This window comes from Actinoplanes oblitus, from assembly GCF_030252345.1.
In the GTDB taxonomy this organism is placed as follows: Bacteria; Actinomycetota; Actinomycetes; order Mycobacteriales; family Micromonosporaceae; genus Actinoplanes; species Actinoplanes oblitus.
In genome coordinates, this window is sequence record NZ_CP126980.1 from 6,746,666 (window position 1) to 6,860,120 (window position 113,455).

The following is a 113,455-nucleotide window of genomic DNA, read 5'->3' on the forward strand; positions in this document are numbered from 1 at the left end:
CGCCCGCAGCGGCTCGACCTGCGCCCGCAGCCACCCGACCGCCGCCGCTATCGTCCCGTGCCCCAGCTCGGGGCGGGCCGCCGCCTCCGGTTCCGCCTGCAGCGTGGCGCGCCAGTGCCGGAAGACGTCGCGCGCCTCGGTGACCGCCCGCATCAGCTCGGTGTCGCCGCCGCGGTTGCAGACGTACTCGCTGATCCCGGGCAGCGCCTCGGGCGGCGTCACCCGCAGCACCTCGGCGACCGTGTCGAGGCCCCGGCCGATCGCCGGGAAGTCGGTGTCGAGGCGCTTCCAGTACCGCCCGAGCAGGGCCGCGTGCTGCCGTTCGGCGGCGATCAGCCCCTCGTTGGCCCGCCGCCACGCGACGGCCAGCGGCAGGTGCGGGATGGCCTCGTCGGCGCTGACCCCGGGCGCGGTGAGCGCCGCCACCGTCTCCTTGTCCCAGCGGTGCGCGGCGAGCAGCTTGCGCACCCCCCGGTGCACGGTGGCGAACCGTTCGGCGAGGTCCTCGACCGGCTCGTGCAGCACCGCCTCGGTGAAGTACTCCCGAGCCGGTGCCCGGGCCGCCGCGACCGCCTCCACGTGCCTCCGCAGCTGGCCGGCCGCGGCGTGCACGTTGGCCTGCGCGCCCGGCCCGAACCAGGCCGGTTCCGGCTTGTCCGCCCGGTTGCCCAGCTCGGCGATCACGGTGACCAGCTCGACGTCGGAGAAGCTGACCACCTCGGGCAGGCCGAGCCGCCCGGTGATCCGGTCCAGGTTGCGCTGCTGGTGTTCGAGCTCGTCGGCGTCCGCGGCGAACCGACCGGCCAGCGCCTTGGCGGCCGCCGCGGTCAGCGGCCCGAGGCCGACCGCCGGCGGGTCCAGGTCGGGTTGCTCCGGCAGGGCGGCAACGGTCCGCTCGGCGAGTTTCGCCGGCGACAGGCCGGTCCGGGCGCGGGCCTGCTCCTCGGCCGCGCGGACCTCGTCGACCAGCGCGGCGAGGGTCTCCGCGGCCTCCCGGACCGGGCGCAGGGTGGGCGCGGTCAGCCACGAGTCGGCGGCCGCGGCGGGCCGCCGCGCCGCGTGCTCGACCAGCTCGGCCAGCACCTCGGCGTCGGCGGGCAGCCGCACGTGGAAGGCGTTCGCCAGGGGCGCGTAGGCGTCGGTCGCCTCGGTCAGCGCCTCCAGCGCGAGCTGCGCCTCCTCCAGCGCCCCGGCGAGCGGCTCCCGCTCCATCACCTCGCGCCAGCGGAAGCCGCTGCGCTCGGTGGCCGGCCGCCAGGCGCCCTTGAGCCGCTCGGCCGCGGCCCGGATCCGGTCCAGGGCGGCCTCGGTCAGGGCGAGCGGTTGCAGGCCGGGCGCCGGGCTTTCCGGCACGCCGGAAAGCCGCGCGTACCGGCCGACGATCTCGTGCACGCTGCATCCGAGCGGTTCGCGCGGCTCGTTGACGGCTTTCGCGTACGCGGTGAGCGCCGCCCGCCGTTCCCGCAGGGTGTGCCGGTCCACCTCGTCCATGCCGGGCGGCGGCAGCGGCACCGCCTCCAGGGCGGCGGCCAGCGACGCCGCCACCTGCTTGCGCCCGGCGCGGTGCCCGTGCAGGTCGAGCAGGTAGTTGCCGAGCCCGGCGGCGGCCAGCCGGTGCTGCACCACGTCGAGCGCCGACGCGGTCTCGGAGACGAACAGGACCCGTTTCCCGGCGTGCGCGAGCGCCCCGATCATGTTGGCGACGGTCTGCGACTTGCCGGTGCCGGGCGGGCCGTCGACAACGAAGCTGTGCCCGGCCAGCGCGGCGGCGACGCAGGCCCGCTGGTCGGCGTCGGCGTCCAGCAGCAGCGGCGTCTCGTCGTCGTCGAGCAGCGCGGCGTCGCCCGGGGTGAACAGGAAGTCGCCGTCCTCGGCGGCCAGCGCGCGGACCACCGGGTGCGCCAGGACGGTGTCCTCGTGCTCGGTCAGATCCTCCCGGATCGCCTGGGCGGCCAGGTCGAAGCGAGCCAGCACGACGGCCTCGGTGACCCGCCAGCCCTTCCGGCCGGAGATGCGTTTCCGCAGCTCGTCGGCGTCCTCGGTGAGTTCCACGCGGTGGGCGCGGAGCCGGTGGGCCAGTGCCGGGTTGAGCACCGGGTCGCCGGTGGCGGCGCGCAGCCGGGGCACCTCGCCGGGGCCGAGGGTGACCAGTTCGACAGGGGTGAGCAGCAGCGGGCTGGCGTGTCCGGTGCCGTCCGCGTCGGTCCAGTGCAGCAGCCCGGTGGCCAGGTGCAGGATGTCCTCGCCCCGGTCCAGGCTCTCCTGGTGGGCGTGCCGGCGCAGGTGACGCAGCAGGGTCTGCAGGGTGTCGGCGGGCAGCTCGGTGCTCAGCCGGTCGGCGGCGCCCGGTGCGAACGACCAGTCCCGGCCGCGGCGCAGCCGGCCGGTGACCGCGGCCGCGTCCGGACCGGTGATCTCCACCAGGTCGGCGCCGGAGCGCGGCAGGTCGATCAGCCGGTCGGCGGCGCCGGGGGCGGTGATCCCGTCCCGCCAGGCGGCGAGAGCCGCCCGGGCGTCGTCACCCGGCGGGACGGGCTGTCCTTCTGCATCATCCGGCCGCATGTGCCCATTGCAGCAAGGCAACCGATCCCTTGCTGGCGATTCGTCCGAAAGACACCACCATCATTCAGTGTTTGCGCCGGGCGACCAGGACCGAGTCGTGGACGGTGACCTCCGGTTCGTCCTCCGCCGACACCCGGCGGGGACGTCTCTCGGCGGTCACGATCTCCCACTCGGCCGGGTCCAGATCGGCGGCGACCTGCTCGGCGGTGAACATCATGTCCGGGAAGTGCATCCGCCGGACGCTGCCGGCCAGGTCGTCCGGATGGTGCCCGACGATCAGCAGGGTGCCGCCGGGCGCGACGGCGGCGGCGAGCCGGGCGTACAGTTCCCGGCGGGCACCGCTGGGCAGGTGCATGAAATGCGCCGAGACCAGGTCGTAGGAGCGCTCGGCGGGTGGCTCCGCGCGCAGGTCGGCCCGGGTGAGGGTGATCCGGTCGGCGAGCCCGGCCGCGGCGGCGTGCCCGGCGGCCCGGCGCAGCGCGACAGCGGAGATGTCCACGCCGGTGACCTGCCAGCCGCGCCCGGCCAGCCACACCGCGTCGGCGCCCTCACCGCAGCCGACGTCCAGGGCCCGGCCGGCCGGCAGCCCGGCGGCCTCGGCGACCAGCTGCGAGTTCGGCTCGCCGCTCCAGATCGCCGGCCGGGCCCGGTAACGCTCCTCCCAGCTCTCCGCCTCGTGCATGGTCTCCTGCTGCCGGCGGTACTCGTCGACGGCGGCCCGCGTCTCGCCGGCGATCAGGTCCATGTTGATCATGGCGGCGGCGGTCTGCCCGGCCGCCGCGGCGACGGCCACGGTGGCCCCCAGGTTGGTGACGTTGCCGGCCACCCAGACGCCGGGGACCGTGGTGGCACCCGACTCGTCGGCCGGGATCCGCAGGCCCATCACGTGCCCGTTCATCTCCATCGGCACCGGCTCCAGGCCGAGCGACGCGAGCAGGGCCGAGCGGGCCACGAACCGCGGCGCGACGGCGATCGCCGCCAGCCCGATGACCCGGCCGCCGGCCAGGCGCACCCCGGTGATCCGGTCGTCAGCGGTCAGCACCGCCTCGATCGGCTCGGTGACCACCGGGATCCGGCGTGCGGCGAGCTGCTCGGCCTGCTCCGGCGCCGGGGCCGGGCCGCCGTTGAGCAGGTACAGCACGTCGTCGCTGAGCTGGCGCCAGAGCTGCGCGCCGGGCAGGCTGAGCGGGCCGCCGACCAGCACCCCGATCCGCCTGTCGCGCAGCTCGTAGCCGTGGCAGTACGGGCAGTGCGCCACGTCCCGCCCCCACCGCGCGGCCAGCCCCGGGATGTCCGGCAGCTCGTCGGTCAGGCCGGTGGTGACCAGCAGCCGCCGCCCGCGCACCCGGGCGCCGCCGGCCAGGGTGACCAGGAACCCGTCGCCGTCCCGCTCGGCCCGCTCGGCGGTGCCGTCGAGGAACTCACCGCCGTACTCGGCCACCTCGGCCCGGCCGGTCTTGTACAGCTCGGCCGGCGGGACACCCTCCCGGCCGAGGAGGTTGTGCACGTGGCCGGCCGGGGCGTTGCGCGGGTCACCGCTGTCGATCACCAGCACCGTTCGCCGGGAGCGGGCCAGGGTGACCGCCCCGCTGAGTCCGGCCGCGCCGCCGCCGATCACGAGTACGTCGTACGTCTGCTCTTCCACGGTGTCTCCTCACCTCAGCGACGTTCCCCCGGACCGTGCCTCGCCGCCCCCAGAAACGGCAAGTATCTTTGCCGTTATGGCAAAGGACCTGGCCGCCATCGGCCCGCAACTGCGCACCTTGCGGCAGAAACGGGACATCACGCTGACCCAGCTGGCGCAGACCACCGGGATCTCGGTCAGCACGCTGTCCCGGCTGGAGTCCGGCGCCCGCCGGCCCACCCTGGAGCTGCTGCTGCCGCTCGCCGAGGCCTACCAGGTCACCCTGGACGAGCTGGTGGACGCGCCGGAGACCGGCGACCCGAGGGTGCGGCAGCGGCCGATCGAGCGCAACGGGCACACCTACGTCCCGCTGACCCGGCGGCCGGGTGGCATGCAGGCGTTCAAGCAGATCATCCCGCCCACGCCACCGGACTGCGACCTGGATCAGCAGAGCCACGAGGGGTACGAGTGGATCTACGTGCTGAGCGGCCGGGTCCGGCTGCTGCTCGGCGAGCACGACCTGGAGCTGGCGCCGGGCGAGGCCGCCGAGTTCGACACCCGGGTGCCGCACCTGATTCTGAATCCAGGTGACGAGCCGGCCGAGGTGCTCAACCTGTTCGGCCCGCAGGGCGAGCGGGTGCACGTCCGCGCCCGGCCCCGGGGCTGAGCGCTAGATTCAGTCCGTGGATCTTTCTGTCAGCCTCCAGGACGGCGTCGCGCTGCTCGAGATGCGCCGGCCACCGGCCAACCACTTCGACGAGGCGCTGATCGGCCAGATCGTGGACGCGGCGCGGGAGCTGGACGACGATCCGGCCTGCCGGGTGCTGCTGCTCGCCTCGGAGGGCAAGCACTTCTGCGCGGGCGCGAACTTCGGCGGGGGTGAGTTCGCCGCCGACCACGTGGCCGCGGCGGAGCGGCTCTACCGGCGCGCCGCCCAGCTCTTCGACCTGCGGACGCCCATCGTCGCCGCGGTGCAGGGCACCGCTGTCGGCGGCGGCCTGGGCCTGGCCTGCGCCGCCGACTTCCGGGTCGCCGAGGCGGCCACCCGCTTCCAGGCGAACTTCGGCAAGCTCGGCTTCCACGCCGGCTTCGGGCTCAGCGTGACGCTGCCCGAGCTGATCGGCAGGCAGAAGGCCACCGACCTGATGCTCACCGCGCGCCGGGTCGGCGGCGAGGAGGCGCACCGGATCGGGCTGGCCGACCGGCTCGCCGAGCCGGGCCGGGTCCGGGAGACAGCGCGGGCCCTGGCCCTGGAGATCGCCGCGTCGGCGCCCCTGGCGGTCCGGTCGATGCGCGCCACGCTGCGCGGCGGGCTGGCCGGGCGGGTCCGGCAGGCCCTGGACCACGAGCTGGCCGAGCAGAAGGTGCACTGGGCGACCGGGGACAGCGCGGAGGGCATCGCGGCCAGCCTGGCCCGCCGGCCCCCGGTGTTCACCGGCCGATAGCCGCACCCGGGCCTAGGCGACCCGGTTGCGCAGTGGCCGACCGGCGAGAAAGGCCGCGACATTCTCCTCGATCAGCCCGGCGGCGCCGACCGGCCGGCCACCGGCCGCGTGCGGCGTGATGATCACGTTCGGCTCGTCCCAGAGGCCCGCGGAAGGCGGCAGCGGCTCGGTGGCGAAGACGTCCAGGGCGGCGCCGGCGATCCGGCCGGACTGGACCGCGGCGAGCAGGGCCGCCTCGTCGAGGGTGCTGCCCCGGCCCACGTTCACCACCCAGGCGTGCGGCGGGAGCAGGTCGAGCACCGCCGCGCCGAGCGCGCCGGCGGTCGCCGGGGTGGCCGGCAGGATCGAGATCAGCACGTCGGCGGTGGGCAGCAGGGCCGGGAACCCGGCGGCGGTGACCACCGGGAACCCGTGGCGCTCGCCGGCCGTCCGGGCCACGCCGGTGACCCGGGCACCGAGCGCGGCCAGCAGCGGGGCGAGGGTGCCGGCGATCCCGCCGAAGCCCCAGATCACCACGTGCGCGTCGCGCAGCGTCCGGAAGGCGCCGGTGTCCCGGACCGGCTGCCGACCGCCCAGCTCCCCCGCCCACCGGTGCCCGATCTGCGCCCGGACCAGCAGGTTGAGCCGGCGGGCGGCGGCCAGCACCAGGGCCAGGGTGTGCTCGGCGACGGTCTGGTCGTGCAGCCCGAGCCCGGCCGTGACGACCACCTCCGGGCCGAAGCCGGCCGCCAGCACCGCGTCCGGCCCGGCGGCCAGGGTCTGCACCCAGCGCAGCCGCCGCAGCCGCCGCGCCGCGTCGGCCAGCGGGGCCGGCGGGTTGCCCCAGACCACCAGGACCTCGGCGTCGGTGTGCTCCTCCGGGACCGGCTCGTCGATCCGGTAGACCACTGCGGTGACGCCGGCGGGCAGGTCGACGTCGAGTTCCACGGAGTCCGGCAGCAGCACCTTCATGGATCGACAGCCTGCCAGGTCAGCCCCTGCGGCGGTACAGCACGGCGGTGGCGTGTTTCTTGTGCCAGCGACCGGCCTCGGCGTACTCGGTGGTGAGCAGCTCGCGCAGGCCGGGCCGGGCGGTGAGCGGGTCGGGCCGCTGGTCCGCGACGATCAGCCAGACCTCGGGGGCGCCGGCCACCCGGGCCGCGTCGTCCGGGTACTCCCCGGCGATCAGCAGCCCGGTCCGCGGTGCCGGCGTCTGCAACAGCACGTCCGCCGGGCGGCTGGACTGCCGGCGCAGGTAGTAGTCCATCCCGGCGCGCATCGCCCGGTTCTTCGGCGGATAGACGATCACGTCGCCGGGTTGGTCGTACTCGCCGACCAGCTCGGCCAGGCCGCGGTAGTCCGGGCCGTTCTTCGCGTTCCGCCCGCGGACGTCCTGCTGGCCGGGCAGCGCGACGAAGGCGAGCAGGAGCAGCACCGCGCCGATCCGGAAGAACCGGCCGCCCAGCAGTTCCCGCCAGGCGCGCGGCTCCGGCGTGTCGGCGACCAGGGCGACAGCGGCCAGCAGGGCGAGCGGAGCCAGCACCACCAGCATGTAACGGGCCACCCACATCGGCGCGACCAGCGCCGACACCAGGGCCACCACGGTGAACGGGGCGAGGGCGAGCACCGCGATCGGCGCGATCCGCCGGGCCGGGCGCCAGGTGGCGAGCACCGCCAGGCCGATCAGCAGCCAGACCAGCCGGCTGGACCCGACGATGTCGCCGGGCATCGCGCGGACCAGGCCGATCGTGATCGGCTTCACCCAGTGCAGCTGGGTGGCGTCCTGCTGGGTGCCGAACCGGGCCAGCGGCAGCAGCGGCAACATCGCGAGCACCACGGCGATCAGCCAGGTGCGGGCCAGCCGCCAGTCGTGGCGGCGCCAGGCGGCGACGCCGACCAGCACGGCGTGCGCCGCCAGGGTGGTCAGCGACACCAGGTGGAAGCCGCCCAGCAGCAGCAGCGTCACCGAGTACGCCACCCACCCGCGGATCCGGGCCGGCTCGCCCACCACGGTGATCAGGAGCAGCAGGGCGAGCATCGAGAAGAAGCAGACGAACGCGTACGGCCGGGCCTCCGCCGCGTACCGCGAGGTGTTCGGCATGATCACCAGGATCAGGCCGGCGACCAGCCCGATCAGCGGGCTGAACAGGCGGCGCCCGAGCTCGGCGGCGAGCCCGACGGCACCGGCCATCGCCAGGATCGACGGCAGCCGCAGGGCCAGCTCGCCGTCACCGAAGACGCCGGTCCAGACGTGCAGGAACCAGTAGTACGCCGCGAAGACCGCGTCCACGTGCTGGACCAGCTGCCAGATCTCGCCGATGGTCCGCTGGGACACCTCGGCCGAGGTGACCTCGTCCCAGCTCAGCCGCGGCCGGCCGGCGCCGGTCAGGGCGACCGCGAGCATCAGCAGACCGGCGAGCGCGCCGGGGACGACGGCCCGGATCCGACCGGTCACGGACGTCGCCATCGCCGGCCGCACGCCGGTCTGTAAGTCGGTCACCAGTCTCCCCCGCCGGTGTCACCCGGCCCGTCGCGTGGCACTCCCGGGAGGAAAGCTAGCGCGCCGAGTCCAGTCCCGGCAGGGCCACGGCGCCCCGGCGCCGTGGCCCTCGTCTCAGACGACCGGTCAGCTGCCGACCGGGCCGCCGTCCGGACGCCAGGTGACGACCACGGCGGGCTTGGCGTAACCGCCGTCCGGCCAGACCGAGGCCGGGTTGTCCACGGTGGCGCCGGTGATCTCGCCGGGGTGCTGCACCGCGACGAATACCGACTTGTCGTCGCCGGTGATGAACGGGCCGCAGGTCTCGGCACCGATCGGCACCGACAGGAACTGCTTGAGGTGCCCCTTCTCCCGGCCCTCGACCGGCACCGCGAACAGGCCGTCGTTGGTCTTGAGGGTGCTCGGCGCGCCGTCCGTGGAGATCCACAGGTTGCCGGCGCTGTCGAAGGCCACGTTGTCCGGGCAGGAGATCGGCGAGACCGCCGTCTTGTCGTACCCGCCGAAGTAGGTGTCGGCGGCGGCCGGGTCACCGCAGACGATCGGCAGCTGCCAGGTGAAGCTGGTGCCGGTGTGGTCGCCGCAGTCCTCGGTGATCTCGAAGATGTGGCCGTGCTTGTTGGCCTTGCGCGGGTTGGCCTCGTCGACCGGCGCGTAACTGCCGACCCCGCGGTTGGTGTTGTTCGTCATCGCCGCGTAGATCTTGCCGGTCCGCAGGCTGGGCTGGACGTCCTCGGGCCGGTCCATCTTGGTGGCGCCGACCGCGTCGCCGGCCTGGCGGGTGAAGGTCAGCACGTCGGCGGCGGTCATCCCGGGGACGAACGACTTGTTCCCGGAGACCAGCTTGATCCACTGACCGGTGCCGTCGAACCGGCCGTCGGACGGGAGCTGCCCGGTGCCGTCGATCTCGGCGGCCGGGCTGTCGCCGGTGATCTTGGCCACGTACAGGGTGCCCGACTCCAGCAGGGTCAGGTTGTGCTTGCGGGCCAGGTGCGAGCCGCCCGGCAGGAACTTCTTCTCGGAGACGAACTTGTACAGGTACTCGAACCGCTCGTCGTCACCCAGGTACGCGACGACGTGCCCGTTCTTGGCCACGATGACGTTCGCGCCCTCGTGCTTGAGCCGGCCCAGCGCGGTGTGCTTGCGCGGCGTCGAGTCGGGGTCGAACGGGTCCACCTCGACGACCCAGCCGAACCGGTTCGCCTCGTTCGGGTGCTTGGCCAGGTCGAACCGCTCCTGGGCCCGGTCCCACTTGCGCGAGCCGCTCGGGTAGCGGGCGGTGGTGGTGATGCCGTACCGGCCGAGCCGGACCTTCTCGGCGTCCGAGACGGCGTCCCCGCCGACGAAGTACTGGTTGAAGTTCTCCTCGCCGGAGAGCACGGTGCCCCACGGGGTGACGCCGCCGGAGCAGTTGTTCAGCGTGCCGATCACCGTGCGACCGCGCGGGTCGGCGGCGGTCCGCAGGGCTGCCGAGCCGGCCGCCGGGCCGGTCAGGTGGAACTCGGTGGCCAGCGCGGTGAACCGGCGGTTGTAGCGCAGGCGGTGGCCGGTCACCGGCTTCCACTCGCCGGTGTGGCCGACCCGCTCGATCTCCACCACGGAGAGGCCGTGCGCGGCGATCGCCGTCTCCAGCTGTCCGACGGTGAGCGCGTCCAGGCTGGTGAAGCCGGGGAACATCAGCTCCTCGTTGGTGTACTCGTGGTTGACCACGAGCAGCGCCCGGTCGTGCCGGCCGGGCAGCGGCAGCACGCCGACGAAGTCGTTGTTGAAGCCGAACTGCAGCGACTGCCGGTGCGCCGACTGGTTGTGCAGGTCGAAGGCCGGGGCGCCGGCGACCACCGGGTCACCCCAGCGGATCACCACGGAGCTGCGGTAGCCGGCCGGGATGGTCACCGCGTCCAGCGTGTTCGGCTTGACCGGCTCGAAGGTCAGCGCGCCGGCCTTGCCGGGCTTCGGGGTGTGCCCGTGGCCGGTCGGGTGCGTCACCGGAGCGGCGGTGGCGGGGCCGGCCGCAGCCAGGGCACCGCCGAGGCCGAGCACGAGACCGCCGGCCGCACCGGCCCGCATCACGCCGCGACGGGTCATCTCGGCGCTGACCACGTCGCCCAGGTAGCTGTTGGCGGACTCGTTGGGCGCGGGGTGGTCACAGGCGTTCCCGCACCGGTAAAGACAGGTCATCGCGTCCCGGTTGCCACCGCTGTGGCCGAGCAGCGGCAGAAGACGGCGAATCGAGTCTGGCATCGTTTTCCCCTCGTGGAACGTCCGCGCTGATGGCGGGGCTCCCGGGACGCTATGAGGGCAGGTGTACAGCGACCACCGGATCCGGGTGAACGCCCGATGAACGTCAAGGTCCTCGATCGGATCGCCGCCCGCTTCCGGTCCGCGGCCCCGCGGATCCGCCGGGCTTCCGGTACGGCGGGAGCGCGCTGCCGCGACGAGTCGGGGGACGGTGCTCCGGGCGTACCGGAAGCGGGTGCCGGCCGTCGGGGCAACAGGTAAGAAAGCGGCCTGTTTTGCTGCGCTGCAAACGTCGGTGTGGTGAACGTTAACAAGACGAGCGCACGGTGCACCAGAGGCCTTTTTCGGCAGGTAGGACATCGACGCGATCCTCTTGACAGCACGATCGATGTTTGCGTACACATTGCAGAGCTTCCGATACCGAAACATCCCCGACACATCTCACGTTGCGTTCCCACCCCGCACCGGAGGAATCCGCATGCCCAGAAACAGAACCCGTTTGATCGGGGCGGTAGCCGTGCTGGTCACGCTGCCGCTCGCGGTCGCCCCGCCGGTGGCCGCGTCGGCCGTCGAGCCGGACTACACGATCAAGGTGAGCCCGGACGCGACCGGCGCGACGATCCCCAAGTCGATGTACGGCGTGTTCTTCGAGGACATCAACTACGCGGCCGACGGCGGGCTCTACGCCGAGCTGGTCCGCAACCGCTCGTTCGAGTTCACCGCGACCGACGCGACCGGCTTCAACGGCCTGACCGCCTGGACCGTCGCCGGCTCGGCCACCGTGCTGAACGACGACCAGCGGCTCAACGAACGCAACCGGAACTACCTGTCGCTGGACGGCAGCGTCACCAACGCCGGCTACAACTCCGGCATCGCGGTGCGCAAGGGCGAGCGGTACGACTTCTCGGTCTGGGCCCGGGGCGGCGCCACGCTCACCGTCACCCTGACCGGCGCCGCGCCGATCACCGTCACCACGGCCGGCGACGGCTGGCGGAAGTACACCGCCTCGGTGCGGGCGACCGCCACCACCGACAAGGGCCGGCTCACCGTCGCCTCCTCCGCGCCGGTGCGCCTGGACGAGATCTCGCTGTTCCCGCGGGACACCTACAAGGGTCGCAAGAACGGCCTGCGCGCCGACCTGGCCGAGAAGATCGAGGCGCTGCACCCGGGCTTCGTCCGGTTCCCCGGCGGCTGCCTGGTCAACACCGGCAGCATGTACCCCTACGACGCGGCGAACAACTACCCGCGGGCCCGGTCCTACCAGTGGAAGGACACCGTCGGCCCGGTCGAGACCCGCGCCACCAACAAGAACTTCTGGGGCTACAACGCCTCCTACGGCCTCGGCTACTACGAGTACTTCCAGTTCGCCGAGGACCTCGGCGCGATGCCGCTGCCGGTGCTGCCGGCCCTGGTCACCGGCTGCGGGCAGAACAAGGCCACCAACGACCCGGCACTGCTGGCGAAGTACATCCAGGACACCCTGGACCTGATCGAGTTCGCCAACGGTCCGGTCACCTCCACCTGGGGCAAGGTCCGCGCGCGGATGGGGCACCCGAAGCCGTTCGGGCTGACCACCGTCGCCATCGGCAACGAGGAGAACCTGCCCGAGGAGTACTTCGCGAACTTCGTCAAGTTCGAGGACGCGATCAAGGCGAAGTACCCGTCGATCACCGTGATCAGCAACGCCGGCCCGGACGACCAGGGCGGCACGTTCGAGAACCTGTGGGCCAAGAACAAGGCCAACGGCACCGACATGGTCGACGAGCACTACTACAACAGCCCGGCCTGGTTCCTGCAGAACAACGACCGGTACGACGCGTACGACAGGTCCGGCCCCAAGGTCTTCCTCGGTGAGTACGCCTCGCTGGACGCCAAGTTCGCCAACTCGCTCGCCGAGGCCGCGTACATGACCGGCCTGGAGCGCAACGCCGACGTGGTCAAGATGGCGTCCTACGCGCCGCTGCTCGCCAACATCGACAACGTGCAGTGGAAGCCGGACATGATCTGGTTCGACAACGACGAGTCGTGGGGCTCGACCAGCTACCAGATGCAGAAGCTGTTCATGAACAACGTCGGCGACCGGGTGGTGCCGAGCGCGGTCAGCGGCGGCGGCGTGATCACCCCCAAGCCGATCACCGGCGCGATCGGGCTCTCCACCTGGCGGACCGCTGCCACCTACGACGACGTCAAGGTCACCAAGCCGGACGGCACCGTGCTCTTCGCCGACGACTTCGGCGACGGCAACGCCGACGGCTGGACCCCGGTGACGAACCGCGGCAACTGGACCGTCGCCGACGGCGGCTACGCCCAGACGACCACGGACACCGAGGACACCATGGTCAAGGCGGCGACGATCACCGACACCGACTACGACTACACGCTCAAGGCCACCAAGCGGGCCGGCGCCGAGGGCTTCCTGGTCGCGTTCGGCATCCAGCAGACCGGCAACTTCTACTGGTGGAACCTGGGCGGCTGGAACAACACCCAGGGCGCCGTCGAGAAGGGCCTCACCTCGGCCAAGGAGCAGCTGCTCACCAAGCCGAACACGGTGAACACCGGGCAGACCTACGACCTCAAGATCCAAGTCCGGGGTACGAAGGTGACGCTGTTCCTGGACGGCGCCGAGTGGGGCAGCTTCGACGACAACGCGGTCACCGAGCCGTTCGCCCAGGTCGTCACGACCGACGCGAAGACCGGCGAGCTGATCGTCAAGGTGGTCAACGCCCAGGACAAGGCGGCCGTCACCAGGATCGACCTCGGTGGCCGCAAGGTCCGCGGCACCGCCCGGATGACAGTCCTGGCCGGTGACCCGGGCGAGCAGAACACCCGCACCGCCGAGCCGATCCAGCCGGTCACCAGCACCATCCACGGCGTCTCGTCGAGCTTCACCCGCGAGTTCCCGGCGAACTCGGTCACCTTCCTGCGCATCCGGACCCGATGAGGAGCCCCGTCATGAATCGTCGGACCCTACTGCTGGGCGGTGCCGCCGGTGCCCTGGCCACCGTCCTGCCCGCGGGCGCCGAGGGCGCACCGCACGCCGACCCGGTGCGCACCGACGCCGAGATCTACGGCGTGCCCACTACGCAGCCGCTGGTCAGCCGGCGGGCCGACCCGTTCATCAGCCAGCGGGTCGACGGCAAGTACTACTTCACCGGCTCGGTCCCGGAGTACGACCGCGTCGTGCTGCGCGCCTCCACCACGCTGGCCGGCCTGACCGACGCCGCCGAGACCACCATCTGGACCCGGCCGGCCAGCGGCAAGATGGGCGGTTTCGTCTGGGCGCCGGAGCTGCACCGGATCGACGGCAAGTGGTACGTCTACTTCACCAACAGCGACGCGAACGACATCTGGCACATCCGCCCGTTCGTCCTGGAGTCGTCCCTGGCCGACCCGATGGACCCGGCCGGCTGGTCGGTGAAGGGCGAGATCGCGCTGGAGTGGGACAGCTTCGCGCTCGACGCGACCACGTTCGCGCACCGCGGCAAGCGGTACCTGTTGTGGGCGCAGAGCGAGCCGGAGATCGCGGCGAACTCCAGTGTCTACATCGCCGAGATGGCCAACCCGTGGACGCTCAAGTCGAAGCCGACCCGGCTCACCACGCCCACCAGGACCTGGGAGATCCAGGGCTACAAGGTGAACGAGGGGCCGGCCGTGCTGGTCCGCAACGGGCGGGTGTTCGTCACGTTCTCGGCCAGCGCCACCGACGCCAACTACTGCATGGGGCTGCTCACCGCGGACGCCGGCGCGAACCTGCTGGACCGGGCGAGCTGGACGAAGAGCCCCGACCCGGTCTTCGTGAGCAGCGACGCCACGAAGCGCTGGGGTCCCGGGCACAACTCGTTCACGGTGGCCGAGGACGGCAAGACCGACGTGCTGGTCTACCACGCCCGTGACTACAAGCAGATCACCGGCGACCCGCTGTACGACCCGAACCGGCACGCCCGGGTGCAGAAGCTCTACTGGCACCCGGACGGGACGCCGTTGTTCGGGGTGCCGGTCGGCGACGGCGGTCCGATCGTCCGCCTCTCCGACCGGTCGGGTTTCGTCCACCGCTCGGCGACCGGGCTCGACGTCCTCCCGGCGCCGCGGGATCTGGGTGCCACCCAGTTCCGTTTCGTGGCCGGCCCGGACGGCACCGAGACGATCCAGTCCGTCGACCAGCCGTCCCTGTTCGTCACCGTCAGCGGCACGGCGGTGACGCTGACCGCCGCGGGTACCCCGGTGCGCCGGATCCCCGCCCGCGGCGGGGTGACCATCCGTACCGCCGCCGACCCCGCGCTCTACCTGCGGGTCGCCGCCGGCGCGGTGACCACCGGCAAGTCGGGAACCGTCTTCAAGCTGAGCTGACCCTCGTCGCCGGCAGCCCGTCCCCCGGGCTGCCGGCGACTCCCCCTCGGCTCCGGCCCTTCCCCACCCGACTCCCGAAGTCCCGGCGCCCCCGGAACTCAGGCTCCGCTCACCCTCGCGTCGCGCGACTTCCCAGATGTGCGGCTCGAAGACCTCCTGCCCACCCCAGCGGCCCGACGTCATCGCCGAGCAGCCGCGCACCGGTCGCCAGCGCAGCGGCTCCCGTGCGGGCGCCGGCCAAGCCGGCTTCCACTTCGGCTCGACTTGGCCCCGTCCGTCGACATGCCCTGCCGCGGCGGGTAGAACGGCCCTGCCTCATCCGGTCGGCTGGGTGCAGGCTGGCAGGGGACAAGAGGGGTCCGCCATCGTGAATTCGCCGGTCAACGCCGACGGCAGTGCTGTGGCGAGCGCCGCGAGCCGCGCCGCTTGATGAGGAGGATAGTTCATGACCGCGACACTTATCCGCAAAGCGGACATCGTTGCCATCCTGCACTCCAGGGGGAAACATGCCCGGGCCGACTGGTTCGAGCGTCAGCTACCCGAGGTTGTCGATACCGGTAAGAACAGCAGTCTGCTGGCGACCCTGGAAATCGATCCAACGGAATTGAGCGAGGCCGGCCGTCTTCCCCCACGTGCGTGATCAAGGTGCCGGCGTCATGCCGGCTCGGACTCGATGGAGAAGCCGGGTCAGACACTGACTCCGCCGAGCAGTTCAGTGTGGCGGCACAGATGGTAGGCCGCGGCCTCGATGTGGTAGACGCGGGCGGCGAGTCGCTGGTGTCAGGGTGCGGTGCCGGCGTCCTGCCCCGCCGGCGGGTCGTCGGCTGTCGGCTCGGCGTTACCGAGGGCGAACACGGTGGCGCGGATGTCGTGGATGATCGCGTCGATTTCGTCGATCTGGATCTGCACGGTGGCGCGGGTGGTCTGTTCCTTGGACCGTGAGACGGCGGACTGCAGTTCCAGTCCGTGCCGGAACAGCCGTTGAATGACGGTGTGGCGCAGGTCGTCGCCGATGCGCTCGCGGTCGTCGAGCAGGTGCAGTCGCTCGGCGTCGGCGCGGACCCGGCTCAGGTGCAGGGCCAGCCCTGCGTGCGCGGCGACCGCGGTGATCAGGTCCTTGTCGAGTTGGTCGAACGGTTCGGTGTCCGGTGCGCGGGAAACGGTGAGGGCGCCGTTGACGCTGGTGTCGGCGCCGATGAGTGGTACCGCGATGGTCTCGCCGATCGGGCCGATCGGACAATCGGCGGTCGCGCGCAGATCGGTGAGCGGGTCGTCGATGATGATCATCTTTCCCGCGATGATCGCAGCCCCGCCGGCCGAGCCCGCCTTCGGGACGAGGGCGCCGGACAGGGGTTGATCGAGGTCGCCTTCGGTCACGGCCACGCGCAGCCGACCGGGGTCGTCGGTGGGGACACTGACGCTCGCGGCGACCCCACCCAGGGTCTGCCGGGCGTGGTGGACCAGCTGCTTGAGCACTTCGTCGGTGTCCGTTCCGGCCAGTAGCTGCGTGCTGACCTCGACCATCGTGGTCTGCCAGGTGTGCCGGCGGCGGCTCTCCGAAAGCAGGGTGGCGTTCTCGATCGCCGCGCCCGCCGCGGTGGCCAATGCCTGTACGAGCTGTTCGTCGTCGTCGGTGAACTGGGCGGCGTCTTGCTTGTCGGTAAGGTACAGGTTGCCGAAGATCCGGCCGCCGATCTGGATCGGGACGCCGAGGAACGAGCGCATCGGCGGGTGGTGGTCGGGGAACCCCGTCGAGGCGCGATGCTCGGCGATGTTCGCCAGACGCAGTGTCTGGGGATGCTCGACCAGCAGGCCGAGTAGTCCCTTGCCGTCGGGCAGGTGACCGACCGCGGCCACCGTCTCGGCGTCCATGCCGGTGTGCACGAACCGGGCCAGGTGGCCCCGGCTGATCACGCCGAGGGCCGCGTAGCGGGCGTCGACCAACTCCCGCGCGGCCTCGACCACGTGTTGCAACACCGTGTCGAGGCTGTCGGCGCGCGCCACTGCCAGGAACGCGCGCAACAGGCCCCGCAGCCGCCCCTGCGCACCCTGCACATCACGCACCCGCACCAGCAACTGATCGAGGAGGTCGTCGAGCTCCAGCCGGGCGACCTGGGAGAACGTCACGTCTCCGGCCTGTTGGTGGTGTCCTGGTACGGCGTGGCGCTGGTGTTCGTCATCGGTCACGAGCTTGCGCATACCGGTCACCACCCTGACCGCCTAGCATCGACGCCGGCGAATCGCGCTGAGTCTGACGGGTCACATTCGCGCTGGACAGCCACCAGATCAGGATCTTGTCGAGCGCATCGCCGGGGTCCGGGGCAACGGCTCCATGCTACGCCCGCGCACGGCCGTCGAACGTGATCCAGATGCCGTTCTCCGGGACTACGGACTTCCGGTGCGGACGGCTACCGGCAACGGGAACCGCCATCACCCGGAGGGTGATGGTCACGCTCTCGATGACGGCGATCTGCGGCTGGTGGGTATACGGTACGGAACGGGGATGACGCCTCGTCCCACCCGCTGCCCCAGACCTCGGTGGCGCACCACGTTGTCGACAAGGTGCCCGGGAGCAGCTGTGGCCGCCGGAAATCGTCCCGTCCACTTGGCGGCGCGACCTCGCGCCGTGCGATCAGGTGACCGTGCCCCGAGTCTGGCCGGTCCGCGATGACCGGCGCGGATCAGCGCGCGCCGGTCCAGCCGCCCGCGTCCCCGCTCCTGCTCACCGCCCCCAGCGACCGGCACGGTGTGGGAGTGTCCGTCACCAGCGATGCGACCACAGCTGTGCTCGACATGATGTTGCGTGGTCCCTGGTCGCGGCGTTTGCGCGACCAGATCGGTGCCGTCCTGCGCTCGTGCCTGGCCGGCCCCTCCGGCTGGATCATCGTCGACCTGCACCACGTCGAAGATCCCTCCGCGGCGAGCGTGCCGTTCTGGCTCGCGGCCTGGCGCCGGGCCCGCCTCGGCCTGCCGCCGACACAACTGGCGTTCACCCTGCCGACGACGACAACGCTGGGCTGGCGGCTGCGCAACCCGCAAGGACCGCAGCCCCGGGTCTTCACCACCACGCACGAGGCCCACCGGGCCATCGGTGAGCGGATGTCGCGCGCCGACCGGCTGCAAACCCGCCTGCCGGCCCGGCCGGTCTCCGTCCGTGCCGCCCGTGACCTGGTCGCCCACGGCTGCCGCAAGTGGCATCTGCCGCATCTGCTGCCCGACGCCCCGCTGATCGTGTCCGAACTGGCCACCAACGCCGTGCAGCACGCCCGCACCGACTTCATCCTCACCGTCACGCGCGGTGATACCGGACTGCACGTGGCAGTCCGTGACGGCGCCCCTCAGTTCCCGCACCCGGCCGCACCAGCGCTCGCCAGCGTGCGAGCCTCGCTCGATGAGCGGGGACAGGGCCTGCGACTGGTGCACACGCTCGCTACGGCCTGGGGTGCCATGCCGGCGCACGGCGGCAAGGTCGTCTGGGCCACGGTGGAAGAGCCACCCCCGCAAAGCAGCAGGTGCGTCACTGCGGTGAACCCTCATGGAGACCGGTCCGCCGCGGGCTCGGACGTCTCACCGCTCCGCTGATCGGCGCCCGGGACTGACCCGCATCAGCCGGTTTTCGATGCGGGGAATGAGGTTCGTCCAGTCAGAAGATGCCGACGTGGCGCGCCCGGGCGACGGCCTCCTGTCGTCGTGACGCGCCCAGCTTACGATATATAGACCTCATATGCGCCTTGACGGTGTTGCCGGAGATATACAGCTCGCCCGCGATCTCGTTGGCTTCACATCGTGGGCAGATAGCAAAGTATCTCCAGTTCACGCGCACTGAGCCCGGCAGGCTTCGAGTCGTGCTGAACGGGGCGTTCGAGTCCCGGCCGTGGCGTCGGGGCCGCTTTGATCAAGTCGAGTTCGATCAACGCCACCGCGGCCAGCGGGCGGGGAGCGGCCGGGTACCGGATGGTGTCACGCGTCGACATGAGCTAGCCCGCCGCGTAATAGGTAGTACGCCGCGGATCCACCGACAGCGGGACGTTCCCGACTCCATCCTGGATGATTGGCGGCCGGTGAGCTGTGAACTGGACGGTCACTGTGACTCCTCGGTTCGCGCAGACGCGGGGGTCGAAGACAGCGGGGTCCAAGTGACGTCTTCACGATACGTGGGCGGCCGTGCGCGCCCCCTGCCAATTTCCCGGCTTGCGGAACCTGGAGCCCGGCGGAATGCCGCTGATCAGAGTGTCATGGGTGGGAGGCCCCAGGACCGGGCGATCAGTCGCGGGTGGGAAGGAAATCGGCTGGGCGCAGGCGGGCGGTGCGCCGCCGGTACTCGGACGCCATGCCCGGCCAGTTGGTGACCACCCGGCCGCTCGCCGTGCGGTACCAGCTCTGGCAGGACGTCCAGACACTCTCCGCGAGGCGGCTCTGCAGCTCGGCGTCGTAGGCGGCGGCGATCTCCGGGCGTACCTCGAGCGGGTTTCGATGGTGAGAGAGGTGCCGGACGGCCTGGGCGATCCAGCGGGCCTGTGCCTCGTGGAAGAAGACCACCGAGGTGTTGCCGGTGTTGGTGTTGGGGCCGTAGACCAAGAACATGTTGGGGAAGCCGGGAACCGCCATGCCGAGATAGGCGTGCGCGCCGTCCCGCCACACCTCGTCCAGGCGGGTACCGGCGCGGCCGGTCACCCGGATCGGGACCAGGAACTCGGTGGCCGCGAAACCGGTGCCGTACACCAGTACGTCGGCCGGATGCTCCACCCCGTCGGCGGTCCGCACCCCGCCCGGCGTCAGCGCGACGACCTTCTCGGTGATCAGCTCGACGTCCGGGCGGGCCAGCGTGGGCAGCCAGTCGCTGGTGAACAGCACCCGCTTGCAGCCCATCGGCTCGTCCGGGGTGACCTTGCGGCGCAGCTCCGGGTCGCGCACCTGCCAGCGGCGCTGCGCCGCGGAGAGGCCGTGCAGCAGCGCGCCGGCGATCCGGTGGCCGGTCAGGGCGCGGCCGGTCACCACTGTCATCAGCCAGGTACCGGCGCGCGCCGGCCCCATCAGCGCGGGCAGACGCCGGTACAGACTCCGCCGGACGGGGCCGTAGCGCCGGTTCGGCTTCGGCAGCGTCCACGGCGCGGTCCGCTGGAAGACCACGACCCGCGAAGCCACCCCCGCGAGGGCCGGCACCAGCTGGATCGCACTCGCCCCGGTCCCGATCACCGCCACCCGCCGGCCCGCCAGCGGCACCGCCGGATTCCAGCGCGCGGTGTGCATGGCCGGCCCCGCGAACTCGCCGCCGAGCTGCGGTGTCACCGGCCGGGACAGCTGGCCGACCGCCGGGATCAGCACGTCCGCCTCGAGGACCTCGCCGCTGGCCGTGCGCACCCGCCACACCCCGTCAGTCCACTCGGCGGCCGTCACCTCGGTGCCGAGCCGCACCTTCCCGGCAAGACCGAAATCGGCCACGCACCGTTCGAGGTAGGCCAGGATCTCCGGCTGCGGCGGGAAGCGCCGGGTCCAGGCGGGATTCTGGGCGTACGAGTACGAGTACAACGGCGCCGGGATGTCACACGCGCACCCGGGATAGTTGTTGTCCCGCCACACCCCGCCGACCCGGTCCGCCTTCTCCACCATGGTGATGTCGGTGAACCCGGCCTTGAGCAGCTCGTTCGCGACCGCCACGCCGCCGAACCCGGCTCCGATGATCAGGATGCGGGTCATCGGCGGCCGAGTCGCAGAGCGGCCGGCGCGGTCGCCGGGACCACCGGGCGGCGCGGCGGGACCGGTGCCGTCTCGGCGTATCCGGTGGCGGGCCGGGGATCCCGCTCGCCCGCGTTGGGCCAGAGCGCGACCGCCCGCTCGGCCAGCGCCGTGATGGTCAGCGACGGATTGACCCCGAGATTCGCCGCCACCGTCGACCCGTCGATCACGTGCAACCCCGGATGGCCGAAGAGCCGGTGATACGGATCCACCACGCCGCTCGACGGATCCGCCCCGATCGCGCAGCCGCCGATGAAATGCCCGGTCACCGGCTTGCCGACCAGCTCGGTGTAGGACCCGAGCGGCACGCCGTCCACCTTCTCCGCGGTCCGCCGGGCCACCTCGTGCGCCGCCGGCACCCAGTCCGGGTTCGGCCGGCCCACCCCGGGCCGGCTGGTCAGCCGTCCCCGTCTGCGGAACACCGTGATCGAGTTGTCCAGCGGCTGCATGGCCAGCAGCACCACGGTCTGCCGGGACCAGTCCCGCGGCGACAGGTACAACCGCAGGTCACGTCCCGCCCTCGCGAGCGCCTTGAGCGCCGCCCACCAGCGCGGCTGTCGTCCCGCGTCGTCGACCATCACGGTGGCGAGCAGGGCGAGCAGGTTGCTGCCGGGGCCGTACCGCACCGGCTCGACGTGCGTGACCGGGTCCGGGTGGATCGACGAGGTGATCGCGACGCCGTGGCTGTAGTCGCGGTCCCGGCGCCGGGTGCGAGCGCCCAGGATGGACTCCGAGTTGGTGCGGCTCAGCTCGCCCAGCCGCGCCGAGACGGCCGGCAGGCTGCCCCGGTCGCGCAGCCGGTGCAGCAGCCGCTGGGTGCCGAGCGCGCCGGCCGCGAAGACCACCTGTTCGGCCGTGAAGGTGCGCCGCGCCAGCCCGCCGGTCCGCCGGGTCACGACCGCGTACCCGCCACCGGGCAGCGGCCGCACGTCGCGCACCGTGGTCCGCTCGTGCACCCGCGCCCCGGCCCGCTCGGCCAGGTAGAGATAGTTCTTGACCAGCGTGTTCTTCGCGTTCGCCCGGCAGCCGGTCAGGCACGAGCCGCACAGCGTGCAGCCCCTGCGCTCCGGCCCGGCCCCGCCGAAGAACGGGTCCGCCGCCACGGCGCCGGGTGCCCCGCCGAAGAAGACCCCCACTGGCGTACGCCGATAGCTGTCCCCCACCCCGAGATCGTCAGCCACCGCGCGCAGGACCCGGTCGGCATCCGTCTCGACCGGGTTGATCGTCACCCCGAGCATCCGCTTGGCCTGGTCGTAATAGGGGGCCAGGGCGGCCTTCCAGTCGGTGATCGCGGACCACTGCGGATCGGCGTAGAACGCGTCAGGTGGCTCGTACAGCGTGTTCGCGTACCCGAGCGAGCCACCGCCGACCCCGGCACCCGACATGATCAGCACATTCCTGAGCATGGTGAGCCGGAGGATGCCGTAGCAGCCGAGGGCCGGGGCGTAGACGTAGTCGCGCAGCCGCCAGGACGTCGTGGCGAACTGGTCGTCGGCGAAACGGCGGCCGGCCTCGAGGACGCCGACGCGGTAGCCCTTCTCGGTCAGGCGCAGCGCTGTCACGCTGCCCCCGAACCCGGAGCCGATCACGAGGACGTCGTAGTCGTACGACATCGCCGTAGCATCACGCCCTTATTGGCAACATGTCAACAACGTGTTCCCAGTCTTGCCCGCACCGCCAATCCACCCGTCCGGCGGTCCCCTTGCGGCCCGGCGGACGGCATGGTGCTCGGATGACCTCTCGCCACCGGCTCGCCGGATGACAGCACTCACCCACCACCGGCGCGGATCCGGGCCGCCGCTCCTGCTCATCCACGGCATCGGCAGTCACTGGCAGGTGTGGCATCCGCTGCTGCCGCTGCTCGAACCACACCGCGACGTCATCGCCGTCGACCTGCCCGGCTTCGGCACCTCCCCGATCTGGCCCGCACCGCCGCCCGGCGTCCGCCCCGGCTCGGTGCCCCACCTGGCCGACCTGGTCGCGTCCTTCCTGGACTCCCTCGGCCTGGGCACGGTCGAGATCGCCGGCAGCTCGATGGGCGGCGGCGTGGCCCTGGAACTCGGCCACCGCGGCCGGGCCCGCGTGGTGACGGCGTTCTCCCCGGCCGGCTTCTGGCCACCGGGCGGCGCCCGCTGGGGCCGCTTCGTGGTGGGCGCGGCCCGGGCCGGCAGCGCCGCCCTGGATCCGCTGCTACCCCGCCTGATGTCGTCCCGGGCGGGCCGGGCAGCGTTGTGCGCGCCGTTCTACGCCCATCCCGCCGGGCTGGACACCGAGGAGTGCGTCGCCGCGGCCCGGGCGCTGGCCGGCGCTCCGGGCTTCGGCGCGGCGCGTGCCGCGTTCCGCCACCTGACGCCCTGGTCCGGCCGGGATCCCGGCGCCCTGACCCGGATCCCGGTGACCATCGCGTGGGGCACCCGGGACGCCGTCCTGCCCTACCGCAACCAGGCCGTCCGGGCCCGGGCCGCCCTGCCGGCCGCCCGCCACGTCCGGCTGCCCGGCTGCGGCCACCTGCCCTTCCCGGACGCCCCGGAGCGCTGCGCCGACCTGATCCTGCGTCCCGCGCCCCGCTGACCCCGGAGCCCGATCACCATCACTGCCGCAAGCGCACCGTGAACCCGCTGTCGGCCGGCCGGCCCGACCTGTCGAAGCAGTCCACCCGCACCAGTTCGTCCCGGCCGTCCGGGTGCCGGTCCACCACCGCGCAGCTCCGGTCGTCGGCGGAGTCCGGCGTCACCTCGGCGTCCCCGCCGTCCACCCCCAGGCCACCGAAGGTGACCAGATACCGCCCGACTCCGGTACGCGACACCGTGTTCCTCCCACCCGCGGCGTTGCATTGGTTCTCCGGCTGCCCGGCCACCAGGTGGCCGGAGCGCGCGCAGGCCACCTCCCGCGGCGCCGGATCGGGTTTGCGCGCCCAGGTCACCGCCATGATCAGGATCGGCAGCACCCCGCCGACCACGGCCACCAAGGCGACCAGGGCGCTGATCCGCGGCTCCGAGGCCGGCACCCGTGAGCCCGGCGCGATCCAGTCACCGATCGTGGTCATCGTGCGTGACCCGAACCGGTCCAGGCGCTGCCGCCAGTCCACGGCGGTCCGGACCGGTGTCAACGGCACCCCACGTCACCGCAGGCCGCCGCGGGCACAGCCCCGCTCTCCTGCCGGGCCGCCGCCGCGGCCGGTGTGGTCGGCGCGGCCGCCGGATCGGGCTCGGCCGGGGTCGCCGGTGCGGTGACCGGCGCCGGGTTCTGCGACTTCTTCGGTTTCCTGGTCCGCCTGGTCGCCGGCTTCCTCGCCTTCGCCGAGGGCTTCGGGGTGGCCGACGGGACATCGCTGTCCGGTGTGGCGACTCCGGCCGCCGGTCCCGGCAAAGTCCGCCGATCCGGTAGAACCGACGGGCGCGACCGGCTTTCCCGTGGCGCCGGCCGCGCCCGCCCCCGTCCGTCGTTCCCGGCGCGATCCCCGTCCCCGGCGGGATCCCGCGTTCCGGCCGGCGCGGCATCCCCCGGCAGCACCGTCCGGGCCGGTTCCTCGGGTGCCAGCACGCCCCGGCTCGGCGCCGCCGGACTCGCCCCGGCCTGCCACGACGCCCCCGGCGGCAGGCTCTCGGAGACCGGCGCGAGCGCCCCGGACCGGTCCGCCGCGGACCCGTCGCAGCCGGCCAGCGGCACCGTTCCCAGCACCACGGCCAGCAGAAGCCGACGTCCTCGCCTCACCGAACCTCCAGCACGCCCGTCTGATCCTCAAACGACCCACCACGGGAACGGTGATGCGGCCCGTCCGGGCCGCTGCCACACTTCTTTCTTCCGAGTACGCCGACCTCTCCGGATCGAGGAGCAGCACCATGGCCCTGCAGGACGCCGCGAACCTCCTGGGACCGGCCCGCCACGTCGTGGTCTTCACCGGCGCCGGCATCTCCGCGGAGAGCGGGGTGCCCACCTTCCGCGACGCCCTGACCGGCCTGTGGTCCCGATTCGACGCCCAGGCGCTGGCCACCCCGCAGGCCTTCGACGACGACCCGGACCTGGTCTGGGGCTGGTACGAGTGGCGCCGCCGGCTGGTCCAGCGGGTCCGCCCCAACCAGGGGCACCTCGCCGTCGCCCGGCTGGCGACCCACGTCCCCCGCCTCACCGTGATCACGCAGAACGTGGACGACCTGCACGAACGCGCCGGCTCACCGGCGGTGACCCACCTGCACGGCAGCCTCTTCACCCCGCGCTGCGCGTCCTGCGCCCGTCCCGCGCCGGTGCCGGAGAGCACCGGGGAGCAGCCGGACGAGGGCCGCCGCGTCGCACCCCCGCACTGCCGGCACTGCGCCGGTTTGATCCGACCGGGCGTCGTCTGGTTCGGCGAGGCCCTCCCGGAGGACGCCCTGGAGTCCGCCGTCCAGGCCGCCACCGAGTGCGACGTCCTGCTGACCGTCGGAACGTCGGCCCTGGTCTACCCGGCCGCCGAGATCCCCCGGGTGGCCGGCCGCTTCGGTGCCGCGGTGATCCAGGTGAACCCCCAGCCCACCCCGCTCGACCCGATCGCCGAGGTGAACCTCGCCGGCCCCGCCGCCGAGATCCTGCCCGCCCTCGTCACCGCGACATGGCCCGGGTTCTCCTGAGCCGGGTCACCAGACGGAGATCAGGCGCGGTCCGGGAGCGGCAGCGCGCGCAACGGACCCTTGCGCACCTTGTTCGACCCGGTCTTCGGCAGGTCCGCCACCACGTCGACATAGACCGGGATCTTGTACTTCGCGAGCCGCTCCCGCAGGAACCCCGGCACGTCGTCCGGTGACAGGGCGTACCCCTGCCGGGGTACGACGAACGCCCGCCCCACCTCACCCCACTTCCCGTCCGGCACCCCGACCACGGCCACCTCCGCCACCCCGGGGTGCTCGAAGATCGCCGCCTCCACCTCGGCCGGGTACACGTTCTCCCCGCCGGAGATGTACATGTCCTTGGTCCGGTCGACGATGTGGAAGTGCCCGTCCTCGTCGACCACCGCCACGTCCCCGGACCGGAACCACCCGCCGTCCACGAACGCCGCCTCGGTCGCCGCCGGATCGTTCCAGTAACCGGGGGTCACGTTCGGCCCGCGGACCAGGACCTCGCCCGGCTCGCCAACGGCGGCGTCGGTCAGGTCGGGCCGCACGCACCGCACGTCGGCGAAGAACACCGGCAGCCCGGCCGACCCGGCGTGCTCCCGGCTCTCCCGGGCTTCCAGGAACGTCGCCCCCGGCGCCGTCTCGGTCATCCCGTAGCCCTGGCAGAAGAGCAGGCCGCGCTCCTGGTAGCGGTGGATCAGCGCCGCCGGCACCGACGCGCCGCCGGTCATCAGGCTGCGCACCGAGGACAGGTCGGCGTCCGCCCAGCGGGGTGACTGGGTGAGCCCGGCGTACATCGTGGCGACGCCGAACATCCAGGTCACCCGGTGCCGGGCGATCAGGTCGAAGCAGCCGTCCACGTCCCAGCCCGGCATGATCACCGAAGTGCCGCCCTTGAGGAACGTGGGCAGCAGGCACTGGTCGAGGGCCGCGACGTGGAACAGCGGCGCGCTGACCAGCGTCACCTCGTCGCCGGCCACGTCCACGCAGACCAGCAGGTTGTAGCAGTTCCAGACCAGGTTGCCGTGGGTGAGCATCGCCCCTTTGGGGTGTCCCGTGGTCCCCGACGTGTAGAGGATGGCCGCCACGTCGTCCAGGCCCACCGTTTCGTCCGGATGAATCGGATCCGCCGCCGGAACGGCGTCGGCGGCGAACGTCACCGGCGCGGTCACCGCGGGCATGCCGGCGGCACGGACCAGCACCGAGGCGCCGCTGTGCGTCAGCTGGTAGGCGAGTTCCGCAGCGGTCAGCCGGAAGTTGAGCGGCACGAAGATCGCACCCAGCACCCAGGTGGCGAACATCGTCTCGACGAAGGAGGGATGATTCGGCCCGAGATAGGCGACCCGGTCGCCGCGCCGCACGCCGGACGACCGGAGTGCGGCGGCGAGCCGGGCGATCCGCTGGTGCAGCTCGGCGTACGAGACCCGCCGCCCCTCGAAGATCAGCGCGGTGCGCCCGGGCGACATCGCCGCCCGGCGCCCCGGCCAGGAACCCAGCCCCGCGTTGTGCACGAGGTGTCCTCAGGCGTACTGGCGGTAGACGGTACGGGCGACGCAGGCCGGCTTGTCCACCCCGTCGATCTGCACGGTGAAGTCGAAGGTGCTCTGCGTCCCGCCCGGCACGTCCTCGACGCTGACCACCGTGGCGGCCAGCCGGATCTTCGAGCCCACCTTGACCGGGCTGGGGAAGCGCACCTTCTCCAGCCCGTAGTTCACCCCCATCTTCACCCCCTCGACCTTGAGCAGGTCCCCGAAGAGCGGGATGACCAGCGACAACGTCAGGTAGCCGTGGGCGATCGGGGCGCCGAACGGGCCGGCCTTGGCGCGTTCCGGGTCGACGTGGATCCACTGGTGGTCGCCGGTCGCGTCGGCGAACGTGTTCACCCGTTCCTGGGTGATCTCCAGCCACTCGCTGACGCCGAGGTCGCGGCCGGCGAGCGCCTTGAGTTCGTCGAGTCCGTGCACGGTGGTGGTCATGGCGTTTCCTCTCCAAAGAGCAGACGGGCGGCATTGCGTAACAAGATCTTGTCGCGGACGGTGTCCTTGATGTCCAGCCCGGCGAAATCGGCGAGCCACCGATCCGGGGTGATCACCGGGTAGTCCGAGCCGAACAGCACCTTGTCCTGCAGCAGGCTGTTGGCGTACCGGACCAGCTGGGGCGGGAAGTACTTGGGCGACCAGCCGGACAGGTCGATGTACACGTGTTCCTTGTGGGTCGCCACCGCGAGCGCCTCGTCCTGCCACGGGAACGACGGGTGGGCCAGGATGATCCGCAGGTCAGGGAAGTCCACGGCGACGTCGTCGACGAGCATCGGGTTGGAGTACTTGAGCCGGATGCCGCCGCCGCCGCGCACCCGGGCGCCGATCCCGGTCTGCCCGGTGTGGAAGAGCGCCACCGCGCCCAGCTCCTCGATCGCCTGGTAGAGCGGATAGGCGAGCCGGTCGTCCGGCGCGAACCCCTGGATGCTGGGGTGGAACTTGAAACCCCGCACCCCGTGCTCGGCGACCAGCCGGTGCGCCTCCCGGACGCCGGCCCTGCCCTTGTGCGGGTCGATGCTGGCGAACGGGATCAGCACGCCGGGGTGCTCCGCGCAGTTCGCCGCGATCTCCTCGTTGGCGATCCGCGGGTGCCCGGTGGCGTGCTCGGCGTCGACGGTGAACACCACAGCGGCCATCCGCCGGTCCCGGTAGTAGGCGGCCATCTCGTCGATGGTGGGCTGCCGGTGACCGTGCGCCCCGAAGTAGTCGGCGGACGCGCCGAGCAGCGAAGGGCTCAGCGAGGTGTGCCCGCTCCTGCTGACCTCGGCGTGCGTGTGCACGTCGATGGCGACCAGCTCGGCGACATCCATCACTTCGCCGCCGGAATGCCGTAGGTCTCCTGCTCGAAGTTCCAGGCCGCGGCGATCTCAGCGGCGGACCAGCCGCCGTCCCGGTGGACCACCGACTTCTCCGCCGGGTGCGACCAGAGTGCCAGCCTGTCCCCGCCGATCCCGATCGCCTGCCCGGTGATCCCCTTGGACGCGTCCGAGGCCAGGAACGTGATCAGCCCGGTCACGTCGTCCACCGTCCCGAGCCCCTCGTCGCGCCGCAGCCACGCCGGATAGGGCTGCCCGGTCCGCTCCGCCTCCTCGATCGCCGGCGCGAACGCCGGAATCGTCCTGGTCATCTCGGTGGCCGCGACGGGCACCACGGCGTTCACCGTGATCTCGCTGCGGGCCAGCTCGAGCGCCCAGGTCCGGGCCATCGCCGCGATCCCGGCCTTGGCCGCCGCGTAGTTGGTCTGCCCGAAGTTGCCGCGCTGCCCGGCCGGCGACGAGATCAGGATGATCCGCCCGCCGGTCCCCTGCGCCCGCATCCGGATCGCGGCGGCCCGCGCACAGGTGAACGTGCCGCGCAGGTGCACCTCGATCACCGCGTCGAAGTCGTCGTCGGTCATCTTCCAGAGCACCCGGTCCCGCAGGATGCCGGCGTTGGTGATCAGCACGTCCAGCCTGCCGAACGCCTCCACCGCCGTCGCGACCAGCCGCTCCGCGCTCTCCGTGGCACCGACGGCCGCGGCCACGCCGACCGATCCCGGTACCTCGGCGACCGCCGCGTCGACGGCCGCCGGGTCCACGTCGTTGACCACCACTGACGCGCCGGCCGCGGCGAGCGCCCTGGCATATGCCAGGCCGAGGCCGCGGCCACTGCCGGTGACGACGGCAACCTTGCCGCTGAGATCCATGCTCTTCAACCTCTCACGAGGGTGGACGTGGGGGAAGTGGCGGCGCGCGGCCCGGGCCCCGCAGCCCCTCGACCCGCGCGCCGCCTTCGATTAACAGGATTCCTGTTCATCAGGTTTCCTGTCAATGGGGTAATCTCCCGGTATCTGCTCTCGGACGGAGAACCCCTGATGCCTTCGCTGCTCTACCTGGTCAAACAGCTCGAACTAGCGGTCCGTGCCCGCCTCGACGAGCTGGTTCGCGGCCACGGCATCACCGCCCTGCAATACACCGCGCTCACGGTCCTGGAACGCCACGACGGCCTCTCCGCCGCCCAGCTGGCCCGCGACTCCTTCGTCACCGCCCAGTCCATCGCCGACATGGTCCGCGCCCTGGAGACCCGCTCGCTGATCCGCCGCGAGCGCAACCCCGCCAACCGCCGCGAGCTGCTGCTCCACCTCACCGACGAGGGCCGCGCCCTGCTGACCGCCGTCGCCACCCCGGTCCGCGACCTGGAGTCCCGGATGACCGCCGACCTCACCGAGACCCAGACCGCCGAATTCCGGAAATCACTGACCACCGCCTGGCAGTCCCTCGCTTGAGCATTCCGAATTCCCGAAGACCCGGACCGCCTACGGCCGTTGTCATCCCGAGGTTCGCCACGCCGGACAAACCCGATTTTGTACGTTCTCGGGCCACCACAAGCGCAGCAGCCTCGTCCCGTGGCTGAACGCGCGGTGATCCCGGCGCGAGGCCGCGAGGCCGCGCCGGGCTGAGCTCGCCGGGCACGCTCCACTTCAGGCAGTGCCGCGCCCCCGGGCACCGGCTGGTCGTGAGGGTGGTCTCAGCACCACCGAGACCACCCTCACGACCAGCCAAGGGCGGGATCGCGGCCGGGCCCGGAGCCGGACGGGCGTCGCGGACGGGCGGCCCCGAGCACAGCGGACCGCGCGAGCCCAGCCCGGCCCGCGCCGCGGCCCCGAGCACAGCGGACCGCGCGAGCCCAGCCCGGCACGGCGTCGCGGCCCCGAGCACAGCGGACCGCGCGAGCCCAGCCCGGCACGGCGTCGCGGTCCGGCACCGGGACCACCACGCGCTTAGCCACGAGACGAGGCTGCTGCGCCTGTGATGCCCGTAGAGCGTAGAAAATCGGGTTGTGAAAGGCGTCCGGTGCCGTCCATGTCGAGGCGGGTGAGGGCCGGTCAGGAGCGTGGCGACACCGGGGTGATCGGCGGGAAGGCGGCTTCGATGTCGCGGGCCGCCGCCAGCGCGATGTGGTCGCCGTGCAGGCGGGCGATCACCTGGACGCCCAGCGGCCGGTTGCCGGCGGCTCCGGTCGGTACCGCGACCGCCGGCAGGCCGAGGAAGTTGGCGGTGACCAGCAGGCGGTGGGCGCGCCAGAGTTCGGTGGCGGCGGCCGGACCGGACAGGTCGAAGCCGATGGGTGGCATCGGCTGGGTGGTGACCGGGCCGAGGACGATCGGGTACCGGGCGTGGAAGGCGCGCCACGCGGCCGCGTGCACGAACCGCTCGGCCCAGGCGCCCTGGTAGGCGGCCGAGGTGTCGAGCAGGTCCACGTCGACGATGTTGTCCGTGAAGTACCGCACGGTGCCGGCCGACAGCGGCCCGGGGAAGACGCCCGGGGTGAGCAGCATCGGGGCGTTCTCGGTGGCGGAGAGCTGCCGCCAGATGGTGGCGCACCGGTCGACCGCCGGCGGTTCCACCTCCGCCACCTCCCAGCCGGCCGCGGCCAGTGCCGACGCCGCCGCCCGGACCGACGACGCCACCCCCGGGTCGACGCCCCAGCCGCACGGGTCGACGGTGACCGCGACCCGGCGCGGGCCGTCGTACCGGGACGGGTGGTCGACAGTGACGCTGAGCGGGTCGTACTCGTCGGCACCGTGCATCACGCCGAAGAGCAGGTCGAGGTCGGCGACGCTGCGGGCGAGCGGCCCGTTGACCGCCATGGCCTGCAAGGACAGCGGCAGCGGCTGGACCGCCCGGCCGGGCGCGGCGACCCGGCCGGCCGAGGTGCGCAGCGCGGTGATGCCGGCGGCGTGCGCGGGCAGCCGCAGCGAGCCGCCGTAGTCGTTGCCGAGACCGGCGGCGACCATGCCGGTGGCCACCGCGACCGCGTCGCCGCCGCTGGATCCGCCCGGTACCCGCGCCGGGTCCCACGGGTTCAGCGTGCGGCCGAACAGGTCGTTGTCGGTGTCCCAGCGCAGGCCGATGTCCGGCATGTTGCCCCGGGCCACCGGTATCGCGCCGGCCGCGAGGAGCCTGTCGACGAAGGTGGCGTTGGCCGGCGGGACGTCGCCGGCCGCGAACGGCAGCCCGGAGGTGGACGCCGACCAGGTCAGGTCGATGTTCTCCTTGACCGAGAGCGGCACCCCGGCGAGCGGGCCCGGGTCGTCGCCCGCGGCGATCCGTTCGTCGAGCGTCGCGGCGGCCTGCCGGGCCCGTTCGGCGAGCACCACGGTCACCGCGTTGACCTGCGGGTTCACCTCGTCGATCCGGGCCAGGTGGGCGTCCACCACGGCGGCCGCGGTGAACTTGCCGCTGCGCACCCCGTCGGCGATCTCGGTGGCGGTCAGGTTGATCATGAAGGCGCCTCTCCTCGGGGAAGGACGGTGCAGGTCAGCCGGGTCTCGGCGAGGCGGATCCGCTGCCGGTTCGGGATGGTCTTGGCGGCCAGCCAGCGGTGCTCGCCGGTGCCCGGCGCCGGGACGAACTCCGGCGCGTCGCTGCTGGCCAGGGTCAGCCGCAGGGCGTGCCCCGGGTTCAGCCGGTAGCCGGTGTGCCCGAGGTCCACCGTGACCGGGCAGGCGTCGCCGGGCTCGATGATCGTTTGTTGTCCGCGAGCGATCAGCCGCGCGCTGCCGTCCGGCGCGACGTCGAGCAGCCTGGCGAACAGGTCCATCTCCGGCCCGTCCGAGCCGATCACGGCGTCCAGGCCGATCGGGCCGGCCAGGTCGAGCGGCTCGCCGACCGGTGCGGCGGTGAAGACCAGCACGTCCGGGCGGCCGGCGAGGGCACGCTCGTCGGGGTATTCGGCGAGGAACGCGAAGGCGTCGCCGACCGGTGACGGTACCGGGTCGGCGGCGTCGTGCGTCCAGGTCGCCGTCTCGGCCCGGCCCGGTTCGAGGTCGAGGGATCCGCCGGGAGCGTCGCCCACCGCCGCTTGGGCTCCAGCCGGATGAAACGCCTTTTGGTACGAGGTAGCAGGCGGCCAGACACTGTCCGAGCGCCATGCGGGGTCCCCGGAGGCGGCGAGTTGCCAGCGGACCCGCGGGATCTCCTTCTGCTCGCCGCGCAGGAACACGTCGAAGAACTCGATGGCCGGATCCAGGTAGCGGGGCAGCGCCGCGTCCGACTCGGCGGCCCGGACCAGCGGATCCCGCTCGAAGTGGCTGTGGTTCTCGTGGTCGATCGCCTCCAGCAGGAGGTACTCGTTGCGCGCCCAGGCCGGCTTGCGGATGATCTCCCGGTGATCGGACCACTGCCACGGCGCGCAGTTGTCCCACCAGCCGATCGTCATCAGCACCGGCACCGCGGGGGCGTCGAACGGGCTGCCGGCCGGGAAGCGGCGCAGGCTGACCGGGTAGGGGAACCACAGGTCGTAGGAGGCCGAGCGGCTGCCGACCGCGGCGAAGAACTCCTCGACCTGGGCGGCGAGCGGCCGCCGGGTCCAGTCGATCTCCCAGTCCAGCATGTCCCGATCGTGGAACATGCTCAGCGGGTAGAACCGGTGGACGGACATCTCCACATCGTGGGTGCGCTGCCCGGGCGCCGGGACCGGCAGCTCGCCGAGCCTCGTGCCGGTCACCCGGGGCACCATCGCGCGCAGTGCCCGGTGCCCGGTGGAGGCCGCGGCCCACTGGGTGAAGCCGTAGTACGAGTCACCCCACATCCCGACCACGCCGTCCGACCAGGGCTGGTTGACGATCCAGTCGAGGGTGTCGTAACCGTCGTAGGCCTCGTTGACGAAGAGCAGCGTCTCGCCCTCGGAGCGGAACTTGCCCCGGACGTCCTGGACCACCATCGTGTAGCCGCGCGCCGTGAAGTAGGCGGCGACCCGGGGCATGAAGGTGTATTCGCCGCACTTGTCGTAGGGCAGGCGGGTGAGCACCACCGGCCCCGGCCGAGCCGGACCCGGGGGCGGATAGACGTCGGTGGCGAGCCGGACGCCGTCCCGCATCCGGACCATGAACTGGGTGGCGGTCGGCGCGATCGGGCCGGGGCCGGTCCGCCGCACGGAGAGGGTCATCAGAGCACCTCGAAGAAGCGGATGCGGACCTGGCCGCCCTCGCCACGGGCCAGCCCGACGAAGACCGACGACGCCAGCCACCGGTGCGCCGGGGCGTCGGTGCGGAAGACCGGGCTGGTGCGGTAGTAGTACTCGGTCTCCGGCAGGTCCTCCCCCGCCTCGACCCGGGCGTCGACCTCCGGCGTGGCCCGCCAGAACCCGCGGTTCCAGATGTCGATCACCGTGCCGTCGTCCGCCTCCAGCAGGTACCGCGCGTCCAGCTCGGTGACCTGGCCGCGGGTGGTCGACCAGTCGCCGCCGCCGGCCAGCACCCTGCCGTTGAGCCGCGGGCCGGACACCGTCCCGCCGGTGATCGGCGTGAACATCAGGACCTCGTCCGGGCCCCGGCCGACGTGCCTGCTCTCGGCCACGTCCACTCGCGCCTCGAAGGCGAACAGCAGCCGGGGGTCGGGTAGTTCAGACATGCGGTCCTCGTTTCCTTTTCGTAAATGACAATCAATTAGGCTGTGGGTACGCGTGACGGAGGGGGCGGGATGGGTCGGCCGAGCATGGCGGCGGAACGGACCGAGCAGATCATGCGGGCCACCGCACGCTGCTTGCAGAAACACGGTCTCGCCGGGACGACCCTGGAGCGGGTCGCCGAGGAGTCCGGGCTCAGCCGCAGCCACGTCCGGCACTACGTGGGCAACCGGGACGACCTGCTGCGCCGGTTCGCCGACTGGCTCTACACCGGCTACGAGGCCGAGTTCATCGGCCGGATCGCCGCGGCGGACGCCCGCGAGAAGCTGCCGATCGCGATGGACTACCTGTTCAGCAGCGGTTTCCTGCCGATCAGCGACGATGACGCGGTGATCCGGGAGCTGATCACCGCGGGAATCGCCGACGAGCGGATCCGGACCACCCTGCAGACTCACTACACCCAGGCGATCCAGTCGGTCGAGGACGCGCTCGCCGCCGAGCACCCGGCCGCGTCGCCCGGCGCCCGCCGCTCGGTGGCGTACGGCCTGTGGTGCCTGGCGATGGGCAACTCGATGATGGCCGAGCTCCAGCTGCCGGTGGCCGCCGGCGGGCTGGTCCGGACCGCCGCCGAGTCGCTGCTGGAGCGCCTCGACCCGCCCGGCTGACCAGCCGGGAGCGTCCGATGCCGGGCCGGACCGCGCGGTGGACTCCTCGGGAACGTCGGGTACCGGGTCAGCCCGCACGGCCGGCTCCCCGGGCCGGTACCCAGCCGGGGCGCGGGACCGACCGGATCAGCCTGCGGGTGTACGCCTCGGCCGGTGAGTCCAACACCCGCTCCACCCTGCCGGACTCGACCACCCGCCCGCGGTGCATCACCACGACGTCCTCGCAGACGTGCCGGACCACGGCCAGGTCGTGGGTGATGAACAGGTACGCGATGCCGGTGGCCGCGCGCGCGTCGACCAGCAGGTTCAGGATCTGCGCCTGGATCGAGACGTCGAGGGCGGCGACCGCCTCGTCGAGCACGAGCAGCTGCGGGTCGGCGGCCAGGGCGCGGGCGATCGCCACCCGCTGCCGTTGCCCGCCGGAGAGGGCGCGGGGCAGCGCGTCGCCGTGCCGCTCGTCCAGTCCGACGAGGGCGAGCAGCTCACCTGTCCGGACGGCTCGGTCGCGCTTCGACAGATCCGAGTGGTGGGCGATCACCTCGTTGAGGCAGCTCGCCACGGTCTGCCGCCGATCCAGTGACTGATAGGGATCCTGGAAGACCATCTGCACCGTGCCCGGCGCCACGGTGACCGTTCCGGACGTGGCGCGCTCCAGTCCGGTGATGATCCGGGCGCAGGTGGTCTTGCCGGAGCCGGACTCCCCCACCACTGCCAGCGAACCGCCGGCCGGCACCTGGAAACTCACCCCGTCCACCGCGACGAAGCCGCCCTTGAAGACCTTGCGCAGGTCACGGACCTCAAGCGACATGCGGCTCTCCCAGCAGGTGACAGGCGGCCAGGCCGGCGCCGGCGGGACGTGGCTCCGGGCGTACCGAAAAGCAGTGGGGTGTCGCGTGTCCGCAGCGATCCGCGAAGACGCAGCCGGCCGGGGCGTCGAACGCCGCCTGCGGGATCCCGGGCACCGTCCGCAGGCGGGATCCGGGCGGCACCGTGCCGGGCCGGGAGCGCAGCAGCGCCCGCGTGTAGGGATGCCGGGCGTCCTCGTGCAGCCGGGCCGCGGGGAGGATCTCGACGATCTCGCCGGCGTACATCACCGCGATCCGGTCGCAGACCGCCGCCGCCAGCTCCAGGTCGTGCGAGACGAACAGCAGCGCGGCGTTCCGCTGGTGCCGCTGCTCGCCGAGGATCGCCACCACCTCCTCCTGCGTGGTCACGTCGAGCGCGGTGGTCGGCTCGTCGGCCAGGATCAGCTTCGGCTCGGTGGCCAGCGCCGCCGCGATCACCACGCGTTGCAGCAGGCCGCCGGAGAGCTCGTGCGGGCGCTGCCGCATCCGCCGCCCGACGTGGTCGACGCCGACGTCGGCGAGCAGCCCGGCGGCTCGCCGTCCCGCGTCCCGCCGGGAGACACCCTGGTCGCGCAGCACCTCGGTGAGGAAGTCACCGATCGTGCGGACCGGGTTGACGGTGGCACGCGGGTCCTGGAAGACCATTGCCACGTCGTGCGAGCGGACCCTGCGCAGGGCCGCCCGGTCGAGTTCGCCGATCTCCGCTCCGAGGAGGCGGACGCTTCCCTCGGCCGTCGCACCCGCCGGCAGCATGCGCAGCACCGACCGGACGGTGATCGACTTGCCGGATCCGGACTCGCCGACCAGGCCGACCGCCTCGCCGGGTCGCACGGCCAGCGTGACCTCGCGCAGGATCGGCCGGTTGCCGATGGTCACGCGCAGGCGGTCGAACTCCAGGACGTTCATCGGACACCTCCGCCGAACCGGGCGGCCAGCCGTTCGGCCAGCACGGTGAACGCCACCACGGTGAGCACTACGGCGACGGCGGCCGCCACGGACTGTTGCGGGAAACCCGCCAGGATGGACGGTTGACCGTTCGCGATCATCAGGCCCCAATCGGCGGCCGGGGGCTGCCGGCCCAGGCCGAGAAACGAGATCGAGGCCAGGTCGATCATGGCGTACCCGAAGCCGATGGCGGCCTGGGCGATCAGCAGCGGCGCCAGGTTCGGCAGCAGGTGCCGCAGGCAGATGTGCCATCCGGAGAAGCCGTGCACGCGCAGCGCCTCGATGTACGGCAGGTTCCGCTCGCGCAGCGCCGCCGCCCGCATCACCCGGGCGATCATCGGCACGAACGCCAGCGACAGCGCCACGACCGGGGCGGCGAAGCCGGTCCCGAAGATCGCCGCCACGGTGATCGCCAGGACCAGCCCGGGGAAGGCGAACAGGATGTCCAGCAGGCGCGAGACCGCGGCGTCGAACCAGCCGCCGAACCAGGCGGCGCTCACCGCGAGCAGGGTGCCGGCGGCACCGGCGGCGAGGACCACGACGAGCGGGCCGGCGAGGCTGGCGCGGGTACCGGCGATGAGCCGGGACAGCAGGTCGCGGCCCAGGTCGTCGGTGCCGAGCGGGTGCTCGCCACTGAAGCCGGCGTAGGCGTTGAGCGGGTCGACGGCGTTCGGGTCGTGCGGCGTGAGCCAGGGTGCGAGGATCGCGATCAGCACGACGAGAGCGCAAGCCACGGGTGCTGCTGCGAGATGGCGTGTCATCGGGCGACGCGTCATCCGGCCACCAGCCGTGGATCAAGCGCCGCGTTCAGCACGTCCACCAGCATGTTCACCACGACGAACGCGCTGACCAGCAGCAGCGAGAGCACCTGCACCACCACCAGGTCCTGCCGAGCCGCGCTCTGCACCAGCAGCGACCCGAGCCCGTTCACCCCGAACGCCTGCTCGGCCACCGCGGTCCCGGCGAACAGCCCGGCCACCGTCACCCCGGAGACCGCGAGGATCGGCGGAGCGGCGTTGCGCAGCACGTGCCGCCGCAGCACCGCCCGGCGCGGCAACCCGCGGGCCCGGGCGGCCGCCACGTGATCGGCGGCCAGCTCGGTCCGGACCTCGGTGCGGGTGATCCGGCTGACGTAGGCCAGATAGCCGCCGCTGAGCGCGAGCGCCGGCAGCGTCAGGTGGTGGATCCGGTCCCCGAAGCCGTCGCCGGAGCCGAACACTGGGAACCAGGACAGCTCGGTGGCGAAGATCCAGATGAGCAGGATCGCGGCGACGAAGGCGGGTGCGGCCATCAGCACCGTGGTGGTCACGGTGAGCGCCCCGTCGACCGCCCGGCCCGCCGTCCCGCCGAGGATCCCGGCGGCCACCCCGAAGATCACGATCAGGAGCGATGCGTACGCCACCAGCAGCGCCGTGGTGCCGATCCGCGCCGAGATCAACGCGGTGACCGGCTCGTTGCCCGCCATCGAGGTCCCCGGGTCCCCGCTGAGCAGGCCGGACAGCCAGTGCCAGTACTGCGCCCAGAACGGCTCGTCCAGGTGGTACCGCGCCCGGATCGCCGCCATGGTCGCCGGGGTGACCTCGTGGCCGCCCGCCAGGAGGCTCGCCGGGTCCCCGGGTGCCAGGTACAACGCGCCGAAGATCACCACGCTGGCCACCGCGATGGTGGCCACCACCCCGGCGAGCTTGCGGCCGACGAAGCCGATCATGCTTGCCCGACCAGGGCGGCCCAGGCCGACGAGATGTAGCTGAACGACGCCGGCGCCCCGGTGATCCGCTTGTTCAGGAACAGCCGGTTGTACGACTCGGCCAGCGTGATCTGCAGCTTCGCCGGCCCGTAGATCGCCTGCGCGGCCACGAAGGCCCGCGCCGACGCGGCCGGGTCGGTGGCCGACACCGCGGCGGTGATGTTCCTGGTGACCTCCGGGTTGTCGTAGTGGGTCCAGTTGAACGTGGCGCCCTTGAGCACGAAGCCCGGCGCGTAGTACAGCGCACCCGGTACCTCGAGGTACCCGGTGGTGGCGATGAAGTCGATGCCGTCGCGCAGCCCCGGGTCGTAGAAGAGCCCTGAGAACTCGGCCGGCTGCAGCTGCCTGATCGTCATGGTCAGGCCGATCCGCTGGGCCGCGGCCTGCGCGATGGTGGCTGTCTGCAGCAGCGACTGGTCGCCGGCCGGCAGCGCCACGACCAGGTCCCGGCGGCTCGGCGCGGCGTCGGTGACCAGTTGCCTCGCCGCGCCCAGGTCGGCCTTCGCGGTGTCCGGCAGGGCGGCGTACCCGGCGTCGTAGACGCTCTTGGCCGGGCTGCCGGACCAGGCGAGCGGCGGGGTGAAGGTCTTCAGCGGCTCGCCGGCACCCTTGAGCACGCTCGTCACGAAGCTGCCCTTGTCGATGGCCAGGTCCAGGGCCTGCCGGATCCGCGGGTCGGCGGCCGGCCCGTCGGCGGCGACGGCACCCAGGCTGACCGTCTCGGTGCTCGGCCCGAAGTACAGCCTGCCGGCGCCGGTCTTGCGCAGCGCGGCGATGCTCCCGGCCGGCGCGCCGTACACGCCGTCCACCTCACCGGAGAGCAGGGCACTGGTCAGCGTGCTGCTGTCGGTCAGGAAGACGAACTGGAAGGTGGCCGCCTTCGCCCGGCGCCCGGCGTCCCAGTACGCGTCGTTCCGCTTCAGCGTGATCTTCCGGCCGCTCTGCCAGCCGTCCAGCCGGAACGGCCCGGTGCACATCAGCCCGCCGCTCGCGGTGCCGAACCGGGCGGCCGCCCTGGTCGCGAATCTCTCCTCGACGATCGCACCGGGCACGCCGGCCAGGTCCGGGATGAACTGCATGTCCGGGGTCCGGAACCGGACCGTGACCTCCAGCGGTCCGGTCTTGTCGATCGAGGCGACGTTGGCGAAGACGTGCGCGCTGTAGGAGGCCAGCCGGGGATCCAGGTTCCGCCGCAGGCTGTAGACCACGTCCTCGGCGGTCAGCGCGGCCCCGTCCCAGAACCGCACGCCGTCCCGCACGGTGATCACCACGGTGGTGGCGTCCCGCTGGGTGACCTCGCTGGCCAGGCCGGGCGAGGTGGAGTAGTCGGTGTTCAGCCGGAGCAGGCTCTCACAGAGGTTGGTGCCCACCGTGTTGGCCGAGTAGTCGCCGGTCCGGGCCGGGTCGAGGGACGCCGGCTCGCCGGCGGGCAGCGCCCAGGTCACGCTCGCCACGTCGCCGGTCGCGGCCGGGGTGGTCTCGGTCAGCTCGAACGTCTCCGCGGCCGCCGGCCGGCCGCCACCGCCGCAGCCGGTCATCGCCAGCGTGAGGGCGAGCGCCGGGCCCGCCCACTTTTTCCCGACAATCATCTATATAGCTCCCTGACTAGGGCACGAAGGCACGCACCACCGGAACGCCGCGGGGACCACGCGCCGGTGGTCTGCGGGCTCACCGGCTGTGGCGATCGTCTCAGAGTCGTCCCACACCAGTAAATTGTCAATCCTGGAAATCAATACGCCGTTCAAGGCCATCTGGCCGAGCCGGAAAAGCCGTCACCGATGACGAAGAACGAGAGGAGCGCTGCGGACCGCAGCGTCTCGACCCATAGGGCCGACATGCAGACCGGCGGGGTACAGCCAGTGCCCCGTAGGTGACCCCCGACACTTTCGATACGAGAGCGTTCCGTTTTCCTCTCCGGCGGGACTAGCGTGCTCATTGAGATACGAGACAGTTCCGTTTCGAAACCGGGGGGAAACACCGGATGAACGCGCAAGACACACCCCAGACCGGGCATCCCCGGCGCTGGGCCATCCTCGGCGTGCTGGTCATCAGCCTGCTGGTGGTGGTGCTCGACAACACCGTGCTGAACGTGGCACTCCGGATCATCTCCGACCCGCAGCGTGGCCTCGGCGCCACGCAGAGCCAGCTCGAGTGGGCCATCAACTCGTACACGCTGGTCTTCGCCGGCCTGCTGTTCACCGCCGGCATCCTGGCCGACCGGCTGGGCCGCCGGATCACCCTGACCGTGGGCCTGGTGCTGTTCGGCATCGCGTCGCTGATCTCGGCGTACGCCGACTCGCCCGACCAGCTGATCGCCGCCCGCGCGGTGATGGGCCTGGGCGCCGCCGCCGTCATGCCGGCCACCCTGTCGATCATCGCCAACGTCTTCGAGCCGAAGGAGCGCGGGCGCGCCATCGGGGTCTGGGCCGGCGCCGTCGGTCTCGCCGTGGCCCTCGGCCCGATCCTCGGCGGTTTCCTGCTGGAGCACTTCTGGTGGGGCTCGGTCTTCCTGATCAACGTGCCGATCGTGATCGCCGGCGTGGCGCTGGTCCTCACCCTGGTGCCGGAGTCGCGCGACCCCAAGCCGGGCCGCATCGACGTGCTCGGCGTGCTGCTCTCCATCGTCGGCCTGACCCTGCTCACCTACGGCGTGATCAAGGGCGGCGAGGACGGCTTCGGCGACACCCTGTCCTGGGCCCCGCTCGCCTCCGGCGTGCTGGTGCTGGCCGGCTTCGTGCTCTACCAGAGCCGCATCGAGTTCCCGTCGCTGGACGTCAAGCTCTTCCGCAACCGGCAGTTCTCCGCCTCCACTTCCATGATCGGCCTGGTCTTCTTCGCGGCCATGGGCGCGATGTTCTTCGGCGCGTTCTACCTGCAGCTGGTCCGCGGCTACGGTCCGCTCGCCTCCGGCGCGCTGTTCGTCCCGTTCGCCGTCGGTCAGATGGTCTTCGCCCCGATCAGCTCCACCATGGTGAAGCGGTTCGGCCCGAAGCTGGTCAGCACGGTCGGTCTGCTGCTGGTGGCGCTCGGCCTGGCCGCCTGGCTGCCGATCGGCGCGGACACCCCGATCGCCGTCGTCGCCCTCGCGTTCTTCGTCCAGGGCGTCGGCATGGCGAACGTGATGCCGCCGGCCACCGAGTCGATCATGTCGGCGCTGCCCCGGGAGAAGGCCGGCGTCGGCTCCGCGGTCAGCAACACCATCCGTCAGCTCGGTGGCGCCCTCGGCGTCGCGGTCCTGGGCGCGGTCCTCTCCTCGGTCTACCGCGACAACCTGGGCGCGGCCACCGACGGCCTGCCCGGCCCGGCGGCCGACGCGGCCCGCGAGTCCATCTCCGGCGCGTACGCGGTGGCCGAGCAGGCCGGCCCGGCCGGTCCCGCGCTGATCGACGGCGCCAACCAGGCGTTCGTCACCGCCATGCACTGGGCGACCGCCGGTGGGCTGGTCTTCGCTCTGCTGGGCGCGCTCGTCGCGGCGCTCTTCCTGCCCGGCAAGCGCCCGGCCGGCCGGCACACCCCGGTGCTGGCCGAGGAGCAGGGCGTGGCCCTGGTCGAGGCATGACCCGCAAGTAACAATGAACCCCATGACCAGCACCACGACGACCGGCCAGGAGCGCAAGGCTCCTGGCCGGCCCCGCAACGCCCAGGCCGACGAGGCGATTCTCGACGCGGTGCTCACGCTGATGGCCGACGGGCAGAGCGCCGCCGCCATCTCGATCGAGTCGGTGGCGGCGAAAGCGGGCGTCGGTAAGGCCACCATCTACCGCCGCTGGCCGAACAAGGAGGCGCTGCTGATCGACGCGGTCCGGGGCATGAAGGGCCCGATCCCGGAGCTGGCCGGCCTCTCCGTCCGCGACGACCTGATCGCCCTGGTCACCGCGAACCGCTCGTCCCGGGTGCAGGACTACGGCAAGGTGACCGCCTGCCTGCTGCCCGAGCTGATGAAGGACGAGCAGCTGCGGCAGATGCACCACGCGGTGATGGAACCGCGCCGCGAGGTGATGCGCGGGATCCTGCGCCGTGGCATGGCCAGCGGCGAGTTGCGCCCCGACCTCAACGTCGACCTCACCGTCCTGATGCTCTCCGGCCCCGGGATGATGCACGGTCTGTTCGGCTCGGCCACCGGCGTGGCCGACGAGGACCTCCCGGAAGCCCTGGTCGACGCCCTGCTGCGCGGCGCCGCCGCCTAATGCCGGGCCGGCGCGGTCCGCAGCACCCGTGGGCGGGCGTTCGGGGCCCGGTCGACGGCGGGCCCCTCGACCGCGCCTGACCGTCCGGGACGGGCCGCCGCCGCGCGTTCCAGAGCGGCCCGCAGCCGGGCCTCCTCGCCCGCCCGGTCGCGGTACCAGGCGAGCGCCCAGGCCCGGTGCAACCGCCAGCCCAGGTCGGTCAGCACCTGGTCGGTGAGCCGGTCCCGGTCCCGGGCCGCCGGGCAGTCCCGATAACCCGGGCCGTCGCACCGGATCCCGAGCAGGTAATCGCCCTCCGGGTCGTCCGGGTGGCGGATCGCGATGTCGACGCGCCCGCCGGCCGTGCCCAGCCCGGTCCGCGCCGGGTAGCCCCAGGACCGGACCGTCTCCAGTACCGAGTCGACGAACTCGCCGACCCCGTCCGCCAGGTCCGACCGGGTGTCGCCGGCACCGTGCTCCACGTAGTCGAGGTAGGCGGCGAGCTGCCGGACCCCCTCGTTCTCCGACTCCGGCACGTCGCGGGACAGGATCGAGGTGACCAGTTCCACCCGGTGCCGGGCGCGGGTGATCGCCACGTTCAGCCGGCGCCAGCCGTTCGGCCGGTTCAGCGCGCCGAAATTCGCGCTGATCTTGCCGGTCTCGTCGTAGCCGTAGCCGACCGAGAAGATCATCACGTCCCGCTCGTCGCCCTGCACGGACTCCAGGCTCTTCACGAAGAAGCCGTGCAGCCGGTCGTCGGCGACCGCGCGCTCCAGCGCCGGGTGCCCGGCCGCCACCGACTCCAGGGCCCGCTCGATCGCCTCGGCCTGGGCCACCGAGAAGGTGACGACGCCCAGGGTGCGGTCCGGCCGGGTGGTGAAGTGGTGCACGATCCGCTCGGTGACCCGTTCCGCCTCGACCGGGTTGTCCCGGCTGGTGGCCCGCCGGTAGACCCCGGCCACCGGGAACAGCTCGACACCGGTGTCCGGGCCGCCGCTGCCCGGTGCCGGGAAGGTGCTCAGCCGGCCCTGGTAGAACGCGTCGTTGGCGAACGCGACGAGTGCCTGGTGACGGCTGCGATAGTGCCAGGTCAGGCCCATCCCCGGGAAGGCGCCGCAGGCCTTGGCCAGTTCCAGCACCGACTGGTAGTCGAGCACCTCGGTGTCCGGCACGGTGGTGGAGGCCCGGTCGAAGAACGAGGTGGGCGGCAGCTGCCGGTCGTCACCGGCGGTGATCAGGGACCGGCCGCGGTAGATGCAGTTGACCGCGTCCGCCGGAGTGATCTGGGACGCCTCGTCGAAGATCACCACGTCGAAGCCGATGTCCGCGGGCAGCGACTGGCTCACCGTCAGCGGCGAGGCCAGTACGCAGGGCCGCAGCGCGAGCACCACGTCCCGGGTGCGCGCGATCAACTCGCGTACCGGGGACTGGCGGTCGGCCTTCATCGCCTCCCGCCGCAGCAGGGCGGCGCCGGCGCTGTCGGCCGGCGGCCGGCGCGCCTCGACCGCCGCAACGATCTCCCGGGCCGCGACGGCGGCGAGTTTCTCGTCGGCCTGCCGGAACTCGGCGAGCAGCCGGTCCCGGTCCTCGGCGCGCCACGGCAGCAGCCGGTCGTCGGCCCGGACCACCGCGTCCACCCAGCCGTGCAGCAGCGCCCGTTCCAGCGCCGCCGGCACGTCCCCGCTGTCCAGGTGCTGGTCGGCGCAGAACTCGACGGCGGCGTCCAGGCCGTGGAAGGTCAGCACGTCCCGGGCGTCCAGGCAGGCGAACCACTCCTCCTGACCGCTGCTGTCGTCCCGGATGTCGCGCAGGAACGCGGCCGCCCGCTGGTAGTCGGCGAAGCGGTCGCGCAGGTCGGCCTGCCGGGCCGGGCCGAAACCGGCGAGCACCGCGCGGCTCGCCTCGGCCCATTCCTGGGCCCGCTCGGCCAGCCCGGTGATCGGCCGCAGATCCCGCAACGCGGCGACCTGCTCCTCGGTGAGCGGCCCACCGGCGAACTCGCGGGCGCCCGCCGCCCAGTCGACGGTCGCGCCGAGCGTGGCCGGGTCGGCCTCCGGCAGGCCCGCCGCCGGTCCGCCGAGCGCGGCCTCGGCCCGGGCGGCCTCCGCGCGCAGTTCGGCGAGCCGGAGCGCCTCGGCGTAGTCGAGGTTGCGCCCGGTCGCGGCGTCGAACGCCCGCACCGTCTCGGCGGCCGCGCGCAGCGCCGTCACGTGCGCCTGCAGCCAGGCGATCGCGTCGTCGATCGGGCCGGACACCAGCTCCGGCCGGGCGGCCGGGTAGGGTGCCGGGCGCAGCGTGGCCTGCCAGCGCAGCAGCGCCTCGCGGGCCTCGGTGACCACGTGGATCGGCTCCGGGTCGGGGGCCGGCGCGCAGATGTAGGCGAGCACCGCGTCCAGCCCGGCCGGCGGGGCCGAGGCCAGCGCCGCGGTGGCCACCCCGATCGCCTCGTCCAGGGCCGCGAAATCGGTGCCCCGGCCCTGCCAGTACCGGCCCAGCGCGGTCGCGTACCGGTGCTCCGCCGCGGCCAGCTCCTGCAGTGCCCGTTTCCAGGCGACAGCGGTGCCCAGCCGGTCGATGGCGTCGCCCAGGTGCGCGGTCGGCAGCACGAACCCGGCCACCTGCCGCTTGTCCCGCCGGTACGCCCCGCGCAGCTTCCCGAATCCCCGGTGCACGGTGGCGAACCGTTCGGCCAGCTCCTCGACCGGCTGGGCCAGCAGCCCCTCGGAGAAGTACGGCCGGGCCTGGATCTCCGCCCCGACCAGCACCTCCAGGGCCCGGCGTAGCGCGGTGGCACCGGCCTGCACCCCGGCCAGCGCGCCCGGTGAGAACCAGAACCGTTCCGGCTTGTGCGCCTTGGTCCCCAGCTCGGCCACCGCGGCCACCCGGGAGATGTCCCGGATCGTGTGCGCCTGCGGCAGGCCCAGCTTGGTGGTGACCCGGTTGACCGCCCGGCGGTGCCGGTCCAGTTCCTCGGCGGCCCGGGTGAACGAGCGGGCCAGCTCGTCGGCCTCGCTCGCGGTCAGCGTCTCCAGCGGGACCGGCGCGGTGAGCGCCTCCAGCGAGGGCGGCATCGGCAGGTCCGCGGCGGACGGCAGCGCGGTCCACGGCACCCCGGCGCGCTGCTGCGCCGCCTCGGCGGCGGCCCCGGCGGCGGCCAGTTCGTCGCTGCGCCGGTCGGCGGCCTTGCGGACCGGATCGAGGTCGGCCGCGGTGAGCCAGTCGTCGGCGACCCGGTCCGGTCGCCGGCCGGCGTGGTCGGCGAGCCGGGCCAGCGTGGCCGCGTCCGCGGGACGGAGCAGGCCGAACGCCCGGGCGGCCGGGTCGGCGATCCGGGCCGAGCGGGCCAGCGCGGCGAGTGCCTTCTCGGCCCGGCTCAGCGCCGGGTCCAGCGGATCCCGGGTGATCACGTCGCGCCAGAGCAGGCCGTCCCCGTCGACCATTGCCCGCCAGGATCGGGCCAGCTGGTCGGTGGCCTCGCGGACCCGGTGCATGACGTCCGGGGTGAGCGCGTCCGGGGTGATGGTCGGCACCGGGGCGGCCGGCGCCTCGGCGAGCCCGGCGCAGCGGCCGATGATCTCATGCAGGCTGGCGCCCAGCGGACGGCGGGTCTCGTTCATGGCGTACGCGAAAGCGGTGAGCCGTTCCCGGCGCTCGCGCAGCGCGCCGCGGTCCACCACCGGTCCCTCGCCGGGCACCTCGGGCGCCTCGTCGACCGCCGCGGCCAGCAGCGTCGCCACCTCGCGCCGCCCGGCCTGCTGCCCGTGCAGTTCCAGGATGTAGCGGTGCAGCCCGGCCTCGGCGAGCCGGTTGCGGACCACGTCGAGCGCGGCCACCTTCTCCGAGACGAACAGCACCCGTTTCCCGGCGTGCAGCAGGGCGCCGATCATGTTGGCCACGGTCTGCGACTTGCCGGTGCCGGGCGGCCCGTCCATCACGAAGCTGTGCCCGGCCAGGGCGGCGGCCACGCAGGCGCGCTGCGACGAGTCGGCGTCCAGCACCAGCGGCACGTCCTCGGGTGGGGCGAGCCGGTCCACCTCCTCCGGCCGGATCGGGGTGAACCGGAACTGGTCGGTCTGCCGCCGGTGGTCGGTGGTGGCCAGCGCCCGGATCACCGGGTGGGCCAGGATGCGCTCCTCGTTCTCCTGCAGGTCCCGGTAGATCGCCTCCTTGTGAAAGGTGAGGCAGGTGAGGATGACGGTCCGCTCGATGTGCCAGCCGTGCCGGCGGGCCACCGTGTCGGTGAAGTCCGCCCAGAACTTCGACACGTTCAGCTCGGCGCCCGGTGTCAGGGGCGGGATCGCGATGCCGGCCTGCCGCAGGCGCAGCGCCAGCGCCGGGTTGACCACCGGCTCCTCGTCGCGCAGCCGCAGTTCGGGGTGTTCGCCCAGCTCGCCGGCGACCAGCTCGGCCGGGAGCAGCAGCAGCGGGCTGGCGTAACCGGCCGGTTCGGCGGCGCCCTCGTCGTCCTCGGCGAGCGGCCGCCAGTGCAGCAGGCCGAGCGCGAGGTGCAGCACCGAGACCCCGCGGTCCAGGTATTCCTGCTGGTCGCGGCGCAGCATCCGGCGCAGCACCGCGCCCAGCGAGCGTTCCGCCAGCTCGGTGCGGAACACGCCGCCGCCCGGGTCGGCGGCGCCCGGCCCGGTCAGCGGGCGGGTAGCGCCCCGGGTCAGGGTGGTGACCACCTGGTCCGGTTCGGGGGCGGTGATCTCCACCAGGTCGGCATTGCCGGCCGTGAAGTTGATCAGGCGGTTGTTGTCGCCGAGATCGATCAGGCTTTCCCGCCAGGCCCGCAGCGCCGCGTGTACACCGGCGCGTGCCGGCCTCGGCTCGGGCCGGTCGTCGTCACTCCGGCGTTCCATGTCCCGATTGCAGCAGCGCGCAGCCTTTCGCGCTGGAGAATGGCATTCTTCGGCTTTGTCGGTTTCGGTGGCGGCCGGCTCAGTGCAGCGCCGGCAACGGCGCCGGCAGCGCGCATTCCTCCGCGAGCCGGGCGATCACGACAGCGGTGTCCACCCCGGGTCCGGGGATCCGCAACTGCGCGGGATCCAGCGGCGGCACCTCGACATGCGAGATCAACTGATGGATCGGCCGCCGGTCGGTCTCGCCCGTCCCGAACAACGTCTCGGCCAGCTTCTCCCCCGGCCGCAGCCCGGTGTACTCGATCGGGATCGGCTTGCGGGCCAGCGCCACCATCTGCCGGGCCACCTCCGCGATCCGCACCGGCTCGCCCATGTCCAGCACCAGCGCCTCGCCACCCTTTCCGATCGCGGCGGCCTGGATCACCAGGTGCACCGCCTCCTGGGTGGTCATGAAGTACCGGGTGACCTCCGGGTCCGTCACGGTGACCGGCCCACCCTCGGCGATCTGGGTGCTGAACGTGGTGAACACCGACCCCCGGCTGCCCAGCACGTTGCCGAACCGCACGCTGAGGAACGTCCCCCGTCTGCGGCGCGCGGTCCACGCGGTCAGCCGCTCGGTGATCCGTTTCGAGTAACCCAGGACGCTGATCGGATCGGCCGCCTTGTCGGTGGAGATGTTCACGAACCGCTCCACCGACTCGGCCGCCTCCAGCACGTTGAGGGTGCCCAGCACGTTGGTCTTGACCGCCTCGGCCGGGTGTCGTTGCAGCAGCGCCAGGTGCTTGAGGGCGGCCGCGTGGAAGACCACCTGCGGGCGCCGGGTCCGGAAGATCTCCCGGATCCGGTCGGCGTCGCGCAGGTCGGCGAGGATCACCGCGGGGTCGTCCAGCCGGGCCCGCGGGTCGATGGAGAGCTGCACGGCCAGCAGCGAGGTCTCGTCGCGGTCCAGCATCATCAGCTCGGCCGGGCCGAAGTGGTGGATCTGCCGGCACAGCTCCGAGCCGATCGACCCGCCGGCGCCGGTGACCAGCACCCGCTTGCCGGTCAGGTAACCGCCGATGGTGGACAGGTCGGTGTCGATCTGGTGCCGGCCGAGCAGGTCGGTGACCTGCACCTCGCGGATGTCGCCGACCTCCACCGAGCTGTCCATCAGCTCGCTGACCGACGGCACCACCTTGAACGCGGCGCCGGCCGCCAGGGTGCGGTCGCGGATCTCCCGGACCAGTGCGGCGTCGGCGTTGGCCACCGCGAAGATCAGCAGTTCGGCGCCGGTCCGGGCGAGCACCGCCGGGATGTCGTCGCGACAGCCGAGCACCGGGACGCCGAGGATGCGCAGCCGCCGCTTGCCCCGGTCGTCGTCGATCAGGCCGACCGGTAGGTAGCGGCCCTTCGGGTCGTGCAGCATCGAGGCGACCAGGTGGTCGGCGGCCGAGCCGGCCCCGAACAGGATCACCGGGGCGGTGGTGCGGACGTCCGGGCGCAACCGCCGGGAGAGCTGGGTCCGCCGCAGGTAGCGGACGCCGAGCATCAGGGTCAGCGCGGCCGCGCCGGCCAGGGCGGGCAGGCCGGGCGGGACCGGGTGCGGCGAGAGCAGCACAACTACAGCGGTCAGCGCGAAGGTGGCCGCGGCGGTGGTGGTGGCCACCGCCCGCAACTCGTCGAAGCTCGCGAACCGGTAGCGGCCCCGGTAGAGCTGCCGGGTGTGCCCGATCGCCACTTGCAGGACGACGGCCAGGGCCACCGCGACCAGGGTGCCGGCCAGGACCCGGCGGCCGGGAGCGAAGTCGTACCGGGCAAGGACCGCCGCGAGCAGGCCGGCCCCCCATGCGGCGCCGTCCACGAGCAGCGGAAGCAGGCGTGCGCCCCTCATATCAGCAGCCTAGCAGGGCAATACCCCTTAAAACGGACTTTTTCGATACTGGTGAACGGCACCAAACATCGCCATATGGTGGCTAGAGCCACGGAACGGGAGGTCGGGGTGGGCCTGCGCGAATACCTCCGTGTCGCCAGAAGGAACCGGTGGTTGCTGCTCGCCTCGGTGATCGCCGGCCTCGGCGTGGCACTGATCGTCAACCTCAACACCACACCGATGTACGCGGCCCGGGTCACCTTCGTCTTCTCCACCCCGGTCACCTTCGCCACCGACCTGTACCCGGCCAGCCTGTTCAACACCAGCCGGCTGGCCACCTACGCGAAGCTGCTGACCAGCGACGAGGTGGCCACCCCGCTGGCCGGCACGCCGGGCATCGACCTGGACCCGCAGGAGATCCGCGACGCGATCTCCTCGGAGCCCATCCCGGACACCGTGATGATGGTGGTCAGCGTGGAGGACCGGGACGCCGACCGGGCGCTGCTGCTGCTCACCCGGCTGGCGCACCGCTTCGAGACCGCGGTCGAGGAGTTGGAGCGCGCGGCGCCGACCGAGCCGCCGACGGTGAAGGTCACCGTCGTCTCCGGGCCGGCGCTGGAGGACGATCCGGTCGCGCCGGACGTGCTGAACAACTTCGCCCTGGGCAGTGTCGTCGGGCTGGTGATCGGGGCGACCGCGGCGGTGGGCCGCGAGGTGGCCGACAACACCGTACGCACCGCCGAGGCCCTGCAGGTTCTCGCGTCCGCCCCGGTGCTGGCCAACGTACCGATGGACGCCGGCAACCCGTTCGTCTCGCCGAGCGCGTCGCCACGGACCGAGGCGCTGCGCGAGGTGCGTACGCAGGTGCAGTGCGCGGCCGCCACGAACTCGGTGAAGACCCTCGCGGTGACCAGCGCGGTCCCCGGCGAGGGGCGGTCGGCCACCGCCTGCGGGCTGGCCCTGCTCTTCGCCGAGGCCGGGCAGCGGGTGCTGATCGTCGACGCCGAGCTGCGGCACCCCCGGCTCGCCGCGCTGCTGGGCCGGGAGGGCTCGGCCGGGCTGAGCTCGGTGCTGGACGGCACCGCGGTGCTGGAGCAGGTGCTGCAACCATGGGGCGCCGGGCTGTGGCTGCTCGCCAGCGGACGGCCGCCACCGAACCCGAGTGAGCTGCTCAGTTCACCCCGGATGACGGAGCTGGTGGACGACGTACGGAAAAGATTCGATGTGGTGATCTTCGATTGCCCGCCGGTGCTGCCGGTGACCGACGCGGCGGTGGTCGCCGCCCGCGCCGACGGCACGCTGCTCGTGGTGCGGGCCCGGCGCACCACGTCGGCGCAGGTCACCGCCGCGGTCCGGGCACTGCACACGGTGAACGCCACGCTGCTCGGGTGCGTGCTGAACATGGTGGCGCGCTCCGGACCGGACGCGGTGCCCCACTACGACACCTATTTCACCCCGCGCACCGGCCGGCGCGGCCGCTGGTGGCGGATGTCCCACGAGCTGCTGGGCGTGTCCGCATGAGCCATGCCCGCCGCTGAGGGTCTCCGATCGCTGCTGCGGAGCGTCCCCACCGCCGTGCGCCGCGACTACGTCGCCAGCCTGGTCGTCCAGTGGTTCGTCCTGGGCACCGGGCTGGTGCTGTTCCACCTGGTGGCGCAGCGCGGCAGTGTCGGCGGGTTCGCCTATTACCAGATCGCCCGGGGCGCGGTGAGCACGCTGCAACCGGTCCTGATGCTCGGGCTCGGACTGGGCCTGCAGCGCTACCTGCCGCACACCGAGCACACCACCCGCCGCCTCGGCCGCCGGGCGTTCTACCTCGAGGCCGCGCTGGTCGCCGTGACCGGCGCGGCGGCGGTCGGCGCCGGCGACCGGCTCGCCGAGCTGCTCGGGCTGCCGGGCGGGCGGCCCGCGGTGACCGCCATCGTGATCATGCTGGGCGGCACCTGCCTGTGCACCGTCGCCCTGTCCGCGCTGCGCGGCAACCATCAGGTGATCGACGCGTACCTGACCTACGGGCTGGGTCTGGGGCTGATGCCGCTGGTCGCGTTCGTCGCCGCGGACCGGATCGAGGACTTTCTGATCATCCAGGGCGTCGGAGCCGCCGCGATCGGGCTGTGGGGGACGCTGGTGGTCCGCCGGCCGGGCGTGCCGCAGGGCGACGGCTTCCTGGAACCCACCATCAAGACCCTTGTCGCGTACGGCGTCCGCCGCATGCCCGGCGAATGGGCCTTGCCCACGCTCTACACCTTCCCCACTTTCGCCATGGCGGTGACCATGCCCGGTGGCCCGCAAGCGGGCTACGTCGGCTTCACCACCTCGGCGGTCACCCTGATCTGCTCACTGTTCGCCATGCTCACCCCGGTGCTGCTGCCCCGGCTCAGCCGGCTGTTCCACCGGGCCGGCGCGGACGCCGGCGTGCGACGGCTGCTCACCGCGCTGCCGCTGGTGGCCGGGGTGCTCGCCACGGCGCCCGCCCTGGTGATCTTCGTGTGCGCGCCGGCGCTGGTGCGCGAGTTCCTCGGCGACGAGTTCTCCGGGGCGATCCCGGTGCTGCGGCTAGGTGTGGTGGCCGCGATCCCGCTCGCGATGTTCTACGCGGCCCGCCCGACCATGGAGACCCTGCTGGAGGCCACCTTCCTGAGCCGGCTGCTGCTGGCCTGCCTGCTGCTGGAGGTGGTCGCCACCTGGATCGGCACCGCGTTCGTCGCGCCACCGCACGCCGCGGTGCTCGGGCTGATCGCCGCGGCCACCGCGCTCGGCTGCGACGCGGTCGGCCTGACCAGCCGCGCCCTGCGCCGTTCCCGCCGATGACCATCGCTCCCGGCCGCCCCGGCCCGGTCGTCGTGATGGCCTTCATCGTGACGCTGGCCGGGCGGTTCACCCTGTCCCGGGCCGGCGTGGACATCCCGATCGTCAACGACGTACGGGTGCCGCTCTTCTTCGTGCTGCTGCTGTGCCTCGCCCTCGAAGCGCACCGGATGGGCCCGCACCCGGTCAGCGGCGGCGAGGCCCTGCTCGGCGTCCTGGCCCTGCTCGGCTACCAGGGCCTGTCCGCGCTGTGGGTGCCGCCGGGCACCCCCACCGGGCCGGTGGTCGGCGACCTGTGCGCGGTCGCCGGGCTGCTGGTCGTCTACTACACGCTGGCCAACTGGGACCGCGACCAGGTCACCGGGACCACCCTGGTGCTGTTCCAGGTCACCGCCTGGATCTACTTCCTGGCCGCCGCCTCCGGCCGGGGCCACGCCCCGGGCAACCGCTGGGCGGCGCTGGGCGGCGGCCCGAACGTCTTCGTCCGCCTGATGATCCTCGGGGTGATCAGCTCGATCTACCTCTACCTGCGCAGCGGCGACCGGCTGATCTGGCTGGTGCCGATCCCGGCGTTCCTGTTCGGCGCGATCGCCTCCGGTTCCCGGGGCGGCATCGCCGCGCTCGGCATCACCGCCGGGGTGGCCCTGCTGGCCATCCGGCCGAAGCTCGACTTCGACCGGCTGGCCAAGCCGCTCGGGCTGCTGCTCGTGGTCGGCGCGGTGCTGGTGATCACCGCCGGGCCGTACATCGCCGGGTTCGTCCAGTCCCGCTTCGTCGAGGCCACCATCGGGGAGGGCTACGCGTCGCAGCGCGACGTGCTGTTCCGGATGGCGCTGCGCATCTTCCTGCAGCGCCCGATCCTGGGCACCGGGGTGAGCGGCTTCTACACGGTCACCGACCTCGGCCCCGGCGAGAAGTACGTGCACAACCTGCCACTGGCCACCGCGGCCGAGGGCGGGTTCGTCGGCCTGGCGCTGCTCACCATGGCGTGGCTCGGCCTGTGGCACGCCTACATCGCCGTACCGAAACCGGAACGCAGCCTGGAGTCCCGGACGGCCGCCTACTGCGGCATCTTCATCGGCGGCGCCAGCCTCTTCTCCGGCGACTACTACGACGCCCGGCTGATGTGGATCCTGCTGCTACTGGCCTCGGTACGCCCGGCTCACGCCCCGGTCCCGAGCCGGCGGTAGCCCGGCCACCCCGGTCAGCACCCGCTCGAAGTCCCGGAACAGCAGGTCGCGGTCGAACCGGTGGCGGGCCAGGTCCCGGGCCGCCGCCCGGGCGGCCGCCACCGCCGCCCGGTCACGCAGGAAGGCTGCCGTCGCCGCTGCCGCGCCCGCCGGATCGCCGGGCGGCAGCACCAGGCCGGCGCCGGTCTCGGTGATCAGGTCGGCGATCCACCCGCCGTGGTTCACGGCGACCGGCCGGCCGGCGGCCAAGCCGTCGAACACCTTGTTCGCCGAGTTGTGCGCCAGCTCCGGCACGTCGACGGTCACCGACACCGCCAGGTCGCACGCGCCGAAGAACGCCACCACCTCGGTCTTGGCCACCGGTCCGAGCAGGAACAGGTTCCGGTCCAGCACGCCCAGCTCGGCGGCCAGGCCACGCACCTGATCGCGCATCCGGCCGTCGCCGACGATCACGATCCGCGCCTCGGGGTCGGTCCCGGCGAGCCGGGCGGCCATCCGGACCAGGTAGTCCACGCCATTGACCAGGCCGAGCGTTCCGGCGTAGAGGATCAGCGGCCGGTCACCGAGCCACGGCGTCCGCTCGCGCAGCGCCGCGCCGGCCCGGTCGGCGCCGGCGAACAGCTCCCGGTCGCAGCTGTTGGGCACGACGGTAACCGGGACCCGGGGGTTCCGCCGCCGGATGCCGGTGGCCATCCCCGGCGAGAGCGCGATGACGTGCGCCGCCCGGCGGTACGCCCACCCCTCCAACCACCGGGCCGCCCACCGGCTGACCGGCGAGCGCAGCGCACCCAGCGCGATCGGCAGCTCCGGCCACAGGTCGCGGACCTCCAGCACCATCGGCACCCGGCGGCGCAGCGCCGCGTACGCGCCGGGGATCGCCACCGTCAGCGGGGTGCTGGTGGCGAAGACGAGATCGTGCCGCAGCCGCCCGGCCACCACGGCGGACCGGCACACGTAATCGACGAACGCCCGGATCCGGCGGCGGTAGCTCATCGCGTTGCTGTACGGCACCGCCAGCCAGTGCACCACGACGCCGGCCTCGACGGTGGTCCGGTCCCGGCCGCCGTCCGGGTCCCCGGTGATCAGGTGCACCTCGTGGCCCCGCTCGACCAGCCGCCGGGCCATCTCGTAGGAGCGCGTCGCCCCGGCCATGCCGGGCGTCTTGAAATACTGGTGGAGGTAGGTGATCCGCACTAGGCGCCCCCGGTGAACTGCGGCATCGTCGCATCACCCGGCGCCGTGATGCCGTGCCGGCGCAGCAGGATCAGCGCGGTCCGGGCCAGGATCCGGGCGTGCAGCCCGAGCGACCGGTGGTCGACGTACCAGACGTCGAGCGCCAGCCGCTCCTCCCAGTTCACCGCGTTGCGCCCGCTCACCTGGGCCAGCCCGGTCACGCCCGGCCGGACCAGGTGCCGGCGGGCCTGCTCCGGCGTGTACAGGTCGAGGTAGTGCATCAGCAGCGGCCGCGGCCCGATCAGGCTCATCTCGCCGCGCAGCACGTTCCACATGGTCGGCAGCTCGTCCAGGCTGGTGGCGCGCAGGGCGCGGCCCAGCGGGGTGAGCCGGTCGGCGTCGGTGACCAGGCCGCGCCGCTCGTCCACGTCCCGCATGGTGCGGAACTTGATCAGGGTGAACGGCCGGCCGTACCGGCCCGGTCGCGGCTGGCGGAACAGCACCGGCCGGCCCAGGTCCCGGGCGACCAGCACCGCGACCGCCCCCATGACCGGCGCGGAGACGACCAGTACGGTGGCCGCGACGCCGATGTCGACAGCGCGCTGCACGGCGTCGGTGACCCGGGTGGCGAGGCTCATCGGCGGCCGTCCAGGAACTCGGCGATCTCGTCGAGCACCCGCCGCACCTGCTCGCCGGTGAGCGCCGAGCCGCCGGGCAGCACCAGCCCGTCCCGGAACAGCCGCTCCGCGGCGCCGCTGAGCGACGCCCGGGCGTCCGCGTACAGCGGCTGCAGGTGCATCGGCTTGAAGATCGGCCGGGTCTCGACGTTCCGCGCCGCCAGGTGCGCGGCCAGCTCGCCGGCCGCCCATCCGGCCCGGTCCGGATCGACGACGACAGCGGTCAGCCAGCGGTTCGCCGCCGGGTCGGCGTCGGCGAGCAGGCGTACGCCGTCCACGTGGGCGAAGATCTTGGCGTACGCGTCGTGTACCGCCCGGCGACGTTCCACCATCTCGTCCAGCCGGCACAGCTGCGCCCGGCCCAGCGCGGCGAGCAGGTTGCTCAGCCGGTAGTTGTAACCGAGCTCGGCGTGCTCGTAGTGCTCGGCCGGCAGCCGCGCCTGCCCGGCCAGGTGCCGCGCCCGGCCGGCCAGCTCGGCGTCGTCGGTGAGCAGCATGCCACCACCGGACGTGGTGAGCAGCTTGTTGCCGTTGAAGGAGAACGCCGCGGCCCGGCCGAACGAGCCGGCCGCCCGGCCCCGGTGGGTGGCGCCGAGCGCCTCGGCGGCGTCCTCGACGAGCGGGATGCCGTACCCGTCGCAGAGCGGGCGGATCCGCTCGTAGTCGGCGCAGCTGCCGTAGAGGTCCACGGTGAGCACCGCGCGGGCCGGGGTGCCGGCCGCGTGCAACTCGGCGAGCAAACTGGCGAGCAGGTCCGGGTCGAGGTTGCCGGTGGCCGGGTCGCAGTCGGCGAAGACCGGCGTGGCGCCGGTGTAAACGACGGCGTTCGCGGTGGCCACGAACGTGAGGGTGGGCACCACGACGAGGTCGCCGGGGCCGGCGCCGACGCCCAGCAGGGCCAGGTGCAGCGCGGCGGTGCCCGAGTTGAGGCCCACCGCGTGCGGCACGCCGACCCGATCGGCGATCTCCCGCTCGAACGCGTCCAGGTCCGGCCCGACCGGGGCTATCCAGCCGGATCGGAGGGCGGCCAGCACGTAGTCCTGCTCCAGGTCGCCGACATCGGGACCGGACAGCAGAACTGTCTGACTGTTGGTAAGCATCCCCCACCACCCATGGCTGCGCGTCTCGCGACCGAACCGGCATTGGGGGATGACTCATGCTAACCCGCTGATCAGGCGGTGTATCGGGGGTTACCGCGATACACCGGCCGTGCCACGGTGATTCGCGGGACGGGCCGGCCTCCTCGGCAGTGGTGCGGTGTCCCGGCCCCTGTCAGCCGTTCACCCAGGACGGCACGTAGCCGCTCAGCAATGCCACCGCGGCGGCGGCCAGGGCGATCCCGAGACCGGCCAGCATGCCGATGCCGATCGCCTTGAACCGCGGGTTGTTCACCGCGATCGCCCCGACCGAGGCGGTGATCGGCGCGATGCAGCAACCGCCGGTGCCGTAGAAGTAGATCCACTGCGTCGGATCGTCGGTGTCGGTCCACAACCAGTTCGCGGCGAACAGGCCGAGGCCGACGTGCACCGCGAGCACAAGACAGGCGACCAGCACCGCCAAAGATCCCTTAGCCACACCGGAACGTTAGCCGCACCTGTCCCGGCAGGCACGCGTGCGGCGCTATCAGTTTTCCGGCAAACCCGTGGCCAATCCCACATTCCGGTCGATCGTCGCCCCTCGCGGTTGGCCGGTCACACCGGGCTTCGAGCACGAATTTGTTCCCTGGCGGCGCGCCTGCCGGCCCCGTGCTCGGTGTCGCTGGCAGGTCCGGTTCCGGCCGCTGCCCGGGTTCTCGCCCCAGCTTCCGTGCGTCGGCGCCCCGGCGCGGTCAGCGACGCCCGGCCAGGGCCCTGACTTCCGTCCGTCGGCGGGTCAGCGCGGTCAGCCGGCGCCCGGCGCCGGACGCGTGGCGCCGCACGGCCATCGCCGCCACGGTCACCACGGCCGCCCCCAGCCACGCGACCACGAAACCCGCCAGCGGACGATCCGCGAACGCCACCCCACCGAGATAACCGAGCAGCGCGCTCTGCGCCGCCCACCCCACCGCACCCACCGCGGTGAAAGCGGCATACCGCCGGCCCGGGTAACCCACAGCGCCGGCAGTGAACGCCGCCACCGACCGCACCCCGGGAACGTAGCGGCCGAGAATGATCAGCGAAGCACCGTGCCCTGTCCCGTAACCGGCACCCATCCCGGGCGCGGGACCCGCCGGCCCGCGCTCCAGTCCGGAGACACGCCGTGCCCGGAGGCGCGGCACGGGCCGGGGGCGCGGCACGGGCCGGCGCGGTGGCGGACATCGCGCCGGCCCCGGGACACACCCGTGCGTCGCTGGTCGGTCCCGGGTGGGACCGCCTCGCGGGTTGGCTGGGGCGGCGTGGTTGCGGTTGGGACAGCCCCGGGTCGTACCGAAAAAGATCAGGAACCGACAGCGGCCTCGCGCCGATCGGCGGGGTGGCGGCCGGTGAGCGACGCGGCGGACATCGCGCCGACCGCGAGCAGCCCGGCGAGCGGAGCGAAGGCGAACCCGGAGCGGATGCTCTCACCCACCAGCGGCCCGGTGATCGCCGCGCCCGCCGCGCTGCCCACAGTGAACGCCGTGATGATCCAGGCGAACGCCTCGACAGCGGTCCCGGCCGGGGTGATCCGGTCGGCGGTCAGGAAGACCGCGGTCAGCACCGGCGGCAGCGACAGGCCGGAGAGCGCGAGCAGCAGACCCATCGGCCACGGCCCGGGAATCGCCAGCAAGGGGACAAAACCGGCGGCTAGCCCCGCGGTGACCAGCGGCAGGCGACCCCGGCCGCCGGGGCGGGCACGCATGTAGAGCAGGCCGCCGATCAGCGCGCCGGTCGCCTGGGCGGCCAGCAACCAGCCGCTGAGGGAACGGTTCCCGGCGGCCTCGGCATAGCCGGTGACGGCTACCGGCAGGCTGCCGATCGCGGCGCCGGCGCAGGTCACGCCGAGGAGGATGACAACGAAACGGGCTACCCGCAGCGGACCGGCCCAGTGCCGGGTGGCGGCGACCCCGCGCCAGGTGCGGACCGCGGGCGTCGCGGCGAAGACCGCTACGCCGGCCAGCTGCAGCAGGGCCGCGACGATCAGGCCGGCGGGTGGGCCGGCCACGCCGACAGCGGCGAGGGTGACCAGCGGGCCCGTCACATAGATGACCTCCTGCACCGCGATGTCCAGCGAGTAGGCGGCCGCCACCGTGCCGGCCTCGACCATGTCCGGCCAGAGGGCGCGCAGGCAGGCTTCCAGGGGCGGGGTGCCGAGGCCGGCCAGCACCGCGCCGGTCATCGTCGCCGGCAGCGCGTGGCCACCCGCCGCCACCAGGACGAAGCCGACAGCGGAGAGCAGCGCCGAACCCCAGAGCACCGGCGGCTGCCGCCAGCGGTCGACGATCCGGGCGAGGATCGGCGCGCTGACCGCCATGCCCGCGGTGTAGGCGCCGACGACCAGGCCGGCGAGCGCGAGACTGTGCGCCTCGCGGGCGAAGAGCAGGAGGGCGAGGGGGGCCGAGGCCATGGGCAGGCGCCCGGTCTGACTCGCGATCAAAAGCCGTTTCACGTACGGGGTGGCGAGCAGTTTCGTGAGTGCGGACATGCGTCGCTCTTTCGTTCCAGGGGTGGGCACTCGTCATCAGTGGGTGTCTCGTGGTCGCGCTTGCCGTCGAGGCGCTTGCCGACGGCGGGTTTCTCGTCGTCGCGCTTGCCGACGAGGCACTTGCCGACGAGGCACTTGCCGACGAGGCACTTGCCGACGACGCGCTTGCCGACGACGCGCTTGCCGACGCCGCGTTTCTCGACGCCGCGCTTGCCGACGAGGCACTTGCCGACGACGCGCTTGCGGACGACGCGCTTGCCGTCGTCGCGCTTGCCGTCGCCGCGCGAATCGTTCCGTCGCGAGCGGTTTCACAGCGCGGCCACCGCGATTGCGCGGATCGTTCCCGCTACACGCGAGGCCGCAGTTGCGCGGACCGTTCCGTCGCGGACCGGTCCGTCACGGAAGCCGCTACCGCCGCGCGTGCGGACCTCATCGCGGGCCGTTGTCGTCGCGCGGGCGTCGTCGCTTCACGAGTGGCGCCGCTACGCAGGTCCGGCCGGACGGGATTGCGGGAGAAACGAACGCTCAGGGAGCGAAATCGGCCCGATCGTGGTCAAGGCCGTAAAGCGGCAGATCCGGAGTGACCCAGCCCGCATAGGCGGCGGCGATGGCGTCGATCCGGGTCACACGCCGCACCCTACCGGATCCACCCCCGGAGACCGAACCGCGAATCCCCACACCTTCCGTCCGCCGGCTGCCATCGGCCGTCACAGGCGGCGGATGACCGAGACCACCTTCCCGAGAATGACCGCGTCGTCGCCGGGAATGACCGAATAGCTGGAATTCTGCGGCACCAGCGCGACATGCCCATCCCGCCGCTGGAACGTCTTCACCGTCGCCTCGCCGTCGATCATCGCGGCAACGATCTCCCCGTTCTCCGCGACCGGCTGCTGCCGGACCACCACCACGTCCCCGTCACAGATGGCCGCGTCGATCATCGAGTCACCTTTGACGTTCAGCGCGAACAGCGTGCCGTGCCCCACCATCCCGGCGGAGACCACCAGCCGATCCGTCACATGCTCCTCAGCCAGGATCGGCGCACCGGCCGCGATGTCCCCGAGCACCGGAATCGCCACCACCTGATCGGCCCGGATCAACTCCCGAACCTCAGCCAGCCCGCCCGGATCCGCCGTGCCCACATCCGCGATGTCGGAGCCCACCACGCCGCCCGCGCCCGAACCCACAATGCCGGAGCCGGCGGCACCCGCACCCGCACCCGCACCCGCACCCGCACCCGCACCCGCAATGCTGGAGCCAGCCGCGCCCGAATCCGCAATGCCGGAGCCGGCGGCACCCGCACCCGTCACGCCGGAGCCAACCGCGCCCGAACCCGCCACACCGGAGCCGACCGCGCCCAGCCGCCCTCTTGAGGCACCCGAAGCCGGCAACCCCGCCTCCCCCGGCTCCCGCACGTCGACCGCGCGCGACCCGTGCGGCTGCCGGCGCAGCAAGCCATGCCGCTCCAGCACCTTGAGGTGATGCGCCACCGACGACGGCGAGACCAGCCCGACCGCCGCCCCGATCTCCCGCACCGTCGGCGGGAAGCCCCGCTCCCGCACCGACTCGCGAATGACAGCGAGAATGCGCTCCTGCTTGGCGGAGATCCGCGGTCGCGGCTCGTCGCCGACATCGACGCCCATGTCCCGTACCTTACCCGATGATTAGATCAAATGTACGAACCGTGACCGGAACCGCCCGCTCGGAACATCGCCACCACCGACCTCTCCGCCCAACCCCACTGACCGCCTCACCATGCCACGACCCTCCGACGAAAACGGCCGGGCCGACGGCTCAGCGGACGAAGAGCAGAAAGAGCCCCGCCCAGGTACAGCCGATCATGAAGAGCACCAGCGGAAACTCCTCGGCGAGCGTCGCCAGCACGGGCTTGGGGCCGGCCTCGGTGACCGCCCCCGCACGTCGAACCCCCACCGGCCGGGCGGCACCCGCCAGAGCGGCGTCATGCGCCACGATCACCCCGAGCACATGTCCCACCAGGATCAGCGCGACCTGGGCCCCGGCAATCGCCGCCGGAACAGGGACGACGTTCCAACTCACCCCTTCGCCGAGCCCCCACTGCCGGGTCAGCAGCAGAACGCCCCGCGGTGCTTCGACGATCAGCAGCGAGAGATAGTGCGCCAGCGTGTACCCCACGGCGATCGGGATCAGTGATGCGGCCACGTCCAGATCCCCGGCCGTCTTGCGCACGGCGACCCAGACGCCCAGGCAGAGCGCCACCAGCGCCATCGTCGCCCACACCGCCGGATGCCCGGCCCGCTGCACGAACCCGGCCCACCAGGGCGACCCGGAAGCACTGTCGAAGACCGTCGATCCCCACCACACCGCCACAAAGGCCGCCAGCCCGGCAGACGGCAGCCCGGCGGACGAGTGGGGCAGCGGCGCCGCGAGCCCGCTCAGCGGCCGGCGCCACCGAACCGGGCTGAGCCGCCCGGCCAGCGACGAATAGACCTCGAAGCAGTCCCCCCGGGCGAACCACTCCTCGCCCCGGAGAGCCGCCATCCCCAGTTGTGCCACCGCGTACCCGGCCAGGCACCAGCCGATCAGCCGTGGATCCGCGTGGCCGGGCGCCACCAGCTCGAACCACACGAACGCCAGCAGCCAGCACACCCCGGGCCACACTCCGAGCCCGGCACCGGGGCGCAGCCCGGCAGCCGGCAGCCGCAACATCCGGAACAGCGTCCGCAGTGGGTTCACCGCCCGCCACACCGGCCCGAACACCACGCTGACCGGCACCAGCCCGACCCACAACCACACGAACAACGCGTGCGCCGCCGGGTTCTCCGGCCCGGCCGGCCCGGCCAGCGCGTTTCCCCCGAGATAGAGCGCGAGCAGCAGCACGAACCCGCGCAGCACCGGGAGCCAGCCGGCCGTTCGCACCGTCCGTGGCACGCCTGCGGCCAGTCGCGGCTTCCTCCACCAGACCGCCGAGATCAGGAACGACAGCACCACTGTCGCCGCGCCGGCCTGCAACACCAGGTCGAGCGGCAGGGGCAGGTCCGACGAGCCACCGACCCCGTGGGCCAGGACCGTCACTTCACCTCGAGCTGCAACAGCAGCGTGTCCGGGTGAGCCTCGACGTCGAACAGCCCGGCCCGCGCGGCCACGAAGACGATGCACATGGGCTCGCCCGGCCGCACCGGGTACTCCAGGTCGTACCCGTGCACGTGGATCCGCGCGGCGACGTCGACGGAGACGCCGAGCCGGACCTGGCTGCCGAGCGGCACGCTGACCCGTCGCGGAGCGGGGACGGCTTTCCCGTCCTCCAGCGCCGCGGTCGCCACCACCTGGTCGGGCGACGCGGACCCGCAGGCGGCGGGGGTCGCCGCCTGGGCGGCCGGCGCGCTCGTGCAGCCGGGCAGCAGCGCCAGCGCGGCCAGCAGGAACGGCACCGTCCGCAACGCCCGGCGCCCACCGGAGGACGGCGCCGGCGTGGGGACCACCGGTCCGCCGAAGCCGACAGGCTCCCGCTGAATCAGCGTCAGCACGCCGAGCTGCGCGAAGATGGCGATCGACGCCGAGGACACCACCAGCACGAACGCCGCGAACATCGACGAGAAGGTGACCAGGCTGGTCGCCGACATCAGCACGGTGAGGCCGAAGAGGGCGGGCACCACCAGCACCACCGATGCCACCAGCAGCAGGAGCCCGGTCCACGTCTTCACGCCGGCACCTCCACGGCCGGAGCCGCCCGCTGCGCGAGTCGCCGCAGGACCGACGCCCCGGCCACCGCGACCCCGGCTCCGAGGCCGAGGGCCAGCACCACCAGCGCCCGCTCGACCGCCGGTGGCCCGGCGAACGGCAGCACCGCCCGGTGGAACGAGGTCACGTCGGGCAGCACGAACACCGCGGTCAGCGCGGCACCGGCACAGACCGCGAGCAGCCCGGCGGGCCGGCCGCGCAGCGCCACCGTCGCACCGCCCAGGATGAGCGGCCAGGCCAGCAGGTTGATGCCGGCGGCGCTGAGGAAGGTGCCGGCCGGGGGCGCCGATTCGACAGCGAGGGTGGAACCGAGGACGTGGGTGATCGACGCGGCCATCGCGATCGCGCCGGTCGCGGCGAGCAGCAGGTCGGCGCGGTGCAGGCGGCGGGCGATCACGGGTACGGCCACGGCCGACACGATAGCCAGCGCCCACCAGGGCAATGGGTTCGGTGGCCGCTCCCCGGTGAGCACGCCGGACACCGTCACGGCGGTGCCGCCGGCGTCGAGGTCGAGCGCCCAGTCCGCCGTACGCCCGAAGGTGATGTTTTTCCCCTCGGGGGCGAATCGGGAGTCGGCCCAGGTCAGTGAGGTGCCGGCGGGGACGGTCCGGTCGATGCCGCGGATCGTGACCGGGCCGCCGGTGTGATTCGTCAAGCGCAGCTTGGCGCCGTCCTCGATGGCGACCACGGCGAGCCCGGGCACCGATGGTGTGATCGTCACCACCTGGCTGCGCGCGTTCGTCGCGACCAGGCCGCCGGCGTGCGCCGCCGCCGGTCCGGCCGTCCCGAGCAGCAGCCCGGCGACGACGGCCAGCAACACCACGAGGCGACGCACCGGGATCACTCCGACTGCAGGCGCTGGATGCTGCGGACCACCAGCACGGTGGCCACGCCGGTCAGCGCGGTCAGCGTCAACAGGCCGCTGACGATGTGGATGTTCCACCCCACCGTGCCGGTCTGAATCTTGCCGACCAGCAGCACGGCTCCCCACACGATCGGTGGCGCGACCAGCCCGAGGGTGCTCCAGCGTGCCGTCACCGGCAGGGTGACCAGGGTGTTTCCCAGGCGCAGCAGCAGCTCGACGACGGGCACGGCGATCGCCACGGTCAGCTGCGGCCACCACGGCCCCTCGGAGGCGAACATCAGGTGCATGAGCAGCGCGGGGATCGACACCAGCGCGGTCGGCAGCCCGATCGGCAGCCGCCAGCGGCGACCGATCATCAGGATCGGGACGAGCAGCAGAACGGTGCTGAACAGGTAGCCGTGCACCAGCTGACCGTCGACGGAGAACACGTTGGGCTCGGCCCTGCCGGTGCCGAGGTGGTAGAAGCCCAGCGCGGTGGCGTGCAGCGAGTAGATGTGCAGCGGCAGCACCGCGAACAGCGCCGAGATGCCGACCAGCCAGGCGCCGCCGATGCTCAGCACGCGGCCGGGCAGGGTGGCCGTCATCAGCGCCGGGCCCATCGCGACCAGCACCATGCCCAGGATGATCAGCTCGTGGCTGGGGCTGACGAAGATCTCCAGGTTCTTCTCGATCCCGAAGATGTTGTGCCACAACGTGTCCATGCCACCACCGACCAGCAGCGACGCCATCCCGGCCAGCGGGATGCGCAACGCGTTCGGCAGGGCGAGCAGGCTCTGGTAGGTCGGGATCGCCGGCAGCCGCGACTTCATGATCCAGAGAAGCGTGAAGCCGGACGCCGCGATGCCCGAGTAGAGCACACCGTGCCAGGGGGTCCAGAACGTCTCCAGCTCCGGCGTGGTGGCGTGCGCGTAGGCGTCGAGCTGCAGCCCGATCACCAGCCAGGCGCTCGCGACCAGCAGCACCCACCGCTCCCGCGCGGTGAACACCGGGCCGGTGGTCACCGCGCCGGCCACCTGTGGCCGCTCCACGGACGTTGTCACGTTGGTCCTCCGATCGATCCGGGCGAAGGTAACCTACATCGCCCGTGTTACATGAATCGATCAGAGATGACCCTGATTTCGGCGGCGCGGCCGTTCCCCGCTGTCTCTTGCCGCCATCGCTGGCGCCATGCCGGCCGCTGGTCGGCAGTGACATCGAGATTGCCGCCGCGGCTCGTCCTGGATCGCCCGACCGGCGGCGGTCATCTCCCGGGCTCGACGGCTCGATCGCAGCGCGCCAGCTGCTCCTCGAGGTGGAAGATCTGGTCGAGCACGACCATACCCTCGTCGGGGCGGAGCTCGCCCAGAACCGGGAAGAACTCGGCCATCGCAGCCTGCCAGCGAGCATTGACCTCGGTCCGCGCCATGGCGGCCTGAGCCGCGGCGAGATCCTCGGTCTCCAACGTCCCGACGAGCAAGCCGTCCGGGCGCAGGAACAGCCGATAGTTTCGCCAGCCGGTCTCGTGCAAGGCCTTGAGCATGCCGGGCCAGACAGCGGCATGCGCCTGGCGATAGGCATCCAGTCTGGCCGGGTCCACCTGGAGCGTGAAGCAGACATGGGTCACCTTGTGAAACGTATCAGTCGGTCCTCCTGACAGCCAGGCGTCACCTCGGCCTCAGGCGAGCACCGTGGTGATCAGCAGGTCGAGTGGAAGAGCCCACCGACCGCCACCGCACCGGCCAACTCGTTGTAGATCCGCACCGCCTCGGTGGTCTCCGCCACGTGCACCTCGACGTCCCGCTGCCGCAGCATCTGCACCGTCGCCGGATCCACCCGCAGCACCGAGTCCATCCCCCGGGACAACACCAGGACCGTGGCTCCGTGATCGAGCAACTCGGCGACGTCGGCCGGCTGGATGCCGGGGTCGTGCCGGGTTCCGGTCTCGGTCCAGTCCCACGGCCGCCCACCGCCCGGCCACAGCTTGAAATCCTTGCCCTCGGGCAGCCCCTCGACCGCCATCTTTCCCCACGACACGTCCAGGATCCTCGGCGAATCCGCCATGCTCACCCCTCTCCGATCTCCACAGTGGCCGCGGCCTGGAGTGCCTCGGCCAGCCGCGCCGCCGCCGGTGGCAGCGGATCATGCACCCAGGCCAGGGTCATCCGCCGCCCTTCCTCCGGACCACCATGCACGGGCAACACCCGCACCCCGTCCGGCACCGCACCGGCCAGCAGCGGCGGGATCGTCGTCAGCCCACACCCGGCCGCGACCAGATGCAGCTTGGCCAGCCAATCGCGAGCCACATGCGCGACCACCGGCCGCTCGTCGAGCCCCGGCCACACGCCCATCAGTCGCTCACCACCCGAACTCTGCCCAGCGATCCACTCCTGGCCCCGCAACTCCGACACGTCCACGTAGGAACCGCCGGCCAACGGATGCGTGGCCGGCACCGCGACCATCAAGCTGCGGTCGGTCAACACCCGCATCCGCAACGGCGGCGCCTCGGTGTCCGGTGGCCGGTGCGGCGGCTCCGTCGCGATCACGGCCACGTCGAGGCTCCCCGCGCGCAGGGCACGGATCAGCGCGGGCGTGGACGCTTCACGGCTGGTCACTGTCACTCCGGGGTGCGCACGCCGCAACTCGCTCAACGCACGTGGCACCAGTCCCGCGCCGGCGCTGGTGAACCAGCCAAGCCGCACCCGGCCGCCCGCACCAGGCAGGCCGGCCAGTTCGCGCGCCGCCGCGTCGACCTGCTCGGCCACCGCGACCGCACGGCGCAACACGATCCGCCCCGCCGAAGTCAGCCTCACCCCCTCGTGCCGTCGCTCCAGAAGATCCGCCCCCACGGCTCGCTCCAGAGCCGCGATCTGCCGGGAGACCGCGGACTGCGTGTATCCCAACGCGGTCGCCGCGGCGGTGAAGGTGCCGCGCTCCGCCACCTCCCGGAACACTCGCAACGCTACCAACGACGCGTCCGTGATCGCCATGACGATTACTCATACCAGGCATGAGTAAATCTCGTTGGTCGCATCGCCGGAGGCGGCCTAGCTTTGCCGCATGACTTCTCGGATCGCCCTGGTCACCGGGGCTACTCAGGGGCTCGGCACGGCGTTGGCGGCGGGCCTCGCGCAGCGCCTGGGCGCCGCCGACACCGTCTACCTGACCGGCCGCGACGCGGCCCGGGTGGGCGCGGCCGCCGCTTCCCTTCCGGCTCACCCCGCTGAGGTGCGCGGTGAGGTGCTGGACGTGTCCGACCCGGAGTCGGTCGCCGGTCTCGCCGCCGAGCTGGAGCGCCGCCACGGTGGCGTCGACATCGTCTTCAGCAACGCGGTGATGCGTGTCGGCCCGGATGACGACCCACGCGCGATCATCGACGACTACGCGCAGGTCAACGACTTCGGGACCACCCGGGTGCTGCGCGCCTTCGCTCCCCTGACGCGCGACGGCGGCCGGCTGATCGTGGTGGCCAGCTCGCTCGGCACTCTCACCTTCCTGGCCCCCGTGCTGCATCGCCACTTCGACGGACTGCCCTCACTCGACGCGGTCGACGCCGCCACCGCCGACTGGTGTGATCAGGTCCGCGACGGCCGTGCCCGAGCCGGCGCCTGGCCCGGATTCGTCAACATCCCGTCCAAGATCGCGCAGGTCGCCGCCGTCCGAGCGCTCGCCCACGAGCGACGGGAGTCCGACGCCGGACGCGGCATCCTGCTCGCCGCCGCCTGCCCCGGCATGATGAACACACCCACCTCCGCCCTCTGGTGGGACGTCAGCGACGCGCCCACTCCGGCCCGGGCCGCGGTGCCGCTGCTCTCCCTGGCACTGGATCCGATCAAACCCGACCACTACGGCGAGCTCGTCCGCGACGGCGTCGTCCTCCCGTGGCGCCCGTGAGTGCCGGGTCGCAGACCGCCGTGCTGATGTCTCCCGCCCCGCCCCGCCTGTCCGGTTCCTGGAGTGGCGAGCGCCGCCCACGGCCATCCCGCTATCCCGCCGCGCCAGCACGCGTGCGGGAGGCTGTGGCTCACACCGCTCGATGCCGGCCACGGTTCCGGTGATCACGGGCGGCCCGCTCGCCACCACACCCACCCCGCGGTTCGATCGGGAGCCACCCGGCGGTCTGAGCGCGGGGCATCGTCCGGCGGTGGTGACGGCGCCGGCTGAGCGGCACACCGGCCGCGACCACCACGCATCCCACCCGGGGAGGAATCCGAGACGAGAGGCAGCAAGCCACTTCCCGCGTAGCGAATGGTGAACAGCGCGACCGATGTCACGGTGCGCGCCGGCGCCGCGACCAGGTAGCGGATCTTCCCGACCGGAGCCGGCGATCCCCTGGTTGAGACGCCGCCACAAGTCGCCCCAGGCCCGGAGCGTGGTGAGAATGCGCACGTGAGTGGTCATTTTCACGGCATACGGGTATGCGGAAGTGCGCTGTACTTAGCAGATCGACTGGGACGGGAGCAGGCAATGACTCAGGCAAGTCACCGCCAACGCGTGGTCGTGGTGGGGGCCGGTTTCGGTGGGCTCTTCGCGATCAAGGCGCTGCGCAAGGCTCCGGTGGACATCACCCTCATCAACGGTACGGCGTACCACCTCTTCCAGCCGCTGCTCTACCAGGTGGCGACCGGGATCCTGTCCGAGGGCGAGGTCGCTCCGCCGATCCGGGAGGTCCTGCGCCGTCAGGAGAATGTGGACGTTCGCCTGGGCTGGGTGACGGACGTCGACGTCGAGAACAAGGTCGTGTCGGTGTCCGGCCCCGGCATCGACTACACCGTGGAGTACGACACGCTGATCGTGGCGGCCGGCGCCTCGCAGTCGTACTTCGGCAACGACCAGTTCGCCGACCACGCGCCCGGCATGAAGAGCATCGACGACGCGCTCGAACTGCGTGCCCGGATCTTCGGCGCGTTCGAGGTGGCGGACCTGCAGACCGACCCGGAGGCGGCGCAGCGCTGGCTGACCTTCGTGGTGGTCGGCGCCGGCCCGACCGGCACGGAGCTGGCCGGCCAGATCGCCGAGCTGGCCCACCGCAACCTGCCGGGGCAGTACAAGCACATCGATCCCCGCAAGGCCCGGATCATCCTGGTCGACGCGATCGGGGCGGTGCTGAACACGTTCGGCGACGACCTTTCCGCAGGTGCGCAGCGCGAGCTGGAGAAACTCGGCGTCGAGGTGAAGCTGAACACCAAGGTTGTCGGGGTCGACTCGACGGGGATCGAGGTGGAGGACGCGACCGGCCGGCACCGCATCCCGTCGGTGACCAAGGTGTGGGCGGCCGGGGTGTCCGCGCCGCCGCTGGCGGCCAAGCTGGCCGAGGCGACCGGGGCGAAGACCGACCGGGCCGGGCGGGTCTTCGTGGACCAGGACACCACGCTGCCCGGACACCCGGAGATCTTCGTGCTGGGCGACATGATGAACCTGGCCGGCGATGACGGGAAGCCGTTGCCCGGGGTGGCGCAGGTGGCCATCCAGAGCGGCCGGCACGCGGCCGACCAGATCAAGCGGCGGATCGCCGGGAAGGAGGCCGGGCAGCCGTTCAAGTACTTCGACAAGGGCAGCCTGGCAACGATCTCGCGGTTCTCCGCGGTGGCCAGCATCGGCAAGGTGCGCCTGTCCGGCTTCCCCGCCTGGGTGGTGTGGGTCGCGGTGCACCTGTTCTACCTGGTCGGCTTCAAGAACAGGGTGACGGCGGTGCTGCACTGGGCGGTCAGCTTCGTCGGGCGCGGCCGTTCGGAGCGGGTCGCGACACTGCAGCAGGCGTTCGCTCGCCGCGCGATCCGGGCCTACGGTGACCCGTTCGCCCGCGAACGCGCCGAGTCCGGCGACCGCCCCGAGCCCGCTGACCGGCGCGAGACCGCTGCCCGGACTGAGACCACTGGCCGCCCTGAGGCCGCCGACCGCCCCGCGACCACCGACCAGCGCGAGACCGCTAACCGCCCCGCGACCACCGACCAGCGCGAGACCGCTAACCGCCCCGCGACCACCGACCAGCGCGAGACCGCTAACCGCCCCGCGACCACCGACCAGCGCGAGACCGCTAACCGCCCCGAGTCCGGCGACCACCTCACCTCGGCGGAGGTGACAGCCACCACGCCGATCATCCCGGCGCGGGAGGAGGCGCGCTCGGCTGCGAAGCCCGGGACCGATGACGGGCGCCCGGTGCCCCAGGCACCGGAAAGGGAGCGTTTGAGCGTGCGCGAGTGACAGCCGGGTGTGCCGTGTCGACGCATGGCAGCGGATTCGATCGGGCGGTGGCCCGGCCTGCGTCGTCGACGACCGTGACGTCGACGACGAGCCCGCCGCATGCGTCGACCGGGCGCCGCCCGGTCGGCCGGGACGAGGGGCCCGTCCGGCAGAAATCTTCGTCAGGTGTCTCGAAGCTGATCGTCGACCGGCGGTAACCCGGGGTTCGATCACCAGGTAGCGTGTACCGGCCCCGCCCGGACGGAGCGACGGTGCTGTTCGGCGCCGGTTCGGCCGGGCGACGGTGGAAACGCCTGATGACACGCCCACGGAGAGAAGGCCCCGATTGATGCCGGTCACCGCCGCGACCGTTATTGCTTCTCGGCAGCCGGCGCTGGCTCCGGTCTTCGGGACCTTGACGCTGTTCACCGGGCGGATGGGGTCGGGCAAGAGCACCCTGGCCCTGCAGAACGCGTTCAACCGGCAGCAGGCCGGGCGTCCGGGCGTCCTGCTGACCAGCCAGGACCGGGCCGGTGAGGGGATCATGTCGTCCCGGCTCGGGGTCGCCGCCGACGCCATCGAGGTGCACTCGGAGATGGACCTGGCCTCGCTGGTCGCCGAGACGGTGCCGGCCGGTGGGTTCGTGATCGTGGACGAGGCACAGTTCCTCAGCCCGGCGCAGGTGGAGCAGCTGGCCTGGGCGGCGGACGAGCTCGGCGTGGACATCGACTGCTATGCCATCACCACGGACTTCCTGTCCCGGCTGTTCCCGGGTGCGCAGCGACTGGTCGAGCTGGCCGACGTGATCCTGCCCCTGCAGGTCGAGGTGACCTGCTGGTGCGGGCGCCCCGGCCGGCAGAACGCCCGGATCGTCGACGGCCAGGTGGCCCGGGCCGGTGAGCAGGTCGCGGTCGGCGACACCACCGAGACGTCAGCGGTCTCCTACCGGGTGCTGTGCCGCCGCCACTGGCGCAACGGCGAGCCCGGCCCCGCCTGACAGCCGAGCGGCAACCACGCTCCCGGCCGGCCCGACGACGAACCCGGCCGCACCTGACAGCCGAGCGCGACCACACTCCCGCCGGCGCAACGGCGAGCCCGGCCCCGCCTGACAGCCGGGCGGCAACCACGCTCCCGGGTGTCCCCGTGACAGGCCACCGAAGGTCGACAGCGGCGGACAGGCGGCGACGAGGCACCCGGGTAACAAGTCCGGAAAATCAGCACTTACCGGTGCCCCACCAGCGGCACGCTACGGTCCACATGTCCGAGGTCTGCAGCCGCACCTCCCCACCGCGATCATCGAGCACCGCCCGCCCACCGGCCAGCGGCACCACCATCGACTCCCCGGGCGCCAGCACCGTGCTCTCCTCGAACCGGTACTGATACCGGCTCACCACCACGTGCCCCTGCAGGTCGACCGGCTCGTCGCTGACGTTCACCACCTCGACCCTCTCGACCCCGCCGTACTTGACCTTCAGCGAGACCTTCCCGGCCAGCGGACTTCCGCACCCCACCTGGCACGGATACACGAACGACCGCCGCAGGTCACCCTGCGGATCGAAGAGGTACGCCCCGTCACCCACCGAGTTCCGGAGCGGATCCACGTTCGTGAAGATCGGCGCCGACAGTCCCCAGTACTTGTCAGTGGCGGTGTCCACGCCCTGCCCCACGTGCACATAGACGGCCCCGCCGGCCGGCACCACGGTCCCCGCCGTGAACGTGTACCGCCGCAGCCCGGAATCCCGCACCCACCAGCCGCTCAGGTCCACCGCCGCCGAGCCGTGGTTGCCGATCCGGATCCATTCCCCGTTCAGGTTTCCGCCGTCGTCCCCGTCCGCGTCACTGTTCGCCCAGACGGTGAGGTTCGCGGCCGCCGCCGGCCCCGCCCCGCAGTAGTTCTCGTCCCACATCAGCTGCTTCTCGGTGGAAGCCCGCGCCTCGTCCAGCTCATAGGCCGAGTCCCACGCCCACTCGCCGGCGAACGGCAGCCAGAGCGCGTACCCGTGCCGGACCAGGTCCTCCCCGATGTCCCGCCACGTCCCGTTGATCTTGACTGAGATCGATCGCAACGGACGGTTACGACTCTGGCTGTCCGCGTGCTGCGCCGTCATCCGCACCACGCCGTTGCCCGCCCGGACCAGCCGCTCGACCCGCGCGGTCGCCTCCAGGGCGTGACAGTCGCCCCGCCGCTTCGCCGCCTTCGGCGAGTAGACGTGCTGCTCCATGGCCTGCACCCCGATCACCCGGATGGACCGCGGCGTCGTGGTGCCGTCGCCGTTCACGTCCACCAGCAGGGTGTCACCGTCAGCCACCCAGGCGACCTTGCCGGTCCAGACCGAACAGCGCGGGCTCCCGGCTACCGGCCGGCAGGGGACCGACGCGGCGAGCGCCGGAGCGGGCAGGCCGGCCAGGGTCAGGGTGGCGGCGGCGGTGACGGCGGTGGCCAGCGAGGCGAGTCGGCGCAGCATGCCAGCACGATCGGGCGAACCCGGTTGCGGATCGAGTTTTCCCAGGCTGCGGCCCGGTTGCGGACCGCTCGGCGGGCGCGGCTCACGGCGTACCAAAAACTGCTTCCGGTACGCGGTGAGCACTCCCGCCGTACCGAAGAATGGTCCGGCCGGCTACCGTGACAAGTCGTTAAAACCTATAAACCCGATAGGTAATGTATATTGATCGAGCCGGTCATCCCGCGGACACGCATCGTCACCGCCGCCGTGGATTTCTCAAGGGGAAACGCACATGACTAGTCCGATTCTGAACCGCCGCACGCTGCTCGGAGGGCTCCTCGGAGTGACAGCGCTCGGCCTGACCGGATGTGCCGGCGACGATGCCGCCTCCGCGAGTCTCTCCGCCGCCGACCCGCTGCCCACCACCGTCGACCCGGCCACCCAGCTGATCATCTCGATCCACACCTCGCAGGTCGGACTGACCGCCTCCGGCGAGATCGACAAGATCCCGTTCAAGGTCAAGGACTGGCCCAACATCTCCGCCGGCCCGGACGTGATCCAGGGTTTCCGGGCCAAGTCCATCGACCTCGCCAACAACGCCGGCATCCCGCCGATCCAGGCCGCCGCGATCAATGTGGACGCGAAGATCGTCGCGGTGCAGACGGTGCACAAGCCGCAGTACACGTTCGTCACGGCGCCCGGCAACCCGGTGAAGGACATCACCGACCTGCGCGGCAAGAAGATCGCCTTCTCGCAGGGCCAGGCGCAGGGCCTGGTGGTTCTGCGCACCCTCAAGGAGCAGGGTCTGTCCACGAAGGACGTGCAGCTGGTCGCCCTGCCCAGCACGAAGTTCCTGGTCGCCCTGCAGAGCAAGCAGGTCGACGTCGCGCCGCTCTACGAGCCGGCCATCACCAAGTACCTCGCCGAGTACGGCAAGGACGGCGCCATCCAGTTCCCGATGACCGCCGTCGACTACCTGAGCGTGCTCTGGGCGCCGTCCGAGGTGCTGGCCGACTCCGCCAAGGTCGCCGCGATCCGCTCGTTCATCCCGATCTGGGCCAAGGACCAGATCTGGCGGTGGGAGAACCCGGAGAAGTGGCTGGACGCCTACTACGTCAAGGACCAGCAGGTGTCCGAGGCGGACGCGAAGCGGATCGGTACCACGCTGCAGCAGCCGTTCTTCCCGACGAGCTGGGACAAGGCGGTGGCCTGGGAGAGGGAGTCCGCCGGCCTGCTCGTCGAGGGCGGCTTCATCAAGAAGATCGACCCGGAGAAGCTGTTCGACAGGCGTTTCGAGGGCATCGCCTCGAGCGCGGTTCCCGCCAAGTACCAGGAGTGATCATGGCTACCGAGACCATCTCCGTCGCCGCCCGCCCTCGCGCCGCCACGGCCCCACCGCGCCGGAGGCGGCGCCGCGTGGGGCCCGGAAAGCCCATTCCGTACGGCCGCACGCTCGGGCCGGTGCTGCTCCTGGCGATCTGGGCGCTCGCCTCGGCGACCGGCGTGCTGGACCCGCGCAAGCTGTCCGCGCCGTGGACCGTGGCCGGCACCTTCGCCGACCTGATCGAGGCCGGGACGCTGCAGGAGCACATTCTCGCCTCCCTGCAACGCGCGGTGTTCGGCTTCGTGATCGGTGCGCTCGCCGGCCTGGTGCTGGCCCTGCTGGCGGGGACCAGCCGGATCGGCGAGGCGCTGATCGACGGCCCGATGCGGATCAAGCTGGCGATCCCCACGATCGGCCTGATCCCGCTGCTCATCCTGTGGCTGGGCATCAACGAGGGCTTCAAGATCACCATCATCGCGGTGGCCGTCGCCGTTTACATGTACGTGCAGGTCCACGCCGGGCTGACCGGCATCGACCAGCGGTACGTGGAACTCGCCCAGGTGCAGAACTACTCCCGCTGGGAGTTCGTCCGGCATGTGGTCTTCCCCGGCGCGCTGCCCGGCGTGTTCGTCGGCCTGCGCCTGTCGGTGACGGCTTCCTGGCTGATCCTGATCACCGTCGAGCAGATCAACGCGCTCTCCGGCGTCGGCTACATGATGACCCAGGCCCAGGAGTACGCCCAGACCGACATCATCATCGTCGGCCTGGTGATCTACGGCATCTTCGGTTTCCTCTCGGACGCTCTGGTCCGCATCGCTGAACGGAGGGTGCTGGGATGGCGCCGTACCTTGACCAACTGACCCACGGCGTCCGGATCTCCGGGCTGACCCGCCGGTTCGGCGAGAAGACCGTCCTCGACGGGATCGACCTGGACATCGCGCCGGGCGAGTTCGTCGCCCTGCTCGGGCGCAGCGGTTCCGGCAAGAGCACCCTGCTGCGCGCGCTCGCCGGGCTGGACCACGACGTGGCCGGCTCCGGCGACCTGCGGATCCCGGACCGGGTGTCGGTGGTCTTCCAGGACTCCCGGCTGCTCCCCTGGCGGCGGGTGCTGGACAACGTGATCCTGGCGCTGCGGGTGCCGGACGCCCGGCGCAAGGGCGTCGACGCGCTCGCCGAGGTGGGCCTGGCCGGCCGCGAGCGGGCCTGGCCCAACCAGCTCTCCGGCGGTGAGCAGCAGCGTGTCGCCCTCGCCCGGTCGCTGGTCGGCGAGCCGGAGCTGCTGCTCGCCGACGAGCCGTTCGGTGCCCTCGACGCCCTCACCCGGATCAAGATGCACGGTCTGCTGCGGGCGCTGTGCAAGCGTCACCAGCCCGCGGTGCTGCTGGTCACCCACGACGTGGACGAGGCAGTGCAGCTGGCCGACCGGATCGTCGTGCTGGACAGCGGCCACATCGCCGTCGACGTGCGGCCCGGCCTGCCGGAGAGCCGCAGGGCCAGCGACCCCGGCTTCCAGGAGATCCGGGAACTGCTGCTCCGCGCCCTGGGAGTGGTCGAGGAAGGCTGAGAAACAACCCCGGCGACGCTGGACCGGATCGGGGCTCACGGGTGGGCAGAGGCGATGTGTACAGACCCGGCAGGGCCCCTCGGATGACTTCGTCCGAGGGGCCCTGCGATGAGGCTGTCCGGTGGCGGCATGTCACGTCACGGCACACCGCCGATCAGGTCAGCGGCTTTCCGCGAAGTATTCGTAGTTGTCGGCGTTGTTGACGGCCCTGGCGGGGTTCGTCGAGGCGAGATTCCTGGCCGCGGTCTGGCCGTAAGCCCAGTCGTCGGTGCCGCCGTTGACAGTGAAGTGGCTGGACTCGTGGACGAGCGTTCCCGCCTTGGAGTCGGTTCCGATGGCCGGCGCGGTCCAGAATGCGCCGCAGAGGTAGATCTTGTAGGGGTCGTCGGGGTAGACGTACGCATAGACGCCGGCTTCGTTGAGGCAGCTCAGCGTCACGGTCTTGCTGGTCAGCTCGCTGGTGATGTTGCTGTACTCGCTGGCCACCGTGTTGAACCGGGTCGTCGTGCGGGTGCCGAACCATTCCGTGTAGGCGGCGCCGCCGTTCGGGTTGTTCGAGAGCCAGGTCTTCGACTTCGTTGACAGCGTGGCGGCGTCGGTCACAGCCTGCCGAATGGAGGTCTTCTGGCTCGTGCTGCAGTTGCTGTTGTAGACGATGGTGACGGCGCTCGCGGCGACCTTGACCCGCTCGCTGGACGCGGCCGCGACGCCGGCGGGCTTGCGCGCGCCCTGGATCGCGACGGTGGTGCTCACGCTCGCCTGGCCGGCCCGGACCCGCACCGTGTCGGCGACGGCCGCGCCCGGCCCGCGCAGGGCCCGGATCCGGGTGGCGGCCAGCGCGATGGTGAAGGTTCCCGGCCGCGACAGGTCGTAGTCGTCGGCCAGGTTCATCGTCACCGCGTACGTACCGCCGGCGGGAATACGGGTGTAGTCGGCCGCAGTCGGCTTGGCGTACTTGACCAGTCTGCCGTGATACGGAAGCGGCACGCCGTCCCGGGTCACGGCCAGAAGCCCGCCGGACAGGCCCGCCCGCGGCAGGTCCCGGGACAGCACGCTGACCGGCGACGACGACGTGTTCCGCGTCGTCAGACGCACGGTCAAGCTGCTGCTGGACACCTCGTCGATCTGGACGGTCGTCGTCAGGCCGGTGGCGTCGGCGGCCGTCGCCGCGTCCGCGTTCACGGCGACTGCGGCCGGAACGGCAATCCCGACAGCGACACACGTCGCCCAGAGTGGACGTAGAGAAATACGCACGCGCGGTTACCTCTCTCATTTCATGGGGGCTCACAACGCGACGGAGATCCAGGAAACCGGCGCAGGTGATCAATGACGATCAATCTAGTAGATTTAGCAAATCCCATCAATATGTCATTTAAGTCATACCGTCGACCGCGCGGCCTTCGCGGAGCGCGCCGGTACCGCAGCGGCAGTAGGCAGGCGCGACGTATCGATGGCCGGTCCCGTCGGGCCGGTCGTGGTGGACGTCGATGCGCTGGTAGCCGGGCTCGATCGCAGGAATGGCTGGACTGCGGCGAAGCACACGCGCCTACCGTTCGAGCAACGGCCACGCGTTGACCGACCCGGGGCTGAGAAGGCGGCAGCGGGCGAACCGGACGAACGTGACCTCGCCCTGGTGGAGAAGGCAGCAGTGGCGCGAGCAGGACAAACGTGACACCCGGCACCGCCGGCGAGGAAGCCACCCAGCCAGGCCGTACCCCTGGGTGAACTGCTGGCCGTGGTCCGCGGAGCCGGTGGTGTCCACGGTCTCGGCCGGGACCACCTGGCGGGTCAGCCGACCGGGACCAGGAAGGCGAAGACGCGGACCCCGACCGGGCCGGCCGGCAGCGGCGGCGGGGCGGCGGCGGTGACCTTCATGCCGGTCTCCCACGGTTCGCCGTCCAGCACCACCTCGTTGGTCAGCAGCTGACCGTCCTGGTGCGCGGTGAAGAACCGCAGCGCGTGCACGGCCCGGCTCAGCGGGACGTCCTTGAGCGCGGTCAGCAACTGGTCGAGCAGCGGCTCGGCGGACGGCACCGGCCCGGTCGCGAACAGGTCCACCTGCGCGCCCAGCAGCAGCTCGAACTCGCCGCCCGGGTGGTTGTACCGCTCGACCAGCACCTGGTCACCGGCGGCCCGGCGGTCCAGCAGGGCGGCGATCATCGGGTACGCCACGGCCCGCTCGAACATGGCGAGGCTCTGGAAGATCGCCTCCTTCCAGGTGCTCGCCACGCCGACGCAGCTCTCCACCATCCACTGACGAGCCAGCGCCGGATGGTTGACGGCGAAGTTCACCTGCGCCACGACCAGTCCCGGCGCGGGACGCGGATGCGGGGTGAGGGTGGCCCGGAACTCGGCGTCACCCACCCGGAGGTCGTCGCCGACCGGTACCCCGTAGGCGGCCATCCAGTGCGCGAACACCGAGGACGGCGCGGGCACGCCACCGCTGCCGGAGCCCAGCTCGGGCAGCGGCTCGTCGAGGGTGATCGGGCCGAGGGTCATCTCCTCGACCTTGGCGCCGCCCTGCAGTGCCTGGCTGACCGCGGCCACCTCGTGGCTGTAGCCGGCGATCCGGGCCGTCTCCGCCTGCCCGGCCAGCTGCGCGATCCGCGCGGCGGCCGCGAAGACCGGGTCGCCGGCGAGCTGACGGGTGGTGCCGCCGTCGACGAAGGTGGCGTCGACGGTGACGCCGCCGAGCATCCGGCGGCCGAAGGCGATCGGCAGGAAGACCAGCAGGCGCTCCGCCAGCCACGGCTCCACACCGCCGCCGAGCAGGTTCTCCCGGATCTCCTCACCGGGCGGTGCCGCCGCGCCCGCACAGAACGCCGTGACCCCGACCAGTACCGCCTCGTCGAACATCGCGTGAGCGTACCGCCCGGTAGATCTTCCGCAAGCCCGTCCGGGCACCGGCGGCGACCCGCGCGTGGCGCGTGTCGAAAACCGATTCGCGTTGCACAATCTGTCATGGCCGCTTCCGCGTTACGCATGCTTCTCGCCGCCGACCGGGTCACCCACGTGCCCGGCGTCTGGGATCCGGCGACCGCCGCGCTCGCCGTGGCGGCCGGGCACCAGGTCGTGCACCTGTCCGGCGCCGCCGTCGCGGCCACCATGCTGGGCCGCCCGGACCTCGGCTTCGTGCACGCCACCCAGATCGCCGACCGGGCCACCACACTGGCCCCGGCGTTGCGGGGCACCCCGCTGCTGGCCGACGCGGACACCGGTTTCGGCACCCCGGAGCACGCGGTGTGGACCGGGCTCGCCTACCGCCGATCCGGGATCTCCGGGCTGCTCCTGGAGGACCGGGCGAGTCCGGACCGCCGCGAGCGCCGGGCCGGCCCGAAACTGATCGAGATCGGCCTGGCGGCCGCGAAGATCAAGGCGCTGGCCGATCAGGTCCCGGAGCTCACCGTCATCGCCCGGACTGACGCGTACGCCGGGCACGGTCTCGCCGAGACGATAGTGCGCTGCGGCGCGTACGCCGAGGCCGGCGCCCACGCTGTCGTCCCCGAGGGCGTACCGGGGATCGACGAGCTCGCCGCCATCCACCGGGCACTGCCCGGCGTACCGATGGTGCTCACTCGCAGCGAAGCCGCACCGAACCGGCCGGCCTGGACCGACGCGGACCTGCTGGCCGTCGGCGTACGCCTGGTCCTGCACCCGGTCGCCGCCCTGCTCGCCGCGATGCGGGCGGCGTCGACCGCCTACCGAGCGATCGGCGAGAGCGGCGCCGCCGACGCGGTCGAGCGGATGCCGTGGGCCGCCTTCACCGCCGTGGCCGGCGAGGACGACGCCGCCGTCGCGGAGGCCCGTTACGTCCCCGGACGGCTGCAGACGTGACGAGCGGCCCGCGGCGCCCCGCACAAGATCGAGATCTTCGGATGCCGGTCCGGTGAAGTCTGGCCGGTCGGCTGTGATGACTCCCTGAACGTCCGGCTACCGGTGGTTCCACGGCTGCGGCGATACGGAAGTGGTGGGCTCGTGAGGACCACATCGCACCGCCTTCGTCATCCGTAGCGAGAGGATCCGTCATGCACAAGATCTCGACCATCGCCGTTACCGGCCTCGGCCTGGCCGGCGCCCTCGTGGTCAGCACGCCGGCTCAGGCGGCGCCCTCGACGGGCCAGATCACCGGCACCAGCGCCACCCGGACCGGCCCCGGCATCATCAAGCTCGACGGCCAGTACTGGTCACTACCGGACTGCAGAGCCAACGCGGAGGCCGCCGAATGGAACAAGGAGATCTCCAACGCCCAGTGCATCGCGCAGAGCGACACCACGTCGAAGTGGTGGATCATCGTGGGTGACCCGTACCGGGAGCCGCAGGCCCCGGCCAAGACCACCAGCACCGAGCCCACCAACACCGACAAGCCCGCCAAGAAGGGCGGCAAGGACCCGTTCGGCGTGTGCAAGTACGCCGACGACTGGTTCCCGCTCGACTGCTGACGCGCCCCGATCGGCACGCCGGTGGTCATCCCGCCGGTCGGGCCCCGGGGCCGGCGGCCCGGGACGGCAGATCGTGGACGACGGTGGAAATGTCGTGGGCGGCCAGCGTCTCGAGGATCAGCGGCTCGACCTCGGACCACTCGCCGCCGGCCAGGCCGCAGCCGATCCGCGGCATGTGCACCGAGGCGTCGTGCTCCCTGGCATGCCCGGCCAGGGTGGTCAGGCACTCCCGGATCGCCCGGTAACGGACCGGCGGGCCGGCGCCCGGGTGATAGCCGGTGGCGGTGCGCAGGCCGCGCTCGGTGGCGATGCCGTGCTGACCGACCATGTTGGCCACCCAGAGGCTCGGGGCGACGGCGACCAGCTGGACGGCACCCAGCCGGAACGACGGCTCGCCGTGCCATCGGCGGAACGCGCGCTCCGGCTCCGGCCAGCGGCGGGAGATGGCCTGGACGATGCCCCGGCCCCAGGCGCCGATGTCGTTGCAGACGTGCGCGATGATCCGCGGGCCGTCCCCGAGGGGCTCGGTGGCGTCGCCTTCGGCGTAGCTCAGCTTCTGCACGCCCGCGATGGTAGAGAGCACCCCTGACAAGAATGTGCGTCCCGTTGCCAAGTCGAGATTCAGCGGGGGTAACTGTTGATCTTGGAAGTTGTTAACGTCCCAGGGTGAGCGATCAGCAGTCACCCCCGCCGAGCCCGGGGACGCCGCCGGCCGACCCGACGCTGCCGGCCTTCCCCGGGGCGAACGAGGCGACCACCGTGAACCCGGTGCCCGCGGACCCGCCGACGACCCCCTACGCGCCGCCAGGCACCCCGCCCACCGCTTACCTGCCGCCCGGCGAGCCGACGAGCCCCTACCAGCCGCCGGCGCCCACCACGCCGTTCCCGGCACCCGGCTTCCCGGCGGCGACCAGCCCCGCGCCCGGCTTCCCGGCGGCGGCTCACCCGGAGCCCGGCCAGCCCGCGCCGAGCCAGCCGCGCCCCGCCTACCCGACGCCCGGCTACACCGCACCGGACCCGGGTTACGCCGCACCGGACCCCGGCTACCCGCATCAGGGTTACGCCGCACCGGCCACCGGCTATCCGCATCAGGGCTACGGAGCGCCCGGATATCCCCCGGCCGCGTATCAGGGTCAGCCCGGCCCGGCCTACCCGCCGGCCGCCTACGGAGCGCCCGGCTACGGAGCCCCCGGTTACGACCCGGCCACCGGATACCCGCCGGTCCCCTACGGCCCGCCGCCCGGCTACCCGTCGCCCTACCAGGCCTTCCCGGCCGCCCCGGTCGGCGAGACCAACAGGTACGCCACCCTCTCGCTGGTCACCGGCATCATCGGCCTGTTCCCGCTCGGCCTGATCTTCGGGTTCATCGCGGTCTCCCAGATCAACAAGACCCGGCAGCCGGGCCGCGGCCAGGCGATCGCCGGCATCCTCACCTCCGGCGCCTGGATGTACGCCGCCTACATCGTCATCTCGTTCTGGGTCGGCCTCGACCAGGCGGGCGTGGCTGACACCACGGGCTTCTGAGCCGGGCCGCGGCGCGTCCCGGCCGCTCCGGCTGAACCAGCAGCCGGGCACCGGGACCGCGCCGGGTCCGGACACGGGCCGGGCGGCGCTCCCGGACCCCGGCGGACCCGCACGACACGCGCCGCGGTCCGCCGGTGGCAGCGGCCTCGCGGGCCGGCTGCCACGGGGCTCCGAGTCGTACCGGAAAAGGAATCACGCGGTCGTGACGCGCGCGTCCTCCTCGGCCATCGCCTCCTGGCGGCCGGGCTCCTCGCGCAGGATCGCGGCGTTGAGCCACTCGTCCGGGATGGCGAACGCGTCGACGAGCGTGCGCAGGTGCGGGCGCAGCTCCGCGAGCAGGTCGTTGATCACCGTGGTGATCGCCTTGGAGCGGGCCGGGGTGAGCCGGCCGTGTTCCAGGAACCAGCCCTTGTCGGCCTCGATGGTGACCAGCGCGTAGAGGTCGCAGACCCGGTTCAGCAGGGTCTGCGCGGCCGGGTCGGTGGTCCGCTCGATGCCGGCGACGAACGCCTCCAGGGTGATCCGGTCGATGTGCGCGGTAGCGGTCTTCAGCACGTGGTCCTGCACGTCGTTGAAGATCTCGAACGGGCGGTCCTTCTTGGTCGCGGCGCCGTTGCGCAGGCGCCGGATGGCGCCCTCCAGCACATGCTTCTCGCGGTCCTCGAACATGGTCAGGTGCCAGCCACGGTCGGTGACCGCCACCTCCTCGTCGCGGCCCGGCACCGCGCCGACCAGCCGCTGGATCAGCCCGCGAGCCGCGGTGCGCTCCAGCACCATCTCCCGGACCTGCTCGGCGACGAAGGTGGCCCGGCCCCAGCCGTCCAGCGAGCCGAAGGCGTCCCGGTAGCCGGTCAGCAGGCCCTTCGCGACCAGCTGCAACAGCACTGTGTTGTCGCCCTCGAAGGTGGTGAACACGTCGGTGTCGGCCTTCAGCGCGGGCAGCCGGTTCTCCGACAGGTAGCCGGCGCCGCCGCACGCCTCCCGGCACATCTGGATGGTGTGCGTGGCGTGCCAGGTCTGCATCGCCTTCAGCCCGGCGGCGCGGGACTCCAGCTCGCGCTGGCGGTGCTCGTCGACCGGGCCGGACCCGGTCTGCACGTCGGCCAGGGTGCCGACGAGCTCCTCCTGAGCGAACGCGTAGGCGTACGAGGTGGCCAGCGCCGGCAGGAGTTTGCGCTGGTGGGCGAGGTAGTCGTTGAGCGCCACCTCGCGGTCCTCGCCGGGCACCCCGAACTGCCGGCGGATGTCGCCGTAACGGATCGCGATGGTCAGCGCCGCCCGGGTCGCCGCCGACGCCGCGCCACCGACGGTGACCCGCCCGCGGACCAGCGTGCCGAGCATCGTGAAGAAGCGGCGGGTGTCGTTGTCGATCGGGCTGGAGTACGTGCCGTCGGCGGCGACCTGGCCGTACCGGTCCAGCAGCATGTCCCGGGGCACCGTCACGTGGTCGAAGCTGATCCGGCCGTTGTCCACGCCGAGCAGGCCCGCCTTGTGCCCGGCGTCGCTGAGCGTGACCCCCGGCATCGGGTTGCCGTCGGCGTCCCGGATCGGCACCAGCCAGGCGTGCACGCCACGGTTGCGCCCCTGGGTGATCAGCTGGGCGAAGACCACCGCCATCCGGCCGTCCCGCGCCGCGTTGCCGATGTAGTCCTTGCGGGCCGCCTGGTGCGGGGTGTGCAGGTCGAAGGTCTCGGTGTCCGGGTCGTAGACGCAGGTCGTCCGCAGTTTCTGCACGTCCGAGCCGTGGCCGGTCTCGGTCATCGCGAAGCAGCCCATGATCTCGGTGGCGATGATCCCGCGCAGGTAGGCCTCGTGGTGCCGCTCGGTGCCGAGCGCCACCACGGCGCCGCCGAACAGCCCCCACTGCACGCCCGCCTTCACCATCAGGGACAGGTCGGCGTAGGCCAGCATCTCGGCGGCCACCACCGAGCCGCCCGGGTCGTCCGACCCGCCGTAGACCTTCGGGAACGCCGAGGCCACCCCGATGTCGGTGGGGATCCGGCGGATGAGCGCGCTGATCCGGTCCCGGGCCTCGTCGCCGGTCTCACCGTGCACGGCGGCGAAACCGGTCTTGCCGAGCTTGTCCCGCACCGCTTGCCGGATGTGCGCCCACCGCCCGTCCAGGGCTTCCTGAAGGCGGGCCGCGTCGATGGAGTCGCCGATCATGCTGAAAAGCTAAGCACGCGTTCAGGAACTCCGCCCGCGGCCGGCGCACTCTGTGGGAAAGACCGCGCCCGCCGCCGAGTGCTCAGGTAAGCAGAACCAGACCTGGGAAGTTCTCGAAGTGTCGCCGGTTCAGCGTCAGCAGCGGGGCGTTGTGGTAGATCGCTGTGGCACAAATCCACAGGTCATTGGTCTGACTGTTGTGACCGAGCGGGTGACCGGCCTGCTGTGCCTGATGTTTCAGACGGCCCCAGAGCCGGGCGAGATCCTGGTCGAACGGGGCGACGACGTAACGCCGGATCGCCTCCTCGAGCCGGTCGACTCGCCGCTGGCCCCACCCGGCCTTGGCCGCACCGAAATGCACCTCCGCGACAGTGGTGAAACTGATGACCGGGACCGCGGCGGCCAAATGCGAACCCAGTGACTCGGTGGCGGCAGTGTTGAAGGACAGGTGCGAGAAGGCGTCGGTGTCGACGATCACGAACTTCATGCGTCACCCAGACGCGCGGAGCGGACGGCGGCCAGGAACGCCTCGAAATCCTCGACAGCGGATCCCCCGAGGTCGTCGAGCGAGTCCACCGGACGGATCCCCTGCTCGCGAGCCAGATCGCTGAGCGATCTCGGCCGAGCTGTTTGCAGCATCCCCAACCGGGTCAGGTGCAGCACATGAACCGAGACACCATTGGGGTCGAGTTCGCCCCTTCCCTCGGCCATCACCATCTGATCCATCGCGTCGAGGACGGCATCCCGCAGGTCCGGCGCGAAATCGCACAGAACACTGCCAGCGTAGGTGTCGACGCGGCACCGGAGCCCGGCAGGCGAGAAGTCGCCCATGTGCAACCGGCCCACCACGGTGACCATCTGCTGAACCGATTCCGTCTGCACTGACCGAACCGCCTTCTGTAATGCCTCGTCGAGAGTGAACCGGACTCTTCCGCCGCGCGAGAACTCGATGCCCGTCACGCCGCCGGCACTGATGCCACCGGTCAAATCACGAATACCGTTGACGACCTGCGGAGTGAAGTGCGGCGGGAGTGTCGACGGGTCCCGGTGGAGACTTCCGACGCCCGCCTCCAGAACATCGAGTGAGGTGCTCAGCAGGTCGTCGAGCCCGTGCTGGCCGGTGCGGGAGATATGGAGCACGGCCGAGCCCGACGCAAAACCCACGAAGTCCAGCCGGACAGCGTCGACGATCTCCCGCGGCCGGCGGCCCGGACGGCTGGTGTTGCCGCTCAGGCTCAGCGCGATCCTTTCGAGCGACGCCTGCAGCCCACCCGCGAGGCGAGCCAACTCCGAGAGCGGCAAGCGACCGCCCTCCGTCGCCGGACCGACAGCACGGACAACGAGGTCCTCGCCCACTGATTCGGTCATTGAACTCACCTCCGGCCTGCTCGCCGGTCCATCATGCACGACTTGGACCCCCGCAAACCGACCACTGATGCTTTCCTTCCTCCCGCGACTGGCGTCCCTCGCAAGCGATCCTGTCCTGGGCGAGGCGCCAATGCCGGTTCGGGCGGTCGAAGGGATCGAAGTCGGGCTCCGCTAGGGTCCAGCTCTCGGTGAGCACCTGAGTCCCCGACGGTTGGTTCCGCGGGCCGTCCGGTGGGTAACTGCGGCCACGTGGCAGATCTGGATGAAGAGACGATCGCGTACGCGCATCGCATGTTCGACCTGGCGCGGGCCGGGGACACCGCCGAGCTGATCAGCAACGTCGCCGCCGGTCTGCCGCCCAACCTCACCAACGACAAGGGCGACACGCTGCTGATCCTCGCGGCCTACCACAACCACCCGGACACGGTGGCCGCCCTGCTGGAGCACGGCGCCGACCCGGACCGGGTGAACGACCGTGGCCAGTCCGCGCTCTCGGCCGCCGTCTTCCGGCAGAACCCGGCCACCGTGCGGGTCCTGCTCGGGGCGGGCGCCGATCCGCACGCCGGCACCCCCTCCGCGCTCGCCACCGCGGAGTATTTCCAGCTTCCCGAGATGGCCCGGCTGCTGCAGGCCTGACGGGGTCGCGCGCGGGCGCCGACCTTTCACCTGGCCGGCGGATGGAGCAGGCGAAACGGCGCACCCTCTACCACCGGGTCGCCGGCGGCAGTGTCTAGCGGCTCGCGGCGCTCAGCGACGGCATCTTCGCCGTCACCATGACGCTACTGGTGCTGGACCCGCACGTGCCGGTGATGGCGTCACTCTTCGCCAGCACCGAGGTGCCACGGAACGACCAGCGGGTGACGCTCCTCGTCGCGCGCGGCGAGCCCCTCCATCGATCGCAGGTACTGACGACGGCTGATGCCACCGTCCAGCAGCTGGCCGCAGAGGACGCCCTCCAGGCTCTGCGGGGCGAAGAACGACTCGGGCACGACCAGCGGATCCGCCGCCGCCCGGGCCTCGGCGCGGACGCCGTGCACCGCGAGCACGCAGGCGGCGGCCAGGACCAGGATGAGCAGGAAGAGGACTAGCATCGCCACCGCCTTGTCGGTTCCGGGACGGGCTGCGTTCGCCCGCCTCGACAAAGCAAACGGATCACAAGGCGTATCGGTTCGACGGTTTCGGGTTTTGCCCGCGGGCAACTCCACCGGCCTGCGGGCGGCCACCGGCCAGCCGGGCCAGCACCGTCGCCGGGCGCCCCAGCGCGTCGCCCATGTCGGCGGCGAGCGACCCCGCCCCGAGCGAGACGAGCAGGCAGGACGTGCTGTTCGCGTTGGCGATGTCCTCCGGTACGCCGATCGACGGCGCGAACATCCGGGCCGCCAGCCGGCCACCGTCCTCGACCGGGCTGTGGACGTAGCAGCCGAGCAGGCCCGCGGCGTCGCAGGCCCGGCGCAGCGCGTCGACGTCCGGGCGCAGCCCGGCCAGCACGGTGCGTGACGTGACCGGGACGAGCAGCCGCCATCGCCCGGTCGAGGCGGCCCGTACGCCGGGCGCGGACGGGTCCAGTCCGAGCGCGGCGAGCACCGGTTCCACCCCGCTCGGCTCGCGCAGCGTCACCGGGGCCTGCTCGAACCAGGCCTCGGTGCCCTCGGCCCAGCCGTGGAAGGTCCGCCCGGACACCCGCAGGACGAACTCGCCGTCCCGGCCGAGGCGGTCGGCGAGCCAGGCCAGCGCCGCGACGGTGCCGTGGCCGCAGGCGGGCAACTCCCCCGTCGAGGTGAAGAACCGTACGTCGGCAACGTCGTCACCCACCGTGACGAACGCCCCGTGCGACGCGCCGCTGCGCCGGACGGCGAGCGCGCGGGCCGCGTCCGGCATCGGCGTGTCGTCGATGACCAGGGTCGGGCTGCCGCCCCGGCCGTCGCGCAGGCAGGCGTCCACGATCATCCGTCCAGCTTCCACGATCGGGTAGCGGGGATGTCCAGTCCCGGCCCGGCTGACTACTGTCCAGTTGTGCCCGGAAAAATCCGGTTCACCTCTGAAAAATCGGTATATGCCTGCTGGATCGACCGGGCCATCTGTCCACATTGCTCAGGGAGCACGATGCCCTACGACTACGACAGCTTCAGCCGCCTGGCCGGTCCCGCCGACCCGGTCCCGACGGGCGACTACCGGGTCCGGCTGCGGCCGCTGACCCGGCACCGCCCGATCCGCAACCTCCTGCTCACGAGTCTCGCGTTTCTCCTGGAGGCCACGTTCTTCGGCTGGCTGCTCACCAAGGCCGACCTGTCCGGTGGCGGCCTCGCCCCGGCGATGATCGCCCTGATCGAACTGTTCCGGCTGGTCAACGTGGTCACGCTGTGCCTGGCCACGCTGCGCGCCAGGGACCCGGTGCCGGTACCGCCGGATCCGGGCCTGCGGGTCGCCTTCCTCACCACCATCGTCCCCGGCAAGGAGCCGATCGAGATGGTCGAGCAGACCCTGCGGGCGGCCACCCGGATCCGCGGCGACCACGACGTCTGGCTGCTCGACGAGGGCGACGACGACGAGGTCAAGAAGATGTGCGCGAGCGCCGGCGTCCGGCACTTCAGCCGCCGGGGCGTGGCCCGGTGGAACACTCCGGGCGGCGGCTTCAAGGCGAAGACCAAGCACGGCAACTACAACGCCTGGGTGGACGCGCACGGTGACGACTACGACGTGTTCGTCTCGGTCGACCCGGATCACGTGCCGCTGCCGTCGTTCTGCGAGCGGCTGCTCGGCTACTTCCGCGACCCGGACGTCGCGTTCGTGGTCGGCCCGCAGATCTACGGCAACTACGACAACCTGGTGACCCGCTGGGCCGAGTCGCAGCAGTACCTGTTCCACTCGCTGCTGCAGCGGGCCGGCAACCGGCTGGGCGCGCCGATGCTGGTCGGCACGAACAACGCGGTGCGGATCGCGGCGCTGCGCGGTATCGGCGGGCTGCAGGACTCGATCACCGAGGACATGGCGACCAGCCTGGCCCTGCACGCCACCCGTAACCCGGTGACCGGAAACCGCTGGCGCTCGGTCTACACCCCGGACGTCCTGGCCGTCGGTGAGGGCCCGTCCGCCTGGACCGACTACTTCAGCCAGCAGCACCGCTGGTCGCGCGGCACCGACGAGGTCTGCGTCACCGGTTTCCTCGCCAAGATTCCCCAGCTCGGGGTACGCCGGACGCTGCACTACGCGTTGTTGATGGCGTACTACCCGATGACCGCCGTGGCGTGGCTGCTCGGCACCGCCACCGCCGTCGCCCACATCGTCCTCGGCGTCCGCGGCGTGCAGGTGCCGCAGCAGATGTGGTCGATGCTGTACGTGGACGCGGCGATGTTCCAGGTCGGCCTCTACCTGTGGAACCGCCGGCACAACGTGAGCCCGCACGAGGAGGCCGGGTCGTCCGGGCTGACCGGGATGCTGCTCTCCACCCTGTGCGCGCCGATCTACGTGGCGTCGTTCCGGCAGACGCTGCTGCGCCGGCGGGCCGGGTTCGTGGTCACGCCGAAGGGCGACTCGGCCAGCCCGGATCGGGTGAGCACGTTCCGGACCCATCTGAGCTGGGCGGCGTTCTTCGCGGTACTGCTCGTGACGGCGGTGGCGACCGGGCGTACGCACGGGCTGATGTGGCTGTGGCCGGCGCTGAACCTCACGCTCTGCCTGACCCCGATCGCCCTGTGGCGTCTCACGCCGCGACCCGCCCCGGCACCGGTGAAGATCCCCGCACAACGCACGGAAGAGCCCCTGAGGACGTACGCATGAGCCCTGAGCCCACCCTGACCCGCCGCCTCCTCCGCGGCCTCGCCGTCCTGCCGGCCATCGCGGCGGTCCTCGCCGCGAACCGCCCGATCGTGGTCTTCGCGGCCCAGCGATATCACGAGTTCCGCATCGACCAGGCGAGCTACAAGGCCGCCTACGGCCAGTGGTCGATGCTCGCGGTCCCGGACGGCTTCCGGATCAACGCGATCCACGCGGCCCTGCTCAGCACCGGCAAGGTCCTGATCGTCGCGGGCTCCGGGAACAACCGGAAGAACTTCGAGGCCGGCACGTTCCGGTCGATCCTGTGGGATCCGGCGACCGACAGGTTCTCGCAGGTGCCGACGCCCAGCGACATGTTCTGCGCCGGGCACACCTTCCTCGCGGACGGAAAGCTGCTGGTGGCCGGCGGGACGAGGTCCTACGAGGTGCTGCCGGCGAACATCAGGTACGCGGCGGGCGTCATGAAGATCAAGAACGAGTCGCCCGACGACGGGCCGCAGACCATCGCGAAGGGGACGCGGCTGACGAGTCCCGACGGGCGGCAGTATGCGACCCGGGCCGATGTCGTCGTCCCGGCCGCGATGAAGATGCAGCACGGTGGCCACACCATGGTGCACGCCGGCGAGGTGGAGGTGTGGGCGGACGCGGTCGAACCGGGCGACGCGGGAGTGATCGATCGGCCCGCTCAGTATCGATTCGCCGGATTCACCGGGACGAAGGCCCGCAACGTCTACGGCGTCGCCGACAAGATCACCCGGGACAAACAGGAGTACGGCGGCGACAACACCTCCTACGAGTTCGACCCGCGCGCCGAGCGCTACGTCCGGACCGGCAACCTCACCGACCACCGCTGGTACCCCACCCTGGCCCCACTCGCCGGCGGCAACGTCCTCGCCGTCTCCGGCCTCGACCAGTTCGGCCGGATGCTGCCCGGGCGCAACGAGGTCTACGTGGCCCGCGACCACCGCTGGGCCGCCGCCCCGAGACTGACCCGGGCCTTCCCCACCTATCCGGCCCTGTTCCTCACCCGTGACGAGCGGCTCTTCTTCTCCGGCTCGAACGCCGGATACGGCTCCGCCACCGAGGGACGCACCCCCGGCCTGTGGAACGTGCGGACCAACGAGTTCCGCCCGGTTCCCGGCCTGCGCGACGCCACCATGACCGAGACCAGCGCCTCGGTCCTGCTCCCCCCGGCCCAGCGCCAGCGCGTCATGATCATGGGCGGCGGCGCGGTCGGCGACTCACCGAAGTCCACCGCCCGCACCGCGATCGCCGATCTGAGCCGGCCGGCCCCGGTCTACCAGCCCGGCCCGGACCTGCCGCACCCGACGAGGTACCTGAACACCGTCGTGCTGCCCGACGACACCGTCCTGACCAGCGGCGGCTCGTCCGGCTACCGGGGTGGGCCGTACCGCGGCGAGAACCGGAGCGACCTGCTCACCGCGCAGATCTACGACCCGTACCGCAATCTGTTCCGCACCGCCGCCGCGCCCACCGTGGGCCGCGACTACCACTCGGAGGCGCTGCTGCTGCCGGACGGCCGGGTGGTCACCATGGGCAGCGACCCGATCTACGACCGCTCCGGCAGGAACCCCGGCGTCTTCGAACAGCGGATCGAGATCTACAGCCCGCCCTACCTGTTCCGCGGCGCCCGCCCGGAAATCGTGGGCGGACCGGACGAGGTCGCCCGGGGGCACACCGTCTCGTTCGGCACCTGGGACGCCGACCGGATCCGCACCGCACGGCTGATCCGCCCCAGCGCCGTCACCCACGCCACCGACCTCGATCAGCGCTCGATCGCCCTCCCGATCCGCCGCGCCCCCGGCGGCCTCCTGGTCGAGATCCCGCAGGAGCGCGGCCTGGTGCCCACCGGCTGGTACATGCTCTTCGTCACCGACACCGCGGGCATCCCGTCCCGGGCCACCTGGGTGCACGTCTCCTGACTCGCGGGGAGGGCCGCCACCACGGCCCTCCCCCGCGCTCAGCCGGCCGGGCGCAGCAGCGCGGGATCCACGTCGGGCACCGCGAACCGGGGGTTGTGACCGGATCCGACCACCCGCATCACGAACCCGGCCGCCTCCTCCAACTGCCGCGCCGCACCCAGCCCGCCGACCACCCCGGCCCGCCCGCCGAGATCCCCGATCAGCGCCGACGCCCGGTCCAGCGCCTCCGGGTCGTCCCCGCAGATCGCCACCACCGGCGCCTGCTCGGCCGGCCCGGTGCGCGGCCACGACGCCCCGGCGAACAGGTGCAGCGCCTTCACCACCGAGGCGCCGGTCGCCGTGCGCGCCACCAACTCCGCCGCCGAGCCCAGCAGCTCGCCGGTCGCGTAGTCCACGGGGTTCGTGCAGTCCAGTACGGCCTTGCCGGCCAGCGTCCCGCGATCCGCGCCGATCAGCGCCAGCGCCTCCGCCAGACCGGCCCAGGCGACGGCGATCACCACCACGTCGACCCGCGAACCGAAGCCGGCCGGATCGGCGCCGTGGCCGCCGATCTCCCGCGCCGCCTCGGTGACGTGCTCCGGGTCGCGGCCGGTCACCAGCACCGCGTGGCCGGCGTCCACCCAGACCCGGCCCAGCGCCCGGGCCAGACTGCCGGTACCGAGAATGCCAACGTTCACAGCGATCTCCTTCGTCGAGGTGATGACGCCGAGAACGCTAGGAACGCTCGCCGCCCTGGCCCGATGGGCCGCCGACCACCAGGCCGAACTGGTCTGATCCGGCCGGCGGGGCTCAGTTGGTCGCCAGGGCCAGGGCGTACTCCGGCCACCACTGGCCGGCCGGCGGCGCGCCGGAGCCGCATGCGCCGTCCGACTCGCCCGGGCGTTTCACCCACAGGTACGCGTCGACCCGCTGGTGCCCGGTCTGCGTGGTGGGCGCCGGGCCCAGCGCCCGGCCCGGCGGGTTGCACCAGTGGCCGTCGCCGGAGCTCGCCGTGGTGGCCGGCCCGTTGCCGTTGCGGCTGGTGTCGATCACGAAGTGCTTGCCGCCCAGCTCGTCGGAGATCGCCGTCCCGTACCCGATGTTCGCCTCGGTGGTCTCGAAGTTCGCCACGTTGAGGCTGAACCCGTCGGCGTCGGCCACCCCGGCCCGCCGCAGCGCGTCCGCCACCCGGTCCACGTCCTTGACCCAGCCGGGGTTCCCGGCGTCCAGGTAGACCCGCACCCCCGGATCCGCCTCGAACGCCCGGATCGCCTCGCCGAGCAGCGCGAACCGCTCACCGGCGTCCCCGTCGGACAGGCAGCCCTGCAGCACGTGGGTCACCGCGTCCGGCTCCAGCACGACCAGCGCCGGCGACCCGTGCACCGCCCCGGCCAACTGGGCGATCCAGTCCCGGTAGGCGGCGGCGTCCGGCGCCCCGCCCCCGGAGTGGCCGCCGCAGTCGCGACGCGGCACGTAGTAGGCGACCAGCACCGGGGTCCGCCCGGCCGCCGCCGCCGAGGTGACCAGGTCGCGGGCCCGGTCGGCGAAGCCGGGATCGGCGTCCGCGAACCACACCGCGGTCGGCTCGTCGGCGATCCGCCGGACCGCCGCCGCGTCCGCCGGGCGGCCGGCCGCGTCCCAGGCCCGCACCTGGGCGGCCGCCGCCCCGGCCGGCTCCACGTAGAACTGCTCGACCGGCGGCGCCGGCACCGGCTCGGGCCGGGAGCCGGCCTCGGCCGTGCAGGCCGCGACGCTCGCGCACGCGACAGCGGCCAGGACCGCGCAACGAACTCTCATGTCCCCTTTTTCACCGTTTCAGCGCACCGATCGGGCCACCTCGCTCGCCTCCTCGAGCGTGGCGAATCCCTCCAGCCGGTAGGTGACGGTCCGGGAGCTCCCGATCAGGGCCGGACCGGCGAGGCGGGCGGTCTCGGTCCGGGTCACGCCGCCCTCGTCGACGTACGTGATCGGATGCGGCGCGGTCAGCCGCACCGCGACGTCACCGACACCCTCCACCCACTGCCCGTCCGGCGCCGTCTTCAGGAACACCGGGTCCACCATTCCGTCAAACTGGTCAAACCGCACGGTACCGCCCCGGTAGACGAGGGTGACCACCCGCGGCGCGCCGTTTTTGTCCGGATCGGCGATAAGCACCCGGTCGGGCGACCCCACCTTCGCCGGCACCGCGACCGGGAACGTCGCCGGCAACGCGACGCGCGGACCGGCGCGACACTCGGCCGGGTCGCCGGCGGCGGGCCAGCCGGGCTGCGGCACGTCGCCGACTCCTCAGGTACGCGCCGGACCGGCCGATGGGCTCGCACGTGCTGCTCCGTTGCTACGCCGCGATCGTCACCGTGCTGGTGGCGACGTATCTGGCGTGGCCGTACGAGCTGCGGTCCTGGCCGTTCCTGGCGGTCACCTCGACCGCCGTGCCCGCCGTGCTCGTCGCCCTGCGCCGCGCGCCGGCCGGCAGCCGGGCGCCGTGGTGGCTGATGCTGGCCGCGATGGTGCTCTACAACACCGGCAACGTCATCTGGATCTGGCTCACCACCGTCGGCGGGCGACCCAACGGTGACGGCGGCTTCGCCGACGTCCTGTTCACCGCGGCCGGTGCGTTATTGCTGGCCGGAGCACTTCTGGTGGTACGCCTGCGCAGCCGCGGCGACATCGGCGGGGTGATCGACTCGGTGATCACCGCTGTCGCGCTCGGCGGCGTGCTGTGGGACGCGGTGCTGCTGCCGGTGAACACCGCTCACCACCTGCCGCCGACGCAGCAGATCGCCGCCTTCCTGGACCTCCTGGCGGTCAGCGGCACGCTCGGCGCGATGCTGCGGGTGTCCCGGAACTCGGTGGCCGGCCGGTCGGCGTCGGTCCGGCTGCTCGCGGCCGGCATCGCGCTGACCCTGGCCGGCAAGGTGATGGCGCCGCTGGTGACGGGCGTGGACGGGATGCGGCCGGACTGGACGAACGTGATCTACCTGGCCGCCTACGCGGCGCTGGGCTGCGCGGCGCTGCACCCGTCGGTGGCCACCATGCTCAGCGGCACGCCGGCGCCGGACGACGACCTGACCCGCGGGCGGCTCACCTTCCTCGGGACGATGCTGGCGCTGACCCCGCTGGTCGGCGGCGGCCGGGCGATGCTGGGCCTGCCGGTGGACGGCGAGCTGATCGCGCTGTCGTCGGCGGCGCTGGTCCCCCTCGTCATGATCCGGATCGCCCGGCTCGCGGCACAGCGCCGGGCCGCCGAGCAGGCGCTGCACCACCTGGCCACCCGCGACGCCCTCACCGGCCTGCCCAACCGGGCCGCCTGCCTCGACGCCCTGGCCGTCGCCCTGCCGGCCGCCACCGCCGGCGCACCGGCCACCGCCGTCCTCCCCGCGGCGGGTTCACCCGCCCCTGGTGATCACCTCACCGTGCTCTTCTGCGACCTGGACGGGTTCAAGCCGGTCAACGACCGGCTCGGGCACTCGGCCGGCGACGAGTTGCTGGTCGCGGTGGCGGACCGGCTGCGCGGCTGCGTCCGGGAGGGCGACCTGGTGAGCCGCTTCGGCGGGGACGAGTTCGTGCTGGTCTGCCACGGTCCCGGCGCGGTCACCGCGGTCAGCGACCGGATCGCCGCGATGGCCACCGAACCGTTCGCCGCCGGTGGCGAACAGGTCCGGATCGGGATCAGCGTGGGCGCGGCCGAGGCCCGGCCCGCCGACACCGTCGACCACCTGGTGCGCCGCGCCGACCTGGCCATGTACGAGGCCAAGAAGACCAAGCAGGTGGGCAGGCTGAGCCTGGTGCTGGCCGCCTGAGAGCCGCGCCGCGGCACCGGGGTGGCGCGGACGTCGCGGGGCGGGCTGGGCGGGACGGCTCCGGGCGTACCGAAATCAGATCTTGCGGAAGACGTCCAGGACGAACCACTCGTCCTCGTGGTGGATGACGCGGTCGAGGGCCGGCAGCTCGGCGAGCCGGGCGTGGACGTTGAAGCCGTCGTAGCCGCCCGGGTTGTCGCGGTCGCGGAAGTGCACCGAGAGCAGGTCGCCGCCGGGTTCCAGGCGGGCGAGCAGGCCGTCGATCATCAGCTGGAGATCGTCGGCGGAGAGGTAGTAGAGCAGGTCGCCGACGACGATCAGGTCGAACGTGCCGTCCGGCAGCTCGGCCGGCAGCAGGGCGCGGGAGACCTGGACGTGCGGCAGCGCGGCGGTCGCCGCGCGGGCCTGGACCACCGCCTCCTCGACGCAGTCGACGGCCACCACCTCGTCGCAGCGCGCCGCGAGCATCACGCTGAGCACACCGACAGCGCAGCCCGGCTCGTAGCAGCGCCGATAGCGCCGGCCGGGCAGGCTGGCCATCGCGACAGCGTATTTGCGCTGGTCGCTCCACTTGGTGGCGTTGTCCCAGGGATCGTCCTTGGCCTCGTAGAGACCGATGAAATGGTCGAGGGAGTAGGACGCCTCCGGCGGCATGGCATCACCCTGGGTACGTGTCACCCCGCGATTCTGCCTGACCTCAGCGGGACTGGACGGTGAGGGCTCCCACCCCCTCCTCCGAGTCGAGCCGGATGCCGTCGTCGCCGCGACCGCTTCTGATCACGTCGCCCCGGCCCACCCCGTCGTCGGTCCGGCCGTAGACGGTGACCGAGCCGGCGCCCTCCCGGAAGAACGCGCGGACCGGAACCTCCCGGTCGGTGACGATCCGCCAGTTGCCGAGCCCGCCGCGCTCGACGATCGGGATCGCGGCGCGCTGGGCGGGCAGCACCAGGTCCAGGGTGCCGGCGCCGCCGATCAGCTCGATCGCGCCGACCCGGCCGCCGGAGAGGTCGATCCGGCCGGTGTTGACCCCGCCGCGCATCGTGAACGACCAGCGCACCTCGTCGCTGAGCCGGATCGCCAGGCTGGCCGAGCCGGTCTCCCGGCCACTCGGCGCGACAGTGACGGTGACCCGGTCGTCGTCCACCTTGGCGCGCGCCCTGATCGTGCTGTCCTCGCCGACGCTCACCGCGACGATCCCGTCGCCGACGTCGCCGACCTCGACCTGCAGCCGGGTGACGCCGTCGGCGAGTTCGAGGGTGGCCGCCTCCGGGACGGCCGGCGCGGCGGAGGTCGTCGTCCCGGCGCCACGCGGTGCGGCCGCCGACGTGGGCGCGGCGGTGGTCGGGCTGGGCGGCGGCGAGGTGCCTATCGACACCGGCGGGTTGGGCGCCTCGGTGACGGCGGACGGCACGGGCAGGGGTGGCGCGGGCAGGCTCGCGATCGGGTCGCCGGCCGGGGTCCGCAGCCGGGAGACCACGGCGAAGACGCCGCCGCCGACCAGCAGGACCGCGGCGAGCAGCACGATCGCGGGTTTGAGGTCCCTGCCGGTACGCCGGTCCGGCACCGTCTCCGGATACACGCGCGCCACCGGCGGGGTCCGCAGGCGCGTGGGATCGGCTCCGGGCAGCTCGTAGTGGTCGGCGGGCGGGCCCAGCCGGTGCGGCGCGTCGGGCCAGTAGTCGGAGATCCGGGGCAGGCCCGATGGGAGTCTGGACGGTTCGTCGCCGGTCTCGGGTGCTGCACTTTCCACGCGGGTCTCCTCGATGCGGTCACCCGGCACCCCATGTAGCCGGATGGTCCCTGGAGGTATACGCATCGATCCGCACATCGGTTCGGCCGCACCCCAAAGATTTGTCCCCCGTCCGGAAAATTGATTGAGCAAGCTCTTGATATCCGCCAGCCGCCCGGGAAAGATTCGTTTGTCCAAGTTCAGCAGGAAGCGAAATACATGCCGGAAGACGACACCCGTTCAGGTTTGCGGGTCGGCCGCTGGGTTCCGCCGTATTCCCCCGATGGACGGTCCCGGAAAGAGCCGATCCGGTCCACCGCTCCCCCCTCGTTCCCGCCCCCCTCGATCGCCGGTTTCCCGCCGTGGCCCCGGCACGCCGGGGGCACCCGGCGGCGGGCCGCGCTGGCCGCCGTCGCGGTGGCCACCCTCGGCGCCGCAGTGGTCTCCTTCCTGGCCCTGCGCGGCGGTGATCCGACCGCCGAGCCGGAGTTCCTGACCGGCACGGTGCCGCCGGTGCCGCCGCCCGCGCAGACCGTCATCATCGAGCCGACCACCAGCTCAAGCCCGGCTTTCAGCTTCAGTCCGATCGGGAGCGCTCCCAAATCCACGCCGCGCCATCGAGCGAAGCCGGTCACTACGTCAGCCAGTCCCAGCCGGCGCCCGGCGGTCACGCTGCGTGTCGGCTCGACGGTCGCGCTGACCGTCGCCGACCGCCCCGGGTACCGCGTTCGGCACCGCGACTTTCTCGGACGAATCGACCCCATCGGGCCGGGCCGGGACGACCCCGGCCGAGCCGATTCCAGCTTCACCGTCCGTGGCGGACTGGCGAATTCCGGATGCGTATCCCTCGAATCTGTAAACTTTCCAGGGTATTTTTTGCGGCACCAGAACTTCGCAATAAAACTCCACCGGCAGGACTGGTCCGATCTTTTCGCGAAAGACGCCACTTTCTGCCCGGTCGTCATTCGTTCGGGAGCCGCACTCACGTTACGGTCCATCAATTATTCGGACCTGTTCGTGGTCGAGTCGGGCGAACGCCTGTTCCTCCGCAAGGACGGCGCACTCGCCCTCGTCCCGCGGGACGTGGGCTGACGGACGAGGGTGCTGCTTCAAGGCCCCCGAAGCAGCACCCTCGTCGTCGCGGTCAGCGGACCAGCACACCCCGGGGTTCGAGGATGCCGTCCGGGCCCAGGTCGACCGGCTCGGCCGTCCGGTTGATCAGGAACCGGTGCTCGCCACGCACCGCCAGCTCGACCCGGCCACGCAGCTCCGGTGGCAACTCGCTGACCACCCCGGCCGCGTCCAGCAGCGCCGGCAGCACCACGGTGAGGCCGTCGGCGCCGAGCCGGGTGGAGACGTACGCCGCCGACCCGGCGCCCACCGCGCGCCGGGTGATCGCCGCACGTTCCGCCTGGTCACCGGTCTTGTAACGGGCCAGGATCTCGACGTCCGGGCCGGTGACGTCGATCCGGTCGGTCCAGAGCGTGCCGGTCGTCCCGTTGTCCAGTTCGGCGGTTTCGCCGTCGAGGAGCGGGGCGAACTCCTCGATCCGGATGCCGAGGAGGTCACTCAGCGCCCCCGGGTACCCGCCGAGCCAGATCTGATCGTTCTGGTCCACGATCCCGGAGAAGTAGGTGGTGACCAGATGCCCTCGGTTCCCGGCATAGCGGGTGAGCCGTTGCGCCAGGTCGGCCGGCACCACGTGCAGGATCGGCGCGATGACCATCCGATAGTCGTCCCAGCCGGCCCCGGCCGGCACCACGTCCGCGCGGATCCCCAGGTCGAGCAGCGCGGTGTACCAGTCGAGGGCCTCCTGCTTGTAGCGCAGCCGGTCGGTCGGGTGCGAGTCGTGCTCGGCCACCCACCACGACTCCCAGTCGAACAGGATCGCCACGTCGGCCCGCGTCCTGGCGGAGCCGGCCACCGACGCGAGGGACGCCAGCCGCTGACCGAGGTCGACCACCGTACGGAAGACCGCGCTGTCCTCCCCGGCGTGCGGCACCATCGCCGAGTGGTACTTCTCCGCACCGGCCTTCGACTGCCGCCACTGGAAGAAGCAGACCGCGTCCGCACCGTGCGCCACGTGGGTGAGCGAGTCCCGGTGCAGCTCCCCCGGCTTCTTCGCCAGGTTCACCGGCTGCCAGTTCACCGCGCTGGTCGAATGCTCCATCAGGAACCACGGCCGCCCACCGGCGAGGTTCCCGGTCAGGTTCGCCGAGAAGGACAGCTCGTCGCGCGCCTGCGGGCCGGGCTGCACGTAGTGGTCGTTGGCGACGAAGTCCACCTCGCCCGCCCAGTCCGCGTAGTTCATCGGGCTCATCTCGCCCATCACCATGAAGTTCGTGGTGACCGGCACGTCCGGGGTGAGCTCGTGGAGCAGGTCCCGCTCGGCGATCAGGTGCTCCTTGAGCGCGTCCGAGGAGAACCGCTTGAAGTCCAGCCGCTGGGTCGGGTTCGGATGGGTGGTGGCCTGCCGGGGCGGGATGATCTGGTCCCAGTCGGAGTAGCGCTGCGACCAGAAGTCGGTGCCCCACGCCGCGTTCAGCCCGTCCAGGGTGTGGTACCTGTCGCGCAGCCAGGCGCGGAACGCCACCGCCGCGTCGTCCGAGTAGTCGTAGACGTTGTGACAGCCCAGCTCGTTGTTGACGTGCCAGGCGACCAGGGCGGGGTGCTTGCCGTACCGGGTGGCCAGGACGCGGACCAGGCGCAGGGCGTGCGCCCGGAAGACCGGCGAGGTGGGCCGCCAGTGCTGCCGGCCACCCGGCCACACGGTGTTGCCGTGCTTGTCGACCGGCAGGATCTCCGGGTGCCGGGCGATCAGCCACGGCGGCGGGGAGGCGGTGGCGGTGGCCAGGTCGACGTCGATGCCACCGGCGTGCAGCAGGTCCATGATCTCGTCGAGCCAGGCGAAGTCGTACACCTCGGGCCGCGGCTGGATCCGGGCCCAGGAGAAGATCGCCAGCGAGACGACGGTGACACCGGCCTCGCGCATGGCCCGGACGTCGGCGTCCCAGACCTCGCGTGGCCATTGCTCGGGGTTGTAGTCGGCGCCGTACTCCAGCCGGGGCGCCCCGGCGCGGCGCAGCCAGCGCCGGGGCGTCGTGTCTTCCGTCGTCATCGAATCGTGAAGCCCTGTTCCTGGCCGTACTTGGTGGACGCGTCCTGCCAGGCCTTCAGGCCGTCGTGCAGGGTCGATCCGCCGGTGTAGGCCTTGCCGACGGAGTCGTTGTAGACGCTGTTCGAGTAGACCTGGAACGGCAGGTACGACCAGCCGCTCGCGACCTGCGTGGCCGCCGCCGAGAGCACCTCGTTGGCCTTCTGCCCGCCCAGGTACGGGAACTCCTTGTTCTTGAAGGCGTCCGCGGTGAGCTGAGCGGTGGTCGCCGGGAACGAGCCCTGGTCGGTACGGCTCTGCGCGCCGTCGCCGACCGTGGCGTACTTCATGAAGCCGTAGGCCAGGTTCTTGTTCTGGCTCGCCTCGGTGACGGCCAGCGAGCTGCCGCCGTTCTCCGCTGTCACCTTCTCGCCGGCGGCCCACTGCGGCATCGGCGCGACCCGCCACTTGCCGGCCGCGGCCTTCACCCCGGACTCCAGGTTCGGCGGCATCCAGGCGCCGATCACCAGGCTGGCGATGGTGCCGTCACCGAGACCCTTGTACCAGGCGTCGGACCAGCCGGGGATCGGCGCGAGCAGCTTCTTGTCGATCAGCCCCTGCCACAGGCTGGTCCACTTCTTGGTGCCCTCGTCGTCGAAGTTGATACCGACGTTCGTGCCGTCCACCCGGTACGGCCGCCCGCCGGCCTGCCAGATCATGCTGGTGGTGAACCCGGCGTCGCCGCTGTCACTGGTCAGGTACGCCTTCGGGTTGGCCTTGTGCAGCTTCTCGGCCGCCGCCGCGTACTCGGCCCAGGTGGTCGGGACCTGGATGGCGTACTTGTCGAAGACCTCCTTGTTGTAGAACAGCGCCATCGGGCCGGAGTCCATCGGCAGCCCGAAGATCTTGTCGCCGGAGTGCACCGAACCCCACGGGCCCGGCGTGAACGTGCCGTCCAGCGACGTGGCGCCGAACGCGTTCAGGTCGGTGACCGCCTTGGAGAGGGCGAACTGCGGCAGCGCGTAGTACTCGATCTGCGCCACGTCCGGCACCCCGGTGCCGGCCTTCACCGCGTTCTGCAGCGCGGTGTACTGGTCGTTGCCGCTACCGACGCTGACCAGATTGACCTTGACCTTGGGGTACTTGACCTGGAAGTCGGCGACCACCTTCTTCAGCGTCGGCTCCCACGCCCAGACCGTCAGGTTGCCGCCGGTCTGCAGCGCGGTCTCGATGTCGGCGTCCGACACGCTGGTCTTGGCCGGGGCGTCTCCGCTGGTGTCGTCGGCCGAGCCGCAGCCGGTGGCCAGGAGCGTTATCGACATGGCGGCGCCGAGGAGCGCACGCCGGCGGGTGATTCTCATGGGTTTCCCTTCTCGATCATTGTTTGACGCTGCCGACCGCCAGGCCCGACTGCCAGTAGCGCTGGAGCAGCAGGAACGCGGCGATGAGCGGGATGATGGCCAGCAGGGACCCGGTGATCACCAGGTTGAAGACGACGTCGCCGCCGACCGTCTGGGACTGCTGGTTCCAGGTGTAGATGCCCATCGTGATCGGGTAGAGGTTCCGGTCCTTCAGCATGATCAGCGGGAGGAACAGGTTGTTCCAGGTCACCACGACGTTGAAGAGCAGGGCGGTGACCAGGCCCGGGGAGAGCAGCGGCACGGCCAGGCTGAAGAAGATCCGGAACTCGCCGGCGCCGTCCACCCGGGCCGACTCGAGGATCTCGTCCGGCACCGCGTCGGTGGCGAACACCCACATCAGATAGAGGCTGAACGGGATCATCAGGGACGGGATGATCACCGCCCAGACCGTGTCGGTGATCCCCATCTTCGCGAAGAGCAGGAAGGTGGGCACGGCGAGCGCGGTGGGCGGCACGGCGACCGCGCCGAGGATCAGGGCGAAGACCGCCTTGCGGCCGCGGAAGGCGAACTTGGCCAGGCCGTACCCGGCGAGCGCGGCGAGCAGGGTGGCCCCGCCGGCCCCGATCACCACGTAGAACACCGTGTTGCCGAGCCACCGCAGGTAGATGCCGTCCTGGTAGGTGAAGACCTTCCCGACGTTGTCGGCCAGCGCGAAATCCCCGCCGAACCAGAGCCCGAACGTGCTGAGCAGGCCGTCCTGGGTCTTGCTCGCGCTGATCACCAGCCAGGCCAGCGGCAGCAGCGTGTAGACCAGCATGAGAGTGGTGAGCGCGGTCAGCGACCAGCTCTTGGTCCGCTTGATCCGGGCCGCCGCGGGCCGCGGTTGCCGGCGCGCCGCCGGGCGGATCGTGGGTGCGGCGACCATCACCCCGCCTTTCGTACGGCACGCGCCTGCACGAGGTAGGCGACGAGCATGGTGAGCAGGCCCATCACCACCGCGACAGTGGCCGAGTAGTTGAACTGCTGGCCGCCGACGGAGAGCTGCCAGGCGTAGTAGTTGGGGGTGAAGTAGGTGAGGATCGCGTTCGGGGCGATCGTGCGCAGCACCACCGGCTCGGTGAAGAGCTGGAAGGTGCCGATGATCGAGAACATCGTGGTGATCAGCAGCGGGCCGCGCAGGGCGGGCAGCTTGATCGCCCGGATGATCCGGAGCTGGCCGGCGCCGTCGATGGCCGCCGCCTCGTAGAGCGAGGGATCGACGACGCGCAGCGCGGCGTACAGGATGATCATGTTGTAGCCGACGAACTCCCAGGTCGTGATGTTGCCGATGGCGGCCAGGACAAGATCCGGGGCGAGCGGGTCGGGCAGCGTGACGCCGAACCAGTCGTTGAAGTAGCGGATCAGGCCGAACTGGCTGCCGTACATGAAGCCCCACATCAGGGTGGCCACCACGGCCGGCACCGCGTAGGGCAGGAAGATGGCGATGCGGAAGAAGGCCGCGCCGTACAGGCGCCCACTGTCGATGGCGAGCGCCACCAGCAGCGCCAGGACCAGCATGATCGGGACCTGGACCACGAGGAACAGGCTGACCCGGCCGACCGCCGACCAGAACTGCGGATCCTCGAAGGCCTTGGTGTAGTTCTCCAGGCCGACGAAGCCGGTGCCGCCGATCAGCTTGGTGCGGTAGAGGCTCAGGTAGATCGAGTAGGCGATCGGCGCGAGGAAGACCAGCGCGAACACCGCCAGGAACGGGGCAACGAACTGCCAGCCGATCCAGGACCGCCGGGTCACCGTGCCTCCTTACGTTGGGTTGCGATGTCGATGTTTACGTAAACATGTTCGACTGCGGTTGGAAATGTTTGCGTAAACATGTGTGCCGTATAGTGGCACGCGTCACCAGCACGGTCAAGGAGTCAGGACATCGAAGCGCAGCGTCTCCGCGGTGGATCCGACGTGCCCGGCGGGCGCCGCAAACAACGGGTGTCGATGGCCGACGTGGCCAAGCTGGCCGGCGTCTCGTCACAGACCGTGTCCCGGGTGGCCAACGGCCAGCCCGGCGTCGTCGAGGCCACCCGCGAACAGGTCCTGGCCGCGATGCGGGAGCTGGGCTACCGGCCGAACAGCGCCGCCCGCTCGCTGCGGTACGGGCGGTTCAACACGCTCGGGGTGATCCTCTTCGGACTCTCGTCGACCGGCAACAGTCGTACGGTCGAGGCGATAGCGACCCACGCCGCGGCCGAGGGTTACGCGATCACCCTGATCCCGGTCGGCGTGCCCACCCAGGACAACGTGCTGGGCGCCTTCACCCGGATGGGCGAGCTCGCCGTCGACGGCGTCATCGTGATCATCGAGGTGCACCTGCTGGACGCGGCCACCGTGGCGCTGCCTCCCGGCGTCCACGTGGTGGTCGTCGACTCGGATGCGGGAGAGCGTTATCCCGTGGTCGACACCGACCAGGCCGACGGCGCCCGGCAGGCCGTCCGGCACCTGCTCGACCTGGGCCATCCGACGGTCTGGCACATCGCCGGACCGGCCGGCTCCTACTCGGCGGAGCGCCGCGCCCAGGCCTGGCGCACGGTGCTGGAGGAGGCCGGCCGGCCGGTCCCGCCGATCGGCCGGGGCGACTGGTCGGCCGAGAGCGGCTACCGGGCCGGCCTGCGGCTGCCCGACTCGTGCAGCGCCGTGTTCGTGGCGAACGACCAGATGGCCCTCGGTGTGCTGCGCGCGCTGACCGAACGCGGACGACGCGTGCCGGACGAGGTGAGCGTGGTCGGCTTCGACGACATCCCGGACGCGTCGTCCTACCTGCCGCCGCTGACCACCGTGCACCAGGACTTCGCCGAGGTGGGGCGGCGGTGCGTCCAGGCGTTGCTGGCCCAGATCGGATCGGGGCCGGCCGCTCCCGGCACCGACCTGGTCCCGACCCATCTGGTGGTGCGGGGCAGCACCGCTCCGCATCGGACTGTCGGCTGACCGACCCTCCGGCCGCCTCCGGTTTGCCAGGCTGTCATCGACGAAGGAGGCACATGATGACCAGCACCATCGACAGCGCCACACTGCTCGACAAGGCCCGGGCCGCGACCGACAACGCCGTGGTGAGCCGGGTGTTCGGCGAACCGGTGGAACGGGACGGGATCATTCTGCTGCCGGTCGCCAAGGTGGCCGCGGGTGGCGGAGGCGGCGGCGGCAGCGGTGTCGCCAAGCCGGGCGACGAGGCGGTCAGCGCGCCGCAGCAGGGCGAGGGCTCGGGTGCCGGTTACGGGCTGAGCGCCAAGCCGGCCGGCGTCTTCATCATCAAGAACGGTGACGTCTCCTGGAAGCCCGCCGTCGACGTCAACAAGGTCATCCTGGGCGGCCAGGCGGTGGCGGTCGTCGCTCTGCTGGTGGCCCGGTCGGTGCTGCGCCGCCACCTCAGGCGCCGCCGCTGACGGTCCCGGCCGGCCCCGCGGGCATCCGGCCGGCTCCGGGACACCCTGGGAGCCGGCCGGGATCGCGGGCTTCCCGCTTGCTACGGCTCGGGGTATCGGACGATCCGGAGGCGGTAGGCGAAGATCGCCAGGGTGCCGGCGGTGCAGATCAGCCAGTACACCGCGAAGTGGGCCAGGCCCTGCCAGAGGAGGCCGATGCCGGCGTCGTCGACCGCGTAGGTGCCGATCTGGCGCACCGACCAGAACGGCAGCAGTTTCGCGACCAGGCCGTCCGGGTCGGCCAGCATCTGCACCGCGCAGACGCTGAGCAGGGCCAGGGCGCCCTCCAACTCGCGGGGCAGCAGGGCGCCGACCAGGCTGCCGAACGGGGCGGCGACCAGGCCGGCCAGCATCATGATCAGGCCGGTGGCGAACGGATGGGGCACGGACTGGTCGAGGGCGACCAGCGCCCAGTAGCCGAGCGCCAGCAGCGTGCCGGCGCCGCTCATCGCCAGCAGGCGGCCGCCGGCCAGGCCGGCCACCGACGCTCCGGAGAGGCGCAGCCGGGGATCCACGCCGCGGGACGCGTTCACCACGAAGAGCGTCAGCGTGGAGATCGACCAGGCGATGCCGAGCGCCAGCATCCGGATCGACTGACCGGCCAGATCCCGCCGGACCAGGTAGAACCAGAGCGGCAGGGCGATCACCAGCAGCACCGCGGCACGTCGCCGGCTCACCTCACGGGCCGACAACCCGGCCACCACCAACGCGGTCATCGCTCCCCCAGATCCAGCACGTGGTCGACATTGCCGAGGTCGTGCAGCAGGTGGGTGACCACCACGACGGCCCGGCCGGCATCCCGCCAGGCGTGCACCTGCCGCCAGAAATCGAGATACGTCCCCTGGTCGAAGCCCTGATAGGGCTCGTCGAGCAGGAGCAGGTCGGGGCCGTGCAGCTCGCCGAGCACCAGGTTCAGCTTCTGCCGGGTGCCACCGGAGAGCTGCTGCACGCGCTGCCCGGCATCGGGGCGCCAGGCCAGCCTCGCCGCCAGGTGCGTCCCGGTGGAGCGGGCGCGCCGTGGCACCACGCCGGCGGCGGCGCCGAACAGGGTGAAGTGCTCGTCGGCGGTGAGCCAGCCGGCGGTGCCGCCGTCCTGCGGGACGTAACCGACCCGGCGGGTGCGGTGCACCGTGCCGGCGTCCGGACGGGTGAGCCCGGCGCAGATGCGGAGCAGGGTGGACTTGCCGCAACCGTTGGCGCCGACGATGGCGGCGACCTGCCCGGCGCGTACCGTCAAATCGACATCGCGGAGGACGGTCCGGCGGCGAAATCGCTTCCCGACGCCCGCGAGACGCAGCAGGACCGGGCCGGCCGTCGCGAAGCGCGGCGGCTCCGGGCCGACCGGGGCGGACAGCTCGGTGACCAGGTGGCGGGCGTACAGGTGGGCGGGGCCGAAGAGGCCGGCCGGGTCGGCGGCGTGCTCGGCGGCCTGGGCGGCGGTGTCCTCGGTGAGGCGGCGGGCGCGCGGTTCCGGTACGCCGAGGCGCACCAGCTCGGCCTCGAAACGCTCCGGCCAGGTCATCGGGCCTCCCGGGCGGCGCTCAGCAGGGCGTCGACCCCGTCGCGGAAGCGCGACCACTGGGCTCCCCGCGTGGCGAGGAACGCGGTGCCGGCCGGAGTGATCTCGTAGTACTTGCGGCGGGGGCCGGACTCGGAGGGCGCCCAGCTGGGAAGCGCGAGTCCCTGCTCCTCGAGCCGGAGCAGCGCAGGATAGAGGGTGCCGCCGGGAACGTCGGCGACCCCGGCCGCGGCCAGGCGCTGAGCCAGACCGTAACCGTAGTCGGCGCGCTCGCGCAGCATGGCGAGCAGGCACAGGTCGAGGAAGCCGTGCAACCACGGCTTGGGCATCATGTAGTCAGGCTAACTGCTTAGCAGACCGCCTACCTAGTGGGGTGACGCTTCACTGCCGAAAAAAGATCGGCGGGGCGGTGCACAGGAAACGTGCGGGAGGCGTCGACATGGGTGTGACCTTCGAGCAATTCGCGATGGCCCGACTGCCCAGCCTGCTGCGCTACGCGGTCGTCCTCACCGGCGACCGGCACTTGGCGCAGGATGTCGTGCAGGAGGTGCTGGCCCGGGCCCATGTCCGGTGGCGGCGGATCAGCGAGGCGGACTCTCCGGAGGCGTACGTCCGGCGGATGGTGCTCAACGAGTACCTCTCCTGGCGCCGCTCCTGGTCGGTGCGCAACCTGCATCTCGCCGGCGAGCGCCTGGTCGAGATCGACGACGCCCGCGGTGCGGTCCACGACCACGCCGACCGGATCGCCGAAACCGACGCGCTGTGGCACCGCCTGGCAACACTCGGGCGCAAGCAACGAGCCGTGCTCGTACTCCGCTACTACGAGCAACTCGACGACGAATCCATCGCGGATCTGCTCAACTGCTCCCCGGCAACGGTGCGCAGCCAGGCCTCGAAGGCGCTGAAAACGCTCCGGCTCGAGTCGGAGCGAGAGATCCTGATTTCCGCCGAGGAGAAGTCGTGACGTACCACGGTGACCGGCTCCGCCAAATCTTCGAGAGCAACGAGTCCCCAACCCCCGATCCGGCCGAGGTGTACGCCCGGGTCGTCGAACTGTCCCGTAAGCACAAGCGGCGCCGGCTGGGCGCCTCGATGGCCGGTGGCACCGCGCTGGGCGCCGGCCTGATCGCCGCGGTGGTGAACCTGCCGGCCGTCCTCCCCAGCGCCCAGGGCTCGTCGGAGGGGACGGCACCCATCGTGGCCGCCGCACCGGCCAGCCCGGCCATCTCCGCCAGCCCGGTCGCCAGCCCGGTCGCCGACCCGGATCAGGCGGCGCTCGACGCCTACTTCGGCGCCGGCTACGACTACGACGAGGCCGAGAAGCTGGCGATCCTCTGGAACATGCCGGTCGGCGACATCGGCGGGGTCAAGGCCGAGGCCGGGCGCCGGCTGCTGGCCGGGCAGACGCTGCCGATCAAGCCCGGCCCGGCGACGCCCGCCGACCCGTCGACAGGGGGCACGGACGGAGTCCCCGACTCGGTGACGAAGTTCTTCAGCGCCGGCTACGACTACGACGACGCGGTGAAGCTCGCCCAGACCTGGAAACTGGGTTCCGCGTGGGACGCCAAGGTCAAGGCCGGCAAGCGGCTCCTCGCCGGCCAGACCCTGCCGGGTGTCAAGCCGGACCCGGCGGCAGCCCGGGCGTACAAGGAGGAGCTGCAGGTCAACGCGTTCTTCGAGGCCGGCTACGACTACGACGACGCGGTCAAGCTGGCCAAGATGTGGAAGCTGAAGACCCCGTACGACGCGAAGATCGCGGGCGGCAAGAGGCTGCTGGCCGGCCAGACGCTGCCGATCAAGCCGTGAGCAGGCTGCGCCGGCGTACCGGCTTCGAGATCGAACTCATGGCCCCTCCCGGAGCCAGCCGGCGCAGCCTCGCCACGGAGCTGGCCGGGCGCTGCGGGGGCAGCGTCCGGCCGGTGTGGCACTCCGACAGCGAACCGTCCCTGGTCCCCGGGCTGGGGCGGTTCCTGCACCTGACCCAGGGATTCGAGGTGCTGCGTCCGGACGGCGCCCCGCTCTGCACCCTGGTCGACGACATCACCCTGCTCGCCGGGCTGGATCCGAAGGCGCCACCGCTGCCGGGCTGGTTCCGGGTGCTGACCGACGACGGGCGGCTGCTGCGCCTGCTCGCCCGGCACAGCGATCCGGGCGGCACGATCGGCACCGTGCTGGACGAAGCCGCCGGTCTCTGGGGCAGCAAGGTCCAGCAGCTCGGCGACGTGTACCGGCTGAACGACGCGGGCGACGTGACCATCGCGCTGGCCGCGCCGCTCGGCGGCGAACGGGAACGGCCGTGCGAGATCGTCACGCCGCCGCTGACCGGGAATGTCGAGGAATCGCTTGACGAACTGCTCAGGCCGGCGCGCGAGCTGGGGTTCACCGTCCCCTACGAGGCCGCGGTGCACCTCCACCTGGACGGTGCGCCGTTCCGGGCGCCGCACGCTCTGGCCAACCTGGTCCGGCTCTTCGCGCACTGGCGGGAGCCGCTGCGGGAGGTGCTCCGCACCAACCCGGCCTGCCGCAGGTTGGCGCCCCTGCCCGGACCGCTGGTGGACGCGGTGGCCAAGAATCCGACGTACGACGATCTGCGCGCCGCCGCGGCCGAAGGTGAGCTGACGAAGTACTTCGACGTGAACCTGACCCAGCTGCTCACCGACACTCCGGTCCGGGACACCGTGGAGATCCGCATCCTCCCCGGCGCCATCGAGGCCGGCCCGATCGTGGACCGCGCCGCGCTGGTCGAGCTGCTGCTGGAACGCTGCCTGGACCCGGAGCCGATCCCGGCGGGCGGTGACGTGGACATGTTGCTGGAGCTGGCCGCGGAGGCGCTCGCCGGGCGCGCCTGATCGGGTGACCGGGGGGACTCCTGACCGTTCGGCCCACTGTGGGGGGCGGTGCGGCGGCTGAGAGTGGGGTAGGCGGGCCGCTCGGGTCCGGCGGCCGGTGTGTCGGACCGACCCTGTGGAGTGACATGACGTACCCACCCCAGCAGCCGCCCCTTCCGCCACCTTCTCCGTGGTCCCAGGATCCCGCACCCCCACCGTCCTCGCCGCAGCCCCCGGATCCCGCGGCCCCACCGTGGTCGCACACTCCCCCGTTCTCGCCGCCCTCACCGCGGCCGCGGGCTTCCTCACCTTACTTGTCTTCTGCGTGGTCACCGGGCTCCGCGTCTCCGCCGCCTTCGTGGCCGCGGGATTCCGCGTCCGCTGTGCCGCCGCGGGAACCGCATGTCAGCCTGCCCCGGACTCAGCCGTTCGTTTCCGGTTACTCGCCGGCACCACCCGTGGGCCGGCCGCTCTGGCCCTGGCTCGCCGCGGTGGCGGCGCTGTCGCTGATGCTGCTCGCTGGGGGCGGGTGGCTGCTCTACGACCGGGTGCTGCGTGAGGACTCCGGGGTGACGGCCTGCCGGGCGCTCGCCGATCAGGAGAAGAACGGCGGCGGCACGGCCGACGACAAGCTGACCAAGGACGAATATCTGTCGATGCGGCAGGTCTTCGCCAACTCCCGTTACGCTGACCTGCGGGAACATGGCACGAAGCTGATGGACGTGCTGTGGCAGCTAACGCAATGGGGACCGGACAACGAGATGGTGGCACTCACCTACCTCCAGCCGTTGACCGAGCACATCAGCGGTCTCCAGTCCGCGTGCGCGGATCACGGCGTCATCATCGACCTGAAGCTGACGGATTAGCGCAGCTCCGCCGACAGCGGCGTCGCCTGGTCCTGCCGCCCCGCTCGGTCCCGTCGTCCCGCATGGTCCTGGCGCCCGCCAGGGCCGCCCTAGCACCTCCTTTGCTTTCACCACCCCGCCAAGCCCAGATAGCTCGGGGAGAGCTCGTCGGGCATCGGCGGCGCCAGGTCGACCAACTCGAGGCAGAGCTGGATGAGGCGGTCGGTCGGATTACGCATGCGATCCGCCTGGACCCGGTCGATCACGTGCCAGGCCCACTCGTCAAGATTGACGATGCGCGGGGCGAGGCCCTCCGGATGGAGCTGGAGCCGGGGCACGTTGATCGGCGGGGTGAGCAGGTGCGCGGCCGCGCCCTCCGTGAGCGGCCGGGGAACGAGCGGCCGCTCTCGATGAAGCTGAGGTAGCGCTGGGTGGTGCCGGCCCGGACCGCCAGCTCCAGCTGGCTGACCCGGCGCCTGGTCCGCCGCGCAAGATCACGGTGCGCGCCGAGCCCTCGGATGCATCGACTCCCATCGCTGCAGTATCGGCAAGCCGCCTTCACCGGACCGCAAGCCTTCCAGCAAGGCTACAAAATTGTCAACAATTGTTTGAGCGAATCACTTGCCCTAGTGTGAGCGACGCGCGGGTCAGCAGCGCATTTGTTGTTGACAATCATATTGGCAGACGATGGGGAGCCGTCATGACCGATGCCACCCTGGTACTCACCGCACACCCCGGAGACTTCGTCTGGCGTGCCGCCGGCGCGATCGCGCTCGCGAACTCCCGTGGCCGGCGAGTGGTGATCGGCTGCATGAGCTTCGGAGAGCGCGGCGAGTCCGCCTCCCTCTGGCGCAAGGGGTACACCCTCGACCAGGTCAAGGCGGTCCGGCGCGAGGAGGCCGCGCAGGCCGCGAAGGTGCTCGGCGCGGAAATCCGGTTCTTCGACGCGAACGACTATCCGCTCGTCGAGACGCCCGAGCTGCTGCAGGGCCTGATCGACCTGTACCGCGCGGTGCAGCCGGCGGTGGTGCTGACTCACGCACCGGCCGACCCCTACAACGGCGACCACGCGTTCGCCCACCAGATCGCGCTCAAAGCGCGGGTGCTGGCCCAGGCGCCGGGCGTCGAGGGGACGGGCGAGGTGATCGGCGCGCCGCCGGTCTTCTGCTTCGAGCCGCACCAGCCCGAGCAGTGCGGCTTCGTGCCGAACGTGTTGCTGGACATCACCGAGGTGTGGGATCGCAAGCGGGAGGCGATGGAGATCCTGGCCGCGCAGCGACACCTGCACACCTACTACACCGAGCTGGGCGCCCGGCGCGGGCTGCAGGCCGCCCGCAATTCCGGGCCCAACCTGGGCCTGCCGGACGAGACCAGGGGCGAGGCCTACATGCGGATCTACCCGCAGGTCACCCGGGAGTTGTCGTGAGCCGCCACGTCGTCGTCCAGCACGTCGAGCGGGTTCCCGCAGAAGTCCTGCACGGGCTCGCCGAGCAGGGCGTCTCCACGGTCCACGAGGCGGACGGGCGGCGCGGGTCGCTGGACCCGAGCGTGAAGCCGATCCAGAGCGGCGCGCGCATCGCCGGCTCCGCGGTGACCGTGTCCTGCCACCCGGGCGACAACCTGATGATCCACGCGGCGGTGGAGACCGTCCGCCCCGGTGATGTCGTGGTCATCACCACGACCTCGCCGTCCACCGACGGCATGCTCGGCGAGCTGCTCGCCACCTCCCTGGCCGCACACGGCGCGATCGGCGTGATCCTGGACGCCGGCGTGCGCGACGTGGCCGAGCTGCGCGCGATGGGCTTCCCGGCGTGGGCCCGGGCGATCAGTCCGCAGGGCACGGTGAAGGCAAGCCCCGGCTCGGTGAACGTCCCGGTGGTGGCCGGCGGCCAGGTGATCAACCCGGGGGACGCGGTGGTCGCCGACGACGACGGCATCGTGGTGATCCCCCGGGAGCGCGCTTCGACGGTTCTCGACGCGGCTCGCGACCGTACCGCGAACGAGGCGGCGAAACGCGAGAGGCTGGCCGCCGGCGAGCTGGGCGTGGACATGTACCAGCTGCGCCCGCTGCTCGAACAGCTCGGCGTGGAGTACCGATGAGTGTCCCGGTTCCGGTTCTGGTGATGCGCGGCGGGACGTCCAAGGGGGCGTACTTCCGCGCCGAGGACCTGCCGGCCGACCCGGCCGAGCGGGACCGGCTGCTGCTGGCGATCATGGGTTCGCCGGACCCGCGGCAGATCGACGGCATCGGCGGCGGGCATCCGCTGACCAGCAAGGTCGCCGTGATCAGCCGGTCCGATGCGGACGGCGCCGACGTCGACTATCTCTTCCTGCAGGTTCACGTCGACAAGCCGATGGTGAGCGCGGAACAGCCGTGCGGCAACATCCTGGCCGGGGTCGGCCCGTTCGCGATCGAACGTGGCCTCGTCGCCGCCCGGGAAAACCAGACCGAGGTCCGGGTACGGATGGTCAACACCGGCGCCCTGGCCGTGATCACCGTGCCCACCCCGGACGGCCGCGTCGCATACGCCGGGCAGACCGCGCTCAGCGGCGTCCCGGGCACCGCCGCCCGGATCGAAGTGGAGTTCCGGGACACCGCCGGCTCGGTCGCGTCCGGCCTGCTGCCCACCGGCCGGGTCCGCGACGACCTGGCCGGCATCCCGGCCACGTGCATCGACAACGGCATGCCGGTCGTCCTGATGAACGCCGACGACCTGGGTGTCTCCGGCTACGAGACGCCGGCCCGGCTGGAGGCGAACGCCGGCCTGTGCCGCCGGGTCGAGGAGCTGCGGTTGATCGCCGGCAAGCTGATGGGCCTGGGCGACGTCTCGGCCACCACGGTGCCGAAGATGTGCCTGGTCGCGCCGCCGTCGCACGGTGGCACGCTGTGCACCCGGATGTTCATCCCGCACCGGGTGCACGCCTCGATCGGTGTGCTCGCCGCCGTCAGCGCCGGCACCGCCGCCGCCCTCCCGGGCAGCGTCGCGTTCGTTCCGGAGCACCCCGCGACGATCCGCCTGGAACACCCCACCGGCTTCTACGACGTGGTCATCGACGTGGACGTGGCCGGAGACGAGATCACGGTCGGCCGCTCAGCGATCGTGAGCACCGCTCGCCTGCTCCTGGAGGGGCAGGTCTACCCCCGTGAGGTAACACATGGCTGAACGTACCCGCGACATCGCGCACGTCTCCGCGGTCGAACTCTTCACCCCGGTGCTGGACGACACCGTGCGGTTCTTCACCGACCAGATGGCGATGGAGGTGGTGGATCGCCGCGGCGACAGCGTCTATCTGCACACCTGGGACGACTACGAGAGGTTCTCGGTCAAGGTCACGGCGGCGCCAGCCTCCGGAATCGGGCGGAGCTGGCTGCGCGCCAGCAGTCCGGAGGCGCTGGAGCGCCGGGTCGCGGCGATCGAGCGGTCCGGCCTCGGCGAGGGCTGGAGCAAGGACGAGCCGGCGTACGGGCCGGTCTATCACTTCACCGACCCGGACGGGCATCCGTTCGGCATCTACTGGGAGACCCGGCGCTACGTCGCCTCGGACGAGACCCGGCCGTCGCTGAAGAACCAGGCGGCACGGTTCCCCGGGCGCGGCTCGAACGCGCGCCGTCTGGACCACATCAACTTCCTGGCCAGGGACGTGCCGGAGAACGAGACGTTCGTCAACGAGTCGCTCAGCGGCCGGCCCAGTGAGCAGATCGTGCTGGACAACGGCACCAAGGCCGCCGTCTGGTACACGTTCGGCGACAAGTCGTACGACGTGGTCTACACCCGGGACTGGACCGGCTCGACCGGCCGGCTGCACCACATCGCGTTCGCCACGGACACCCGGGAGGACATCCTGCGGGCCGCTGACGTGTTCCTCGAGGCCGGTGTCCACATCGAGACCGGCCCGCACAAGCACGCCATCCAGCAGACGTTCTTCCTGTACGTCTACGAGCCGGGCGGCAACCGGATCGAGCTGTGCAACGCCGGCGCGCGACTGCTGCTCGCCCCGGACCACGAGGTGGTCACCTGGACCGAGGCGGAGCGGGCCAAGGGGCAGGCCTGGGGTCTCAAGACCATCGAGACGTTCCACACCCACGGCACACCGCCGGTGGCCGAGGCCGAGTGGGCCTGACCTTCCGCGCGGCCGGCGTCCCGGGGGCACCAGGCCGCTCCGGCTTCAGACTGTCGACCACATAGGACTACGGCTGGGGCCAGGGCGGGACCGGGCTGGGGCCGGGGCCGGGACGGGGACGCCGACGGCCGGGAAGCGCGCACGGCCGGAGTGGCGACGGCGGGTGCGGGGCTGCGAGCGTACCCCGCAGGGGTCGACAGGGACCGGAAACCTACCGTGAGAGGAAGGTCAGCAAGGCGGGAGTGCTGATTCCGGAGAGCGTGGGCCTTGTACCCCCTAGGGGTATGAGTATGGTGGAGCGATGAGGACTTCGGTGCGGCTCAGCGCGTACGCATTGGGGTTGATCGTGCTGTTCGGCGCGGCCGTGAGCGCCGGCCGCCTGGCCGGGACGGACAAGCCCGCCACACAGACGCCGCACGCCACGGCGGAGGGGCACGCCGGCCACGAGGCGACCACCACACAGCTGCCGGGCGGGCTGCAGATCACCCAGGGTGGCTACGCGCTCAGTCCGGTGACCACCGCGCTCCGCCCGGGACGCCGGCAGGTCCTCGCCTTCCGGATCCTGGGGCCGGACGGCAAGCCGGTCACGCAGTACACCGCCGAGCACGGGGCCGAGTTGCACCTCATCGTGGTCCGGCGCGACCTCGCCGGCTACCAGCATCCGCACCCCACCCGCGCCGCCGACGGCACCTGGTCGGCGACGTTCACCGCCGGGCCGCCGGGGCAGTATCGGATGTTCGCCGACTTCACGCCGCGCGCCCGCGGCGACAACTTCGTGCTAGGCGCCGACATCCCGGCAGCCGGTGACTACCAGCCGCGGGAGCTGCCGGGACCCACCTGGGAGACGGTCGTGGACGGCTACACGGTGACCCGCGCCGGTGACCCCCAGGCCGGCACCGAGTCGTGGATGACCGTCTCGGTCAGCAAGGCCGGGCAGCCGGTCACCCTGGAGCCCTATCTCGGCGCCTACGGTCACCTGGTCGCGCTGCGCCAGGGCGACCTCGCCTACCTGCACATGCACCCGCAGGAGGGCACCGCGGCCGGCCCGGATGTCACCTTCGACGCGCGGGTCCCGGCGGCCGGGGTCTACCGGCTCTTCCTGGAGTTCCAGCACGGCGGAAGGGTGCACCTCGCCGAGTTCACCGCCAGCACCACCTCCGCGCACACGCACAACTGAGGAGCACCGCGGCGCGAGCGAGCCGAACCGGATGGGCGGGTCCCGGCCTGACCACAACGGGGCCCGGGCCCGGCGACGCCACCCAGTGCCCGCTACTCGGGGTAGGTGTACATCCCCGCGTACGGGTCCGGCTCGCCCGTCCACGGATCCAGCCCGGCACGCAGCCGCCCGCGCTGCTCGGCATCGGTCAGGAAGGTGGCGGTCCCGGCGCCGAAGAGCCCGGCGCCGCCGAGCGGATTCTCCGGGAATCCGCCCCGCAGGACCCGGACGAGAAACTCCG

At 72.0% G+C, this 113,455-nt stretch carries 102 protein-coding genes and 1 pseudogene (2 of these 103 cut by a window edge); 41 read left to right on the top strand and 62 right to left on the bottom strand.

Annotated elements, in window-relative coordinates; translation table 11 throughout:
• On the bottom strand, window positions 1-2,562 hold the start of the coding sequence (locus Actob_RS30435) for a DUF3320 domain-containing protein (protein WP_284915289.1). 2,661 nt of this gene lie to the left of the window's left edge; 2,562 of the gene's 5,223 nt are visible here — the first part of the coding sequence; its start codon is at window positions 2,560-2,562; its stop codon lies off the left edge, out of view.
• A gap of 64 nt (window positions 2,563-2,626) precedes the next feature.
• Entirely contained in the window at window positions 2,627-4,207 is a 1,581-nt protein-coding gene (locus Actob_RS30440; protein WP_284915290.1) for a bifunctional NAD(P)/FAD-dependent oxidoreductase/class I SAM-dependent methyltransferase, read from the bottom strand.
• Window positions 4,208-4,283: 76 nt separating this feature from the next.
• On the opposite strand from Actob_RS30440, the gene Actob_RS30445 reads away from it, so the two are divergent.
• Both Actob_RS30445 and Actob_RS30450 read left to right on the top strand, forming a co-directional pair.
• Complete coding sequence (locus tag Actob_RS30445; protein ID WP_284915291.1) at window positions 4,284-4,853, top strand: helix-turn-helix domain-containing protein; 570 nt, start codon at window positions 4,284-4,286, stop codon at window positions 4,851-4,853.
• A 16-nt stretch (window positions 4,854-4,869) separates the two neighbouring features.
• Window positions 4,870-5,631 carry an enoyl-CoA hydratase/isomerase family protein gene (locus Actob_RS30450; protein ID WP_284915292.1) on the top strand — a complete coding sequence of 254 codons (762 nt, stop codon included), beginning with the start codon at window positions 4,870-4,872 and terminating at the stop codon, window positions 5,629-5,631.
• Between the two features lie 12 nt (window positions 5,632-5,643).
• Here Actob_RS30450 and Actob_RS30455 read toward each other — a convergent pair whose 3' ends face one another.
• From Actob_RS30455 to Actob_RS30465, 3 genes are all read right to left on the bottom strand, one after another.
• Window positions 5,644-6,582: an NAD(P)-dependent oxidoreductase gene (locus tag Actob_RS30455; protein WP_284915293.1), complete on the bottom strand. Its 939-nt coding sequence runs from the start codon at window positions 6,580-6,582 to the stop codon at window positions 5,644-5,646.
• Window positions 6,583-6,601: 19 nt separating this feature from the next.
• Complete coding sequence (locus tag Actob_RS30460) at window positions 6,602-8,110, bottom strand: glycosyltransferase family 39 protein (protein ID WP_284915294.1); 1,509 nt, start codon at window positions 8,108-8,110, stop codon at window positions 6,602-6,604.
• A gap of 126 nt (window positions 8,111-8,236) precedes the next feature.
• Window positions 8,237-10,348 (bottom strand): PhoX family protein, encoded by a 2,112-nt coding sequence (locus Actob_RS30465; RefSeq protein WP_284915295.1) that lies wholly within the window; start codon window positions 10,346-10,348, stop codon window positions 8,237-8,239.
• Between the two features lie 475 nt (window positions 10,349-10,823).
• On the opposite strand from Actob_RS30465, the gene Actob_RS30470 reads away from it, so the two are divergent.
• The 3 genes from Actob_RS30470 (at window position 10,824) to Actob_RS30480 (ending at window position 15,332) form a co-directional block, all read left to right on the top strand.
• Complete coding sequence (locus Actob_RS30470; protein WP_284915296.1) at window positions 10,824-13,286, top strand: alpha-L-arabinofuranosidase C-terminal domain-containing protein; 2,463 nt, start codon at window positions 10,824-10,826, stop codon at window positions 13,284-13,286.
• An 11-nt stretch (window positions 13,287-13,297) separates the two neighbouring features.
• Window positions 13,298-14,692, top strand: a complete 1,395-nt coding sequence (locus Actob_RS30475) for a glycoside hydrolase family 43 protein (RefSeq protein WP_284915297.1) — start codon at window positions 13,298-13,300, stop codon at window positions 14,690-14,692.
• Between the two features lie 445 nt (window positions 14,693-15,137).
• On the top strand, window positions 15,138-15,332 hold the full coding sequence (locus tag Actob_RS30480) for a hypothetical protein (protein WP_284915298.1): 195 nt from the start codon (window positions 15,138-15,140) through the stop codon (window positions 15,330-15,332).
• A 140-nt stretch (window positions 15,333-15,472) separates the two neighbouring features.
• Here the strand turns inward: Actob_RS30480 and Actob_RS30485 are convergent, their stop codons facing one another.
• Window positions 15,473-16,891, bottom strand: coding sequence for a GAF domain-containing protein (locus tag Actob_RS30485; protein WP_284915299.1), 1,419 nt, complete (start codon window positions 16,889-16,891; stop codon window positions 15,473-15,475).
• Between the two features lie 555 nt (window positions 16,892-17,446).
• On the opposite strand from Actob_RS30485, the gene Actob_RS30490 reads away from it, so the two are divergent.
• Complete coding sequence (locus Actob_RS30490; RefSeq protein ID WP_284915300.1) at window positions 17,447-18,274, top strand: ATP-binding protein; 828 nt, start codon at window positions 17,447-17,449, stop codon at window positions 18,272-18,274.
• Window positions 18,275-18,335: 61 nt separating this feature from the next.
• On the opposite strand, the gene Actob_RS44115 is transcribed toward Actob_RS30490, so the two are convergent.
• The 3 genes from Actob_RS44115 to Actob_RS30500 form a co-directional block, all read right to left on the bottom strand.
• Window positions 18,336-18,416 carry a hypothetical protein gene (locus tag Actob_RS44115; RefSeq protein WP_407653724.1) on the bottom strand — a complete coding sequence of 27 codons (81 nt, stop codon included), beginning with the start codon at window positions 18,414-18,416 and terminating at the stop codon, window positions 18,336-18,338.
• Window positions 18,417-18,955: 539 nt separating this feature from the next.
• Entirely contained in the window at window positions 18,956-20,389 is a 1,434-nt protein-coding gene (locus tag Actob_RS30495; RefSeq protein WP_284915301.1) for a flavin-containing monooxygenase, read from the bottom strand.
• Window positions 20,386-22,041: a GMC oxidoreductase gene (locus tag Actob_RS30500; RefSeq protein WP_284915302.1), complete on the bottom strand. Its 1,656-nt coding sequence runs from the start codon at window positions 22,039-22,041 to the stop codon at window positions 20,386-20,388. Before Actob_RS30500 ends, Actob_RS30495 begins: the two co-directional genes overlap by 4 nt.
• Before the next feature lie 145 nt (window positions 22,042-22,186).
• Between Actob_RS30500 and Actob_RS30505 the strand changes: the two genes are divergently transcribed.
• Window positions 22,187-22,999 (top strand): alpha/beta fold hydrolase, encoded by an 813-nt coding sequence (locus Actob_RS30505; protein WP_284915303.1) that lies wholly within the window; start codon window positions 22,187-22,189, stop codon window positions 22,997-22,999.
• 19 nt (window positions 23,000-23,018) lie between these two features.
• Here the strand turns inward: Actob_RS30505 and Actob_RS30510 are convergent, their stop codons facing one another.
• Complete coding sequence (locus Actob_RS30510) at window positions 23,019-23,543, bottom strand: hypothetical protein (RefSeq protein ID WP_284915304.1); 525 nt, start codon at window positions 23,541-23,543, stop codon at window positions 23,019-23,021.
• Window positions 23,534-24,142 carry a hypothetical protein gene (locus Actob_RS30515; RefSeq protein WP_284915305.1) on the bottom strand — a complete coding sequence of 203 codons (609 nt, stop codon included), beginning with the start codon at window positions 24,140-24,142 and terminating at the stop codon, window positions 23,534-23,536. Before Actob_RS30515 ends, Actob_RS30510 begins: the two co-directional genes overlap by 10 nt.
• A 128-nt stretch (window positions 24,143-24,270) precedes the next feature.
• On the opposite strand from Actob_RS30515, the gene Actob_RS30520 reads away from it, so the two are divergent.
• A complete protein-coding gene (locus Actob_RS30520; RefSeq protein ID WP_284915306.1) occupies window positions 24,271-25,035 on the top strand; it encodes an SIR2 family NAD-dependent protein deacylase in 765 nt (254 codons plus the stop codon).
• Window positions 25,036-25,055: 20 nt separating this feature from the next.
• On the opposite strand, the gene Actob_RS30525 is transcribed toward Actob_RS30520, so the two are convergent.
• The 4 genes from Actob_RS30525 to Actob_RS30540 are packed head-to-tail and all read right to left on the bottom strand — an operon-like array spanning window position 25,056 to window position 28,740.
• Complete coding sequence (locus Actob_RS30525) at window positions 25,056-26,528, bottom strand: acyl-CoA synthetase (protein ID WP_284915307.1); 1,473 nt, start codon at window positions 26,526-26,528, stop codon at window positions 25,056-25,058.
• 9 nt (window positions 26,529-26,537) lie between these two features.
• Complete coding sequence (locus tag Actob_RS30530; RefSeq protein WP_284915308.1) at window positions 26,538-26,993, bottom strand: MaoC family dehydratase; 456 nt, start codon at window positions 26,991-26,993, stop codon at window positions 26,538-26,540.
• Window positions 26,990-27,865: an amidohydrolase family protein gene (locus Actob_RS30535; protein WP_284915309.1), complete on the bottom strand. Its 876-nt coding sequence runs from the start codon at window positions 27,863-27,865 to the stop codon at window positions 26,990-26,992. The genes Actob_RS30530 and Actob_RS30535 overlap by 4 nt, the downstream gene beginning before the upstream one ends.
• Window positions 27,865-28,740: an SDR family oxidoreductase gene (locus Actob_RS30540; RefSeq protein WP_284915310.1), complete on the bottom strand. Its 876-nt coding sequence runs from the start codon at window positions 28,738-28,740 to the stop codon at window positions 27,865-27,867. Before Actob_RS30540 ends, Actob_RS30535 begins: the two co-directional genes overlap by 1 nt.
• A gap of 168 nt (window positions 28,741-28,908) precedes the next feature.
• Between Actob_RS30540 and Actob_RS30545 the strand changes: the two genes are divergently transcribed.
• Window positions 28,909-29,319: a MarR family winged helix-turn-helix transcriptional regulator gene (locus Actob_RS30545; protein ID WP_284915311.1), complete on the top strand. Its 411-nt coding sequence runs from the start codon at window positions 28,909-28,911 to the stop codon at window positions 29,317-29,319.
• A gap of 600 nt (window positions 29,320-29,919) precedes the next feature.
• Here Actob_RS30545 and Actob_RS30550 read toward each other — a convergent pair.
• The 3 genes from Actob_RS30550 to Actob_RS30560 are packed head-to-tail and all read right to left on the bottom strand — an operon-like array spanning window position 29,920 to window position 33,448.
• Entirely contained in the window at window positions 29,920-31,320 is a 1,401-nt protein-coding gene (locus Actob_RS30550) for an amidase family protein (protein WP_284915312.1), read from the bottom strand.
• Window positions 31,317-32,984, bottom strand: a complete 1,668-nt coding sequence (locus tag Actob_RS30555; RefSeq protein WP_284915313.1) for a CocE/NonD family hydrolase — start codon at window positions 32,982-32,984, stop codon at window positions 31,317-31,319. Before Actob_RS30555 ends, Actob_RS30550 begins: the two co-directional genes overlap by 4 nt.
• A complete protein-coding gene (locus Actob_RS30560; RefSeq protein ID WP_284915314.1) occupies window positions 32,984-33,448 on the bottom strand; it encodes a DUF3237 domain-containing protein in 465 nt (154 codons plus the stop codon). The genes Actob_RS30555 and Actob_RS30560 overlap by 1 nt, the downstream gene beginning before the upstream one ends.
• Before the next feature lie 69 nt (window positions 33,449-33,517).
• On the opposite strand from Actob_RS30560, the gene Actob_RS30565 reads away from it, so the two are divergent.
• Window positions 33,518-34,108, top strand: a complete 591-nt coding sequence (locus tag Actob_RS30565; protein WP_284915315.1) for a TetR/AcrR family transcriptional regulator — start codon at window positions 33,518-33,520, stop codon at window positions 34,106-34,108.
• 67 nt (window positions 34,109-34,175) lie between these two features.
• Here Actob_RS30565 and Actob_RS30570 read toward each other — a convergent pair whose 3' ends face one another.
• From Actob_RS30570 to Actob_RS30590, 5 genes are read right to left on the bottom strand one after another with little or no spacing between them, the layout of a single operon-like run.
• Window positions 34,176-34,916: an ABC transporter ATP-binding protein gene (locus Actob_RS30570; protein ID WP_284915316.1), complete on the bottom strand. Its 741-nt coding sequence runs from the start codon at window positions 34,914-34,916 to the stop codon at window positions 34,176-34,178.
• Entirely contained in the window at window positions 34,906-35,859 is a 954-nt protein-coding gene (locus tag Actob_RS30575; RefSeq protein WP_284915317.1) for an ABC transporter ATP-binding protein, read from the bottom strand. The genes Actob_RS30570 and Actob_RS30575 overlap by 11 nt, the downstream gene beginning before the upstream one ends.
• On the bottom strand, window positions 35,856-36,614 hold the full coding sequence (locus tag Actob_RS30580) for an ABC transporter permease (RefSeq protein ID WP_284915318.1): 759 nt from the start codon (window positions 36,612-36,614) through the stop codon (window positions 35,856-35,858). Before Actob_RS30580 ends, Actob_RS30575 begins: the two co-directional genes overlap by 4 nt.
• Window positions 36,615-36,670: 56 nt before the next feature.
• Window positions 36,671-37,606 carry an ABC transporter permease gene (locus Actob_RS30585; protein ID WP_284915319.1) on the bottom strand — a complete coding sequence of 312 codons (936 nt, stop codon included), beginning with the start codon at window positions 37,604-37,606 and terminating at the stop codon, window positions 36,671-36,673.
• Window positions 37,603-39,234 carry an ABC transporter substrate-binding protein gene (locus Actob_RS30590; protein WP_284915320.1) on the bottom strand — a complete coding sequence of 544 codons (1,632 nt, stop codon included), beginning with the start codon at window positions 39,232-39,234 and terminating at the stop codon, window positions 37,603-37,605. Before Actob_RS30590 ends, Actob_RS30585 begins: the two co-directional genes overlap by 4 nt.
• 392 nt (window positions 39,235-39,626) lie before the next feature.
• Here Actob_RS30590 and Actob_RS30595 point away from each other — a divergent pair, with 392 nt between their 5' ends.
• Both Actob_RS30595 and Actob_RS30600 read left to right on the top strand, forming a co-directional pair.
• A complete protein-coding gene (locus tag Actob_RS30595; protein ID WP_284915321.1) occupies window positions 39,627-41,204 on the top strand; it encodes an MFS transporter in 1,578 nt (525 codons plus the stop codon).
• A 22-nt stretch (window positions 41,205-41,226) separates the two neighbouring features.
• The gene (locus tag Actob_RS30600; protein WP_284915322.1) at window positions 41,227-41,832 is read left to right on the top strand and encodes a TetR/AcrR family transcriptional regulator; all 606 of its coding nucleotides are present in this window, start codon (window positions 41,227-41,229) and stop codon (window positions 41,830-41,832) included.
• Here the strand turns inward: Actob_RS30600 and Actob_RS30605 are convergent.
• On the bottom strand, window positions 41,829-46,670 hold the full coding sequence (locus Actob_RS30605) for a DUF4011 domain-containing protein (RefSeq protein WP_284915323.1): 4,842 nt from the start codon (window positions 46,668-46,670) through the stop codon (window positions 41,829-41,831). The two genes, Actob_RS30600 and Actob_RS30605, sit on opposite strands and share 4 nt — an antisense overlap.
• A 79-nt stretch (window positions 46,671-46,749) precedes the next feature.
• Window positions 46,750-48,540 (bottom strand): nucleoside-diphosphate sugar epimerase/dehydratase, encoded by a 1,791-nt coding sequence (locus tag Actob_RS30610; protein WP_284915324.1) that lies wholly within the window; start codon window positions 48,538-48,540, stop codon window positions 46,750-46,752.
• A gap of 75 nt (window positions 48,541-48,615) precedes the next feature.
• Here Actob_RS30610 and Actob_RS30615 point away from each other — a divergent pair, with 75 nt between their 5' ends.
• The 3 genes from Actob_RS30615 to Actob_RS30625 are packed head-to-tail and all read left to right on the top strand — an operon-like array spanning window position 48,616 to window position 52,517.
• Entirely contained in the window at window positions 48,616-50,040 is a 1,425-nt protein-coding gene (locus Actob_RS30615) for a polysaccharide biosynthesis tyrosine autokinase (protein ID WP_284915325.1), read from the top strand.
• A gap of 3 nt (window positions 50,041-50,043) precedes the next feature.
• On the top strand, window positions 50,044-51,330 hold the full coding sequence (locus tag Actob_RS30620) for a lipopolysaccharide biosynthesis protein (RefSeq protein WP_284915326.1): 1,287 nt from the start codon (window positions 50,044-50,046) through the stop codon (window positions 51,328-51,330).
• Complete coding sequence (locus Actob_RS30625; protein ID WP_284915327.1) at window positions 51,327-52,517, top strand: O-antigen ligase family protein; 1,191 nt, start codon at window positions 51,327-51,329, stop codon at window positions 52,515-52,517. Before Actob_RS30620 ends, Actob_RS30625 begins: the two co-directional genes overlap by 4 nt.
• Here Actob_RS30625 and Actob_RS30630 read toward each other — a convergent pair.
• The 6 genes from Actob_RS30630 to Actob_RS30655 all read right to left on the bottom strand — a co-directional run bounded on the left by Actob_RS30630 (window position 52,467) and on the right by Actob_RS30655 (window position 57,967).
• Window positions 52,467-53,711, bottom strand: coding sequence for a glycosyltransferase family 4 protein (locus Actob_RS30630; protein ID WP_284915328.1), 1,245 nt, complete (start codon window positions 53,709-53,711; stop codon window positions 52,467-52,469). The genes Actob_RS30625 and Actob_RS30630 overlap by 51 nt on opposite strands.
• Window positions 53,711-54,328, bottom strand: a complete 618-nt coding sequence (locus tag Actob_RS30635) for a sugar transferase (protein ID WP_284915329.1) — start codon at window positions 54,326-54,328, stop codon at window positions 53,711-53,713. Before Actob_RS30635 ends, Actob_RS30630 begins: the two co-directional genes overlap by 1 nt.
• Entirely contained in the window at window positions 54,325-55,467 is a 1,143-nt protein-coding gene (locus Actob_RS30640; protein WP_284915330.1) for a DegT/DnrJ/EryC1/StrS family aminotransferase, read from the bottom strand. The genes Actob_RS30635 and Actob_RS30640 overlap by 4 nt, the downstream gene beginning before the upstream one ends.
• A 172-nt stretch (window positions 55,468-55,639) precedes the next feature.
• Complete coding sequence (locus tag Actob_RS30645; RefSeq protein ID WP_284915331.1) at window positions 55,640-55,942, bottom strand: hypothetical protein; 303 nt, start codon at window positions 55,940-55,942, stop codon at window positions 55,640-55,642.
• 253 nt (window positions 55,943-56,195) lie between these two features.
• On the bottom strand, window positions 56,196-56,483 hold the full coding sequence (locus Actob_RS30650) for a hypothetical protein (RefSeq protein ID WP_284915332.1): 288 nt from the start codon (window positions 56,481-56,483) through the stop codon (window positions 56,196-56,198).
• Between the two features lie 299 nt (window positions 56,484-56,782).
• Window positions 56,783-57,967 carry an MFS transporter gene (locus Actob_RS30655; protein WP_284915333.1) on the bottom strand — a complete coding sequence of 395 codons (1,185 nt, stop codon included), beginning with the start codon at window positions 57,965-57,967 and terminating at the stop codon, window positions 56,783-56,785.
• Between the two features lie 50 nt (window positions 57,968-58,017).
• On the opposite strand from Actob_RS30655, the gene Actob_RS30660 reads away from it, so the two are divergent.
• Complete coding sequence (locus tag Actob_RS30660; protein ID WP_284915334.1) at window positions 58,018-58,551, top strand: hypothetical protein; 534 nt, start codon at window positions 58,018-58,020, stop codon at window positions 58,549-58,551.
• Window positions 58,552-58,674: 123 nt separating this feature from the next.
• Here Actob_RS30660 and lexA read toward each other — a convergent pair whose 3' ends face one another.
• The 8 genes from lexA to Actob_RS30700 all read right to left on the bottom strand — a co-directional run bounded on the left by lexA (window position 58,675) and on the right by Actob_RS30700 (window position 65,515).
• On the bottom strand, window positions 58,675-59,607 hold the full coding sequence (gene lexA / locus Actob_RS30665) for a transcriptional repressor LexA (RefSeq protein WP_284915335.1): 933 nt from the start codon (window positions 59,605-59,607) through the stop codon (window positions 58,675-58,677).
• Window positions 59,608-59,758: 151 nt separating this feature from the next.
• Window positions 59,759-61,018: a hypothetical protein gene (locus Actob_RS30670; protein ID WP_284915336.1), complete on the bottom strand. Its 1,260-nt coding sequence runs from the start codon at window positions 61,016-61,018 to the stop codon at window positions 59,759-59,761.
• Window positions 61,015-61,647, bottom strand: coding sequence for a hypothetical protein (locus tag Actob_RS30675; RefSeq protein ID WP_284915337.1), 633 nt, complete (start codon window positions 61,645-61,647; stop codon window positions 61,015-61,017). Before Actob_RS30675 ends, Actob_RS30670 begins: the two co-directional genes overlap by 4 nt.
• On the bottom strand, window positions 61,644-62,519 hold the full coding sequence (locus Actob_RS30680) for a hypothetical protein (RefSeq protein ID WP_284915338.1): 876 nt from the start codon (window positions 62,517-62,519) through the stop codon (window positions 61,644-61,646). Before Actob_RS30680 ends, Actob_RS30675 begins: the two co-directional genes overlap by 4 nt.
• Before the next feature lie 5 nt (window positions 62,520-62,524).
• The gene (locus Actob_RS30685; protein ID WP_284915339.1) at window positions 62,525-63,589 is read right to left on the bottom strand and encodes a hypothetical protein; all 1,065 of its coding nucleotides are present in this window, start codon (window positions 63,587-63,589) and stop codon (window positions 62,525-62,527) included.
• Between the two features lie 200 nt (window positions 63,590-63,789).
• The gene (locus tag Actob_RS30690; RefSeq protein WP_284915340.1) at window positions 63,790-64,152 is read right to left on the bottom strand and encodes an L-rhamnose mutarotase; all 363 of its coding nucleotides are present in this window, start codon (window positions 64,150-64,152) and stop codon (window positions 63,790-63,792) included.
• 71 nt (window positions 64,153-64,223) lie between these two features.
• Window positions 64,224-64,589: an Mth938-like domain-containing protein gene (locus Actob_RS30695; protein ID WP_284915341.1), complete on the bottom strand. Its 366-nt coding sequence runs from the start codon at window positions 64,587-64,589 to the stop codon at window positions 64,224-64,226.
• 2 nt (window positions 64,590-64,591) lie between these two features.
• Entirely contained in the window at window positions 64,592-65,515 is a 924-nt protein-coding gene (locus Actob_RS30700) for a LysR family transcriptional regulator (RefSeq protein ID WP_284915342.1), read from the bottom strand.
• Window positions 65,516-65,585: 70 nt separating this feature from the next.
• Between Actob_RS30700 and Actob_RS30705 the strand changes: the two genes are divergently transcribed.
• The 3 genes from Actob_RS30705 to Actob_RS30715 all read left to right on the top strand — a co-directional run bounded on the left by Actob_RS30705 (window position 65,586) and on the right by Actob_RS30715 (window position 69,705).
• On the top strand, window positions 65,586-66,419 hold the full coding sequence (locus Actob_RS30705) for an SDR family NAD(P)-dependent oxidoreductase (RefSeq protein ID WP_284915343.1): 834 nt from the start codon (window positions 65,586-65,588) through the stop codon (window positions 66,417-66,419).
• 573 nt (window positions 66,420-66,992) lie between these two features.
• Window positions 66,993-68,729: an NAD(P)/FAD-dependent oxidoreductase gene (locus Actob_RS30710; RefSeq protein WP_284915344.1), complete on the top strand. Its 1,737-nt coding sequence runs from the start codon at window positions 66,993-66,995 to the stop codon at window positions 68,727-68,729.
• A 328-nt stretch (window positions 68,730-69,057) separates the two neighbouring features.
• A complete protein-coding gene (locus tag Actob_RS30715; protein ID WP_284915345.1) occupies window positions 69,058-69,705 on the top strand; it encodes a thymidine kinase in 648 nt (215 codons plus the stop codon).
• A 217-nt stretch (window positions 69,706-69,922) separates the two neighbouring features.
• On the opposite strand, the gene Actob_RS30720 is transcribed toward Actob_RS30715, so the two are convergent.
• Window positions 69,923-71,173, bottom strand: a complete 1,251-nt coding sequence (locus tag Actob_RS30720; RefSeq protein WP_284915346.1) for a lamin tail domain-containing protein — start codon at window positions 71,171-71,173, stop codon at window positions 69,923-69,925.
• A 271-nt stretch (window positions 71,174-71,444) separates the two neighbouring features.
• Here Actob_RS30720 and Actob_RS30725 point away from each other — a divergent pair, with 271 nt between their 5' ends.
• Genes Actob_RS30725 through Actob_RS30735 form a run of 3 tightly spaced genes read left to right on the top strand, consistent with a single transcriptional unit; the run spans window position 71,445 to window position 74,040 of the window.
• Window positions 71,445-72,491, top strand: a complete 1,047-nt coding sequence (locus Actob_RS30725; RefSeq protein WP_284915347.1) for an ABC transporter substrate-binding protein — start codon at window positions 71,445-71,447, stop codon at window positions 72,489-72,491.
• Between the two features lie 2 nt (window positions 72,492-72,493).
• Window positions 72,494-73,336 carry an ABC transporter permease gene (locus Actob_RS30730; protein WP_284915348.1) on the top strand — a complete coding sequence of 281 codons (843 nt, stop codon included), beginning with the start codon at window positions 72,494-72,496 and terminating at the stop codon, window positions 73,334-73,336.
• Entirely contained in the window at window positions 73,312-74,040 is a 729-nt protein-coding gene (locus Actob_RS30735) for an ABC transporter ATP-binding protein (RefSeq protein ID WP_284915349.1), read from the top strand. Before Actob_RS30730 ends, Actob_RS30735 begins: the two co-directional genes overlap by 25 nt.
• A gap of 159 nt (window positions 74,041-74,199) precedes the next feature.
• Here the strand turns inward: Actob_RS30735 and Actob_RS30740 are convergent, their stop codons facing one another.
• Window positions 74,200-75,222: a M35 family metallo-endopeptidase gene (locus tag Actob_RS30740; RefSeq protein WP_284915350.1), complete on the bottom strand. Its 1,023-nt coding sequence runs from the start codon at window positions 75,220-75,222 to the stop codon at window positions 74,200-74,202.
• Between the two features lie 606 nt (window positions 75,223-75,828).
• On the bottom strand, window positions 75,829-76,896 hold the full coding sequence (locus Actob_RS30745) for a DUF6348 family protein (RefSeq protein WP_284915351.1): 1,068 nt from the start codon (window positions 76,894-76,896) through the stop codon (window positions 75,829-75,831).
• Between the two features lie 105 nt (window positions 76,897-77,001).
• Here Actob_RS30745 and Actob_RS30750 point away from each other — a divergent pair, with 105 nt between their 5' ends.
• Together Actob_RS30750 and Actob_RS30755 are read left to right on the top strand one after the other, a co-directional pair.
• Entirely contained in the window at window positions 77,002-77,874 is an 873-nt protein-coding gene (locus Actob_RS30750) for an isocitrate lyase/PEP mutase family protein (protein ID WP_284915352.1), read from the top strand.
• A 191-nt stretch (window positions 77,875-78,065) separates the two neighbouring features.
• On the top strand, window positions 78,066-78,479 hold the full coding sequence (locus Actob_RS30755) for a hypothetical protein (RefSeq protein WP_284915353.1): 414 nt from the start codon (window positions 78,066-78,068) through the stop codon (window positions 78,477-78,479).
• Window positions 78,480-78,504: 25 nt separating this feature from the next.
• Here the strand turns inward: Actob_RS30755 and Actob_RS30760 are convergent, their stop codons facing one another.
• The gene (locus tag Actob_RS30760; RefSeq protein WP_284915354.1) at window positions 78,505-79,041 is read right to left on the bottom strand and encodes a macro domain-containing protein; all 537 of its coding nucleotides are present in this window, start codon (window positions 79,039-79,041) and stop codon (window positions 78,505-78,507) included.
• A 104-nt stretch (window positions 79,042-79,145) separates the two neighbouring features.
• Between Actob_RS30760 and Actob_RS30765 the strand changes: the two genes are divergently transcribed.
• Entirely contained in the window at window positions 79,146-80,003 is an 858-nt protein-coding gene (locus Actob_RS30765; RefSeq protein ID WP_284915355.1) for a DUF4190 domain-containing protein, read from the top strand.
• Window positions 80,004-80,195: 192 nt separating this feature from the next.
• Here the strand turns inward: Actob_RS30765 and Actob_RS30770 are convergent, their stop codons facing one another.
• The 3 genes from Actob_RS30770 to Actob_RS30780 form a co-directional block, all read right to left on the bottom strand.
• Window positions 80,196-82,169 carry an acyl-CoA dehydrogenase family protein gene (locus Actob_RS30770; RefSeq protein ID WP_284915356.1) on the bottom strand — a complete coding sequence of 658 codons (1,974 nt, stop codon included), beginning with the start codon at window positions 82,167-82,169 and terminating at the stop codon, window positions 80,196-80,198.
• Window positions 82,170-82,251: 82 nt separating this feature from the next.
• On the bottom strand, window positions 82,252-82,656 hold the full coding sequence (locus Actob_RS30775; RefSeq protein WP_284915357.1) for a type II toxin-antitoxin system VapC family toxin: 405 nt from the start codon (window positions 82,654-82,656) through the stop codon (window positions 82,252-82,254).
• Window positions 82,653-83,537: a hypothetical protein gene (locus Actob_RS30780; protein ID WP_284915358.1), complete on the bottom strand. Its 885-nt coding sequence runs from the start codon at window positions 83,535-83,537 to the stop codon at window positions 82,653-82,655. The genes Actob_RS30775 and Actob_RS30780 overlap by 4 nt, the downstream gene beginning before the upstream one ends.
• A gap of 249 nt (window positions 83,538-83,786) precedes the next feature.
• Here Actob_RS30780 and Actob_RS30785 point away from each other — a divergent pair, with 249 nt between their 5' ends.
• Window positions 83,787-84,173, top strand: coding sequence for an ankyrin repeat domain-containing protein (locus Actob_RS30785; protein WP_284915359.1), 387 nt, complete (start codon window positions 83,787-83,789; stop codon window positions 84,171-84,173).
• 179 nt (window positions 84,174-84,352) lie between these two features.
• Here Actob_RS30785 and Actob_RS30790 read toward each other — a convergent pair whose 3' ends face one another.
• Together Actob_RS30790 and Actob_RS30795 are read right to left on the bottom strand one after the other, a co-directional pair.
• A complete protein-coding gene (locus Actob_RS30790) occupies window positions 84,353-84,628 on the bottom strand; it encodes a hypothetical protein (protein WP_284915360.1) in 276 nt (91 codons plus the stop codon).
• 61 nt (window positions 84,629-84,689) lie between these two features.
• Window positions 84,690-85,484: a PhzF family phenazine biosynthesis protein gene (locus Actob_RS30795; RefSeq protein WP_284915361.1), complete on the bottom strand. Its 795-nt coding sequence runs from the start codon at window positions 85,482-85,484 to the stop codon at window positions 84,690-84,692.
• 156 nt (window positions 85,485-85,640) lie between these two features.
• Here Actob_RS30795 and Actob_RS30800 point away from each other — a divergent pair, with 156 nt between their 5' ends.
• Both Actob_RS30800 and glxA read left to right on the top strand, forming a co-directional pair.
• On the top strand, window positions 85,641-87,314 hold the full coding sequence (locus tag Actob_RS30800) for a glycosyltransferase family 2 protein (protein WP_284915362.1): 1,674 nt from the start codon (window positions 85,641-85,643) through the stop codon (window positions 87,312-87,314).
• A complete protein-coding gene (glxA, locus tag Actob_RS30805; RefSeq protein ID WP_284915363.1) occupies window positions 87,311-89,254 on the top strand; it encodes a radical copper oxidase GlxA in 1,944 nt (647 codons plus the stop codon). Before Actob_RS30800 ends, glxA begins: the two co-directional genes overlap by 4 nt.
• Before the next feature lie 38 nt (window positions 89,255-89,292).
• Here glxA and Actob_RS30810 read toward each other — a convergent pair whose 3' ends face one another.
• The 3 genes from Actob_RS30810 to Actob_RS30820 form a co-directional block, all read right to left on the bottom strand.
• Complete coding sequence (locus Actob_RS30810) at window positions 89,293-89,931, bottom strand: NADPH-dependent F420 reductase (RefSeq protein WP_284915364.1); 639 nt, start codon at window positions 89,929-89,931, stop codon at window positions 89,293-89,295.
• Window positions 89,932-90,043: 112 nt separating this feature from the next.
• Window positions 90,044-91,030, bottom strand: a complete 987-nt coding sequence (locus tag Actob_RS30815) for a glycoside hydrolase family 6 protein (RefSeq protein ID WP_284915365.1) — start codon at window positions 91,028-91,030, stop codon at window positions 90,044-90,046.
• Window positions 91,031-91,048: 18 nt separating this feature from the next.
• Complete coding sequence (locus Actob_RS30820) at window positions 91,049-91,507, bottom strand: hypothetical protein (protein ID WP_284915366.1); 459 nt, start codon at window positions 91,505-91,507, stop codon at window positions 91,049-91,051.
• 35 nt (window positions 91,508-91,542) lie between these two features.
• On the opposite strand from Actob_RS30820, the gene Actob_RS30825 reads away from it, so the two are divergent.
• Window positions 91,543-93,033, top strand: a complete 1,491-nt coding sequence (locus Actob_RS30825; RefSeq protein ID WP_284915367.1) for a GGDEF domain-containing protein — start codon at window positions 91,543-91,545, stop codon at window positions 93,031-93,033.
• Window positions 93,034-93,108: 75 nt separating this feature from the next.
• Here Actob_RS30825 and Actob_RS30830 read toward each other — a convergent pair whose 3' ends face one another.
• On the bottom strand, window positions 93,109-93,711 hold the full coding sequence (locus Actob_RS30830) for a class I SAM-dependent methyltransferase (protein WP_284915368.1): 603 nt from the start codon (window positions 93,709-93,711) through the stop codon (window positions 93,109-93,111).
• Window positions 93,712-93,730: 19 nt separating this feature from the next.
• A complete protein-coding gene (locus Actob_RS30835; protein WP_284915369.1) occupies window positions 93,731-94,783 on the bottom strand; it encodes a hypothetical protein in 1,053 nt (350 codons plus the stop codon).
• Window positions 94,784-94,903: 120 nt separating this feature from the next.
• On the opposite strand from Actob_RS30835, the gene Actob_RS30840 reads away from it, so the two are divergent.
• Window positions 94,904-95,854, top strand: a complete 951-nt coding sequence (locus Actob_RS30840) for an AbfB domain-containing protein (protein WP_284915370.1) — start codon at window positions 94,904-94,906, stop codon at window positions 95,852-95,854.
• Between the two features lie 52 nt (window positions 95,855-95,906).
• Here the strand turns inward: Actob_RS30840 and Actob_RS30845 are convergent, their stop codons facing one another.
• Genes Actob_RS30845 through Actob_RS30860 form a run of 4 tightly spaced genes read right to left on the bottom strand, consistent with a single transcriptional unit; the run spans window position 95,907 to window position 101,008 of the window.
• Window positions 95,907-97,880, bottom strand: a complete 1,974-nt coding sequence (locus Actob_RS30845; protein WP_284915371.1) for a beta-galactosidase — start codon at window positions 97,878-97,880, stop codon at window positions 95,907-95,909.
• Window positions 97,877-99,217 carry an ABC transporter substrate-binding protein gene (locus Actob_RS30850; RefSeq protein ID WP_284915372.1) on the bottom strand — a complete coding sequence of 447 codons (1,341 nt, stop codon included), beginning with the start codon at window positions 99,215-99,217 and terminating at the stop codon, window positions 97,877-97,879. Before Actob_RS30850 ends, Actob_RS30845 begins: the two co-directional genes overlap by 4 nt.
• 16 nt (window positions 99,218-99,233) lie before the next feature.
• A complete protein-coding gene (locus Actob_RS30855) occupies window positions 99,234-100,142 on the bottom strand; it encodes a carbohydrate ABC transporter permease (protein ID WP_284915373.1) in 909 nt (302 codons plus the stop codon).
• Window positions 100,142-101,008, bottom strand: a complete 867-nt coding sequence (locus Actob_RS30860; protein WP_284915374.1) for a carbohydrate ABC transporter permease — start codon at window positions 101,006-101,008, stop codon at window positions 100,142-100,144. Before Actob_RS30860 ends, Actob_RS30855 begins: the two co-directional genes overlap by 1 nt.
• A gap of 162 nt (window positions 101,009-101,170) precedes the next feature.
• Here Actob_RS30860 and Actob_RS30865 point away from each other — a divergent pair, with 162 nt between their 5' ends.
• A complete protein-coding gene (locus Actob_RS30865; RefSeq protein ID WP_407653417.1) occupies window positions 101,171-102,190 on the top strand; it encodes a LacI family DNA-binding transcriptional regulator in 1,020 nt (339 codons plus the stop codon).
• A gap of 56 nt (window positions 102,191-102,246) precedes the next feature.
• On the top strand, window positions 102,247-102,645 hold the full coding sequence (locus tag Actob_RS30870) for a spore germination protein GerW family protein (protein ID WP_284915375.1): 399 nt from the start codon (window positions 102,247-102,249) through the stop codon (window positions 102,643-102,645).
• An 80-nt stretch (window positions 102,646-102,725) separates the two neighbouring features.
• On the opposite strand, the gene Actob_RS30875 is transcribed toward Actob_RS30870, so the two are convergent.
• From Actob_RS30875 to Actob_RS30885, 3 genes are read right to left on the bottom strand one after another with little or no spacing between them, the layout of a single operon-like run.
• The gene (locus Actob_RS30875) at window positions 102,726-103,400 is read right to left on the bottom strand and encodes a hypothetical protein (protein WP_284915376.1); all 675 of its coding nucleotides are present in this window, start codon (window positions 103,398-103,400) and stop codon (window positions 102,726-102,728) included.
• A complete protein-coding gene (locus Actob_RS30880; protein WP_284915377.1) occupies window positions 103,397-104,206 on the bottom strand; it encodes an ATP-binding cassette domain-containing protein in 810 nt (269 codons plus the stop codon). Before Actob_RS30880 ends, Actob_RS30875 begins: the two co-directional genes overlap by 4 nt.
• A complete protein-coding gene (locus tag Actob_RS30885) occupies window positions 104,203-104,535 on the bottom strand; it encodes a PadR family transcriptional regulator (RefSeq protein WP_284915378.1) in 333 nt (110 codons plus the stop codon). Before Actob_RS30885 ends, Actob_RS30880 begins: the two co-directional genes overlap by 4 nt.
• 107 nt (window positions 104,536-104,642) lie before the next feature.
• Here Actob_RS30885 and Actob_RS30890 point away from each other — a divergent pair, with 107 nt between their 5' ends.
• From Actob_RS30890 to Actob_RS30905, 4 genes are all read left to right on the top strand, one after another.
• Window positions 104,643-105,167 carry a SigE family RNA polymerase sigma factor gene (locus tag Actob_RS30890; protein ID WP_284915379.1) on the top strand — a complete coding sequence of 175 codons (525 nt, stop codon included), beginning with the start codon at window positions 104,643-104,645 and terminating at the stop codon, window positions 105,165-105,167.
• Window positions 105,164-106,009 (top strand): hypothetical protein, encoded by an 846-nt coding sequence (locus tag Actob_RS30895; protein ID WP_284915380.1) that lies wholly within the window; start codon window positions 105,164-105,166, stop codon window positions 106,007-106,009. The genes Actob_RS30890 and Actob_RS30895 overlap by 4 nt, the downstream gene beginning before the upstream one ends.
• On the top strand, window positions 106,006-107,052 hold the full coding sequence (locus tag Actob_RS30900) for an amidoligase family protein (RefSeq protein WP_284915381.1): 1,047 nt from the start codon (window positions 106,006-106,008) through the stop codon (window positions 107,050-107,052). Before Actob_RS30895 ends, Actob_RS30900 begins: the two co-directional genes overlap by 4 nt.
• A 437-nt stretch (window positions 107,053-107,489) precedes the next feature.
• Complete coding sequence (locus Actob_RS30905) at window positions 107,490-107,897, top strand: hypothetical protein (protein WP_284915382.1); 408 nt, start codon at window positions 107,490-107,492, stop codon at window positions 107,895-107,897.
• 230 nt (window positions 107,898-108,127) lie between these two features.
• On the opposite strand, the pseudogene Actob_RS44220 reads toward Actob_RS30905, so the two are convergent.
• Window positions 108,128-108,259 (bottom strand): annotated as a pseudogene (locus tag Actob_RS44220) (transcriptional regulator); the annotation flags it as partial.
• Window positions 108,260-108,576: 317 nt separating this feature from the next.
• Between Actob_RS44220 and Actob_RS30915 the strand changes: the two are divergent.
• The 5 genes from Actob_RS30915 (at window position 108,577) to Actob_RS30935 (ending at window position 113,175) form a co-directional block, all read left to right on the top strand.
• Window positions 108,577-109,302, top strand: coding sequence for a PIG-L deacetylase family protein (locus Actob_RS30915; protein WP_284915383.1), 726 nt, complete (start codon window positions 108,577-108,579; stop codon window positions 109,300-109,302).
• On the top strand, window positions 109,299-109,976 hold the full coding sequence (locus Actob_RS30920; RefSeq protein ID WP_284915384.1) for a 4-carboxy-4-hydroxy-2-oxoadipate aldolase/oxaloacetate decarboxylase: 678 nt from the start codon (window positions 109,299-109,301) through the stop codon (window positions 109,974-109,976). Before Actob_RS30915 ends, Actob_RS30920 begins: the two co-directional genes overlap by 4 nt.
• Window positions 109,973-111,040: a 4-oxalomesaconate tautomerase gene (locus Actob_RS30925; protein ID WP_284915385.1), complete on the top strand. Its 1,068-nt coding sequence runs from the start codon at window positions 109,973-109,975 to the stop codon at window positions 111,038-111,040. The genes Actob_RS30920 and Actob_RS30925 overlap by 4 nt, the downstream gene beginning before the upstream one ends.
• On the top strand, window positions 111,033-111,998 hold the full coding sequence (locus tag Actob_RS30930; protein WP_284915386.1) for a VOC family protein: 966 nt from the start codon (window positions 111,033-111,035) through the stop codon (window positions 111,996-111,998). The genes Actob_RS30925 and Actob_RS30930 overlap by 8 nt, the downstream gene beginning before the upstream one ends.
• A 301-nt stretch (window positions 111,999-112,299) precedes the next feature.
• Window positions 112,300-113,175 (top strand): hypothetical protein, encoded by an 876-nt coding sequence (locus Actob_RS30935; protein WP_284915387.1) that lies wholly within the window; start codon window positions 112,300-112,302, stop codon window positions 113,173-113,175.
• Between the two features lie 92 nt (window positions 113,176-113,267).
• On the opposite strand, the gene Actob_RS30940 is transcribed toward Actob_RS30935, so the two are convergent.
• Window positions 113,268-113,455, bottom strand: partial view of a hypothetical protein gene (locus Actob_RS30940; protein WP_284915388.1) — the final stretch only. It continues 397 nt past the right edge of the window; only the last 188 of its 585 coding nucleotides appear in the window; its start codon lies beyond the right edge, outside the window; it ends in the stop codon at window positions 113,268-113,270.

Excerpts from the sequence above, each read along its gene's own strand:
- Actob_RS30445 (WP_284915291.1), top strand. The coding sequence starts at position 4,284 with ATGGCAAAGGACCTGGCCGCCATCGGCCCGCAACTGCGCACCTTGCGG.
- Actob_RS30455 (WP_284915293.1), bottom strand. The coding sequence starts at position 6,582 with ATGAAGGTGCTGCTGCCGGACTCCGTGGAACTCGACGTCGACCTGCCC.
- Actob_RS30465 (WP_284915295.1), bottom strand. The coding sequence starts at position 10,348 with ATGCCAGACTCGATTCGCCGTCTTCTGCCGCTGCTCGGCCACAGCGGT.
- Actob_RS30470 (WP_284915296.1), top strand. The coding sequence starts at position 10,824 with ATGCCCAGAAACAGAACCCGTTTGATCGGGGCGGTAGCCGTGCTGGTC.
- Actob_RS30475 (WP_284915297.1), top strand. The coding sequence starts at position 13,298 with ATGAATCGTCGGACCCTACTGCTGGGCGGTGCCGCCGGTGCCCTGGCC.
- Actob_RS30480 (WP_284915298.1), top strand. The coding sequence starts at position 15,138 with ATGACCGCGACACTTATCCGCAAAGCGGACATCGTTGCCATCCTGCAC.
- Actob_RS30485 (WP_284915299.1), bottom strand. The coding sequence starts at position 16,891 with ATGCGCAAGCTCGTGACCGATGACGAACACCAGCGCCACGCCGTACCA.
- Actob_RS44115 (WP_407653724.1), bottom strand. The coding sequence starts at position 18,416 with ATGAGGTCTATATATCGTAAGCTGGGCGCGTCACGACGACAGGAGGCC.
- Actob_RS30495 (WP_284915301.1), bottom strand. The coding sequence starts at position 20,389 with ATGACCCGCATCCTGATCATCGGAGCCGGGTTCGGCGGCGTGGCGGTC.
- Actob_RS30500 (WP_284915302.1), bottom strand. The coding sequence starts at position 22,041 with ATGTCGTACGACTACGACGTCCTCGTGATCGGCTCCGGGTTCGGGGGC.
- Actob_RS30505 (WP_284915303.1), top strand. The coding sequence starts at position 22,187 with ATGACAGCACTCACCCACCACCGGCGCGGATCCGGGCCGCCGCTCCTG.
- Actob_RS30520 (WP_284915306.1), top strand. The coding sequence starts at position 24,271 with ATGGCCCTGCAGGACGCCGCGAACCTCCTGGGACCGGCCCGCCACGTC.
- Actob_RS30530 (WP_284915308.1), bottom strand. The coding sequence starts at position 26,993 with ATGACCACCACCGTGCACGGACTCGACGAACTCAAGGCGCTCGCCGGC.
- Actob_RS30535 (WP_284915309.1), bottom strand. The coding sequence starts at position 27,865 with ATGGATGTCGCCGAGCTGGTCGCCATCGACGTGCACACGCACGCCGAG.
- Actob_RS30540 (WP_284915310.1), bottom strand. The coding sequence starts at position 28,740 with ATGGATCTCAGCGGCAAGGTTGCCGTCGTCACCGGCAGTGGCCGCGGC.
- Actob_RS30545 (WP_284915311.1), top strand. The coding sequence starts at position 28,909 with ATGCCTTCGCTGCTCTACCTGGTCAAACAGCTCGAACTAGCGGTCCGT.
- Actob_RS30550 (WP_284915312.1), bottom strand. The coding sequence starts at position 31,320 with ATGATCAACCTGACCGCCACCGAGATCGCCGACGGGGTGCGCAGCGGC.
- Actob_RS30555 (WP_284915313.1), bottom strand. The coding sequence starts at position 32,984 with ATGACCCTCTCCGTGCGGCGGACCGGCCCCGGCCCGATCGCGCCGACC.
- Actob_RS30560 (WP_284915314.1), bottom strand. The coding sequence starts at position 33,448 with ATGTCTGAACTACCCGACCCCCGGCTGCTGTTCGCCTTCGAGGCGCGA.
- Actob_RS30565 (WP_284915315.1), top strand. The coding sequence starts at position 33,518 with ATGGGTCGGCCGAGCATGGCGGCGGAACGGACCGAGCAGATCATGCGG.
- Actob_RS30570 (WP_284915316.1), bottom strand. The coding sequence starts at position 34,916 with ATGTCGCTTGAGGTCCGTGACCTGCGCAAGGTCTTCAAGGGCGGCTTC.
- Actob_RS30575 (WP_284915317.1), bottom strand. The coding sequence starts at position 35,859 with ATGAACGTCCTGGAGTTCGACCGCCTGCGCGTGACCATCGGCAACCGG.
- Actob_RS30585 (WP_284915319.1), bottom strand. The coding sequence starts at position 37,606 with ATGATCGGCTTCGTCGGCCGCAAGCTCGCCGGGGTGGTGGCCACCATC.
- Actob_RS30590 (WP_284915320.1), bottom strand. The coding sequence starts at position 39,234 with ATGATTGTCGGGAAAAAGTGGGCGGGCCCGGCGCTCGCCCTCACGCTG.
- Actob_RS30595 (WP_284915321.1), top strand. The coding sequence starts at position 39,627 with ATGAACGCGCAAGACACACCCCAGACCGGGCATCCCCGGCGCTGGGCC.
- Actob_RS30600 (WP_284915322.1), top strand. The coding sequence starts at position 41,227 with ATGACCAGCACCACGACGACCGGCCAGGAGCGCAAGGCTCCTGGCCGG.
- Actob_RS30605 (WP_284915323.1), bottom strand. The coding sequence starts at position 46,670 with ATGGAACGCCGGAGTGACGACGACCGGCCCGAGCCGAGGCCGGCACGC.
- Actob_RS30610 (WP_284915324.1), bottom strand. The coding sequence starts at position 48,540 with ATGAGGGGCGCACGCCTGCTTCCGCTGCTCGTGGACGGCGCCGCATGG.
- Actob_RS30615 (WP_284915325.1), top strand. The coding sequence starts at position 48,616 with ATGGTGGCTAGAGCCACGGAACGGGAGGTCGGGGTGGGCCTGCGCGAA.
- Actob_RS30620 (WP_284915326.1), top strand. The coding sequence starts at position 50,044 with ATGCCCGCCGCTGAGGGTCTCCGATCGCTGCTGCGGAGCGTCCCCACC.
- Actob_RS30625 (WP_284915327.1), top strand. The coding sequence starts at position 51,327 with ATGACCATCGCTCCCGGCCGCCCCGGCCCGGTCGTCGTGATGGCCTTC.
- Actob_RS30635 (WP_284915329.1), bottom strand. The coding sequence starts at position 54,328 with ATGAGCCTCGCCACCCGGGTCACCGACGCCGTGCAGCGCGCTGTCGAC.
- Actob_RS30640 (WP_284915330.1), bottom strand. The coding sequence starts at position 55,467 with ATGCTTACCAACAGTCAGACAGTTCTGCTGTCCGGTCCCGATGTCGGC.
- Actob_RS30655 (WP_284915333.1), bottom strand. The coding sequence starts at position 57,967 with ATGTCCGCACTCACGAAACTGCTCGCCACCCCGTACGTGAAACGGCTT.
- lexA (WP_284915335.1), bottom strand. The coding sequence starts at position 59,607 with ATGGGCGTCGATGTCGGCGACGAGCCGCGACCGCGGATCTCCGCCAAG.
- Actob_RS30695 (WP_284915341.1), bottom strand. The coding sequence starts at position 64,589 with ATGGCGGATTCGCCGAGGATCCTGGACGTGTCGTGGGGAAAGATGGCG.
- Actob_RS30700 (WP_284915342.1), bottom strand. The coding sequence starts at position 65,515 with ATGGCGATCACGGACGCGTCGTTGGTAGCGTTGCGAGTGTTCCGGGAG.
- Actob_RS30705 (WP_284915343.1), top strand. The coding sequence starts at position 65,586 with ATGACTTCTCGGATCGCCCTGGTCACCGGGGCTACTCAGGGGCTCGGC.
- Actob_RS30710 (WP_284915344.1), top strand. The coding sequence starts at position 66,993 with ATGACTCAGGCAAGTCACCGCCAACGCGTGGTCGTGGTGGGGGCCGGT.
- Actob_RS30715 (WP_284915345.1), top strand. The coding sequence starts at position 69,058 with ATGCCGGTCACCGCCGCGACCGTTATTGCTTCTCGGCAGCCGGCGCTG.
- Actob_RS30720 (WP_284915346.1), bottom strand. The coding sequence starts at position 71,173 with ATGCTGCGCCGACTCGCCTCGCTGGCCACCGCCGTCACCGCCGCCGCC.
- Actob_RS30725 (WP_284915347.1), top strand. The coding sequence starts at position 71,445 with ATGACTAGTCCGATTCTGAACCGCCGCACGCTGCTCGGAGGGCTCCTC.
- Actob_RS30730 (WP_284915348.1), top strand. The coding sequence starts at position 72,494 with ATGGCTACCGAGACCATCTCCGTCGCCGCCCGCCCTCGCGCCGCCACG.
- Actob_RS30735 (WP_284915349.1), top strand. The coding sequence starts at position 73,312 with ATGGCGCCGTACCTTGACCAACTGACCCACGGCGTCCGGATCTCCGGG.
- Actob_RS30745 (WP_284915351.1), bottom strand. The coding sequence starts at position 76,896 with ATGTTCGACGAGGCGGTACTGGTCGGGGTCACGGCGTTCTGTGCGGGC.
- Actob_RS30750 (WP_284915352.1), top strand. The coding sequence starts at position 77,002 with ATGGCCGCTTCCGCGTTACGCATGCTTCTCGCCGCCGACCGGGTCACC.
- Actob_RS30755 (WP_284915353.1), top strand. The coding sequence starts at position 78,066 with ATGCACAAGATCTCGACCATCGCCGTTACCGGCCTCGGCCTGGCCGGC.
- Actob_RS30770 (WP_284915356.1), bottom strand. The coding sequence starts at position 82,169 with ATGATCGGCGACTCCATCGACGCGGCCCGCCTTCAGGAAGCCCTGGAC.
- Actob_RS30775 (WP_284915357.1), bottom strand. The coding sequence starts at position 82,656 with ATGAAGTTCGTGATCGTCGACACCGACGCCTTCTCGCACCTGTCCTTC.
- Actob_RS30780 (WP_284915358.1), bottom strand. The coding sequence starts at position 83,537 with ATGACCGAATCAGTGGGCGAGGACCTCGTTGTCCGTGCTGTCGGTCCG.
- Actob_RS30790 (WP_284915360.1), bottom strand. The coding sequence starts at position 84,628 with ATGCTAGTCCTCTTCCTGCTCATCCTGGTCCTGGCCGCCGCCTGCGTG.
- Actob_RS30795 (WP_284915361.1), bottom strand. The coding sequence starts at position 85,484 with ATGATCGTGGACGCCTGCCTGCGCGACGGCCGGGGCGGCAGCCCGACC.
- Actob_RS30800 (WP_284915362.1), top strand. The coding sequence starts at position 85,641 with ATGCCCTACGACTACGACAGCTTCAGCCGCCTGGCCGGTCCCGCCGAC.
- glxA (WP_284915363.1), top strand. The coding sequence starts at position 87,311 with ATGAGCCCTGAGCCCACCCTGACCCGCCGCCTCCTCCGCGGCCTCGCC.
- Actob_RS30815 (WP_284915365.1), bottom strand. The coding sequence starts at position 91,030 with ATGAGAGTTCGTTGCGCGGTCCTGGCCGCTGTCGCGTGCGCGAGCGTC.
- Actob_RS30825 (WP_284915367.1), top strand. The coding sequence starts at position 91,543 with ATGGGCTCGCACGTGCTGCTCCGTTGCTACGCCGCGATCGTCACCGTG.
- Actob_RS30845 (WP_284915371.1), bottom strand. The coding sequence starts at position 97,880 with ATGACGACGGAAGACACGACGCCCCGGCGCTGGCTGCGCCGCGCCGGG.
- Actob_RS30850 (WP_284915372.1), bottom strand. The coding sequence starts at position 99,217 with ATGAGAATCACCCGCCGGCGTGCGCTCCTCGGCGCCGCCATGTCGATA.
- Actob_RS30855 (WP_284915373.1), bottom strand. The coding sequence starts at position 100,142 with ATGGTCGCCGCACCCACGATCCGCCCGGCGGCGCGCCGGCAACCGCGG.
- Actob_RS30870 (WP_284915375.1), top strand. The coding sequence starts at position 102,247 with ATGACCAGCACCATCGACAGCGCCACACTGCTCGACAAGGCCCGGGCC.
- Actob_RS30875 (WP_284915376.1), bottom strand. The coding sequence starts at position 103,400 with ATGACCGCGTTGGTGGTGGCCGGGTTGTCGGCCCGTGAGGTGAGCCGG.
- Actob_RS30880 (WP_284915377.1), bottom strand. The coding sequence starts at position 104,206 with ATGACCTGGCCGGAGCGTTTCGAGGCCGAGCTGGTGCGCCTCGGCGTA.
- Actob_RS30885 (WP_284915378.1), bottom strand. The coding sequence starts at position 104,535 with ATGATGCCCAAGCCGTGGTTGCACGGCTTCCTCGACCTGTGCCTGCTC.
- Actob_RS30890 (WP_284915379.1), top strand. The coding sequence starts at position 104,643 with ATGGGTGTGACCTTCGAGCAATTCGCGATGGCCCGACTGCCCAGCCTG.
- Actob_RS30915 (WP_284915383.1), top strand. The coding sequence starts at position 108,577 with ATGACCGATGCCACCCTGGTACTCACCGCACACCCCGGAGACTTCGTC.
- Actob_RS30925 (WP_284915385.1), top strand. The coding sequence starts at position 109,973 with ATGAGTGTCCCGGTTCCGGTTCTGGTGATGCGCGGCGGGACGTCCAAG.
- Actob_RS30930 (WP_284915386.1), top strand. The coding sequence starts at position 111,033 with ATGGCTGAACGTACCCGCGACATCGCGCACGTCTCCGCGGTCGAACTC.
- Actob_RS30935 (WP_284915387.1), top strand. The coding sequence starts at position 112,300 with ATGAGGACTTCGGTGCGGCTCAGCGCGTACGCATTGGGGTTGATCGTG.